General features: G+C 53.1%; 85 protein-coding genes, 1 pseudogene, 1 riboswitch and 1 other annotated feature (1 of these 88 running past the window's edge). Of the genes and pseudogenes, 63 read left to right on the forward strand and 23 right to left on the reverse strand.

What is annotated here, in order from left to right; translation table 11 throughout:
* Positions 1 to 697: the end of an alpha/beta hydrolase family protein gene (locus tag D3P08_RS21275; RefSeq protein WP_119602138.1), read on the forward strand. The gene continues 806 nt to the left of window position 1, outside the view; only the last 697 of its 1503 coding nucleotides appear in the window; its start codon lies beyond the left edge, outside the window; it ends in the stop codon at positions 695 to 697.
* A gap of 68 nt (positions 698 to 765) precedes the next feature.
* On the opposite strand, the gene D3P08_RS21280 is transcribed toward D3P08_RS21275, so the two are convergent.
* The gene (locus D3P08_RS21280) at positions 766 to 1224 is read right to left on the reverse strand and encodes a 2-thiouracil desulfurase family protein (RefSeq protein ID WP_119602139.1); all 459 of its coding nucleotides are present in this window, start codon (positions 1222 to 1224) and stop codon (positions 766 to 768) included.
* Positions 1225 to 1505: 281 nt separating this feature from the next.
* On the opposite strand from D3P08_RS21280, the gene D3P08_RS21285 reads away from it, so the two are divergent.
* A complete protein-coding gene (locus D3P08_RS21285; protein WP_119602140.1) occupies positions 1506 to 1934 on the forward strand; it encodes an SRPBCC family protein in 429 nt (142 codons plus the stop codon).
* A gap of 52 nt (positions 1935 to 1986) precedes the next feature.
* Here the strand turns inward: D3P08_RS21285 and D3P08_RS21290 are convergent, their stop codons facing one another.
* Positions 1987 to 2871 (reverse strand): AraC family transcriptional regulator, encoded by an 885-nt coding sequence (locus tag D3P08_RS21290; protein WP_119602141.1) that lies wholly within the window; start codon positions 2869 to 2871, stop codon positions 1987 to 1989.
* A 119-nt stretch (positions 2872 to 2990) separates the two neighbouring features.
* Here D3P08_RS21290 and D3P08_RS21295 point away from each other — a divergent pair, with 119 nt between their 5' ends.
* Positions 2991 to 4526, forward strand: coding sequence for a sulfatase family protein (locus tag D3P08_RS21295; RefSeq protein WP_119602142.1), 1536 nt, complete (start codon positions 2991 to 2993; stop codon positions 4524 to 4526).
* Between the two features lie 74 nt (positions 4527 to 4600).
* On the opposite strand, the gene D3P08_RS21300 is transcribed toward D3P08_RS21295, so the two are convergent.
* The gene (locus tag D3P08_RS21300) at positions 4601 to 5782 is read right to left on the reverse strand and encodes an MFS transporter (RefSeq protein WP_119602143.1); all 1182 of its coding nucleotides are present in this window, start codon (positions 5780 to 5782) and stop codon (positions 4601 to 4603) included.
* Positions 5783 to 5887: 105 nt separating this feature from the next.
* Between D3P08_RS21300 and D3P08_RS21305 the strand changes: the two genes are divergently transcribed.
* The 21 genes and pseudogenes from D3P08_RS21305 (at position 5888) to D3P08_RS21400 (ending at position 26692) form a co-directional block, all read left to right on the forward strand.
* Complete coding sequence (locus D3P08_RS21305) at positions 5888 to 6856, forward strand: helix-turn-helix transcriptional regulator (RefSeq protein ID WP_119602144.1); 969 nt, start codon at positions 5888 to 5890, stop codon at positions 6854 to 6856.
* A gap of 34 nt (positions 6857 to 6890) precedes the next feature.
* Positions 6891 to 7433, forward strand: a complete 543-nt coding sequence (locus D3P08_RS21310; protein WP_119602145.1) for a GNAT family N-acetyltransferase — start codon at positions 6891 to 6893, stop codon at positions 7431 to 7433.
* A gap of 121 nt (positions 7434 to 7554) precedes the next feature.
* Positions 7555 to 8817 carry a hypothetical protein gene (locus D3P08_RS21315; protein ID WP_119602146.1) on the forward strand — a complete coding sequence of 421 codons (1263 nt, stop codon included), beginning with the start codon at positions 7555 to 7557 and terminating at the stop codon, positions 8815 to 8817.
* Positions 8818 to 9042: 225 nt separating this feature from the next.
* Positions 9043 to 9738 (forward strand): hypothetical protein, encoded by a 696-nt coding sequence (locus D3P08_RS21320; protein ID WP_119602147.1) that lies wholly within the window; start codon positions 9043 to 9045, stop codon positions 9736 to 9738.
* A complete protein-coding gene (locus D3P08_RS27410) occupies positions 9719 to 9895 on the forward strand; it encodes a hypothetical protein (protein ID WP_162848562.1) in 177 nt (58 codons plus the stop codon). The genes D3P08_RS21320 and D3P08_RS27410 overlap by 20 nt, the downstream gene beginning before the upstream one ends.
* A 295-nt stretch (positions 9896 to 10190) precedes the next feature.
* Positions 10191 to 10967, forward strand: a complete 777-nt coding sequence (locus tag D3P08_RS21325) for an NUDIX hydrolase (RefSeq protein ID WP_119602221.1) — start codon at positions 10191 to 10193, stop codon at positions 10965 to 10967.
* Between the two features lie 68 nt (positions 10968 to 11035).
* The gene (locus D3P08_RS21330) at positions 11036 to 11605 is read left to right on the forward strand and encodes a cysteine hydrolase family protein (RefSeq protein WP_119602148.1); all 570 of its coding nucleotides are present in this window, start codon (positions 11036 to 11038) and stop codon (positions 11603 to 11605) included.
* 1 nt (position 11606) lies between these two features.
* Positions 11607 to 13091, forward strand: coding sequence for a nicotinate phosphoribosyltransferase (locus D3P08_RS21335; RefSeq protein ID WP_276311186.1), 1485 nt, complete (start codon positions 11607 to 11609; stop codon positions 13089 to 13091).
* Positions 13092 to 13103: 12 nt separating this feature from the next.
* Complete coding sequence (gene nadD, locus D3P08_RS21340) at positions 13104 to 13718, forward strand: nicotinate (nicotinamide) nucleotide adenylyltransferase (RefSeq protein WP_119602149.1); 615 nt, start codon at positions 13104 to 13106, stop codon at positions 13716 to 13718.
* Between the two features lie 14 nt (positions 13719 to 13732).
* Entirely contained in the window at positions 13733 to 14554 is an 822-nt protein-coding gene (gene nadE, locus D3P08_RS21345) for an ammonia-dependent NAD(+) synthetase (RefSeq protein ID WP_420819052.1), read from the forward strand.
* Positions 14555 to 14708: 154 nt separating this feature from the next.
* Entirely contained in the window at positions 14709 to 16256 is a 1548-nt protein-coding gene (locus tag D3P08_RS21350; RefSeq protein ID WP_119602150.1) for an OmpL47-type beta-barrel domain-containing protein, read from the forward strand.
* Between the two features lie 209 nt (positions 16257 to 16465).
* On the forward strand, positions 16466 to 17065 hold the full coding sequence (locus D3P08_RS21355) for a short chain dehydrogenase (protein WP_119602151.1): 600 nt from the start codon (positions 16466 to 16468) through the stop codon (positions 17063 to 17065).
* Between the two features lie 123 nt (positions 17066 to 17188).
* Entirely contained in the window at positions 17189 to 17956 is a 768-nt protein-coding gene (locus D3P08_RS21360; RefSeq protein WP_119602152.1) for a CPBP family glutamic-type intramembrane protease, read from the forward strand.
* Positions 17957 to 17986: 30 nt separating this feature from the next.
* Positions 17987 to 18196 carry a hypothetical protein gene (locus D3P08_RS21365; RefSeq protein ID WP_119602153.1) on the forward strand — a complete coding sequence of 70 codons (210 nt, stop codon included), beginning with the start codon at positions 17987 to 17989 and terminating at the stop codon, positions 18194 to 18196.
* Positions 18197 to 18304: 108 nt separating this feature from the next.
* A complete protein-coding gene (locus D3P08_RS21370; RefSeq protein WP_119602154.1) occupies positions 18305 to 19120 on the forward strand; it encodes an MBL fold metallo-hydrolase in 816 nt (271 codons plus the stop codon).
* 53 nt (positions 19121 to 19173) lie between these two features.
* Positions 19174 to 19800 (forward strand): TetR/AcrR family transcriptional regulator, encoded by a 627-nt coding sequence (locus D3P08_RS21375; RefSeq protein WP_240647699.1) that lies wholly within the window; start codon positions 19174 to 19176, stop codon positions 19798 to 19800.
* A 135-nt stretch (positions 19801 to 19935) separates the two neighbouring features.
* Positions 19936 to 21267: an MFS transporter gene (locus tag D3P08_RS21380; protein ID WP_119602156.1), complete on the forward strand. Its 1332-nt coding sequence runs from the start codon at positions 19936 to 19938 to the stop codon at positions 21265 to 21267.
* 59 nt (positions 21268 to 21326) lie between these two features.
* Positions 21327 to 21650, forward strand: coding sequence for a metal-sensitive transcriptional regulator (locus D3P08_RS21385; protein WP_119602157.1), 324 nt, complete (start codon positions 21327 to 21329; stop codon positions 21648 to 21650).
* A 165-nt stretch (positions 21651 to 21815) separates the two neighbouring features.
* Positions 21816 to 22016: a copper chaperone CopZ gene (gene copZ / locus D3P08_RS21390; protein WP_119602158.1), complete on the forward strand. Its 201-nt coding sequence runs from the start codon at positions 21816 to 21818 to the stop codon at positions 22014 to 22016.
* Positions 22017 to 22058: 42 nt separating this feature from the next.
* Positions 22059 to 24473 (forward strand): annotated as a pseudogene (locus D3P08_RS21395) (heavy metal translocating P-type ATPase); the annotation flags it as partial.
* Positions 24474 to 25540: 1067 nt separating this feature from the next.
* Positions 25541 to 26692: a response regulator gene (locus tag D3P08_RS21400; RefSeq protein WP_119602160.1), complete on the forward strand. Its 1152-nt coding sequence runs from the start codon at positions 25541 to 25543 to the stop codon at positions 26690 to 26692.
* Between the two features lie 3 nt (positions 26693 to 26695).
* On the opposite strand, the gene D3P08_RS21405 is transcribed toward D3P08_RS21400, so the two are convergent.
* On the reverse strand, positions 26696 to 29758 hold the full coding sequence (locus D3P08_RS21405) for an ATP-binding protein (RefSeq protein ID WP_240647691.1): 3063 nt from the start codon (positions 29756 to 29758) through the stop codon (positions 26696 to 26698).
* 211 nt (positions 29759 to 29969) lie between these two features.
* On the opposite strand from D3P08_RS21405, the gene D3P08_RS21410 reads away from it, so the two are divergent.
* From D3P08_RS21410 to D3P08_RS21430, 5 genes are all read left to right on the forward strand, one after another.
* Entirely contained in the window at positions 29970 to 31004 is a 1035-nt protein-coding gene (locus tag D3P08_RS21410) for an HD-GYP domain-containing protein (RefSeq protein WP_240647692.1), read from the forward strand.
* 26 nt (positions 31005 to 31030) lie between these two features.
* On the forward strand, positions 31031 to 33040 hold the full coding sequence (locus tag D3P08_RS21415; protein ID WP_119602163.1) for a bifunctional diguanylate cyclase/phosphodiesterase: 2010 nt from the start codon (positions 31031 to 31033) through the stop codon (positions 33038 to 33040).
* Positions 33041 to 33299: 259 nt separating this feature from the next.
* Positions 33300 to 33734 (forward strand): YciI family protein, encoded by a 435-nt coding sequence (locus D3P08_RS21420; protein ID WP_119602164.1) that lies wholly within the window; start codon positions 33300 to 33302, stop codon positions 33732 to 33734.
* Complete coding sequence (locus tag D3P08_RS21425) at positions 33731 to 34993, forward strand: RNA polymerase sigma factor (protein ID WP_119602165.1); 1263 nt, start codon at positions 33731 to 33733, stop codon at positions 34991 to 34993. Before D3P08_RS21420 ends, D3P08_RS21425 begins: the two co-directional genes overlap by 4 nt.
* Positions 34994 to 35017: 24 nt before the next feature.
* A complete protein-coding gene (locus D3P08_RS21430) occupies positions 35018 to 35365 on the forward strand; it encodes a YciI family protein (RefSeq protein WP_240647701.1) in 348 nt (115 codons plus the stop codon).
* A 188-nt stretch (positions 35366 to 35553) separates the two neighbouring features.
* On the opposite strand, the gene D3P08_RS21435 is transcribed toward D3P08_RS21430, so the two are convergent.
* Complete coding sequence (locus D3P08_RS21435; protein ID WP_119602167.1) at positions 35554 to 36294, reverse strand: SDR family NAD(P)-dependent oxidoreductase; 741 nt, start codon at positions 36292 to 36294, stop codon at positions 35554 to 35556.
* A 117-nt stretch (positions 36295 to 36411) separates the two neighbouring features.
* Here D3P08_RS21435 and D3P08_RS21440 point away from each other — a divergent pair, with 117 nt between their 5' ends.
* The 8 genes from D3P08_RS21440 (at position 36412) to D3P08_RS27925 (ending at position 44938) form a co-directional block, all read left to right on the forward strand.
* Positions 36412 to 37305, forward strand: a complete 894-nt coding sequence (locus D3P08_RS21440) for a LysR family transcriptional regulator (protein ID WP_119602168.1) — start codon at positions 36412 to 36414, stop codon at positions 37303 to 37305.
* 114 nt (positions 37306 to 37419) lie between these two features.
* Positions 37420 to 39177 (forward strand): LytS/YhcK type 5TM receptor domain-containing protein, encoded by a 1758-nt coding sequence (locus D3P08_RS21445; RefSeq protein ID WP_119602169.1) that lies wholly within the window; start codon positions 37420 to 37422, stop codon positions 39175 to 39177.
* On the forward strand, positions 39174 to 39971 hold the full coding sequence (locus tag D3P08_RS21450) for a LytR/AlgR family response regulator transcription factor (protein WP_119602170.1): 798 nt from the start codon (positions 39174 to 39176) through the stop codon (positions 39969 to 39971). The genes D3P08_RS21445 and D3P08_RS21450 overlap by 4 nt, the downstream gene beginning before the upstream one ends.
* Before the next feature lie 148 nt (positions 39972 to 40119).
* Positions 40120 to 40425 carry a DUF485 domain-containing protein gene (locus D3P08_RS21455; RefSeq protein WP_119602171.1) on the forward strand — a complete coding sequence of 102 codons (306 nt, stop codon included), beginning with the start codon at positions 40120 to 40122 and terminating at the stop codon, positions 40423 to 40425.
* 7 nt (positions 40426 to 40432) lie between these two features.
* Positions 40433 to 41956, forward strand: a complete 1524-nt coding sequence (locus tag D3P08_RS21460; RefSeq protein ID WP_119602172.1) for a solute symporter family protein — start codon at positions 40433 to 40435, stop codon at positions 41954 to 41956.
* A gap of 106 nt (positions 41957 to 42062) precedes the next feature.
* Positions 42063 to 43616 carry a solute symporter family protein gene (locus tag D3P08_RS21465; protein WP_206098992.1) on the forward strand — a complete coding sequence of 518 codons (1554 nt, stop codon included), beginning with the start codon at positions 42063 to 42065 and terminating at the stop codon, positions 43614 to 43616.
* 58 nt (positions 43617 to 43674) lie between these two features.
* Positions 43675 to 44799 carry a hypothetical protein gene (locus D3P08_RS21470; RefSeq protein ID WP_147381836.1) on the forward strand — a complete coding sequence of 375 codons (1125 nt, stop codon included), beginning with the start codon at positions 43675 to 43677 and terminating at the stop codon, positions 44797 to 44799.
* Positions 44800 to 44803: 4 nt separating this feature from the next.
* Positions 44804 to 44938 carry a hypothetical protein gene (locus tag D3P08_RS27925; protein ID WP_276311187.1) on the forward strand — a complete coding sequence of 45 codons (135 nt, stop codon included), beginning with the start codon at positions 44804 to 44806 and terminating at the stop codon, positions 44936 to 44938.
* A 72-nt stretch (positions 44939 to 45010) separates the two neighbouring features.
* Here D3P08_RS27925 and D3P08_RS21475 read toward each other — a convergent pair whose 3' ends face one another.
* Complete coding sequence (locus D3P08_RS21475) at positions 45011 to 45703, reverse strand: metal-dependent hydrolase (protein ID WP_119602174.1); 693 nt, start codon at positions 45701 to 45703, stop codon at positions 45011 to 45013.
* A 280-nt stretch (positions 45704 to 45983) separates the two neighbouring features.
* On the opposite strand from D3P08_RS21475, the gene D3P08_RS21480 reads away from it, so the two are divergent.
* Together D3P08_RS21480 and D3P08_RS21485 are read left to right on the forward strand one after the other, a co-directional pair.
* The gene (locus tag D3P08_RS21480; RefSeq protein ID WP_206098993.1) at positions 45984 to 47393 is read left to right on the forward strand and encodes a sialidase family protein; all 1410 of its coding nucleotides are present in this window, start codon (positions 45984 to 45986) and stop codon (positions 47391 to 47393) included.
* A gap of 29 nt (positions 47394 to 47422) precedes the next feature.
* Entirely contained in the window at positions 47423 to 48481 is a 1059-nt protein-coding gene (locus D3P08_RS21485; RefSeq protein WP_119602175.1) for a YheC/YheD family protein, read from the forward strand.
* 53 nt (positions 48482 to 48534) lie between these two features.
* On the opposite strand, the gene D3P08_RS21490 is transcribed toward D3P08_RS21485, so the two are convergent.
* On the reverse strand, positions 48535 to 49749 hold the full coding sequence (locus D3P08_RS21490) for an S-layer homology domain-containing protein (protein ID WP_119602176.1): 1215 nt from the start codon (positions 49747 to 49749) through the stop codon (positions 48535 to 48537).
* A gap of 181 nt (positions 49750 to 49930) precedes the next feature.
* On the opposite strand from D3P08_RS21490, the gene D3P08_RS21495 reads away from it, so the two are divergent.
* Positions 49931 to 50413: a DinB family protein gene (locus tag D3P08_RS21495; protein ID WP_119602177.1), complete on the forward strand. Its 483-nt coding sequence runs from the start codon at positions 49931 to 49933 to the stop codon at positions 50411 to 50413.
* An 84-nt stretch (positions 50414 to 50497) separates the two neighbouring features.
* Here the strand turns inward: D3P08_RS21495 and flgB are convergent, their stop codons facing one another.
* The gene (flgB, locus tag D3P08_RS21500) at positions 50498 to 50905 is read right to left on the reverse strand and encodes a flagellar basal body rod protein FlgB (RefSeq protein WP_119602178.1); all 408 of its coding nucleotides are present in this window, start codon (positions 50903 to 50905) and stop codon (positions 50498 to 50500) included.
* Positions 50906 to 51151: 246 nt separating this feature from the next.
* Between flgB and D3P08_RS21510 the strand changes: the two genes are divergently transcribed.
* Positions 51152 to 54217, forward strand: a complete 3066-nt coding sequence (locus D3P08_RS21510) for a carbohydrate-binding protein (RefSeq protein ID WP_119602180.1) — start codon at positions 51152 to 51154, stop codon at positions 54215 to 54217.
* Positions 54218 to 54360: 143 nt separating this feature from the next.
* Here the strand turns inward: D3P08_RS21510 and D3P08_RS21515 are convergent, their stop codons facing one another.
* The 3 genes from D3P08_RS21515 to D3P08_RS21525 form a co-directional block, all read right to left on the reverse strand.
* Positions 54361 to 54993 carry a hypothetical protein gene (locus D3P08_RS21515; RefSeq protein WP_147381837.1) on the reverse strand — a complete coding sequence of 211 codons (633 nt, stop codon included), beginning with the start codon at positions 54991 to 54993 and terminating at the stop codon, positions 54361 to 54363.
* Positions 54994 to 55187: 194 nt separating this feature from the next.
* Positions 55188 to 56933, reverse strand: coding sequence for a sensor histidine kinase (locus D3P08_RS21520; RefSeq protein WP_119602182.1), 1746 nt, complete (start codon positions 56931 to 56933; stop codon positions 55188 to 55190).
* Between the two features lie 19 nt (positions 56934 to 56952).
* Positions 56953 to 58569 (reverse strand): response regulator, encoded by a 1617-nt coding sequence (locus tag D3P08_RS21525; protein ID WP_162848563.1) that lies wholly within the window; start codon positions 58567 to 58569, stop codon positions 56953 to 56955.
* 212 nt (positions 58570 to 58781) lie between these two features.
* On the opposite strand from D3P08_RS21525, the gene D3P08_RS21530 reads away from it, so the two are divergent.
* The 5 genes from D3P08_RS21530 (at position 58782) to D3P08_RS21550 (ending at position 65061) form a co-directional block, all read left to right on the forward strand.
* Positions 58782 to 59765, forward strand: coding sequence for an ABC transporter permease (locus tag D3P08_RS21530; RefSeq protein ID WP_119602184.1), 984 nt, complete (start codon positions 58782 to 58784; stop codon positions 59763 to 59765).
* A 23-nt stretch (positions 59766 to 59788) separates the two neighbouring features.
* On the forward strand, positions 59789 to 60676 hold the full coding sequence (locus D3P08_RS21535; RefSeq protein ID WP_119602185.1) for a carbohydrate ABC transporter permease: 888 nt from the start codon (positions 59789 to 59791) through the stop codon (positions 60674 to 60676).
* A 59-nt stretch (positions 60677 to 60735) separates the two neighbouring features.
* Positions 60736 to 62370, forward strand: a complete 1635-nt coding sequence (locus D3P08_RS21540) for an ABC transporter substrate-binding protein (protein ID WP_119602186.1) — start codon at positions 60736 to 60738, stop codon at positions 62368 to 62370.
* Between the two features lie 112 nt (positions 62371 to 62482).
* Complete coding sequence (locus D3P08_RS21545; RefSeq protein ID WP_119602187.1) at positions 62483 to 64537, forward strand: alpha-galactosidase; 2055 nt, start codon at positions 62483 to 62485, stop codon at positions 64535 to 64537.
* Positions 64538 to 64599: 62 nt separating this feature from the next.
* Positions 64600 to 65061 carry a hypothetical protein gene (locus tag D3P08_RS21550; RefSeq protein ID WP_119602188.1) on the forward strand — a complete coding sequence of 154 codons (462 nt, stop codon included), beginning with the start codon at positions 64600 to 64602 and terminating at the stop codon, positions 65059 to 65061.
* An 11-nt stretch (positions 65062 to 65072) separates the two neighbouring features.
* On the opposite strand, the gene D3P08_RS21555 is transcribed toward D3P08_RS21550, so the two are convergent.
* Positions 65073 to 65477, reverse strand: a complete 405-nt coding sequence (locus tag D3P08_RS21555) for a VOC family protein (RefSeq protein WP_119602189.1) — start codon at positions 65475 to 65477, stop codon at positions 65073 to 65075.
* A gap of 161 nt (positions 65478 to 65638) precedes the next feature.
* On the opposite strand from D3P08_RS21555, the gene D3P08_RS21560 reads away from it, so the two are divergent.
* Entirely contained in the window at positions 65639 to 66406 is a 768-nt protein-coding gene (locus tag D3P08_RS21560) for a MerR family transcriptional regulator (RefSeq protein WP_119602190.1), read from the forward strand.
* Positions 66407 to 66677: 271 nt separating this feature from the next.
* Positions 66678 to 67481 carry an undecaprenyl-diphosphate phosphatase gene (locus tag D3P08_RS21565; protein WP_119602191.1) on the forward strand — a complete coding sequence of 268 codons (804 nt, stop codon included), beginning with the start codon at positions 66678 to 66680 and terminating at the stop codon, positions 67479 to 67481.
* Positions 67482 to 67544: 63 nt separating this feature from the next.
* Here the strand turns inward: D3P08_RS21565 and D3P08_RS21570 are convergent, their stop codons facing one another.
* On the reverse strand, positions 67545 to 68216 hold the full coding sequence (locus tag D3P08_RS21570; RefSeq protein WP_119602192.1) for a GGDEF domain-containing protein: 672 nt from the start codon (positions 68214 to 68216) through the stop codon (positions 67545 to 67547).
* Between the two features lie 645 nt (positions 68217 to 68861).
* On the opposite strand from D3P08_RS21570, the gene D3P08_RS21575 reads away from it, so the two are divergent.
* The 3 genes from D3P08_RS21575 to D3P08_RS21585 all read left to right on the forward strand — a co-directional run bounded on the left by D3P08_RS21575 (position 68862) and on the right by D3P08_RS21585 (position 72326).
* Positions 68862 to 70352 (forward strand): glycosyl hydrolase family 18 protein, encoded by a 1491-nt coding sequence (locus D3P08_RS21575; RefSeq protein ID WP_119602193.1) that lies wholly within the window; start codon positions 68862 to 68864, stop codon positions 70350 to 70352.
* 75 nt (positions 70353 to 70427) lie between these two features.
* A riboswitch (cyclic di-GMP riboswitch) is annotated at positions 70428 to 70521 on the forward strand.
* A gap of 96 nt (positions 70522 to 70617) precedes the next feature.
* Positions 70618 to 70842 carry a hypothetical protein gene (locus D3P08_RS21580; protein ID WP_119602194.1) on the forward strand — a complete coding sequence of 75 codons (225 nt, stop codon included), beginning with the start codon at positions 70618 to 70620 and terminating at the stop codon, positions 70840 to 70842.
* Between the two features lie 35 nt (positions 70843 to 70877).
* The gene (locus D3P08_RS21585; protein ID WP_162848564.1) at positions 70878 to 72326 is read left to right on the forward strand and encodes an S-layer homology domain-containing protein; all 1449 of its coding nucleotides are present in this window, start codon (positions 70878 to 70880) and stop codon (positions 72324 to 72326) included.
* 54 nt (positions 72327 to 72380) lie between these two features.
* Here the strand turns inward: D3P08_RS21585 and D3P08_RS21590 are convergent, their stop codons facing one another.
* Together D3P08_RS21590 and D3P08_RS21595 are read right to left on the reverse strand one after the other, a co-directional pair.
* Positions 72381 to 73067 (reverse strand): MBL fold metallo-hydrolase, encoded by a 687-nt coding sequence (locus D3P08_RS21590; protein WP_338068735.1) that lies wholly within the window; start codon positions 73065 to 73067, stop codon positions 72381 to 72383.
* 58 nt (positions 73068 to 73125) lie between these two features.
* Positions 73126 to 73668, reverse strand: a complete 543-nt coding sequence (locus D3P08_RS21595; RefSeq protein ID WP_119602197.1) for a GNAT family N-acetyltransferase — start codon at positions 73666 to 73668, stop codon at positions 73126 to 73128.
* A gap of 187 nt (positions 73669 to 73855) precedes the next feature.
* Here D3P08_RS21595 and D3P08_RS21600 point away from each other — a divergent pair, with 187 nt between their 5' ends.
* The 8 genes from D3P08_RS21600 (at position 73856) to D3P08_RS21650 (ending at position 81480) form a co-directional block, all read left to right on the forward strand.
* Positions 73856 to 74323 (forward strand): NUDIX hydrolase, encoded by a 468-nt coding sequence (locus D3P08_RS21600; RefSeq protein WP_119602198.1) that lies wholly within the window; start codon positions 73856 to 73858, stop codon positions 74321 to 74323.
* Positions 74324 to 74325: 2 nt separating this feature from the next.
* Positions 74326 to 75111: a lipid II flippase Amj family protein gene (locus tag D3P08_RS21605; RefSeq protein ID WP_119602199.1), complete on the forward strand. Its 786-nt coding sequence runs from the start codon at positions 74326 to 74328 to the stop codon at positions 75109 to 75111.
* 95 nt (positions 75112 to 75206) lie between these two features.
* Positions 75207 to 75971: an SDR family oxidoreductase gene (locus D3P08_RS21610; protein ID WP_119602200.1), complete on the forward strand. Its 765-nt coding sequence runs from the start codon at positions 75207 to 75209 to the stop codon at positions 75969 to 75971.
* 124 nt (positions 75972 to 76095) lie between these two features.
* Positions 76096 to 76683, forward strand: a complete 588-nt coding sequence (locus D3P08_RS21615) for a nucleotidyltransferase family protein (protein ID WP_119602201.1) — start codon at positions 76096 to 76098, stop codon at positions 76681 to 76683.
* Between the two features lie 14 nt (positions 76684 to 76697).
* The gene (locus D3P08_RS21620; RefSeq protein ID WP_240647693.1) at positions 76698 to 77450 is read left to right on the forward strand and encodes a phosphotransferase family protein; all 753 of its coding nucleotides are present in this window, start codon (positions 76698 to 76700) and stop codon (positions 77448 to 77450) included.
* 1214 nt (positions 77451 to 78664) lie between these two features.
* Positions 78665 to 78934 (forward strand) — a binding site (T-box leader).
* A gap of 139 nt (positions 78935 to 79073) precedes the next feature.
* Positions 79074 to 80159: an aspartate-semialdehyde dehydrogenase gene (gene asd / locus D3P08_RS21640; RefSeq protein ID WP_119602206.1), complete on the forward strand. Its 1086-nt coding sequence runs from the start codon at positions 79074 to 79076 to the stop codon at positions 80157 to 80159.
* A 226-nt stretch (positions 80160 to 80385) separates the two neighbouring features.
* Positions 80386 to 80940, forward strand: a complete 555-nt coding sequence (locus D3P08_RS21645) for a GNAT family N-acetyltransferase (RefSeq protein WP_240647694.1) — start codon at positions 80386 to 80388, stop codon at positions 80938 to 80940.
* Between the two features lie 24 nt (positions 80941 to 80964).
* Positions 80965 to 81480 carry a hypothetical protein gene (locus tag D3P08_RS21650; RefSeq protein WP_119602208.1) on the forward strand — a complete coding sequence of 172 codons (516 nt, stop codon included), beginning with the start codon at positions 80965 to 80967 and terminating at the stop codon, positions 81478 to 81480.
* A 57-nt stretch (positions 81481 to 81537) separates the two neighbouring features.
* On the opposite strand, the gene D3P08_RS21655 is transcribed toward D3P08_RS21650, so the two are convergent.
* The gene (locus D3P08_RS21655; protein ID WP_119602209.1) at positions 81538 to 82986 is read right to left on the reverse strand and encodes an RICIN domain-containing protein; all 1449 of its coding nucleotides are present in this window, start codon (positions 82984 to 82986) and stop codon (positions 81538 to 81540) included.
* A gap of 253 nt (positions 82987 to 83239) precedes the next feature.
* Between D3P08_RS21655 and D3P08_RS21660 the strand changes: the two genes are divergently transcribed.
* Positions 83240 to 85042 (forward strand): methyl-accepting chemotaxis protein, encoded by a 1803-nt coding sequence (locus D3P08_RS21660; RefSeq protein ID WP_119602210.1) that lies wholly within the window; start codon positions 83240 to 83242, stop codon positions 85040 to 85042.
* 66 nt (positions 85043 to 85108) lie between these two features.
* Here the strand turns inward: D3P08_RS21660 and D3P08_RS21665 are convergent, their stop codons facing one another.
* Both D3P08_RS21665 and D3P08_RS21670 read right to left on the reverse strand, forming a co-directional pair.
* Positions 85109 to 85612, reverse strand: coding sequence for a GNAT family N-acetyltransferase (locus D3P08_RS21665; RefSeq protein ID WP_119602211.1), 504 nt, complete (start codon positions 85610 to 85612; stop codon positions 85109 to 85111).
* A gap of 5 nt (positions 85613 to 85617) precedes the next feature.
* Positions 85618 to 86370: an MBL fold metallo-hydrolase gene (locus D3P08_RS21670; protein WP_119602212.1), complete on the reverse strand. Its 753-nt coding sequence runs from the start codon at positions 86368 to 86370 to the stop codon at positions 85618 to 85620.
* A gap of 113 nt (positions 86371 to 86483) precedes the next feature.
* Between D3P08_RS21670 and D3P08_RS27115 the strand changes: the two genes are divergently transcribed.
* On the forward strand, positions 86484 to 86720 hold the full coding sequence (locus tag D3P08_RS27115; protein WP_147381838.1) for a hypothetical protein: 237 nt from the start codon (positions 86484 to 86486) through the stop codon (positions 86718 to 86720).
* Between the two features lie 137 nt (positions 86721 to 86857).
* Here D3P08_RS27115 and D3P08_RS21675 read toward each other — a convergent pair whose 3' ends face one another.
* From D3P08_RS21675 to D3P08_RS21695, 5 genes are all read right to left on the reverse strand, one after another.
* The gene (locus tag D3P08_RS21675; protein ID WP_240647695.1) at positions 86858 to 87712 is read right to left on the reverse strand and encodes a deoxyribonuclease IV; all 855 of its coding nucleotides are present in this window, start codon (positions 87710 to 87712) and stop codon (positions 86858 to 86860) included.
* Positions 87657 to 88538 carry a DNA-formamidopyrimidine glycosylase gene (gene mutM / locus D3P08_RS21680; protein ID WP_119602213.1) on the reverse strand — a complete coding sequence of 294 codons (882 nt, stop codon included), beginning with the start codon at positions 88536 to 88538 and terminating at the stop codon, positions 87657 to 87659. Before mutM ends, D3P08_RS21675 begins: the two co-directional genes overlap by 56 nt.
* A 58-nt stretch (positions 88539 to 88596) precedes the next feature.
* A complete protein-coding gene (locus D3P08_RS21685) occupies positions 88597 to 88863 on the reverse strand; it encodes a hypothetical protein (RefSeq protein WP_119602214.1) in 267 nt (88 codons plus the stop codon).
* A gap of 5 nt (positions 88864 to 88868) precedes the next feature.
* Positions 88869 to 89279, reverse strand: coding sequence for a MerR family transcriptional regulator (locus tag D3P08_RS21690; RefSeq protein WP_119602215.1), 411 nt, complete (start codon positions 89277 to 89279; stop codon positions 88869 to 88871).
* Positions 89280 to 89353: 74 nt separating this feature from the next.
* Entirely contained in the window at positions 89354 to 90181 is an 828-nt protein-coding gene (locus D3P08_RS21695; RefSeq protein ID WP_119602216.1) for a pentapeptide repeat-containing protein, read from the reverse strand.
* Positions 90182 to 90438: 257 nt separating this feature from the next.
* Between D3P08_RS21695 and D3P08_RS21700 the strand changes: the two genes are divergently transcribed.
* Positions 90439 to 92631: a sensor histidine kinase gene (locus tag D3P08_RS21700; protein ID WP_240647696.1), complete on the forward strand. Its 2193-nt coding sequence runs from the start codon at positions 90439 to 90441 to the stop codon at positions 92629 to 92631.
* A gap of 11 nt (positions 92632 to 92642) precedes the next feature.
* Positions 92643 to 93290: a response regulator transcription factor gene (locus D3P08_RS21705; RefSeq protein WP_119602217.1), complete on the forward strand. Its 648-nt coding sequence runs from the start codon at positions 92643 to 92645 to the stop codon at positions 93288 to 93290.
* Positions 93291 to 93832 lie beyond the last annotated feature (542 nt).

Raw genomic sequence — 93832 nt, forward strand, 5'->3', positions numbered from 1 at the left:
TCCCGACCATGATTATCCGACGGAAAGAGGGAATCGCGACAAGTTAGGAAAAGTGTTAACCGACGATGTGGCGTTTGTGCTGGACCAATTCGAGCTCATCCAATCGGGGCAGATTCCAAGTCAACTGCAAGGGAGGATTGATCTCGGTCATGTCGGGGTGTTCGGTCATTCTATCGGTGGAGCGACGGCCTATGATGCTTCTTACGATCCGCGCATTGCGGTAGGAATAGACCTTGATGGAGGGCTCTATCGTCTGCGTGAAAAAGAGGGGCTGCAAAAGCCATTTTTGTTCATCAACTCGGAAAGCTATTTCGAACAATTAACAATGGTGATGGATAACCGGGTCTACACGGATGCAGAGCTTAACCGTATGGGCTCAACAAGAGAGTGGGAGGATCAAGTAACGGCGGATAAAAAAGTGGAGCTTGAGCGGATGCGCGAAACGGTCGAGGCAGGGGGACAAGTCCTTTATATCGATAATGCGGAGCATCTGAATTTTGCTGACGTACAGTTCATTTCCCCGACTTTTAAGCTGCTGGGTATTACAGGGAAGATAGTGCCAGAAAGAGCGAACTCCGTTATCAATGCCTATATGCTGGATTTCTTCGATATGTATCTCAAAAATAAAGGCGGAATCTTAATGAAAGGAGCGGATAGCCGCTTTCCGGAGGTGAAGCTCGTCACCTCGCAATTTTAAATAAAGGAGACCCTGTTTTATTAGGGGTCTCCCCATTCTTTCTAACGAAGTCTTCAACAGCGGCGTATTCAAAGGAGGTCATCAACAAATTGTTCTTCTGAAACGACTTTAAATCCATTTCTTTTGAGTAAGGATGAAGTAACTCCATTTCCCGCAACCTTATTGCCTTTAAACTCCCCATTATAAATCGTTGAACTTCCACAGGACGGACTATTCTCTTTTAGAACAACTAATGTTGCGTTAATATTTTTAGCGATTTCTAAAGCAGCATAGGCTCCCTTTAAATAAAGCTCGGTAACATCTTTTCCCGATTTCTCCACAACTTTGGCCACTCCATCCAGTACATCGTCCCCGTCTCCTCCAATTATTTCAGCAGGCTCCCTTGGGGTTGAAAATCCTCCAAGCAATTCAGGGCAGACCGCAACGGCTTTATTTTCCTCGATTAATTTAGCCACTCTATCATCTAAACGATGCGTACCGTTATATCGTACCTTTAATCCGGCCAAACAAGAACTGACTAAAATCATAACTCCCTCCAAATTATCCCTTTAATTTAGATTGACTAGACTATCATAAGTTTCATGCCACTCAAATAAAAGTGGTGTGCAAAAGTTTTTTTAATAGGTTGCTTAATGCTTTCGTTACTAATAGCTGTCGACAATCAGAACCAAGCAAGCTTGCTGTAGGGCAGTATGGAGCAAATCATTGCTAATGACTGCAACATAGCAATCCAAAAGAAACAAATGGATGCATCATGTACTAATATAATCATCAAACATAAATTTTTGCATTTAGAAGGGAGCAAGGCATGGTAAATATCGAGCACTTGCAAACCGTACGCGTTCCGGCGTCGAACGTGTATGAAGCTTTAACCACCGCTGATGGGCTGTCAGAAATATGGACCAATGAACTCATTATTCATAACCAGATTGGTCTGATTAATGAATTTAGATTCGGCAGCCATGACATAACGAAGATGAGAATAGAAGAATTAATCGCGAATAAAAAAGTCGTGTGGCAGTGTATAGATTCGGATCCAGAATGGATTGGAACGTATATTTCCTTTGATATTCAAGAGAAAAACGGGAAGTCTTTTATTACGCTGCGTCATACGGACTGGAGGGAAGTAACGCCCTTCTATCGCTCCTGTAACTACAACTGGGCTATTTTCCTTTATAGTCTCAAGTCCTACTGTGAAGATGGAGAGGGTCTCCCCTATCATAAACGTAAGTTTTAATCATTTAAGCCATATTGGCTCAACGAAACAGCAATAGTCTAGGACTTTGTTTTCACGTCCTTGGCTGTTGCTGTTTTAATTTGAACTGTTCCCGATATTGAGTGGGATTGATGGAGCAGAAGCGGGTGAAAGCCCGCGTAAAGGCGAACACATTGGAATAGCCGAGCGAATAAGCGATTTCGGTAACCGTTGCCGCTGTTTCGGCGAGCAGCTTTTTGGCTTTTGCGATCCGGACGTTCGTGATGCATTGCAAGGGCGTCATGCCGGTCTGCTGCGTAAAGGCAGTCGAAAAGTAATTGCGGTTAAGACCGGCCATTGCCGCCAGCTGCTCGACGGTTATGCCTTCCGCAGCGTGCAGCTCAATATGCTGGAGGCTTTGCTCCACCCATTGAAGGGAACGCGGCTGGGAGCTGCCGGATTTCTTGACGAGAGCGGAGAAAAAGCGCATGAGCGCGCCTTGCATTTCCAGGGATTGCTGCATGCCGCCGGCTGTGTATTCCCGCATCAGCACAAATAAGGAATCGGCGGCGTCTTGAAGGGCGGGGCTCCAGGCTTTTAATAAACAGGGCGCATCCGGTTCTATTCCCGCCTCTTGGAGCAGGGGGAGACAGCCGGGTCCGTCGAAAGCCAGCCATGAGAGCTGAAGCTCCATGCACGCCGATTCTCTATAGTAGGTATAGGTGCGGCCGGGGAACATGCAAAATAAGTCTCCCTTATTCGCCGCGAAAGCCTGATCGCCGCTAATAAAGTGGAGCGTGCCTTCTCTGATGATATGGATGCTGAAGCAGTCCATTCGTTTGGGACCCACGTGATAACCGGGCTTCGTCGTGCTTTGGCCGCCCCGTACTGCCCAAGCCTGTCCGCCGGTCTCCCACTCGCTTGGCGTATGATAGAGAAATTCAGCCCATTCATGCCCGTAGTCGTGTAGCGGCATCATTTCAGCTTCTTTCTAAGAGAGTGTCGGAACCTAACAAAATGATAAAGCAACCTGATATTAGAACATGGGATAATTGCCTTTCCGACAGTATACTATGGAGTAGAGGAGGGGGCAATCGCATGAAAAAACCTAACATTTTATTAATCACGAGCGATCAGCAGCATTGGAATACGATCGGCGCATTTAATCAAGAGGTGCATACCCCGAATTTAGATAGACTCGCGCGCGAGGGCACGACCTTTACTCGGGCTTATTGCCCGAATCCAACCTGTACACCAAGCCGGGCCTCGATCATTACCGGCATGTATCCGAGCCAGCATGGAGCTTGGACGCTCGGGACGAAGCTGCTGGAGGACCGCCATACGGTCGGAGAAGATTTTAAGAAGGCGGGCTACCAAACCTCGCTCATTGGCAAGGCGCATTTCCAGCCGCTGCGTTCGACGGAGCAATATCCGTCCTTAGAGGCGTATCCGGTGCTGCAGGATTTGGAGATGTGGAGCAAGTTCGAGGATTCGTTTTACGGATTTGATCATGTGGAATTGGCCCGCAACCATACGAATGAGGCGCATGTCGGGCAGCATTACGCCCTGTGGATGGAAGAGAAGGGCTGCGCGAACTGGAGAGACTATTTCCTCCCGCCTACCGGCACGATGGATCCGTCGATTACCTACAAATGGCCGATACCGGAGGAGTATCATTACAACACATGGATCGCGGACCGCACGAACGCGCAGCTCGAGAAGTTCAAGAATAGGGACGAAAGCTTCTTCTTATGGTCCAGCTTCTTCGACCCGCATCCCGAATATTTGGTTCCCGAGCCTTGGGATACGATGTACGATCCGGACAAACTGACGATACCGACGCTCGTCCCGGGCGAGCATGACCGGAATCCGCCGCACTTTGGCATGACGCAGCAGGAGAACCCCGATTTTTCGCATTTGCTCGAAAGCGGCTACGGCGTCCATGGCTATCGCTCCCACCTGTATTACGAATATGGAGATAAGGCGAAACTAACGGACTACGACAAGAAGAAGCTGGTTGCGGTCTATTATGGCATGATCAGCATGATGGATAAGTTTATCGGCAACATTTTAGACAAACTCGATGAGCTGGGGCTCGCGGAAAATACGATCGTTGTGTTTACAACCGACCACGGCCATTTCTTCGGGCAGCACGGCCTACAGGCGAAGGGCGGCTTCCATTACGAGGATCTGATTAAGCTGCCGTTCCTTGTTCGGTACCCGGGTCAAGTTCCCGCGGGCCATGTATCGTCGAGTATACAGTCCTTGGTTGATCTGGCGCCGACGTTTTTGTCCTTCTGCGATATACCGGTGCCGAGCGCAATGACCGGCGTGGATCAGAAGGAGGTTTGGTTAGGGAAGAAGTCCTCCGCCAGAGATCATGCGATCTGTGAATTCAGGCATGAGGCTACGACCATTCACCAGAAAACATACGTCGATGAACGATATAAAATCACCGTTTACTACAACCAGACGTACGGCGAGATTTTTGATCTGCAGGAAGATCCGAATGAGCTGCGTAATTTGTGGGACGATCCGCAGCATGCCTCCCTCAAGTCCGAACTGCTCCTCAAATATATTTGGGCGGAGCTGGGCAAGGAGTCGATGCCGATGCCGCGAATTTGGCATGCGTAGTAACGAGAGTGAGACGTTTAGCATGGAGAAACAGCCTCTTTGGCGGACTGCCGCCAAAGAGGCTGTCTTTTGCTTTAAGAAGCCGATACCGATTCCGTCCCCTCCTTGCGGGCCTTCCCCAGCACCCCTCCGAACAGAAATGTGACTAAAGACAGCGCCAGGCATACCGACGTGAAGATGCCAATCGTAGAATAGCCGCTGAATTGCACATAGATTACGCCAGCGACCCAGGCGCCGAGCGTGTTCGCGCCGTTCATCGTCGAGTTGGCCAAGCTGGAGATCGTCCCGCGAAGAGAAGCGTTCAGCGAGGTGAGCGCCTCCATGACGGTCGGGAACAGGACGCCAAGAATCGTGTAGATGACGAGGTAGCCTATCGTTATGACAGGCAGATTCGTGAGCTGCGGAATAATCGCATAAAGCGCGATGATCAGCAGCATTCCCGCAATGGCCGCATTCGCGCGGCCCAGTTTTTTAATAATGGATGAGCTGATGACACTTCCCAGCAGCGTGCCGAATCCAAGAAACATCATCACCAATCCGATCCGTCCAATCGGAAGCTGAAAGCTGTCTGCCATCCATTTGCCGACGAATGCAAATGCCGTTCCGCTGCCCAAATGAAGCAGCAGATAGGCCATTAATCCGCTTCTCGCTTTGCCGCTTTTCACGAGAGGAGCGTACCTTCCAAGAATGGATGTCCGCTCGCGCGAGGCCGGCTTCATATCGGGCAGCGCATAGAATGCGATAAGATTCAGCAGCAGCGAAGCGGCGCCAACGGCCCAGAATGGAACGGACCAATGGGCGGCCGCAAGCCAGCTGCCTATAGGCACGCCAAGCGCCTGAGCCGCGGCGAGCCCGGAGAAGGCGATGCCCATCGTTTTTGATATTTTCGCGGGGGGCATAACAGCGGGGATGGAGGCCCATACCTGCGGAGCGGTGAACGCCGCGCTGACGCCGGCTAGAAAGCGAAACAAGCACATGGACCAGAAGCTGTCGGCAAATCCGCATAGAATCGTAGATAGCGAAAATCCGAGCAGTCCGCACAGCAGAACCGTTCTTCGGTTCCAGCCGTCGGATAGAGGTCCGGCGATCAGCGCGAAAATGGCCGATCCCAGCGTATACGCGCCAAGCATCCAGCCGGCTGCATCGGTTGATACGCCGAACTCCGCCTGCAGCGTCGGGAGCAATGGCGAGATGAGAAACGTGTCGGTTCCAATCATGAACATGATGAGGAAAAATAGCGCGGTATAGCTGCGCATGGTCAATCACTCCTATTCGGTTACTGTTGCTTTCTGTTCCTATCGTAAAGCATAATAGTGACAGAACTTGTCATGAATTATTGGCGGAAATAAAGGAGATGTCGGATGCTCAAATCCAAAAGATTGATGGAACTGATGATGTTCGTCAACCGAAAGCGCAGATTTAAAGTCCAGGAGCTTGCCGATGAGTTTGGGGTATCCAAACGCACGATTTTAAGGGATTTGCAGGAGCTAAGCGAGCTGGGCGTGCCGCTTTATTCGGAAGTGGGCCCGCACGGCGGCTATCAGGTGATACGGGAGAGGGTGCTTCCGCCAATCGCGTTTACGGAAGAAGAAGCGGTGGCGATGTTTTTTGCGGTGCATGCGTTACGCCATTATTCCTCGCTGCCGTTCGAAGCGGAATCCGCTTCGGCGCTGAATAAGTTCTATCTTCATATGCCTGGGGACGTCCGGGACCGCATTGACAGCATGAAAGACCGGGTCGACTTCGTGACGCCGGCAAGGCGCGGCGATGCGCCTTATTTGGCCGTGCTGCTCGATGCGGCCGTCAGGCAGAAGGTGCTTGCCATCGCCTATGAGTCGAAGGAAGAGGGAAGGACCAGCCGCCGGATCCAGCCGGTATGCCTCTATGCGAATAACGGTCTGTGGTACTGCACGGCTTACTGCTTCCTGCGCGAAGGGTTTCGCGTGTTTCGGTGCGACAAGATAGGGGAGGCGGCGTTCGACGAATCCGGTACAGAGCCGCTCGACTTAAGAGACGTTAGCCTTTCGCGACGGGGAAATACGAAGCCGGACGATCCGGTTCGACTTCGCGCGGCGCTTACCCGTTCCGGAGTTCAGCGCTGCGAGGCGGAGCTATGGCTTGCTCCCATGCTGCAGGTGCTGGAAGACGGAAGCGGCGTGATCGACGCCGATGTGTCCCGGAGCGATCTATCCTTTTACACATCGTTTTTTATCGGGCTGGGAGACGAGGTCAGGCTGGAAGGGCCGGCAGAGCTGAAGGAATCGATTAGGAGGAGACTGTCCGAGCTGTTGGCCCGGTATGAAGGGGACAGTACGAATTCCCGTCAATAATTTCTCGTTACTATGAAATGGAAGGATGATGTGTATGTCAGAGCAGGCCGTATACGTCCGGTTCCCTGAAGAGGCGGACGCCGCGGAATTAACAGCTATGTATGAGCGCAATCGGGAGTTCTTTGAGCGGTTTTCGCCGGACATGCCGGAGGACTACTATACAGAGGAGCATCAGCTCCGGAAGATTATTAAGGGCAAGACCGATCGCGCGGAGGATCGGAGATATGCCTTTGTGGTATGTCAGAAGGCGGACGGCCGAATCGTTGGCGCCGTCGACTTATCCTTTGTGGCAAGAGGGCCGCTGCAGAGCTGTATGATCGGATACAGCCTGGATCAAGCGTATAACGGCAAGGGCTATATGACGGAAGCGGTGAAACAGGTAATCCGCTTCGCTTTCGATGAGTTGAAATTTCACCGGATTGTCGGTGAAGTCTCCCTTCGTAACCCGGGTTCTATTCGAGTGCTGGAGAAAGCTGGTTTTCATAAAGAAGGCATTTCCCGGAGCAACTTAAAAATCAAGGGAGTGTGGGAGGATCATCAGGTTTTGGCGATTATAAATCCTTCTGAGGAGGTATAGCCAGATGGCAGCGGGCTTAACGGCCTGCTGCCGTTTTCTTTTGGCCGCAATTTAACTGGATATCGCTGGCAGCTAATGGTTACCTTATAAATTGATACCAAGCAGCAGGAGAAGATAACCGATGCCTCATCAAAAATTTCAGTCCGATAACATAAGACCGCGCTATTCCAAGGGGCACATATCCGTATTTGGGATCAACTCGGTTTATCCCCGGACGCCTTGGGTTACCGCATGGTGGTCGGCCGCTTTTCCAGGCTTTGGGCATATGTTCATCGGCAAGTATTTGCATGGTTTTGTGTTGATCCTATGGGAGATTGTCGTTAACAGTCAGGCCCATCTCAACATGTCGATCGCCTTATCCTTTCAAGGCCGGTTCGAGGAGGCTAAGGCTGTGCTGAATGAGGATTGGGCGCTGCTGTACGTCGCGGTCTATCTATACAGCATCTGGGACAGTTACCGCTGCGCGGTGGAAAATAATAAAAATCATATTTTAGCCGAAATTGAAGACGCGCCTGTCGCGCCTTCGGACGTCAGCTTTTTCGATATTGTCACCCTTGATAAGAAGAAGCCTTGGGTGGGGCTGGCCTGGTCGTTTTTCACCCCCGGCTTAGGGCAATTATATAGCGGAAGTACGATTGTCGGCACCTTTGTTCTGGCCTGGTGGATCTTTGTATGCTATAAGGCGATGGCCATTCACGCGTGGCTCCATTCCTTTCTGGGGGATTTCGGCAGCTTGCCTGCAATCGTCGATTGGCAATGGTTTCTTTTTTTGCCCTCCATGTTCGCCTTCGCCATTTATCAAGCGTACACATCGGTGAATGAAAACAATATTTTATACGATATCGAGCAAATACGGTACCTTAGAGTGAGGGCGGAAAATTTGGGACAACTGGACGCGGCTGAAAGCAATACCGTGCATCTGATCGCTACGTTTGAGCATTCGACTTTTGTGGAGATGGTTATCCATGATATTGAGAAGCTTGGGGTACCGGCGCAAAATATTGTGGCATTGCCTATGGAAAATGTGGAGTCCCCAACCCAAATCCTAGACACGATTCATCGGGTGGACGGCAGAAGCGTACTGGATGGGGCCATGATGGGCGCAACGATTTTTTCGGTGCTTGGGGCGATTTACGGGTTCGTGCTGTACTGGGGGCCGGTCATTTGGGGGCTGATTGGCCTAGCGGGCGGTTTCCTCATTGGGCTCATCATCGAAATAGCGCTTAGTAAAAAGAAGCTAAAGCTTTTTGGGGGGCGCAAAAGCGAGGTCATAATAGAGGTGATCTGTCATGCTTCCCTGAAAGATCAGCTGGTAAAAGCAATAAAAACGCGGAAGGCTACCGGTTACGTGTTTCGGCCAGAGCGATTAAAAACAACGAGCTGACGGAATGGCTGATCCTAATAGATGAGCGCCGAGCCGAGCATGTTCAGGCATTTGCTTGAAGCATTTCGGCTTTTTTCTTTTGATTGGAGTTATTTAAGACTCGCTAAAGGTTCGTGCTTTAGGCTATAGATATCGAGGGGCTAAGCGGTTGCCTGACCGGGAAAGGGGGAGTGAAGCCGAATCCGTCTCTCGGTGCACCCCACATAACAAGGAGGACTTCCTAATATGAAAAAAAATAAAATGATCGCGGCAAGCGCGCTTGCATTAACCCTTACATTAGCCGGCGGAGCCGTTCTTACGGGACATGCCTTCGCCGCTGCAAGCCAGGCGGCAGCCGCCACAGATACATCCGGCCAAAGCGCAGGTAAAGAAATGGTGAAAGGCCGGGGCGGGGATCACGGTGTCCGGGTTAAGCTGGACGAAGCGGAAATCGCCAAGCTGCTCGGCGTGACGGAGGACGAGCTGAACACGGAAAGGAAAGCGGGGAAATCGCTGGCTGCAATCGCGGAGGCGAAGGGCATCGACGTCCAGTCCGTGATTGATCTTGCTGCCAAGCAGCTGACAGCAAATCTGAATGAGAAGCTGGAAAGCGGCAAAGTGACGCAGGAGCAATATGATGCCGATATTGCCGGCGTTGCAGATAAAGCGGCTGACTACGTCAACAACACATTCGCCGGCAAAGGCGGTAAAGGCGGCTTTGGCGGTCGGAGCGGCGCTAAAATCGACGAGACGGCGATCACGGAGCTGCTTGGCATGACAAGCGGCGAATACGATACAGCCGCGGGAGCCGGCAAGTCGATCGCGGCTATGGCTGAAGAAGGGCGTATCGCTGCAGTCGGTCACGGATCTTGTAACCGGTCAGCTGCGCGAGCAGCTGGACCGGCAGCTGGCCGACGGCAAGTTGACGCAGGAGCAGTATGACGCGAAAGCGGCGGAGCTTGCGGACAAAGCGAGCAAGCTCGTTAATACGGCGCGTACAGGAAAAGGCGGCCATCGCGGACATGGGCCGAAGGCTTCCGCGGACGCAGCCGACAGCGCAGGCGCAGCCGATTCAGCCGAAACAACGTCGGCCGTTTAACCCGAATTTATAGATGAGCAGGCCTCGCTGCAAAGCGGATAGGCCAGGCGAAGCCAGACCAGCATGCCGACAGGTATGCTGGTTTTTTCGTAAGATTAACGGAGACGTTTCAACAAAGACGAAAACGAAGAAGAAGAAGAAGAAGAAGAAGAAGAAGAAGAAGAAGAAGAAGAAGAAGAAGAAGAAGGCAGGCCCATTTTCAGAAAAATGGAAACGACAGGTTGACATCCTCGCTCATTCTGCATATAATACAATTAACAAAATGATAATTGTTAATAGAAAGAGAGGGGCGCGCTTGTCTAATCAAGAAGCACTGGAGCAATACGACGTCAAGAAATACCGCACGCCGGATGGTTATACTTCAGATATCGCAGTCTTCACCATACTGCCGGTTAAAGCTGAAGCGTTCAAACCGCCGGTCATGGACCTTAAGATTATGCTGATCCAGCGCAGCGCACGGAACAGCGAAGGCAAGCCCAACATTGAAGCGGGGAAATGGGCGCTGCCCGGCGGGTTTGTCGATCCGAACGAGACAGCCTTCGAGTGCGCGAAGCGGGAGCTTCAGGAGGAGACGGGGGTAGAGGACATCCATCTCGAACATTTCGGCGTTTACGACAAGCCGGGACGTGACCCGCGCGGATGGATGATCACGAACGCTCACTTTGCGATCGTGCCGGAGCGCAAGCTGTCGAAGCGTCAAGCGAACGACGATGCGGCCGATGTTCAGCTCTTTTCAGTGAACGAGGTTCTGAATATGGAGCTTGCTTTTGACCATGCTGAAATTATCGCCGATGCCATTCACGTCATCCGCCGCAAGCTGCTGGAAACGACGGTCGCAAGAGAGTTCCTTCCCGAAGAGTTCACGTACTCGGAGCTTCAGGCTGTGCTCCTCACGGTAACGGACGATTCGGCCATCGCGCTGGAAGCCGCATTTGCAAGGAAGATTAAGTCTCTGCCTTTCATTCAGGAAGTGGAAGGAAAGAAAACAACCAGAACCTCTAAAAGGCCGACGCAGCTGTACCGATTCGTTGATGTGGATCTGAACAAATCGATTTACCACACGAAAATGTAAAAGGGTTATTCCACGCTATTACAATTAACATTTTCACAATCGTTAATACCTTGAGGGAGGCGTTCAAGATGGAAAAGAAAAAAGCGCTGATCAATATCGATTACACGAAGGATTTTGTCGCGGCGGACGGGGCTTTGACTTGCGGCGCGCCAGGGCAGGCGATTGAGGAACGTATCGCGGCGATTACGGAAGCGTTCATCCGCAGTCAACATTATGTTGTATTCGCGATCGATATACACAAAGAGAACGACCCCTATCACCCGGAGACGAAGCTGTTCCCGCCGCACAATATTGAAGGAACGGATGGCCGCAAGCTGTTCGGCAAGCTGGAGGATGTCTATCAGCGCCATCAAGATGACGAGAATGTCTATTGGATGGATAAAACGAGATACAGCGCGTTTGCCGGAACGGACCTGGAGCAGCAGCTTCGCGCAAGAGGAATAAGCGAGCTTCACCTCGTCGGAGTGTGCACCGATATTTGCGTTCTTCACACCGCAGTGGACGCTTACAATAAGGGCTTTGACATCGTGGTCCATGAAGATGCGGTGGCAAGCTTTGACGCGGAAGGCCACGTCTGGGCGCTCCGTCATTTCAAGGGATCGCTTGGCGCAGCGGTTATAAGGAAAGAAGGGGAATAAATTGAACAAGTTCGAGCTTCCGGCGTTGAACCATACGGATGACAGCCTTGCGCTGCATACGGACAAATATCAAATCAATATGACGCAGGCTTATTGGCAGGACGGCATGCAGAACCGCCAAGCGGTGTTCGAGGTCTACTTCCGCAAGCTTCCGTTCCACAACGGCTTTGCCGTCTTCGCGGGCTTGGAGCGCGTCATTCGGTATCTTCATGAATTCCGCTTTACGGAGAGCGACATCGACTATCTTCGGGAGGACGGCTATAGCGAGGAGTTTCTCGCCTATCTTCGGACGCTCCGGTTTACGGGAACGCTTCGTTCGATGAAGGAAGGCGAGCTTGTATTCGCGAACGAACCGATCATGCGGATCGAAGCGCCGCTTGCCGAAGCCCAGCTGGTTGAGACGGCGATCTTAAACATCGTGAACTACCAGACGCTGATTGCAACGAAGGCCGCCCGCATCAAGCATGTCGTCGGCGAAGAACCCTGCATGGAGTTCGGCACCCGCCGGGCGCAAGAGCTGGACGCCGCGATTTGGGGAACAAGAGCCGCTTACCTTGCAGGCTTCGGCGCAACGTCGAACGTCAGAGCGGGGAAGCTGTTCGGTATTCCGGTATCGGGGACACATGCTCATGCCATGGTGCAGGCTTACCGGGATGAGTACAAGGCCTTCGCCCAATACGCGGAAACCCACAAGGATTGCGTATTCCTAGTCGATACGTACGACACGCTGAAATCGGGCGTTCCTACCGCCATTCAAGTGGCGAAGGAGTTCGGTGACCGTATCCGCTTCAGAGGCATTCGGCTGGATAGCGGCGATTTGGCTTATTTGTCGAAGGAAGCCCGCCGGATGCTCGATGCGGCCGGCTTTACGGAGACCAAAATCTACGCTTCGAATGACCTCGATGAGCAAACGATCATTAACCTGAAAGCGCAAGGCGCGCAAATCGATGTGTGGGGCATCGGAACAAAGCTCATTACCGCCTATGACCAGCCCGCGCTAGGGGCTGTCTACAAGCTCATATCGATTGAGGACGAGAACGGGACGATGGCGGATACGATCAAAATCAGTTCGAATCCGGAAAAAATTTCGACGCCGGGGCGCAAGCGGGTATTCCGAATCGTGAATAAGGCGAGCGGGAAGTCGGAGGGCGATTACATCGCGCTGGAGCACGAAGAGCCGCAGAACGAGGATCATCTGCACATGTTCCATCCCGTCCACACCTATATTGCCAAGTTCGTTTCGAGCTTCGAGGCTAGAGAGCTGCATCACACGATTTTTGAAGACGGAAGCCTGGTCTACCCGATACCCGCTCTGCAGGAGATCCGCGAGTTTGTGCAGGCCAATCTTCAAGTGTTATGGGAAGAATACAAGCGTACGCTCAATCCGGCCGAATACCCGGTGAACCTCAGTAAAGCATGCTGGGATAACAAAATGCGTCTCATCGAGGAAGTGCGGCAAAAGGTGCAGCAGACGATGAAGGCGTAGGAGGGAAGCGCGATGGCCAAGATCGGCATTTACGGATCGTCCTTCGATCCCGTCACGAATGTCCACTTATGGACGGCGAGCACCGTCGCTCACCGCTGCAAGCTGGATAAGGTGATCTTCCTGCCATGCTCCAGTAAGCGTCAGGACAAGAAGCTTACCGCATCCGATGAGCATCGTCTCAATATGGTCCGGATCGCCACGGAGGATAACGATAAATTCGAGGTGGACGATTATGAAATGAACCAGCTTGGCTGGGAAATCGCCACTTACCTTACGCTGAAGCATTTTCGCGAGAAATATCCGGGCGACGACATCTACTTCATCATGGGTGCCGACCTGCTGATTGACATTGGGGAAGGCAAGTGGAGGCATGCCGAGGAATTGATACGCGACAACAAGTTTATCGTGATGGCGAGAGACGGCATCAATATGCTCGCCGCCATCAGCAAATCGCCCATTCTACGCAATGCCGACGACGGGCAAACGTTTCACTTGATCGATAAAGGCCTTGCCATGGAAATCAGCTCGAGCTATATCCGGGATGAGTTCAAGATGGGCGGCGAGCCGCGCTACCTGATGCCGGATAAGGTCTATGCTTATATAAAAAGCCATGCGTTATACAAATAGGGAGGAGAATAGCCATGCCAGACATGCAAAAACAAATTATCGAGGCTTTAAATGTAAAGCCGCTCGTCGATCCGAAAGAGGAAATCCGTACCCGTATCGATTTCTTGAAGAACTATTGCAAGAAGACCGGCGCCAAAGGTTTTGTGCTTGGAATCAGCGGAGGGCAAGACTCGACGCTCGCGGGACGATTAGCGCAGCTTGCGGCGGAGGAGCTCCGGGCGGAAGGGTATGAGGCGGCTTTTATAGCAATCCGCTTGCCATATGGCATCCAGCAGGATGAGGAGGATGCGCAGGCGTCGTTAGCCTTCATTAAACCGGATGAAAGCTTGACCTTTAACATTCAGGAGCCTGTCAATGCGTTAGCTGCGGCCTATGCGGATGCTACCGGCAATGCGCTTGCGGACTATCACAAAGGCAATGTAAAGGCCAGAATGCGTATGATCGCGCAATATGCCGTAGGCGGCGAACGTCAATGCCTCGTTATCGGCACCGACCATGCAGCTGAGGCGATTACAGGGTTTTTCACAAAGTTCGGGGACGGCGGCGCGGACATTCTTCCGTTAACAGGCCTGACGAAAACCCAAGGGCGCGAGCTGCTGATCGAGCTGGGCGCTTCGGAACGGCTTTATCTGAAAACGCCGACGGCAGATCTGCTCGACAACAAGCCGCAGCAAGCGGATGAGACGGAGCTTGGCCTGGAATATGCCGTTCTTGATCAATATTTGACGGGCCAAGAGGTCGCTCCGGAAGCGAAGGCCAATATCGAGCGCCGTTATGCGGGCACGCAGCATAAACGCGAGCTCCCGGTCACTCCTTTTGACGAGTGGTGGAAATAGCTTTTTAAACGCAGTTAAAGGCTCCCTTAACAGGGGGCCTATTTTTATGCTGTGAATACTTCGTTCATCCAGACTATTACAATTATAGTCGGCTGATGGTATTCTTTATTGAGAACGTTTTATCTCCATTAAAAGAAGAGGGTGAGGGACGTGAATGAGACAAATGATTGATTTTAGAAAAGGAAGGGTGGTATGGGTTTGCGTTCTTATTGCTGCGTTTCTGACAACAAGTACGAACATCAGCTATGCCGATGGGTTTAGCGATCAAGCGGATCGTTCTCTTCAAGGAACAATAACGGACGAGGCAGGGTTGCCTATCGAAGGCGCGGACGTCCGGGTCGGGGCATATTCTCCGGAAACGGGTTTTCGCTTCCTAGCTTCCGCTGCAACCGATGCAGAAGGAAAGTATGCCATTTCCTACACTCAATCTGTTTATGATGCCGTCTCTGCCATTCTAACGGTTAACAGCCATGTGATCGTCTTCGAGGTGCGGTCCGATACGCTCGATTTTCAATTGCCGGAGGAGAGAGCGGTGATTACCGGAAACATTACTTATGTAGACGAGTTCGCGACGCCGGTCAGCCAATATCCGATAAGTCTAAGCGTTTATCTGGGCCGCGGAGGCCGGATCCCAATAGCGGATATAACGACGGATTACGACGGCAATTATTCCTTCTCCATTATTCCGGGCACCTTCCAAACGGCACACGGGCCGAATGCTTTTGAGCTCGTTTATAACCATAACTTCCCCGAAGGAATAGTCGAGTTTCATCTGGGCGATCGTCTTGTCAGGGATAAACAAGTGACCGATAAGCTGCCAAGCACGCCTTTTAACGGGCGTCTTGAAGTGGATGTAACCGATGAATCGGATGCTCCGGTCGAAAACGCGGCCGTCGAGCTAGCGGGTACGAATATTCCTCTATATCAAACGGGCCACTACTTTTTCTCGAATGTCATCCGGGGAGGCGCGTATTCCCTTAAAGTGACGGCTCCGGGCTACTTGCCACAGGAGGCGCCTATCGAGATCAACGGCGGAGTGATTCGGAAGTCGCTGAAGCTTGTTCGATCCGATGATACAGCCCCGGTCACGGAGGCGGAGGTATCGGAGCAGCCCCGCAGCGGAGGCTGGCACAATACGGATGTTCACGTAACCCTAACGGCAGCCGACAATCAGTCGGGGGTGGAGCGAACAACCTATAGCCTCGATAATGGGAGCACGTGGCGGGTATACGATGGGGGAATTACGCTAAGTCATGAAGGCGAGCATACGCTTCTCTACCGCAGCCAGGACAAAGCGGGCAATCTTGAGCAAGAGAAGCAGCTAGGTGTGAAAATCGACAAAACCGCGCCGACGCTGGAGCTCGCTCTTAACCGCTACACCCTGTCGCCCGCCAATCATAAAATGGTCCCAATCCGCGCCATTGTGGAAGGCTCCGATGCCGGCGCGGGAATCGAGTCCATCCAGCTGACTTCCATTACGGTGAGTGATTTTAAACATTCCCCGAAGTCCAAGCCTCATGAGAGCGACATCCAAAATGCCGAGTATGGGACCTACGATACGGCATTCCAGCTCCGCGCCGAGATTGCGGGCAAAGGCTCGGAGCGCCATTATACAATCCTATACACCGCTACCGATAAGGCTGGCAATCAGTCGACCGCAACGGCAGTGGTTAAGGTGATTAAACATAAGAAGGGGAACTAGCAAAGCCGGTAGCCGGCGAAAATCGGGATGCATTCCTGCTTTTCGCCGGCTATTTTTCATTCGATGGCTCATAAAAAACGCTTTACATAGGATAGGGGGGTATACTATTATTCATTTAGGGAATGAGATCAACAATATAATACGAAAGGTGGTGAATCCGTACCAGTAACGGCTACGTTGTAGCTGAATAAGAGATAGGAGCGCTTCGCATGAAAATTTTATTGGTTGGAGCTTCAGGGGTATTGGGGAAAGCCGTGCGCGAAGAGCTGTCGCCTCGGCATGAGATCGTAACGGCCGGCCGCAACGGCGCTGACGTTACGGTAGACATGGCATCCGTCGAAAGTATATCTGCGATGTACCAAGCCGTTGGTAAGGTGGATGCGGTTATTAGTACGGCCGGAAGCACGTATTTCGGCCCGCTGGAGGAGCTAACGCCCGAAAATAACGAGATTTCGATTCAGAGCAAATTAAAGGGACAGGTGAATCTTGTCCTGCTGGGACTGGATCATGTCCGTGATAGAGGCAGCTTTACGTTGACGACGGGCGTCATTATGGACGACCCCATTGCAGGCGGCGTCTCGTCCGCGATGGCGGGCGGCGCAATCCAGGCTTTTGTGCGGTCCGCCGCATACGAAATGCCGCGCGGCATACGGATTAACAATGTTAGCCCGGGCGTGCTGATCGAATCGATCGCCAAGTACGGCCCTTATTTTCCCGGGTTTGTGCCTGTACCCGCCGGCAAAGCAGCCCAGGCCTTCCGGAAAAGCGTGGAAGGGATTCAAACCGGACAAACCTTCACCGTCTATTAAATTGAGGACCGAAAAACAATAAATTATTTATGTGAACGAACGTTAACTATTGACATGTTAACGTTCGTTCATTTATGATGAAGGAACAAAAATTTACAACATGAATGAAAAGGAGAGCGCTACATGAGCATTTTAGTCTACCCTAAGCTTCAAGAGGATCAGCAGCTAGCGGCGTCTGCGCCTGCGGCAAACGTATGGTTTTCCCTCCTGCTGCGCACGATTTTGTTTCTTGTTTTCGGATTTCTCTTCGTCGGAGCGTTTGCGCTCGCCGGCAACGAACAGCCGTTTCAATCCGCCCAAAGGTGGTGGCCTTTTCAGGCGATACTGGCAAACGCCGTAACATTCGCGGCGATTCGCTTTTTCCTTCGCAAGGAGGGCAAGCCGTACAGAAGTCTTTTCGGATTTCAGAGGGGGCGGCTGGGCAAAGATTTGCTGCAGTTTGCCTGGCTGCTCATTGTCGGTTTTGTTTTGGGCGGCATTCCGCTTTACGTCTTCTCGTATATCCTTCTCGGTTCTTTCGTGCCGCCGGATCTGATGTTCCAGCCTTTGCCGGTATGGGCGGCCATCATCGCGCTTGTGGTCTTCCCGTTATCCAATGGTCTCGTTGAAACGCCGACTTATATCGGTTATGCGCTTCCGCGGCTGAAGCGGATTACAGGCAAGCAGTGGCTGGCAATCTTGCTTGCAGGATTAGCGCTGGCCTTCCAGCATGTCGCCCTGCCGATTGTCGGGGACATTCCGTATATGCTGTGGCGCTTCGCCGCCTTTATTCCGCTTGGGATCGCAATCGGTTTTATATTTACCCGCACCAAGAAGCTGCTGCCGATCGCCATGGCTCATTATGTGATGGATTTGCAGCTTGCCGTTACCGTGTTTATATATTCGATCTAAAAACGTGATGAGCTAGGAGTTGTGTGCTTCATGAATGACATCAAGGTCAGTGTCGGAAATTTATGCGCCTGCAAAGAGGCTGCCATTCGGAACGCATTTGCCGGCAGGGGAGCTTTAGCGGCAATAAACGTGCAAGAGGGAATGATCTACATATCCTATGATTCTCGGCTGATCTATTTTGTGGAGATGCTGGAGATGATCGAGGAGCAGGGCTGCTCGGTTAAGAAGCTAATAAAATAGGGGCTATTTTTTTGGCTTAGTAAGTGAACGAACGTTAACTATTGTTTAGATCCGTTTGTTCTTATATAATTCTATTATGCAGATGTAGATGAAAACGGAGGCAGCCGAATGCAATACGTATGCACGACATGCGGCACCCAGTATCCATCGGCGCCAGAAGCTCCGGAGCGCTGCTTGATATGCGATGAAGAGCGGCAATACGTGAATCCGAATGGACAGTCGTGGACGACGCTGGAGGCGCTGAGAGAAAGCAAGACTTATTCGAATGAGATTAAAAAAGAAGAGGACGGCCTCTACAGCCTATCGACAAGGCCCAGGTTCGCGATCGGTCAAACGGCTTATCTTGTCCAAGCCGGCGGCTTCCATCTTCTGTGGGACTGCGTCGCTTACTTGGACGAGCACACGCTGCAGGCTTTAGCGGAGCTGGGCGGGGTTGACGCCATTGCGATCTCGCATCCCCATTATTATACGACGCATGCAGAGTGGGCGAAGGCTTTGGGCGTTCCGGTCTATCTGCATGTGGATGATAGGCAATGGGCCGTAAGACAGGATTCCTCCACGGTATTCTGGTCCGGCGAAAAGCTGGAGCTTGCGCCAGGGCTTGCCTTGCATCGGTTAGGAGGACATTTCGACGGGGGGACTGTCGCGCATTGGGAGCAGGGCAACGACGGCAAGGGCGTTCTGCTTACCGGCGATATTATCCAGGTTGTGCAAGACAGGAGATGGGTGAGCTTTATGTACAGCTATCCGAATCTCATTCCGCTGCCTGCCTTCAAGGTGAAGCGAATTGCCGACAAGGTGAGGGACTTGCCGTTTGACCGCATTTATAACGCATTTAACAGAATGGTTAAAGCTAATGCGGCCGAGTCTGTACAAAGATCCGCCGCACGGTATATTCAAGCTTTAGAAGGTAAACATGGTTAATATTTGGGGGCGTAAAAGGTCCAGAATAAGAAGGGGGAGCTAGCGTGGAGACGATGTTTCCGAGCCGGGAGGTAGGCCAGACGAAGCGGCGCATACTTGAAGTGGCGATCGAATTATTTTCGCAAAATGGGTATTCCGCTGTGTCCGTACGCGAGATTACGAAGCATGTCGGGATCAAAGAAAGCGCCCTTTATAATCATTTCAAAACGAAGGACGAAATTCTGCAGTCCATTTACCAGCTCTTTACGAATGCGAGCGAGGGGAATGCGCTGCCTTCCGCGGAGCAGCTGGAGGCCATGCTGCAGCAAGTGGATTTGGAAACCTTTCTGCGCCAAGGCTTCGAGCAATTTCAGCGCACGATCGAGAATCCGCTCTTAACGCAGATTTGGAGAATACTGAATATCGAGCAGTACCGCGACCAGCGCGCGAGAGAGATTATATTGAACGCCATTTATAAAGGCACCATCGATTTTTTGGAATCGGCTTTCCTGCTGCTTCAGCAGCAGAAGAAGATCAGGGACACGTTCAGCCCTCGGATGCTGGCTGTTGAATACCAGTATCCGATCTTCGCGATGATGACGGAATATTTGCTGCTTACATTTGACAATAAGGATACGGACGAGCTCCGGCAAAGAGTGGAGGATCATATCCGTTATTTCAATGATTACGTAAAGGTATAGTCGATGACGCCAAGCCAAGCTGCCGCATGTTCGGCAGTTTTTCTTTTTAGGAGAAATTTTCATTTACCGATTGACATAGGGTAGGGGGGTATACTATATTATTTGTATCAGACAACGGACAAGGAGAGAAATAACATGTCGCAGCTTAAAACAAAAGGCATATCCCGAGGGGCAACGGTCCTCACCTTATTGCTTGGCATTTTTATGGGGGCGCTTGATCATGGAATCGTAGGACCGGCGCTAAGCTCTATTTTGCAGGAGTTCGAGCTGAATACCGGGTGGGGGGTATGGAGCTTTACCGCATACACGCTTTTATTCGCCGTAAGCATTCCTGTGCTTGGAAAGCTGTCGGACCGCTTTGGCCGAAAACAGACCTTTGCCTTCGGCATTATCCTGTTCGCTATTGGCTCCGCAGCAGCCGCACTCGCGCCAAGCTTTACCGTCTTTCTAATCGGACGGGCTATTCAGGCTATAGGGACTGGGGGTATCTTCCCGATTACTACCGCTATTATCGCGATGTCTTATCCGCCGGAGCAAAGGGGCCGGATGCTTGGATTGATCGGAATGGTGTTCGGCTTAGGTACAATTTTAGGTCCAGTGTTAGGCGGCATGATCATAGAAAACATGGAATGGCAGTGGATCTTCCTCATTAACGTGCCGATTTCGGCCATTATTTTGATCCTCATTTCCAGGGTGAAGCAGGAGCAGCCGATCATAAAGAAGGCGATCGACGTCCCGGGAATTATCGTACTAACCCTTATTATTCTGTCACTCATGCTAGGAATTACTCTGAAAAATATGCTGTTCCTGGGACTAGGCGTGCTGCTCATGCCTCTGCTCGTCGTGATCGAACGCAAGTCTTCCGATCCTGTTATGCGATTGACCTACTTCACAAAGGCAAATACGTTAGCTCTGCTGCTCGCTTCGATGGTGTCCGGCTTCGTCATGGCTTCAACAACAAATTTGCTTCCGTACTTCTCGGAAACCGTGCTGGGCTTGGACCGGGGAGCAGCGGGCATGAGCGTCACGCCGCTGGCGGTCGCTTCCGTACTGGCATCATTGGTTGGCGGGTATTTGGTGGACAAAGCAGGGGCAAGACGGGTACTCGTTTTTGGTTTTGCGTTAACTCTTGCTGTGGGAGCGGCGCTCGCAACCGGCGTCGAAACATTAGGACTGTTCTATCCGCTGATCGCAATTATGGGGTTTGGCATCGGGATTATTATCGGCGCGCCGCTTAATGTGCTTATTTTACAAGCGGTTGATCCGAAAGAAACGGGTCTGGCCGTAGGCTACATCAGCTTATTCCGGTCGTTAGGCTCCACGATGGGACCAACGATCGCGGGCTTGTTCCTCTCTACCTATGACAACGGCTTTCAGCCTTTGTTCATCGTCAGCGGAACGGTATCCGCAGTCAGCATCGTTTTGCTGCTGTCCTTCCAAAGAAGGAGTCAGGCTGCCGCCGCCTAATGCGCTTGGCTTCGTTTAGGGGGCTGGGGTATAATTTTAACCAATAGGAGGGATGAGCCATGGAAAACGATACGGCAGCGGAATTAGGCGGACATAAGCATCATCACAAACACAGTCCTAACTCCGATAAGATGAAATCAACCTTGACGAGCCGTTTAAATCGAATCGAAGGGCAAATTCGAGGCATAAAGGGCATGATCGAGAAGGACGCCTATTGCGATGACGTGCTCAATCAGATCGCTTCCGTACAATCGGCCTTGAATGGCGTAGGGAAGCTGCTCTTAGAAGAGCATATGAAGAGCTGTGTCGTGGAGAAGATCCAGGAAGGCGATCCTCATATCATTAACGAGCTGCTCGTCACGATCAATAAACTGATGAAATAACGAATGGTTTGTGCTTGCAGCATCCTTAAAGCCGAAGAGGTTCACTCTCCCGAGAGCGAGCCTCTTTTCATTTGACGGGCAAAAAAAATTAGAAAAACACGCTTGACATACTATAGGGGGGTATACTATGATGATGTCAGAAGATAAATATTGGAGGTATGAACCATGCAAAACGTACGATTGAATGTGCAAGGAATGAGCTGCGGCCATTGCGTAAATTCCATAGAAGGCGCTCTCGGAAAGCTGGGAGCGGAAGCGAAGGTCGATTTGCAATCCGGCAGCGTAACGGTCTATTTCGATGAAACAAAGCTCACACTGGATAGAATCAAGGAAACAATCGAGGATCAAGGATACGACGTCGTTTAATGAACGAAGCGGCCAAATAGGCTATCGGAGAAGGTGATACGGATGAGTCAATCTGAAGCAGGCAGCGCCGGTCAGAACGCTACCTTTCAAATTACGGGGATGACATGCGCCGCATGCGCGAACCGGATCGAAAAAGGGCTGAATAAGCTCGAGGGTGTCTCACAGGCGAATGTCAATTTTGCGCTTGAGCAAGCGTCGGTTCAATTTGATGCGAGCAAGGTCGACATGAACCGCTTGGAGCAAAAAATTAAAGATTTGGGCTACGGCACGGTGAAGGAAAGCGTCGATTTCAATATAACCGGAATGACATGCGCAGCTTGCGCAACTCGTATCGAAAAGGGGCTAAACAAGCTGGAAGGCGTGAAAGCGACCGTAAATCTTGCGCTTGAAACGGCGCATGTGGAATATACGCCTTCAATGGTCAGCCCTGCCGATATGATTAAAAAAGTGGAGCAGCTGGGCTACAAGGCGAAGCTTAAGACTGAGGCCAAAAATGACGGCGACCACCGGCAGAAGGAGATTCGCCGTCAACAGTGGATGCTGGTCATTTCAGCGATCTTAACGTTCCCCTTGTTATGGGCGATGGTCGGCCACTTCTCCTTCACTTCTTGGATTTGGTCGCCGGACATCTTTATGGAGCCATGGTTCCAATTCGCCTTGGCGACGCCGGTACAGTTTATTATAGGCGCCAGATTTTATATCGGAGCGTACAAGGCGCTTCGGAACGGAAGCGCGAACATGGATGTGCTCGTTGCTCTAGGTACGTCGGCGGCCTACTTCTATAGCTTGTATGTGACGGTATGGGAAGTGCCGGAGGCGCTGTATTACGAAACAAGCGCCGTGTTAATTACGCTCATTCTGCTCGGCAAGCTGTTTGAAGCGCTGGCGAAAGGACGTTCCTCGGAAGCGATCAAGTCGCTGATGGGTCTGCAGGCCAAAACCGCAACCGTCGTAAGGAATGGCGAGGAGATGAATGTGCCGGTTGAAGACGTCGTAGTCGGCGACGTGTTCCTGGTAAAGCCGGGCGAGAAGGTGCCGGTCGACGGTGTTGTCGTCGAAGGCGTCTCGGCTGTTGACGAGTCCATGCTAACCGGGGAAAGTATTCCGGTTGAGAAGCGGGCCGGAGAGCAGGTTATCGGGGCGACGCTGAACAAAAACGGCGTTTTGAAGGTTCAAGCAACGAAGGTTGGCAAAGAAACGGCGCTGTCGCAGATCATTAAGGTCGTCGAAGAAGCGCAGGGCTCGAAGGCGCCGATTCAACGCGTAGCGGACGTGATATCCGGCATATTCGTTCCGATCGTCGTCGGCATCGCGGCCGTCACCTTCCTAATCTGGTATTTCGCCGTCGAGCCGGGCGATGTAGCGGCCGCGCTGGAGAAAGCGATCGCCGTGCTCGTTATCGCCTGCCCTTGCGCCTTGGGGTTAGCGACGCCAACTTCGATAATGGCGGGCTCCGGACGCGCTGCCGAAATGGGCATTTTGTTCAAGGGCGGCGAGCATCTCGAGAATACTCACCGCATTACAACGGTAATACTGGATAAAACAGGGACGGTTACGAAAGGCAAGCCGGAATTAACGGATGTTCGGTTCGAAGAGGGCTATTCGGAGCCGCAGCTGCTGTCATGGGTCGGCGCGGCGGAGAAAAATTCGGAGCATCCGCTGGCGGAAGCGATTGTTGCGGGGATCCGGGAGAAAGGCATCGCGATGCCGCAGACGGAATCGTTCCAAGCGATTCCGGGATATGGCATCATGGCTGTCGTCGAAGGACGCGGCATCATGATCGGCACCCGAAAGCTGATGGCGCAATACAGCGTGAAAGCAGACAAAGCGTTTGAAGAGATGAGCAGGCTGGAGTCCGAGGGCAAGACGGCTATGCTGATCGCCGTGGACGGCCAGTATGCCGGGATGGTAGCCGTAGCGGATACGGTTAAGGAAACGTCCGGCGCGGCGGTTGCCCGTATGAAAGAGCTTGGACTCGAGGTTGTCATGATTACCGGCGACAATGAACGCACCGCTAAGGCGATCGCCGCTCAGGTCGGAATCGATCATGTGCGAGCCGAGGTGCTTCCGGACGGCAAAGCGAATGAAGTGAAGAAGCTCCAAGAACAAGGCAAGAAGGTAGCCATGGTCGGAGACGGGATCAATGACGCGCCGGCCCTTGCTACTGCGGATATAGGTATGGCGATCGGGACGGGAACGGACGTAGCGATGGAAGCCGCGGACGTAACGCTGATGCGCGGCGATTTGAACAGCATCCCTGACGCAATCTCCATGAGCAAAAAAACGATGCTTAACATCAAGCAAAATTTATTCTGGGCGCTTGCTTACAACGTTATCGGCATTCCGATTGCGGCAATGGGCTATCTGGAGCCTTGGCTCGCCGGAGCGGCGATGGCCTTAAGCTCGGTTTCCGTTGTCCTTAACGCCCTTCGATTGCAGCACGTCGACAAAAAAGAAGAGGAGAGAGACGACCGGTTGAGCAGAAAACAATTTATTTTAATATTGCTGCTTGTTGTGATGACGTTCTTTGCGGGTTACGGCTTCGGCAAGCAGGCGAATACGCCGGCGGCGGAAAGCCAAGAGACGCCGGCACAGCAAGAGGGGTCCGGACACGGACACGGAGGCTCCGATTCGCATGGCGGCGGCAGCGGCGCGGCGGAGTCCGTGACGACGGAAGCGTTCTGGCAGGCGGAAAATACGAAAGCGGGCGAAGAGGCTTCCATCCGGATCCAGATCAAAGACGAGGCGGGAAATCCGGTAGAGGATTTCGATATCGAGCATGAGAAGCTGCTTCACCTGATTGTAGTCAGCAAGGATCTGTCGTATTTCAACCATGTGCATCCCGAATACGAAGGACAGGGCGAATTTGTCATTACGAACAACTTCCCTGCGGGCGGCGAATACAAATTGATCGCCGATTATGTGCCGACGGGCGGAAGCAAAACAACGCAGACCGAATGGATCACCATTGACGGGGCAGCCGAAGCGGCAGTGCCGTTGACTCCGGATAAGAGCCATTCCAAAATTGTAGACGGAGTGGAAGTGACGCTTGTGAACGATCATCCCGAAGCGGGCCAAGACTTTGAATTAAACTTCAAGCTCGCGGATGCGGAGTCGAAGCAGCCGATTACCGATCTGCAGCAGTATTTGGGCGCGGTGGGGCATGTCGTTATTTTGAGCGAGGATACCGAACAATATCTTCATGTGCATCCGCTGGAGGAAAAGGCGACAGGGCCCGAGGCGAAGTTCGTGACCAGCTTCCCCGGCGCGGGCATCTATAAGATTTGGGCGCAATTTAAGCGGGACGGAGAAGTCATAACAGTGCCTTTTGTCGTAGAGGTCCCTTAATATTGATGAGCTATAAGCCGAGGGCTGTCAGGTTATCGATCCTGACAGCCCTCGGCTTTTTATATTACCGCGCGCAACCTTGTCAAATGCTTTTCGTCTAAGTAGAAGATTAGAAGAATCGCGAAACGATATGCTATAATTTGGATGTGATAGGAATGGTGCAGAAGGAGAAGACAATGAAGATTGTCCTGCTGGATGATGAAAAACTAGCATTGAACTACTTGGAGCATCAGCTTCAAAAAATTGCTAATATCGAAATTGTAGGGAAGTTTATTGATCCGCAAGCGTTTATCGATTTTATTTTAGAGCATGAGGCGGATGTTGTATTTCTGGATATTCATTTACCCGAAATAAACGGCATTGAATTAGCGGAACGGATTCTGGAAAGCAAGCCGAAGCTGAACGTTGTGTTCTGCACAGCTTACGATGGGTATGCGATCAAAGCATTTGAGCTCAATGCGCTCGATTATCTCATGAAGCCGGTTGGAGGCGAACGTTTAGCCATTACGATGCAGCGCATTCAGGAGCGGTTGGAAGCGGCAGCAGGGCTGGCCGTACAAACGGATCCTTTGCCCGCGAAAGCCCGGACCATTCAGATGAAGATGTTTCAGCAAGTCATGATCGAGTCCGAGCCCAACCATTTCACGCCGCTTCGCTGGCGGACATCGAAGGCTCAGGAATTATTCCTTTATTTGCTGCACAATAGAGGACACTTGGTGCGAAAGTCCGTTCTCGCCGAGCTGCTGTGGCCGGAGTATGATCCCAATAAAGCTTATTCGCAGTTATATACGACCATTTATCATATTCGAAAAACGCTGGAGCCCTTCCATGACCGCTTTCAGTTAACAAACGCGGCCGACGGGTATCTGCTTCAGCTTGAGCATATTCAACTGGATGCCGAGGAGTGGGAAACGCTCATCCAGAAACAGCGGCCGGTTTCAGAAGATACGATTGCTGAATATGAGCGCATGATGGGGTTATACATCGGGGATTACTTAGAGGAATATGAGTATTTGTGGGCCGAAAATGAGCGTTTTCGACTCCGAATGCTTTGGATCCGAACGATGTTTCAAATGGCGGAATGGTATGCCGCTCACGATCAGCAGGAGAAGGCCGTCGAGAAATATCAAGAAGTATGCAACCGCCATCCGCAGGTGGAGGAGGCCCATTACGCTCTCATGAAGGCGTATGCCGCAATGGATAGCCATCTCATGGTTCATCGCCAATACCGAATGCTTACGGCGATATTGAAGGAAGAAATGAATGTAGCACCAAGTCCGGTCATTAGCGAATGGTACCAGAAATGGAGCCAAGAAAATAAGGAATGAACGTTAACGTTCATTCCTTATTTTTACGCCTTCTTTCGGCAGCTGAAAGGTTACGGTCGTGCCTTGCTCAGGAACGCTGTGCATGCGCAAGCCTTTGCCGTATAGCTGCTTGAGCCGCCGATCCGTATTGCGCAGGCCAATACCCGACCCTATTGACGGGGAACCGTCAAGCACCTGCTGGATTTGCGCTTGATTCATGCCGACTCCGTTATCCGTAATGCGGATCTCGACATGATCCTCTGCCTCCGCTATTTGGATGTGAATCCTGCCTCCGCGAGTGCGCGGCAATATCCCGTGATTCACGGCATTTTCAACGAGGGTTTGGATGGACAAAGGCGGCAATTGAAAACGCAGGTTGTCAGCCAGAACCCATTGAATTTCCAGACGTTCTCCAAACCGTTCTTGCTCGATGTACAAATAGGATCTTACGAGGTCAAGCTCGCGGTCAATCGAAACCAATTGGTCGGAATTATGGAAGTCGAAGCTTGTCCGCAAATAGTTGCTGAATTCTCCGAGCAGTCTTTGCATCTTGTCGAGATCCATCGTGCCTAAGGCGGCAATCGAATTGATCGTGTTATAGAGGAAATGCGGCTTGATCTGGGCTTGAAGCCAGGCAGCTTCCATACGAAGCCGCTCCTCGAAGGACAATTTCAAATCGACGGAAGCGCGTACGCGTGATTTCAGCTCCCATGCGTCGACCGGCTTCGTCACATAATCGTTGGCTCCGGCCTGAAAGCCCGCAAGCAGATCCTCGGGACGGTTTCTCGCGGTCAGAAGCAGAATCGGCAGCTCCGATAGAGAGAAGCGTTTCCGAATAAGGCGCGTTAACTCATACCCGGATACATGAGGCATCATGACGTCCGAGATCACCAGATCGACCGCAGCCGTCTCGAGTTTGGCTAAAGCTTCTGCCGCGTTCGAAGCGGTGATGACGTCATAGTGAACCGATCCCAAGACATCTACAAGGATGTTCAAATTGACGCTGTCGTCATCGATGACTAAAATTTTGGCTCGATTGCGGGACGGCGACGGCGCGCTGCTTGCTGCAGCCGATTGAACCGGAGCGGTCGCTTCGATATGCGCCTGAGAGCGTTCCGGCTCTTTCAGCAGCTCGCTATTTTGGCCGACAGGCAGGGTAAACGTAAATTCGGAGCCATTGCCCGGCGAAGATACTGCGCTTAGCGATCCGCCGTGAAGCTCAACCAGCTGCTTTGTGATACTGAGACCCAGCCCGAACCCTCCAGACGCTTTTATCCGCTCCGAATCTCCTTGCTCATACGGCATAAATATTCGGCTCCGCGTCTCCTCATCCATACCGATTCCCGTATCTTTGATTCGAATATGCGGCAGTCCGTTCACGACTTCTGCTTGAATGGAGATCGTCCCCGCATCCGTAAATTTAATCGCGTTATGAATCAAATTAAATAAAATTTGAGCAAGCCTGTTTTCATCCGCGTGAACGTCAGGGAAGTTGTCCGCGATATGAATGTGAATCGCAATAGGTTTGCCGTCCAGCATATACCGCAGAATATCGATGGTTCCATTTACTAGCGGTTCAATCGGCAAGCTGCGAAGCCTCAGCCGGATGGTGTTTTCTTTCAGCCTCGTAATATCGATCAGATCATCCAGCATGAGTGACATCCTTCTCGCAACGGCGGCTTGTATCTTCAACCGCTTTCGATGCTCGTCAGGCACAGGATGAACCGAATCGTCCAGCATGCTTTGCGTGATGTTCATGATGCCATGCAGAGGATTCCGAAGCTCATGGGATGTGCTGACCAGAAAATCGTCTTTCTGCTGATTAGCAAGCTGCAGCTTCTCGGCTAGCAGCTTCGTCTGGTTAACGGTCCGGAAAAACCGCTTAAACCAGAACGCCGCAAATGCAAATACCGCAAAGGCGAGATCGAACGGATAATGGATCTTGTCCACGGGCAGTCTCATTAACACGCTGGTCCAAATGATGTTATTGCCCACCGCCGTAAGCCCTAGCAGCACAAAAATAACATCCTCGCTTCTTCGAAGCGCGCGGCTCAAAATAATGCTTGAAACAATAATGACAACCAAATAATTAATACCCAGCAAAAACATGTATGCGTCTATATATCGGGCAGGCGCAATGAGGACAAAGAGAGCATAAGCGGCGCTGAAGCATGTGCTCCACCATAACAATTTTGTCCGCCGGCCCGTGTCGAACATGTGCCTGAACAGAGGCGGTATACATGCGACGACTGCAATATAGGACCAAACCGCGATTTTTTTATAGAGCTCGTAAGGCGTTTCCATCCAAACAAACAGCAGCTTGTCGTCCGCTGCCAATACAATCATGATGCCTAGAAACATAATTAAAGCGAAATACAATAAACCTTGATTAGCGACCCGGAAGAAAAACAGCATGGTCGCATATAAACCGTGAATGAGAAACACGATACACAATCCGAGCTGCAAACCCCAAGATAGCAAATTCAGATGGTCGACGGCTTCCTCAGACCCGAGCCGAATCGAATCCACAATGCCGCCTTTCCCGGCATGACTGGAAATATGAATCACAAGGTCAATTCTGCTGCCGGCGGAAGGAATCGTGACGAAGTAGGGGAGGACCCGGGCCTTATAGCCGTCCCTCGTCTCAGAAGGATTGCCGTTCATCTCGGCCAGCTCCCCGTTCACATAGACGGCGGAGGCATCGTTGATTCGATTAATCCGCAGCTTGTACGCGACATCGTCTTGTTCGTCAGCGAGGATTCGGAGCCGGTATGTGCCGTAACGGTACGAAGCATCGCTGTCCTCCGGAAAGGCATGCTCCCAGCTACCCGGAACCTGGATATAGCCCGGATCAGCGTTTAATAGGCTGGAGTTTGGCTGGATGAACGCGGAAGGGTAGAACGCCCACTCCCCGTTTAAAGTAATCGTGCGGTTCTCCGGCATGGACCATCCCCGCAAATCGAGGACGCCGCTAACCGCCTTCGGATGCTCGGCCGGCTGCAGATAGCTTAAAAAGGCTAATCGAATGGCCGTTAAGGCAATAATAAAGATTGCAAGAATAAGAAGCGTGTTTCTTCTGGGAAGCAATACCTCAACTCCAATTCCTCTCATATGTAATGCCATCATACCAAAATCCGCTAGACGCGTGTATGGCCATTATCTAGTACACCCTAATCGGCTCTACAATTTCTCGACAAGAATCAACACAGTCGACTGAACTCGATTCTTGTTGAGTTTTTGTTGAGGACGGTCTAGTAAAGTAATACGAAAGGACTACGAAATGGGAGGAGCAGCGCTTTTGGCAAAAACGAGAGACTGGGGTCACGTCATCGGAAAAAGAATAATAAGAGATGTGTTCAGCGACAACGGTATATTGCTTGTGCCCATATCATCGATTATTACGCGAGAACAAATTATGATACTTGAGAAGCATGGCATCGAGTTAACCGCTCAAGACGTCGTTTCGATTGGTCCCTATTCCGAAAACGAATCATTTGTACATACGCAGATTATTAATGACACAGTGACGGAGATCAGCCGCCTATTTGAGGGGATTCGAACGACAAAAGAAGTTCCGATCGCGGAATTGCGAAGGAGCGTGATTCCGATTGTACAAGAAATTGCCTCCAAGGAGACGCCGCTGATCGGATTGTTCGCATCGCTGCAAGCTAAGGACGATTATATTTATCGTCATCATATTGCGGTTGGCATCTATGCCTGCCTAATTGGAGGCTGGATGGGCCTGGACCGGCAGGAGCAGCTGCAGCTGACTACGGCTGCTTTATTGCACGATATTGGGAAGATGCTTATTCCAGAGGAACTTCTTCAAAAGCCGGGCAAGCTGACAGCGGAGGAATACGCGATCATGAAAAGCCATACGGTTCTAGGCTATGAACTATTGAAAAAAACAGTCGGCGTGACGCACCGTCAAGCGCTTGTGGCGCTTCAGCATCATGAACGGATGGACGGGGGCGGGTATCCGTTAGGACTAACGCACGATAAAATTGAACGGTTTAGCCGGATTACTTCGGTTGCGGACCGATTTCACGCGATGACGTCAAGAAGAGCGTATCAGGACCCTCTGCCGTTCTATGAGGTTCTGTTTCAAATCGAAAAGGACTCTTTTGGCGAGTTGGATCCTGTCATTACAAGGCTATTCGTAGAAAAAATGATGAATGCGCTCATCGGACGCTCGGTGCTGCTCACGGATGGCAGAGAAGGCGTTGTGTTAATGGTTCAAGCCCAAAACCTTGGGCAGCCTCTCATCCAGGCGGAAGATCGTTTCATTGACCTTAGCAGAGAGCCGGCCATACGCATTGAACAAATACTTTAGTACAAGATTGGAGTAAGCAGAGAAATATGGAGGGCAGTTATAACTATTATATTGTAGCTCTTTCGGTCATCATCGCGATATTGGCTTCCTATTCAGCCTTAAGCATTACCGCCAAAATTTCCGGCACGCAAGGAAAAGGCCGATTCTTCTGGCTGCTAGCGGGAGCATTCGTTATGGGGAGCGGCGTGTGGTCCATGCATTTCGTCGGCATGCTGGCCTTTCACCTGCACGCGGCCGTAAAATATGACATTGGGCTTACGCTTCTATCCATGGCGGCGAGCATTATATCTTCCTTTATCGCGTTTTATATCACCATGCCCACGAACGTAAATTGGTACAAAATAGCGGTAGGCGGTTTTATGATGGGCACCGGAATCGTCACCATGCATTACGTTGGCATGGAAGCTATGGTCATGCCGGTCGATCTTACGTACGATAAGCTGATGTGGGCCATATCCGCAATCATTGCTTTTGCCGCTTCTTATGCAGCGTTATTTTTGTTTCTGCGTTTCCGGAATCGTACCTCGTCCCATGGACTGAAATGGGCGTCTTCCATTGTCATGGGTGCCGCGATTTGCGGCATGCACTACACAGGCATGAAGGCGGCAAAGTTTCATGCGCATGAAGGCGCCGCAATGGAGCATGCGTCATCTGTAGATCTCTTTCTTCTATATGGAGTGACCGTCACCATATTCATTATTCTGTTTGTATCGTGGGGCGCGATGTTCTTCGACCGTCATGTATTAGAAAGATTGGCGTATCAGGACGCCATTACGGGATTGCCGAATCGTAACGAAATGAACCGTTTTTTTGACAAGCAAACCGGCCATGAAAGTATTGGCGTTATCTTTCTCGACTTGGATCAATTCAAGGCGATTAACGACACTTTAGGTCATCATATTGGCGATTTGCTGGTCGAGGAGGTCGGCAATCGCCTGCGTCATTTTGTTAGCGCTGGCCAACAGGCGTTTCGTATCGGCGGCGACGAGTTCTTGTTTATTATAAGGGATTGTACGCTGGAACGGGCGGAACGGCTGGCGGAGCAAATTTTGCAAAGCATTAAGAAAGTGTACCGCATTGAGGGCAACGAGCTTTACGTAACGGGGAGCATCGGCATCAGCATCGGCTCGGTTCAAGAGTCTAACCGTTCGGTGCTGCTTAAAACCGCGGATACCGCCATGTACAAGGCGAAGGGCTTAGGGAAAAACCAGTACTGCGTGTATACCGAAGAGATGGGCGTTCATGAGGTCAGGAAAATGGAGCTGGAGAAGGACTTGCAGCGGGCGCTCGACCAAGACCAGTTTTTTATTGTGTATCAGCCGAAATGGAACGTAAAAACGAACCGGTTAGTCGGACTGGAGGCATTGATCCGATGGCAGCATCCCCGGCTGGGACTGGTGTCGCCGGGAGAGTTTATTCCGATCGCGGAGGAGACCGGCCTTATTATCCCGATGACCCGATGGACATTGGAGGAGGCATGCCGCAGGTGCAAGGCATGGCAGGCCGTCGGCTTCGCCCAGCCGGTATCGGTAAATTTGTCGGTCCGCTTGTTCCAAACCGATCTGTTAACGGAGCTAATCTCAAGCACTTTAGAGAAGACACAGCTTGAGCCGCGGTTTCTGGAGCTTGAAATTACCGAGTCGATGGTGTTTTACGACATTAACGATATTATCCGGCAGCTCGAAGCCATACGCAAGCTGGGCGTAAGAGTATCCATGGACGACTTCGGTACCGGCTATTCCTCCATAGGACTGCTCGACCGGCTGCCTCTGGACGCGCTGAAATTGGACCGTTTGTTTATTGACGATTTGGATACGCCTAGCAAGCGGGCTATTATTCATGCGATTATATTAATGGCGGAGACCCTCCAATTGGATGTGATTGCCGAAGGGGTGGAGAAGCAGGAGCATATTGAATTTTTGACCCAGCTGGGCTGTCACGTCATGCAAGGTTATTTCTACGGCAAACCTATGGAGGATGAAATCATTGAGCGGTGGATGAAGGATCATGACCGGCGAGAAGAATCGCAGAGATAACGGGGGTTGGATGAAGGAGACGCTGCTCTCCCGGCCAGCCCCTTTTTTTTGCTTCATTACGGATTGGACGGCGGTATCCTCGTCACTTACAATAGTATCCATAGATTGAAAGGGAAGAAAACTCAAAAAATATTTTCAAAAATTTTTTTTGGTTTGATGTCGATTATCCGGTTTACCGTTCGTTGTAGATATAGAAGCGCGGATAGGATGGTTTGTCAGATGGTCTCGGCTTCAATTCAATTGTAGAGGAGAGTTGGTTATGCGGTTTATGATGATTGTAAAAGCGACGGCGGACTCGGAGAATGGCAAGCCGCCAAGTCCGGAGCTGTTCGAGGCGATGATGAAATACAATGAGGAGCTGGCGAAGGCGGGCGTGCTGCTTGCGGCGGATGGACTCCATCCGAGCTCGAACGCGATTCGAATCTCCTATCCGGAGCCGGGCGGAAAGCCGAAGGTAATAGACGGACCGTTCACCGAGGCGAAGGAACTGATTGCCGGTTATACGTTAATTGAAGTGAAATCGCGGGAAGAAGCGATTGAATGGGCGATGCGGATGCCGGATCCGCATGGGAACGGCGAGGGCCGGATCGAGCTTCGTCAGGTATTTGAAGCGCCGGAGCTGACGGAGGACCCGAGCATGCTTGTCAGTCATGCAAAGCTTACGGAAGAAATGAAGAGGCGCGGCCGCTCGTGACGGAATCCGCTTCCCGGCTAGCGATCGAGGCGGTCTGGCGCATCGAATCGGCCAAGCTCATCGCCGGTTTGACGCGGATGGTGCGAGACGTCGGATTGGCCGAGGATCTCGCGCAAGACGCACTTGTCATCGCGCTCGAGAAGTGGCCGGTTACCGGCATTCCGGACAAACCGGGCGCATGGCTGATGACGGCGGCGAAACGCCGCGCGCTTGACCTGCTGCGCCGAGACAAATTGCGCGACCGGAAATACGAAGAGGTTGGACGCAGCGCGGAATTGTATACGGAAGATGAGCTGAACGGCGAAGCGAGCGGCGAGATCGGGGACGATCTCCTGCGTCTTATCTTTATGACCTGCCATCCGATTCTGTCTCGGGAAGGACGTGTCGCGCTCACTCTCCGTCTGCTTGGAGGACTGACGACAGACGAGATTGCGCGAGCTTTCATTGTGCCGGAGCCGACGATTGCGCAGCGAATCGTCCGCGCCAAGCGGACATTGCGGGAAGCCCGGGCTGCCTTCGAAGAGACGCCGGCCGGCCCTGAATTAAAGGAAAGGCTGGAAGCGGTGCTTGAAGTGATCTATCTTATGTTCAACGAAGGGTACGCGGCTACTTCAGGTGAGAACTGGACCCGTCCGCTGCTCTGCCAAGAAGCGCTGCGGCTGGGCCGCATCCTTGCGGAGGTCGCGCCGCTGGAGCCGGAGGCGCACGGATTGGCGGCACTCATGGAATTTCAGGCTTCGCGGCTTAAGACGCGGGTGGGACCGGCAGGCGAACCGATTCTGCTGGCGGATCAGAACCGCTCGCTGTGGGACCGGCTCCTAATCCGCCGCGGACTGGCCGCTTTGGAGCGGGCGCGGTCGCTTGGCCGGCCGCTCGGGCCCTATGCGCTGCAGGCTGCAATCGCGGCTTGCCATGCCGAGGCACCGTCTTCGGAAGAGACGAATTGGATGCGGATTGCCGCGCTGTATGAAGCGCTATCGCGTGTCATGCCCTCGCCAATCGTGGAACTTAACCGGGCGGTCGCGATCGGAATGGCGTTCGGGCCGGCCTTCGCTCTCGAGCTTGTCGAGCAATTGGAGAGCGAGCCGGCGCTTCAGGACTATCATTTGCTGCCGAGCGTCAAAGGCGACTTTTTATATAAGCTGGGAAGAATCGAAGAGGCTGGGGCCGCCTTCGAAGCGGCGGCTGCGATGGCACGGAATGAACAGGAACGGGATTTGCTGCTTAGACGCGCCGCAGCTTGCAGGTCGGCGGAGTGAAAGGAGGAAATCAGATTGCGGTATATGCTGATCATGAGGGCCACCCGCCATTCGGAAGCGGGCATCCCGCCGAGGGCAGAGAGCATCGAAGCGATGAACGCATATCATGCCGAGCTTGAGAAGGCAGGCGTCCTGCTTGCTGCCGAACGGCTGCTCCCAAGCTCAAACGGTATACGGATAGCCTATCCGAACGCCGGAGGCAGTCCTGCCTTCGCTTCGGGACCGATTGATCAAGTTAACGAACTGGCTGCCGGCTATACGGTTATTGACGTGACAAGCGAGGAAGAAGCGTTAGCTTGGGCGAAGAGGGCGCCGGACCCGAACGGTTACGGCGAAGGGGTTATCGATCTTCATAGGATGTTGGACGAATAGGAAATCGAAAAGGAGAGCTTGAGCTTCCGGATGGATTCGAGGGACCGCCGGAGCGCAAGACGATCAAGCTTCAGCAAGCCCATAATGCCGATTACAGCAAGCTGGCGTCGCTGGCTAGCCAGGCGGCAGCGACATTGTAGGAACAGGCCATCCCGAATTTGCGGGATGGCCTTTTTTTTGAAAAATCGTTATAAGGTTTGTCCGCTGTCCACGGTTATAATTTGCCCGGTCATCGCTTCCTGAGCCAGAGCCGCGCAGATCATTTGAGCGATATCGTCAGCTGTGGAAATGCGCTGCAGAAGAAGATTCGGCGCAAGCTTCCTCATTTGCTCCTCCTTCCCGGCCCACCACCTGGTTTCGACGGCTCCAGGCACGACGCAATTGACCCGAATGTCGGGGGCGAGTGCGCGCGCCAACGATTTAGTCAGACCATGCACGGCCGCTTTCGACACGGCATAAGGAAGCGAGGAGCCCAGGCCGGTCTGGCCGGCAATGCTGCCGAGATTGACGATGGCGCCCTGCCGGTTCCTCCGCATCAAGGGGGCGACGGCGCGCGCGCAGAAGAACATGCCCTTCACGTTTACGCCGAACAGCTCATCCCATACGTCCTCTGTTGCCGTCTCCAAATCATGCATCGGGATATGCCTCGTTACGCTGGCATTATTAATTAGCATATCCACCGTGCCGAACAGCTGCACAGCCTTCTCGACCATAACCCGCACCTCCTCGTCACGGGACACGTCCGCTTGAAGCGCGACGGCTCGTCCTCCCTCCTCCCGAATCTGCCGCACCGTTTCCTCCGCATCCTCTAAGGAACGGGAATAATTAACGATAACGGCTGCTCCCAGCCGCGAGAGCGCAAGGCTGGTCGCCTTACCGATGCCCGTGCCTCCGCCAGTTACAAGAGCGACTTTATTTTTTAGTTCCATCGTTATTCCGCCTTTTCGTTAGAGTTGGTTAATGATATTGTAAGGTTAGCTATGCTATTTGTATAATTGAATGAATTGAAGAGTGGATTCAAAATTTTTGAACGAGGGGGAGAGAAGATGGACTTCAAATCGCTTATCACGTTCCAAATGATCGTGAAATACGGAAGCTTTAACCGCGCGGCGCAGGAAATGAATTATGCGCAATCAACGGTTACTATGCAGATGCAAAAGCTTGAATCCGAATTAGGCGTTTCGCTGCTGGAGCGAGGGAAAGAGGTCACGCTGACGGAAGCCGGCAGACTGTTCTATGACCAGAGCCTAGAAATCGTGAAGCGACTGGAGCGTCTGCAGACGAGTCTGGCGGATATGAAATTAGGCGAGGCCGGCCATGTCCGGATCGGTTCGACGGAACCGACGGCCAGCTATCGACTGCCCCAGGTTCTGAAAAAGTTCATGTCCGAATATCCGAACATCCGGGTCTCCATTGAAATCTCGAGCACGCCGGTCCTGAGCGATAAGATTCTTAAAGGCGACATCGATTTTTCGGTCTCGACCTCGCCCGGCATAGGGTCCGAGTTTTATTTTGAGCCGCTGCTTCAGGAGGAGTTCGTCGTGTTGATGCCGGAGGACCATCCGCTTGCGGAGAAGGAGTCGGTCATGCCTGAGGATTTGGCGGGGAACCGCTTGCTTATTACAGCGTCGACTTGTCCCTATCGAAGAAAGCTGGAGATCGTCATGCAGGAGAAGGGGAATATTCCGCTCGACACGATGGAAGTAGGGAGCATGACGGCTTTGAAATTTTATGTGGAGAACGGTCTAGGCATTGCCCTTGTGCCTAAACTTTTAGTGGAGAATGAACCCAAGGGGACAACGTTCCGGACCATTGAAGGCAGCCTCATCTCGATGACGTTCGGGCTGCTGTGCAAGGAATCGGCCTATCCGCTCCCGTCGGCGGGTAAGACGCTGTATGCTTATCTCAAGCGGGAACTAAGCGGCGCAGCTTCCGGTTAACCTAAAGAGCAGCCCCATGCTATAATCAAGTTGACTACAATTGAAAGCGCATACATTTAAGGTGATGAATTATAAATGGGGTGAAGGACCCTCTTCATCGGGAGGAGACGCTGGATGCAGGCGCTGACGCTGCAGTTATTCGAGCGGATGGGGATTCTGCTCATTCTGACGTTCATCTTAACGCGAATTCCATTGTTCCGGCAGCTGCTGGACCGGCGAAAGATGTCGGCGCGGCGCATTGTCGCGTATTCCTGCCTGTTCGGCCTGTTCGGCATATTGGGGACGTATGCGGGGGTTGTCGTAGAAGCGGGGGCGTCCGGCTCGTTCTTCTGGCTGCAGCCGCTTGGGCCCAACCAGGCCCTTGCCCATTCGGCCCTCGTTGGCGTCGTAATCGGCGGGCTGATGGGCGGGCGGCTGGTCGGGATCGGAGGGGGGCTGCTGACCGGCGCCCATCTCTTCTATATCGGAGGCTTTGCCGGGCTTGCCGGAGCCGTAACGGCCCCGATTACCGGCGTTTTGGCGGGAAGCGTGGCCAAATTTTTTGCGCAGGAAAGGGTTATCTCGCCGGCTAAGGCGCTGTTTATTGGAATGTTCGCGCCGATTCTGCTGATGGGCGCGATTCTAATCTTTACGACTGAACCGGAGAAGGCGATCGCGCTGGTCGATGAGATCGGGCTTCCGATGGTGCTGACGAACAGCGTGTCCATCGCAATATTTGCGACGATGCTGCATGTTGCCTTGCGCGAGGAGGAGCGCGCGGCCGCTTACGAGACGGAGAAGGCGCTGCATATCGCCGAGGCGGCGCTGCCGCATCTGAAGCAGGGGCTCACGTACCGGACGGCGCAGGCCGTAGCCGCTCTGCTGCTCCGTGAGCTGAAGGCGACGGCGGTCGCTTTGACGGACACGGAGCGCGTTCTGGCCCATGCCGGGACGGGCAATGCGGCTGTGAGGCCCGGCGAGCCGATCGGGTCGGCGTCCGCGCAGGCCGTGATCGCGACGGGGCAGCTGCGGATTGTGGCGCAGCCGGAGGATATTCAGCCGCGCCACCCCGCGCTTGGCGCGGCGATAATCGTGCCGATGATGGAGGGCGCGAAGGCGGTCGGCGCGATCCAGCTGTACTTCAAACGGCCCGACGATATTCGCCGGGTAGAAATTGTGATGGCGGAAGGTCTCGGCCAGCTCATCTCGTATCAGCTCGGGGCGACCGCCCATGAGAAGATGACGAGCCTGATGAAGGAAGCGGAGCTAAAGCTGCTGCAGGCGCAGATCAATCCGCATTTTTTGTTTAACACGTTAAACGCCATCCATGCGTTGATTCGGACGGATCCCGCCTTGGCGAGGGAGGCGACGCTGCAGCTCGGGAATTTTATGCGGTTAAATGTGAGGGTGATGGCCTCGCGCAGGACGACAGTCCAGGAGGAGATGGAATTGTTGAAGGCTTATTTGGCCATCATCCAAATTCGCTTTGAAGGGCAATTCACCTTCGGCAGTCTCATCGATGCCGGGCTGGAGGAGCTGCTTATTCCGCCCGCCACGCTGCAGATGCTTGTCGAGAACAGCATTAAGCATGGTCTGAGAAATCGGGTGAGCGGCGGCGTCATTCGGCTGGAGCTGAAGCGTGCTGGCTCTTCGGCCGTGGTCCGGCTGGAGGATAACGGTACGGGCATCTCTCCGGATATGCTGTCGAGCCTAGGCGAGCAGCCGGTTAAGAGCGGGGAAGGGACCGGGATCGGCATTTACAATATTAATCAGCGGCTGATCAGTATGTTCGGCCGGGAGGCGAAGCTTGTATTTGACAATTTGGCCGAGGGCGGATGCCGGGTTACATTCCGTATCCCTCTCCACGATTCGAAGGAGGTTTCGGTGTCATGAAGCGAATTCGCGCGATTATTGCGGAAGACGAACGGCTGGCGAGAGAGGAGCTCGTCTATTTGCTGGAGCAGGAGCCGGATATCGAGCTTGCGGCTTGCGCGGCGAACGGAAGAGAGCTGCTGTCGCTTGTCGCGTCGGAGCGCCCCGATGTCGTGTTCCTTGACGTGCAAATGCCGGAGCTGGGCGGCGTGCAGGCAGCGCGTATGCTGAAGGCTTCGCCGCACTCGCCTATGATTGTGTTCACGACGGCCTATGACGATTATGCGGTCGAAGCGTTCGGTTTGAACGCGGTCGATTATTTGCTGAAGCCGTACAGCCATCTGCGGCTCAAGGAATCGCTTCAGCGTATTCGCGAGAAGGGGACGGGCATAGCTGGCGCGTCGGCAAGCGGCTCGGCCGCTTGGCAGCAGAAACAACTTACAGGCGCTTTAGCCGGTGAGACGCCCCGCACCTCGCGCGGCAAGCTGCTGCTCGAAGACGGCGACAAGCATGTGCTGGTTAATCCCGAGTCGATCGTCTATGCTGTGCGTGAAGAAAGAATCATCCGCATCTTTACGGCGGACCGGCAGCGCATTGCGGCGAAGCTTACCTTATCGGAGCTGGAGGAGAAGCTGGCAGGCTACACTTTTTTCCGCCCGCATCGCAGCTACCTGATTAACGTCAATCGGATTTCGGAAATAACGCCTTGGCTCAACGGGGCTTACAATATTGTCATGAAGGACGAAGAGCATAGCTCGATTCCGCTCTCCCGCGAGGCGGCCAAGGATCTGTTCCGGATGCTTCGCGAGGCTTAGGCGCCGGAATCGGCGGTTCGCGCGCGCATAGCGACGGTTCACGCATGGACGGTAGTACCGCCATGCTCTTCTGTATATAATCGATTTAAAGCGCTTACAATGGTGGTCGCCGCAATCGATTTCTGCAAATCAATTGGAGGGAAAAGCAATGAAGGCGAAGGAAAAGAGCTATACCGAAGTATGGCAATCCGAAAAATTCAACACGCTGCTCTCCCGCAAGAAACGGTTCATCGTCCCGATGTCCGTGTTTTTTCTGTTGTTTTATTTTGCGCTGCCGATTCTGACCTCGTACACCGATTGGCTGAACGAGCCGGCCATCGGCCCCATCTCCTGGGCATGGGTGTTCGCTTTCGCGCAGTTCGTTATGACCTGGGCCCTCTGCATCCTGTATTCACGCAAGGCGTCAAAGTTCGATCGGATCGTGGAAGAGATTAAAAAGGATATGGAGGCGTAGAACGACTATGGCTATTGCGCTGTTTTGCGGAATTGTGCTGCTTACGCTTGTCATTACTTATTACGCTTCGAAAAAAACGAACAACACGAGCGAATTTTATACGGCGGGCGGCGGTCTGAAGGGCTGGCAGAATGGAACGGCGATCGCAGGCGACTACATGTCGGCGGCATCGTTCCTCGGCATTGCGGGCTCCATCGCGCTTGTCGGATATGACGGTTTCTTTTACAGCATCGGCTTTTTGGTCGCGTATTTGGTTGTGCTGTACCTGGTTGCGGAACCTCTGAGGAATCTGGGCAAATATACGGTCGCCGACATGATCGCGGCCAGGTTCGCGGACAAGAAGGTGCGCGGGGTCGCCGCGCTCAACACGATTTCGATCTCGATCTTCTACATGATCGCGCAGCTTGTAGGCGCGGGCGCTCTGATTAAGCTGCTGCTCGGTCTCGATTATGTCACCTCCGTGCTTATCGTCGGTGTGCTGATGACGATTTACGTCGTATTCGGCGGCATGCACGCGACGAGCTGGGTGCAAATTTCGAAGGCTGTGCTGCTGATGCTCGGCACGTTCGTCATTTCGATTATCGTATTCGCGAAGTTCGATTTCAGCTTGGTTAACATGTTCGAACACATGAAGACGGCGACGCCGCTGAGCGAGGCGTTCCTGAACCCCGGCAATAAATATAAAGTGCCGATTGAGACCATCTCGCTCAACTTGGCGCTGGTGCTCGGGACAGCGGGCCTCCCGCACATCCTGATCCGCTTTTTTACCGTTAAGGATGCCCGTACGGCGCGCAGCTCGGTCGTCTACGCGACTTGGATTATCGGGATCTTCTACGTCATGACGATTTTCCTCGGGTTCGGCGCGGCGGCTTTCGTCGGAGCAGCCGATATTACAGAGGTGGACGCGGGAGGCAACATGGCGGCTCCGCTTCTGGCCAAAGCGCTCGGCGGCGACTTCCTGTTCGCCTTCATCTCGGCGGTGGCGTTCGCTACGATTCTCGCGGTCGTTACGGGGCTGGTGCTGTCAGCCGCATCCGCATTCGCGCATGACTTCTACGGTCAAATCGTGCGCCGCGGCCAATCGACGGAGAAGGAGCAGCTGAAGATGGCGCGTTACGCATCGATCGGCGTATCGGTCGTCTCCATTCTGCTAGCCTTGTTCGCGCAGAAGATGAACGTCGCGTTTCTCGTGTCGCTCGCCTTTGCGGTGGCGGCCAGCGCGAATTTGCCGGTCATTCTGTTCACTGTGTTCTGGAAGCGATTCAATACGGCAGGGGCGGTCAGCGGCATGCTGGTCGGCCTGATCAGCACGATTCTGCTCGTGGCGCTTAGTCCGAACATTTGGAATCCGGAGGCGGGCAAAGCGATTTTCGTCGGCGATCCGATCATTCCGCTGACCAATCCGGGCATTATCTCGATTCCGCTTGGTTTTTTGGCCGCGTTTGTCGGCACGCTGCTCTCGTCGCGCAATTCTGCCAAGGATGAGGCGAAATACGCCGAGGTGCTGGTGAAGGCAAATATCGGCGGGTAGGGACGATAATAGCGAGCTCCATTCGTGAGAAATAAGGGTTAGCTCCGCATGCGTTTTTGGCATGGGAGCTTGCCCTCTTTTCGTTTAGAATAGGGGAGAGGGGGAGATGAGCGTGAACATATCCGGAATCGTGTTTTTCCTTGCGGTCATTGTCGGCACGCTTATGATTACGTATTATGCCGCCAAGCGGACAACAAGCGCGAATGATTTCTACGCCGCGGGCAATCGGCTAACCGGGCTGCAGAACGGGCTTGCGATTTCCGGCGATTATATGAGCGCGGCTTCCTTCCTTGGCATCGCGGGCTCGATCGCGGTATACGGCTTCGACGGCTTCTATTATTCAATCGGCTTCCTAGCCTCGTACGTGATCGTGCAGTACTTAATCGCCGAACCGCTGCATCATCTCGGCAAGTTTACAATGGCGGACGCGGTCGCCGTTCGCTTTAACGATAAACGGCTTCGGGGCTTTATCGCGTTCACGAACCTGATGATTACCGTCTTTTATATGATTGCGCAATTGGTCGGCGCCGGCTGGCTCATTCATCTGCTGCTTGGACTCGATACGTCCTGGGCGATCGCGCTTGTCGGCGGATTGATGACCGTCTATGTGACGTTCGGCGGGATGCTTGCGACTTCATGGGTGCAGATCATAAAAACGATTTTGCTCATCGGCAGCACTTTTCTAGTCAGCATGATCGTCCTTTCGCGGTTCGACTGGAATGTATTCGGACTGTTCCGCCAAATGGAACAAGCGACTCCGCTTGGCGGCCGTTTTCTCGAGGCGGGCCATTTGTTCGAGCATCCGATGGATTTGCTGTCGTTCAATATGGCGCTCGTGCTGGGGACAGCCGGGCTGCCGCATATTATCGCGCGGTTCTACACCGTTCGCGGAGGGCCGGCGGTGCGCGCGTCGGTGAGAACCGCCACCTATGCGATCGGTATATTCTACGCGATGACGGTATTTCTCGGCTTCGGCGCTGCGGCTTTCGTGGATTGGTCTGCGCTGACCGGCAGAGTGGAGCTTGCCGTGCCGCTGCTGGCGGAAGCGCTCGGCGGGCAGTTTCTTATGGCGTTTATATCGGCGGTGGCATTCGCCACCATACTCGCGGTCATTTCGGGGCTCGTGCTGACCGCTTCGTCGGCATTCGCGCATGATGTATACAACAGCATCTTCCGGGACGGGCAAGCGACGGAACGGCAGCAGATGAGAGTTGCGAAGCTGTCCGCCATCGGGGTGGGAGCCGCCTCCATCGTGCTTGCTTTGGGCGCGCAGAAGCTGAATGTCGCCTTCCTCGTATCCTTCGCCTTTGCGGTTGCGGCTTCCGCCAATCTGCCGGTGCTGCTGTTCACGCTGTATTGGCGCAAATTCACGGCGGTTGGCGTCATGACCGCTATTGCTTCCGGTTTGCTGTCCTCGCTGCTGCTCATCGCGGTCGGCCCTAACGTGATGAATCCGGTGGACGGCTGGATCAAGGCGGAGGCGCTGTTCCCGCTGAAGCATCCGGGCATCGTCTCGATACCGGTCGGCTTTGCCGGAGGCATCATCGGCGCATGGTTGTCCCGCAGGACCGCCGAGTCCGGCCCGTTCGAGCGTATGCTTGTAGTCGCGCATGCGAGTGAAGGTTACACGAAAGAAGGGCAGCTAAAGAATGGCTCATGAGGCATAATGTTCATCTGCCGTTTATACAATGGAGAGAGATGGAAGATGAACAGAATGCGTGGTGAGGCCATTGCCGCATGTGGAGACCAAAATCAATTATCACAGCTTCATTGCCGAATTGAAGACCGTGTTCGACCCGGTGCTTTCCGCCATGAGGAGCCAAGATGCTTCCGCCTGGAGAGGACAAGCTTGGCTGGGACCATGTAAGCAGTTAAAGGGCGTAATGCGTTCGGCCGGCACTCTTGGCAAAATAGGCTGGGGCTCGCTGCCGGTTATCGGGCCTGCCATGCTTGTCGCAGGCGGATGGCTGGCTGCGCTTCCCGTTTGGCTCATCGTTCTCCTTACCGTTGCGGTTCTCGTTGTTGCCTACTGGATTATGGTCATACGATATACCGGACAAATGGCGACAATCGGGCATGCCCATTTCCATATCGGGGCTTTCAAGGCGAAGAGACCGCTCGAATACAAATTGTGGGCTCCGTTTCTCCATAAGCACAACGCGAGCTTTGAAGGCCTTCTGCATTTCGTGAACTCCTTATTTTACGCGACGGATGAGGCTGATGTCAGAAGCATTCTCGAGTACACGAGGGGGCATATGGATGCGGTCCAAACGGAGAAAGAGGAGTACCGCACGGCCAGAGACTACCTGCAATCGGAAGTAGAAAAGCACGAACGGGTCATCGGGTATTTGGTGGACGTCATTAAGTCCGTTAATAAATCGTTGTATCGTTTGGCTAATGATTGCATGAACTTTTATGAGCTCGATTTTGTGTGCGCTTTTACGATCTATAAGGTAGAGGGCGATTATATCCGCAAGTTCCATGACAGAGGGACGACGGGCGCTAGTCCGGAAATTATCGCGCTTACGGAAGCGAATGCGGAAAAATATGCGGCGGTATACGTGGCGATGCTGCCGGAGGAGGAGGACGGCTTCTCTTACAACAGCCCTTTCCCCGGCCGTACGGTCGCTTCTTATCGGATGAAGATGTTCGAAGAGACGTGGATATGGAATTTTCACTTCGACGATTCGAATGACAAGGCGTTGAAGCTGACGCTGTCCAACGATGTTATCGAAATCCGCGAGGTTTATCGTCTCGTGCACGCGTTCTCCCTCGTCCTGCAAAAACGCGAAATGCAGAGCAAAGCGGGACGCGGGATTGTGATAAGGATTGGTGGTGAATAGCCGCATGACGAGCGGGAAGGTCGTGCCATTCTTGCAAAAGCCGAAAAAAGTGTTATTCAAAACGCAGGAAGAAATTACGAAGGCTAACCGCAAGAAGCGGGAGGAGACGGTAAAACGTTTGGAAGAGCGCAAATCTTAAAATAAAATGGAACAGGCCGGTTGCTCCTATCGCGCAACCGGCCTTCTTTCTATTGTTGCTACAGGTGCAGCGTTAATCCCCAATCTCGAACGATTCCCCCGGCTCAAGGTCCAGTCCCTCAATGCCGAGCTTCTCCAAGTCCTTCGCGAATTTTCCGGCATCCTGCTTAATAGGCGGGAACGTATTATAGTGAATCGGCACAACCGCTTTCGCCTGCAGCCATTCGGCGGCGATTAGCGCGTCAGACGGTCCCATCGTGAACAGATCGCCGATCGGAATAAAGGCGAGGTCAATCGAATGCTGCTTGCCGATCATTTTCATATCCCCGAACAATGCGGTATCCCCGGCATGCAGAATGGTCGTGCCGTTCCAATTGATAACGAATCCGCCAGGCATGCCCATGTACAAAATTTTCCCTTCCTCAACGATCATTCCGGAGCTGTGGAAAGCTTGCACCATTTTAATTTTGGCAAAGTCTAGATCCAGGCTCCCCCCGAGGTTCATCCCGACGGTTTTCAGCCCTTTCCACGAATAGTAGGTGGCCAGCTCGAACGTCGCGATAATCGTCGCGTCATTGCTGCGCGCGATCGCCTCCGCGTCGGCGATATGATCGGAGTGGGCGTGCGTTAACAGCACGTACTGGACTTTGACATCGTCCGGCTTCGTTACGGCGGCGGAATTGCCGGTCAAAAAAGGATCGATAATGATCGAGTTTTCTCCTTCAGTAAGTTGTACGCAAGAATGTCCGTGATACGTGATTTTCATTTGAATACCTCCAAATTAACTATCATTTTTCATCCGCGTGTCGCTTCTGGAAATGGAAAACCAAGCTATAAATAGTATATTTGGTTTTTACGTTTTTTTCCACGATTCGAACGATGGTCTAAACCCATCCTGTCCATTTCTTGCGGTCAACAAACCTTTGGCGGATCCGGCTACGGCTAATGCGCATTTTTATAGAAGGGTATAGTTGTCCAAGCGGCAGCGCGATCCCGTCTCATAATCTATTATGCTTACAAACTTTTTAAGAGATGGGGTATGTTGCTTGCTGAAACACAGATTCAGTATACCGCCTGCGCTTACCGGCAGTCCCGGGCCGTCCATTCTCCAATCGGCCGATTCGATGGATGTAAGGGTCACTCCCAATAACGCGCCGCAAAATGAGCCGAGCATCGCGGCCAATTTGCTTAACACAAGCATCATTTGCTGCACGGCCAACGACTATCGAAACGGTGACTCCGCTATTGGCATATACCGATCGACGGATGGGGGCACAGCCTGGTCCAACGCGGTGCTGCCATTGCCTGCCGGCTTTGACGCGGGAGGAGACGGAATCGTGAACTGGGGCTGTACGAGCTTTTTCCTCGTTACAGGGATATCATTCGACCGGGACGGCGGCGGCACAAATGGTTCAATCATCGCGTATCGGTCTACGGATAACGGAGCAACCTTTACAGGTCCCGTCTTTGTGAATCAGGGGAGCTTGACGGAGTTTAACGATAAAAACTTCTCCGCGGTCGATACGGTCACGACCAGCCCGTTTCAGGGCAACTGCTACGTCGCGTATGTGCAATTCACAGCCGCCGGTTCGCAGATGCTGTTTCAACGCTCCCTTGACGGAGGCGCCACCTGGAGCGCGGTGCCGTTCCCGATTACGGGCGTTGTCGCGGGGGGACGATTTGTTCAAGGAGCATGCGTGGCCGTCGGACCAACCGGCGAAGTATACGTCAGCTGGATCAACCGGGTCGACAGCGCCGCAGGCGGCGCGGCAACCTTCTTCATTCGGCGTTCGGACGACGGAGGCGTTACTTTCGGGCCTGCCGTTCCGGTAATGAATTTCACGGCTGCGCCGGATAGTTTAAACGCTCGAGTTGCCGGCTGGCAATTCCGTACGCCTACGTTCTCCTATATCGCAACGGATATCTCCTTCGGGCCTTTCGCCGGAAGAATTTATGCGGTCGCAACCGATTTCTCAACAGGGAATGCTCATATTATCGCTGCACATTCCTCCGATGGGGGCGCGACATGGACCGTTCCGGTGCGTGTGGATAGCTTAAGCCCGGAAGCATCCCAAAATTTCTTCCCTTATCCTTCCGTGTCGCCTGCATCCGGCGCATTCAAAGTCACCTATTATACGAACCGCCTTGCTTCGCCAACCGGGGTGGAGATGGATACGTTCGTGGCGGAGTCCGTGGACGGAGGCGCCACGTTTCCCGTCAATGTCCGTGCTACCGACGTTTCCTTTAATCCGAATACCGGAGAATTCGGCAACACGTTTATCGGCGACTACAACGCCAATTCCTTTATGCCGCCGGTTGGCTCCGGGCCCGATCGGCTTATCTCCGCTTGGACGGACACTCGCTTGGGCAACCAAGATATATTCGCGAGCATTCTCATTCAGGATCCGTTAAAAGGAAGCTTTGCATTAAGGCTTTGCGGCGGCGGTGGCGGCTAGGGTGACTTTCAGTTAGGAGGCGAACTGGAATGGCTGCTCGAGATTCAAACGTCACAATCGGGATAGGCGTCACCTACCCTAGGCATGACTTGATACAGGCAAGATTGCTGAGATATGGTTCAGACGATGTGGATTTCATTCGATTTGGTCCCAATGACATTCTGTTCAGCTCTAGAGAAGTGAGCGGGTATAAGGCGAAGATCGATCGAGTGAGGGGAAAGGTAAGCTGGATCTGGGGAATGTATCCGGTACCGGATGTGATTTATCTTGATGGGCGCGTAGAGCAGGAAATGGTTCAAAGAATGGTGCAGCTGATAGGAAAAAACGTGTTCAACAGTTTTACTTTCGATAAGCTGGAGGGTCACGAGCTTCTCCGGCAAGATCCATTGCTAAGCCGGCATTTGCCGGATGCTTGCAGCGTTTATGCCGGGGAGGGGCTAAACCCTGATGTGGATCATTTTTTGCGGCGGCACCGGGAAGTCTATGTGAAGCCGGCGGACGGAGCGAGCGGCAAGGGAGTATTCGTCGTGAGGCTTGGAGAGGACGGCCAAGTGCACGTAAGCAGTTTTGAGCAGGGGGAGAAGGCCTATCCGAATCTTTGGGAATGGCTCCCGAAGCTGAAGCCGGGCTGGCCATACATTATGCAGCAGTCCATTACGACAGTAAGGTGGTACGGTCTGCCCACGGATATCCGGTTGAATATGTGCAAAAACGGCGAAGGGAAGTGGGAGGAAGCGTTTTTGATGTCCCGCGCCGCATTATCGGGGGATTACATCCGGTTAAATCATTATCGGATGCTGCTGCGAAGGGACTTCCCCGACCTGTTCATGCGAATCAAAAAGAGCAGCGAGGAGATCGAGGCCGAGATTCTTAAAGTGGGTCATCGGATATGCGGCTTTTTCGACGAATCCGGCCACCACATGGCGGACTTGGGCATCGATCTTGGCATTGACGGCTCGGGGAAGGTTTGGATATTCGAAGTGAACCCGCTGCCTTATCCCTATACGATGGCGTTTGGGGACATGTCCTTAATTCGTCCGCTGGAATACGCAAGGTTTCTGGCCCGGCGGTCACTTCCCCAACATTGATTAACGCCCTCCATCATGCAGCGAGCAGAAGGGGGGCGTTTATGTCCTGTTTTTCAGTGTTCGAAAAACTCGTAAAACTCATTGTGGTAGGTGGAAACGGAAATATACCAGACTTTCTTGGTTTCCTCGTCTATAAGGAAGCTTAATACATATCCTTTATTGTTATGCCGGATCAATTTAGGATTGGTAACTGCATGCAAATGACCGTCATTGTCTTCTTCATAATAGTACGCGAGATAATTGTGCCCCTCGTACCCGCCCGTTCCATAGGCATCTAATACGTCGAACAAGGTGCTTTTAGTCACAGAGATTCCTTTGGAGGTCTCGAGTTCTGCAATGTTTTCATTGTCGAATTGGTTATCATCAATATTCCAAAAGTCGATGTCTCCACGAGTATCGTAGCCTACAGTGAACTGAGAATATAAATAATTACGGAACACATCCGTATCCTCTGATAAACCGAATTGCCTTTCAATATCCGTTTTTTTCATTCCAAAGGTAAGGACGGGGTGCCCCTCTTCATTATAAAGATCTAAATCATCTTTGTTTATGGGAGTGAACGAAAAATAAGGTGGATCTTCGGTTGATCCTGTCGAAATGCCCGGTAATTTCTCTGGATCTGACGGTTCATCTGGTCGAGGATGTAGTCCCCAATAACCTCGAAGCGATATAACTCTGAGCCATTCTAAAACTTCCGCGCGCGTAATTGTTGCATTGCCGTCAAACGCTTTGAAGGTTGGCGCAAGTCTGCTCGGTATCATTTTGTTGCCCCAAAGGTAGCTGACCGCTTCTTCACCAGTATAGTGTACGCCGGTAATTCCTGTTATGATTTCGGCTGCCGTTTGTCTGTTAATCGGTTTGAAAATGAAGGATGAGTCTTGAAGTCCCTTTGCAGGCAAATTATAGGTTTCCGCTAAACTATACGGACTTTCTTCCCATCCATGCCCGACACTGTCTAGGAGGGCTGGTTCCAAAGTTTTCATTAATAGCTTTAGAAATTCAGCCTCGCTTGCCATCCGGTCGGGTTGGTAAGTGCCGTCGGCATAACCGTGTAAGATTCGATTACGATCAGCCCAAATAAAGAGGTCCTTTGCCCAGTGGTCTCTTATTTCTGGTGAAGGGGTATTCCTTTCTAATACCAAATCATAGTGATCTTCAGACAAATAATGAGGAGCATTAGACGCGCTCGATTCATTGGCAAATATAGTCGTATGATAAGACAGTGAACAAATTAAGCCGCTTGCTAATATAACTTTAAATAATTTCATTACAATAAAATCCTCCCTTAATATGAAACGGCTTCCATTAGGTAGTATAGAAGAAGTGGATGCCTAAATAAATAAAAAAGTTGCAGATTAGTACGAGTGCAAAAATTAACGTGTGAAGTTGAATCGTCCCCCTCGGAAGTTTAGAATAGAACCGACACTGACTGTGGAGGTTGAAATTGTTATGTACCGTAAAGTGGAAGATTTTCTAGCGGATTGGGAAGCTTCGTCTGCCGGCACTTTGTCCGTCTTCAGAGCGATTACAGATGACAAAATGAATGTTGCAATTGCGGAAGGGCATAACTCCCTCGGGTGGTTGGCTTGGCATTTGATTGGCGTCGGCGGGATGTTCGGCCGTTTGGCCGGCTTGCAAGTCCCGACTGTTGGCCGGGATGAGGCGGCCCCCCCTAACATGGCAGACATTATCGCCAAGTACGAAGAATTGGTCGAAGCGTTCAAGACGGAAGCCGCCAAATTAGCGGACGATATGCTTTCGGAAGAGGTAGACGGCTTTGTCGGCAAAACGTACCGGGGTAAGCTGCTGCGCGGTTTAATCGACCACCAGACGCATCACCGCGGTCAAATGACGGTGCTGCTTCGTCAAGCGGGTCTGACTGTGCCTGGTATCATGGGACCTACGCGAGAGATGCAAGCCGCGAAAGGCTGATCGCGCGCATAAGCATATAGAAAGCCGGACAGCTGTCGGGATGTGACCCGCAGATTGTCCGGCTTTTTGCTTTTACCGCCTGCGCTATTTCAGGTCGGCAAACAGTTTTTTGTATTTATTATAGTGACCGCTGACTCTATCGATCATGTAATTGTAGGAGAGCTGATTGCTGGCTAAGTTCGCCATTTCTTTATCGATATCCACGTTATTGAGGTTGTTGTTCATGACGGTATGGTTATGCTCGACCACTTTATAGGGTATTGCTGAGGATTCTGTGCCATGCGGCAGATGCTTCTCATGGGTCCGTTTAAGACGGACGGACTCCTCATCCTCACGATTAATCATCTTCTCCAATTCCTCCTGGAAGACGACGCTTTTTACTTTATAGCCAGGCGTTTCGGCGTTGGCGATGTTATCCGCGATGATCCGGTGCCGCAGCTCCAAAATGTGCAGCAAGGATTCATTTCGAATGGAATTTTTGGATGAAAACATAATGCTTCCCCTCCATGCTTTTGTGGTCCTCCAGCGGGTTGCGATTGCTGGCCGCGCATCTTCTTCTTTTACGGACATAGGACAAGAGCGTTTCAAAATTTTTTGCGGCTTTCTTCCATCTTCTGCGGTTTGCCGTATAGTTCGGCGGATATTGGGATTGTTCGCCTCTGCAACCTGGATTACAGTGAAAGTGAAATTGAAAGCGTTTCAATTAAAACGGAGGAACGATAGGGAGGTTAGTCGCGAATGAAAAGGAGCTACAGATTGTGGTCGAGAAAAGGCATGGTCCTCATGCTGGCGTTCATGCTGTTCGTCCTGACGGCGGCGGTGATGCCGGGCCCTTCGGCGGAGAATGCGGGCGGGTCGCTGGCAGAGGCTGCGGAGGGGGAGAATGCACAGGCGGCCGAAGCGATAACGTACGAAGCGGAGTCGCCGGGCAACACGCTTTCCGGCAAAGCCGAAATCAAGGCATGCCAGCCTTCTACCGGCTGTTCGGGCGGCCAGATGGTCGGGGGACTGTGGGGAGGCTCATCGTTAACATTTAACGGCGTTAACGTGACGGAGGCAGGCGTGTACACGATGACCGTTCACTACATATCGGGCGACCCGCGACCGTTTCAACTAACCGTGAACGGAGGCGGTACCGATACGTACAACCCGCCCGCTACGGCGGACTGGGAGACGCTCGGAGCTTATGAGCTTCAGCTGGAGCTCCAAGCCGGGGATAATGCGCTGAAGTTCGATGACGGCGGCGGCTATTCGCCTGACATCGACCGGATTGAGCTTCGTTTGTCCGAACCGGGAGGCGGCGGACCGGGCGAACCGGAAGAAGGCTCGGTCTACGAGGCGGAGTCGTCTGCCAACTTGCTGACGGGTAATGCGTCCATATCCGCCTGCCAGACGGCAACCGGCTGCTCGGGCGGTCTTAAGGTCGGCAATTTGTGGGGCGGGTCCACGCTGCAATTCCGGGAAGTCACGGTAGAGCAGGCAGGCGTGTATACGCTGAGCGTCTATTACCTATCAGGCGATCCGCGCCCGGTATCGATTGCGGTTAACGACGGCGAATCGGAGAACTATGCTTTCCCCAAAACGGCCGATTGGGATACGCTGGGCGTCTTCCGCGTGGAAGTCCTGCTTCAAGAAGGAACAAACGCCATTACGTTTGACGACGACGGCGGCTGGTCTCCGGACATTGATAAAATCGAAGTAGCTGCAAGCGGCGATGGAGGCGAGGATCCGGGCCCTGTCGATAATATCGGACTCATCGGGGATGCTGTCCGTTCGGACAAATTCGGTTCCATCCGCGTGACCGAGCATGAGCAGGGCGCCGTATTCGCGACGTCGAGCTATGCGGTTACGTTCAATACCGAATCCGGTTTATCCGCCATCGCATGGGATGGCAAAACCCTTATCAAAGGCGCGTATGCCAGCGCGCAGCTTGGCGATCAGCTGCTCGACAGCCGTAAATATGACGAGCATCTCTTCAACCTTCGCGACGTTATGCGCATCAAAGACAATCACGGCAAGGGCGTCCGCGTAACAGTGGAGAACCGCTCGGAGGGGCTGCCGGTAATGAAGCAGATTTATCAGCTGTACGAAGATCAGCCGTATTTCCTCATGTCGCAGGAGCTCGTCAGCGAGACGTCCATTCGCTCGAACGATATGGCGCCGTTTGCCGTGCATGCGAAGGGCGGCGTCGATCTCGGCAGCTACGGCGACAACCGCGTCCTGATCACGCCGTTCGACAACGACATGTGGTCGCGCTACCAATCGCGCACGATCAATACGTCGCTCAATAGTGACAATTACATTAGCTCCGAAATGACGGCAGTGTACGACAACGTAAGCCGGAGCGGGCTTATTATCGGCTCCGTCACGCACGATGTATGGAAAACGGGCATTTATTGGAGCGGATCGAACGACCGGCTGAACAAGCTGAAGGTGTACGGCGGTTTTACGTCCGTGACGTCAACGCACGATACGATCGAGCATGGCTACGTAGAAGGGAAGACGCTAAAGTCGCCTCAAATTATGGTCGGCTATTATGACGATTACCGGGATGGGCTTGAAGGATACGGAGAAGCCAACGCCGCTGTCGCTCCTCCGCTTGCCTTCGGCAAAGGCGTGCCGTCCGGCGTGCCGGTCGGCTGGAACAGCTGGGGCGCTTACGACAGCTCGCTCAGCTACGATAAGGTCGTGGCCGTATCCGATTTTTTCAAAGCCAATCTGCAACAAACGTTCAACAACAAAGGCACCGTCTACATCAACATGGACTCGTATTGGGATAACTTGACGGATCAGCAGCTGCGGGATGCGGTGAAGGTGATCCGCAAAAACGGGCAGAAGGCCGGCATCTATTACGGGCCGTTCGTTTATTGGGGCGACAACATGGCGCAGCCGGTCGAAGGAACGAACGGTCAATACACGTACGGAGACATTATTCTTCGCGATGAAGCGGGGAATCCGCTGCCGAAGGTGGACGGCGCATACGCGATTGATCCGACGCACCCGGGCTCGAAGATGCGCGTGGAGCATATTTTCCAGCGGTTCCTGGATTATGGCTTCGAATATATTAAAATCGACTTCCTCAGCCACGGCTCCTTTGAAGGCGTGCATTACGATCCAAACGTCACAACAGGCATTCAGGCGTACAACGAAGGCATGGCGCATATTAACCAGACGTTGAAGGGCCGCATGTTCATCAGCGCCTCGATCGCGCCGCTGTTCCCTAGCCAGTACGCGCATGCGAGACGCATCTCCTGCGACATCGACGGCTCGCTTGCCCGCACGGAATATCAGCTGAACAACTTGACGTACGGCTGGTGGCAGAACGGCACGATCTATCGCTATACCGATCCGGACTATATGACGCTAATCAAAGGCGGCTCCTACAACGCTGCGCAGTCGAGGGTCAACGCGGCGGCCATATCCGGCACCGTCTTCATGAGCTCGGACGATGTGAGCAATCCCGAAGCGCAGGATCTGATGAAGGCGCTGCTCACGAACCGGGACGTAAATGAAATAGCCGTGCTGGGCGAAGCGTTCCGTCCGGTGGAGGGCAATACGGGGACTGCGGCAGCGGACGTATTCGTTCTGCAGCATAAAAAGGATTATTATGTGGCGGTGTTCAATTATGAGCAGGTGCCTGCCTCGAAGACCATCGATCTGACGAGAGCGTTCGGCATTTCAGCCTCCGCGAAAGCCGAGCTGACGGACGTTTGGACGGGATCGAAGACGGAAGCGAAGCAGACGCTTACCGTTGCCCTGGAGGCGGGTCAGTCCAAGCTGTTTAAGGTGAAGGTGAAGAAGTAACGTCAACACATAAACAAACTCCGGCTGCTCGAACCAACGGTTCTTGCAGCCGGAGTTTGTTTTTTTCTGTACGGTGAGACTGTAATGGCGTTTTTCGCCATTACAGCGTGAAGGCCGGCTCGTCGTGCCGCTCTAATGGCGTTTTACGCCATTGCAGCGTGAAGGCCGGCGTGCCGCGCCGCTCTAATGGCGTTTTTCGCCATTGCAGAGTGAAGGCCGGCTCGACGCGCCGCTCTAATGGCGTTTTTCGCCATTGCAGAGTGAAGGCCGGCTCGACGCGCCGCTCTAATGGCGTTTTCCGCCATTGCAGCGCCAAGATTGGCCCACCGCGCCGCTCTAATGGCGCTTTTCGCCATTGCAGGGCCAAGATTGGCCCACCGTGCCGCCCTAATGGCGTTTTTCGCCATTGCAGAGTGAAGGCCGGCGTGCCGCGCCGCTCTAACAGCGTTTTGCGCCATTGCAGAGTGAAGGCCGGCGTGTCGCGCTGCTCTAATGGCGTTTTCCGCCATTGCAGCGTGAAGGCCGGCTCGGACGCGCCGCTCTAATGGCGTTTTGCGCCATTGCAGTGCCAAGATTGGCCCACCGCGCCGCTCTAATGGCGTTTTCCGCCATTGCAGCGTGAAGGCCGGCTCGTCACGCCGCTCTAATGGCGTTTTTCGCCATTGCAGAGTGAAGGCCGGCTCGTCGCACAGCTCTAATGGCGTTTTGCGCCATTGCAGAGTGAAGATTGGCCCACCGCGCCGCTCTAATGGCGTTTTTCGCCATTGCAGTGCCAAGATTGGCCCACCGTGCCGCCCTAATGGCGTTTTTCGCCATTGCAGAGTGAAGGCCGGCGTGCCGCGCTGCTCTAATGGCGTTTTTCGCCATTGCAGAGTGAAGGCCGGCGTGCCGCGCTGCCCCAATGGCATTTTCCGCCATTGCAGTGGGACATACTGTGCAGTAGGCAATGGCATCACACCTACCATAGATGCTACCGCCCCGGAATGCGGATCGTGACGCTGGTGCCGATGCCGAGGCGGCTGTAAATTGAAACGCCGTATGAGTCGCCGTACAGCAGCTTGATCCGGTTGTCCACGTTGCGGATGCCGTAGCCGGACAGCTTGTCGCCGCTTTGCGGCAGCTCCGGCCCGCTCGCCATTCGCATGCCCATGCCGTCGTCGACGACGGAGAGCACGATGTCCTGGCGGTCGCGGCGAGCCCGGATCATAATGTTGATGCCCACCTCATGGTCCCAGATCGCGTGGTTAATACAGTTTTCCACGAACGGCTGCAGCGTCAGCTTCACAATCGGGCAGGGCAGGACGGACTCGTCGATGTCGTAATGGACTCGAAGCAAATTAGCGAACCGCACCTGCTGGATCGAGACGTAATATTGGGTCAGCTGAATTTCTTCGTGGATGGACAAGGTGTTTTTCCCTTTGTTCAGCGATATCCGGTAAAACTTGGCGAGATCGGTGACCATCTTGTTCATGCGCGGATCCGCGTTGCGGATCGCCAGCGACGAGATGGAGGCGAGCGAGTTGTACAAGAAGTGGGGGTTGATCTGCGCTTGCAGGACGTTCAGCTCCGCTTCCCGCTTGTCGATCTCCTTCTTATACACATCCGAGATCAGCGTGCTGAGCCGCTGGGCTAGCCGGCGCAGCGCGTTGCCGACCTGCCCGATCTCATCGCGTCCAAGCGGCCGGATATCCCCTAGCTCAAATTCCTCCTTTTCGATCCGCCGCATCAGACCGACCAGCGACTCGATTCGTTTCGTGAACAGCCGGGCGGCGATATAAATCAGCAGCGCCATGACCGCCATGCTGGCGAGCGCATAAGTAAGGATACGCTTAGCGGCCAGATTCGCCTTGGTCAAGAAGCTGCCGTAGGGAATCAATGACACGCTTTTCCACCCGAACTTGGTCGTATTGTAGACGACAAGGACGCGCTCCCCGTTATAGAGGCTGTCGAACTGGCCCTCCGCCTGATCCGGCAGCGCGCCGGGAATCGGAATCGGCCGGTTCAGCAGCTGCTTGTCTCTGGCGGACATGACCGTTCCCTGCTCGTTCACGATGAGCACCGTCTTGTCCATCGACTCTTTCTCCATTAGCCGGAAGATGTCCGACTCCAGAATGTTGATCGTCAGCACGCCGTAAGGATTGTTCATGCTGTTAATATTCAGCATCCGGGTCAGGGTGAAGACCGCCGGCTGATCCGGCTCGGAAGGGGTGGTGACGAAGCGGACGTTGCCGTAGCTGCCGCTCAGCGATTCATAAGCAAGCGATTCGCGAAAGCGGTTGTCAAGGCGTTTGATGTACATATCGTCTACGGGCAGCGTCTCGTTCGTGCGGTAAATCGTCATCGAATCGATGTCCGGATTCGTTGTCAGCATGTTCGTGAAGGCATTGTTAATGTATTTGTACGCGTCGACGAACAGGGAAGGATCCTTCGAATAATCGTTCGTCAGGTAGGCGCGCAGCGTGCTGTCCAAATATAAGGTAGCGGACAGCTTCGTGTAGGTGTCCAGCTTATTTTCGAGGTTCGTGTTAATTTGGGCGACGCTGGACTTTGTGCTTGCGACCATCTGCGAAGACAGCTCGCCGCGGATTGTCGTATACGAATACAGGACGAAGAAAAGGAGCGGAAGAATGCCGCCCAGCAAAAAGATGACGAACAGCTTCTCGCGCAGCCGCCAATTGTAAAAAGGCTTCACAAGCCAACCGAATACGGTGCCCATTTGTCGACCTCACTCCCGGCTAAAGATGCAGCTTGCGGTATTCGTTCGGCGTGCTCCCTTTATGCTTCTGGAAGACGGAGCAGAAGTACGAGACGTTCTCGTAGCCTACGCGATGGGCGATTTCCCGGACCTTCAAGCTCCTGTCCCGCAGCAGCTCGGAGGCGTGGTTCATCCGGATGCGGGTCAAATAATCGAGTATCGTCTCGCCCGTCTTCTCCTTAAATATCGTCCTCACGTAATTCGGCGACAGATAGACTTCCTTCGCGATATCTTCCACCGTGACCGGCAGGTGGTACTTCTCATCCAGCAGCTTCGCGATTTGGCTTGCCACCGTTTGGTTCCGGTCCTGCTCCCGGTCGCCCGCCGCCCGCAGAAGCTCCATACAGAAACGAAGCGTGTAAGCATGGTAATGAGCTAGAGAGGGCATGGAGGATAGCTCCCGCCAATGATCGGCGAGCAGGTGGCCGCGCTCCGGTCCCGCAAGCAGCGACGCGAAATGCTGCTCCAGCGTAGTCAGCAGCTGGATAACGCCGCGAAGGACGGAGCGGCGCTCCATCCGTCTATTCCGCAAGCCTGAAAACCAGTCGGCGAGAAGATGCTCGGCTCGTTCCGTATCGTGAGATTGAATGGCGGAGATGAGACCCGCGGAAGCAGGCTCCGCCCCCGGATCGGAGACGGATGTTTCCTTCAGCATGCCGGGAACGATGACTGCGCCGGTCTGGCGGTACCATTTCTCCTCGTTGCAGCGCTGGGAGTCCTCGAACGCCTCCTTCAACAGGCGGTAGCCTCTGTACGGGCCTGATAGCCCGACCGTCGCTTCCACCGCCTGCCCCAGTTCAGCAAGCAGTTCCTCGCGAAGCAGCTCCCAATAGGCCGAATCGGTCTGCTGCGTCTTCCCTTGGAACAGGATGAATAACGTATTGATTCCGGTTTCCAGCACGACCTGAGCGTCCAGCCTTTGCGCGAGGATCGGACGCAGCAGCTCCGCCGCCCGCGCGGCAATATCGGAGCCAGAGCTGGAACCGGAGACGGAGCCGGGGCCCGAGGCGGAAGGCATGCCGCCGGCTTCCTGACGTCCTCCGAAAGCCGGCGGCTCGAACGTCCAATAAGCCGCGCTGTAAGGCTGCCCGGCGGAGAAGCCGTCTGCCCGCATCTCCCATTGCCGAATCCACTCCAATTGGCGCTCCGGATTCGGCTCCCGGACGATGCGAAGAAGCAGCTTCTCGAGCAGCCATCCGCCGCCGGCGGACGCGAGCTGCTCATCCTCGCATTTCTTCTTCACTTTGTAGAGCAGCGCGAGCAGCTCCTCCATGTCGATCGGCTTCAGGACGTAACCCGCCGCTTCAATCTGCAGGGCGGACTTTATATATTGGAATTCGTTATGGCCGCTCAAATAAATGATTTTGACGCTTTTGTCGGCTTGCTTCGCCCTGCGCCCGAATTCGAGACCGTCCATGATCGGCATGCGCACATCCGTCACGATGATGTCGGGCTTCAGCTCCTTCATCTTGCCGAGCGCTTCCTTCCCGTTGCGCGCCGTGCCCGCAATCCGAAAGCCGGCCTGCTCCCAAGGCACGTAGTGTTCCATCGTCTCCAGTTCTATCGATTCGTCGTCCACCAGCAGCACGCTGTACATATCGGCACCCGCTTTCGTCATCCGTCTAGATAAGAATTAAAGCGTTTTCTTTTAAGTTTAACGGCAATGCCGTTATTCAACAATGCAGGGTTTGGAAGTGTGTTCATTTCGATTATGAATCGGTAATTTCGGATATATCGAGGGGGGTTCCGCAGGCCTATAATGAGAACACGAGCAAGGCAAGCTAGAGTTCATCCATAGGGGGGCACACGATGATCATAAGACCGAAAGCGCAGCCCGGGGCAAGCGGGCATCCGGCCATTCGCGCATCGAAAGCCGGCCTGATGGTGAGGCTGAAGGAGCAAAGGCTGCTGTACGTGCTGATGCTTCCCGCTATCGCCGCCACCTTGCTGTTCTCCTACGTGCCGATGTTCGGCTTGTACATGGCGTTCATCAATTATTCGCCGGGAGGCGGAGCGTTCTTCCGGCAATTCTTCACGACGGAGTTCGTGGGGCTGCAGTGGTTCGAATATTTCTTCACGAATGGCGACTTCGTCCGGATCATGCGCAATACGCTCGCCCAGAGCTTTCTCTCGCTGCTGTTCGGTTTCCCGCTGCCGATCATCCTGGCGCTGATGATTAATGAAATGCGCAACGGCTGGTTTAAGCGGACGTTCCAAACGGTTTCTTACATGCCGCATTTCATTTCGTGGGTTATAGCAGCGAACATCATCATTACGATGCTTTCTTCGGGCGGCGTCATCAACAACATCTTGACGGGCCTTGGCATCGTCGACGAGCCGATCGCGTTCATGCAGAAGGGGCCGCTGTTCTGGTGGATCATCGCGCTCGGGAACGCGTGGAAGGACATGGGCTTTAACGCGATCATGTATTTGGCCGCAATATCCGCAATCAATCCCGAGCTGTATGAGGTGGCGAAGGTGGATGGAGCGAGCCGGCTGAAGCAGATGCTGCATATTACGCTGCCTTCGATCAAGCCGACCATCATTATTCTTGCCATTCTCGCGGTCGGCGGCATTTTGAACGCGGGCTTCGACCAGCAATATTTGCTCCAAAACAACACGGTGATGGAATATGCCGAAGTCATCGATACGTACACGTACAAATACGGCCTGCAGAACGGGATGTTCTCATATGGCGCAGCTGTCGGCCTATTCAAATCGGCTGTCGCGTTCATCCTCGTCATTACGGTGAACCAGATGGCCAAGCGGATGGAAGAACAATCGCTATTCTAGCGGAAGGGAAGAGGGGAAGCCGAATGGTACGAGACAAAAAAGATGTTCTCTTTATGACCTTCGTGTACGCGTTCATCGTTGCGGTATTCATCATTACGTTCTACCCGTTCTGGAACGTCTTCATCATCTCGCTTAACAGCGCGGAGGACACGCTGCGAGGAAATCTTTACTTATGGCCGCGGGAGTTCAGTCTCGCGAGCTACGCGCAAATATTGAGCGACAGCGAGATATGGACGGCGATTCGGGTGACGGTGCTTCGGACCATTATCGGCACGCCGCTTGCGGTGCTTACGATCAGCATGCTGGCGTATTCGCTCAGCAAGAAGGAACTGGTAGCGGGACGATTCTGGACGCTGTATTTCGTCTTCACAATGTATTTCGGCGGGGGGCTTATCCCGTACTACATGGTGCTCAAAAGCTACAACCTGATCGATAACTTTATGGTGTTCGTCGTGCCCGGCCTCATGAACGTGTTCTACATGATTATCGTCCGAACGTTCATTCAAGGCTTGCCGCAGGAGCTGGACGAATCGGCGAAGATGGACGGCGCGAATTACATGCACATTTTCTTCCGCATCATTCTGCCGCTTACGACGCCTGTGCTTGCCACCATCGGCTTGTTCACGGCGATCGGCCACTGGAACTCTTGGTTCGATTCGTATGTGTTCACGTATAAGCCGGAGCTGAAGACGCTGCAGGCGGTGCTGGTGAAAATATTGAACCAATACCAGACGGGCTCCATGGTCAGCGAAGCGCAGCAAATGGCGAACTCCGCGAAGCGTTTGGCCGTTTCCCCGGACACGATCCGGATGGCGGCGACGATGGTGGCGACGCTGCCGATCATCATGGTGTACCCGTTCCTGCAGAGGTATTTCGTGAAAGGGATGACGCTCGGCGCGGTCAAAAGTTAAGGTTGATCGCGCGGGGCTGCCATATTAGCATGAACATAACGATTAGAGGGGGATTACGTATGCAAGCGAAAAAATGGTTTACGCTTCTGCTTTCGGTCATTATGCTGCTGTCCTTATTATCCGCTTGTTCGTCCGGCAACAACGGCGGGAACGATTCTGCCAACAGCGGCGGACAGACGAACGGCGGCGCGGAAGGAGAGGGGCAGGCTCCGGGCACGGAGCCGATCACGATTACGTTTTTCGATAAAAATACGGGAGACAAATTCGACAACGCTGTAGCGCAGGAAATTACGAAGCGGACCGGCGTTACGATCGAAATTCAGCAGCCGACGGGCAACCCGACCGAGAAGCTGAACCTGATGCTGGCAAGCGACGACCTGCCGGACATGATTATGTTCGACCGTTCGAGCGACTTGGTGACGAAGTATATCGAAGCGGGCTCCATCATTCCGCTGGACGATCTGATTGCCGAACACGGACCCGACGTCCAGACGATGTACGGCGATGTGCTGAACAAAACGCGTCATCGGGACGGCAAAAACTACTATCTCTCCAACTGGTACGGACTTGAGCACGAGCCGGTGTTCGGCTTCAATATGCGCAAGGATATTCTGAAGGAGCTGGCGCCGGATAAAGCGGAGGGCGGCGTTCCGTTCACGCAATCCGAATTCAAGCAGCTGCTGATGGATTTCAAAGCGAAATATCCGCAAATCGACGGCAAAGATACGATCGCGCTGACGATGGACGGCGAAAATTTCGGCGGCACGATGGGGACGTTCAAAGGCATGTTCGGGCTGAAGAACTACTACGAGCATGACGGCGTCCTGCAGTACGATGTGAAGGATCCGAAGTACAAAGAGATGATCCTGTACATGAACGACCTGTTCCGCTCCGGCCTCATGGATACGGAATGGGCGATCAATAAACGCCAAATCTGGGAGCAAAAAATCGCGACCGGCACCATCTTCGCTTCGACCGGCGCCTATTGGGACCTCGGCAACTCCAACACGATATTGAAAAAAGACCGCGGCGAAGAGTCGCAGCTGTTCGCCTACAAGGTCGTCGCCGACGGCGTCGATCCGTCGAAGACAACATATGGCGGACGCAGCTCGCTTGGCTGGGACGCGATTGCCATTACGAAGAAGAACAAAGATCCGGAGCGTACGATGCAGTTCATTAACTTCCTAGCAAGCGAAGAAGGCCAGTATCTGCTCATGTGGGGCATCGAAGGCACGCACTGGGATATGAAGGACGGCAAGCACGTGCCGCGTCCGGAGGTGCTGCAGGGCTTCAAGGACGACTGGACGAACTACACGAAGCAAACGGGCATCCGCAAGTGGACGTGGTTCATCAAGAACGGGCCGGGCGCAGACGGCACGCCGTACGACCTGCCGGGCCGTTACGAACGCTCGCCGATCGACCAGATGGCGATCAAAAACTTGTCCGACTCCGTCTTCGACACCGCCATCTATGACGGACTTGGGCCGGCAGGCGGAACGCCGGAGGCGCTCAGCGAGCAGAAGATCAGCGATATTACGAAGCAGGCAATCACGAAAGCGATTATGGCTCCTACCGCGGAGGAGGCAAGCGCGCTCTTCGATAAAATGCTGGCCGATATGAAAGCCGCGGGCGACGAGAAGGTCGAGAAGATCTACACCGAAAACTACAACGCGCGCAAAGAGCTGTGGCAATAGGATGAGGGCATAGCTTCATAGGGTCAACGAGAGGGGGACCGGGGAAGGCCAGCATTGCTGGCCTTTCTCTCTGAACAGGCATTTTACACTGCAGAAAAGGGAGAGAGGGTTCATGGCGACGATGAGGGGAGCAATCAAGCTGGAGAGCGGGGAGGGAACGTTCTCGGCAGATAATGGTTTCATAAGGGTGACGGCGAACCTGGCGGAAGGAACGCTGGACTTCGTATGGAAGGATGGCCAAGCAATGAACGGTCTGTACGCGGAGGCGCGGTTCGGCTTCGAAGTGCTAAGGACTAGCTGCTATCCCGCGCATGGCGTGTCCGAAGCGTCGGCGGCGGCGATCCGGGACCCGTTCGGAGCGGGAATCGTATTTGTGTTCGAGCATAAGGGGCTTGCGGGAAGACCGGACCTGAAGCAGCGAATCCGTCTATACGAAGGGCAGCCATACGCGCTCGTCGAGCTGGAAGCGGCGCATGATACGGAATGGGAGACGAACGAGCTGACGCCGCTCGCCGCCTATTTGAACGACGGCGCCGTCTTCGATTTCGGCGACGGCTCCAAAGAAGAGATTCGGTCGCTGTTCATCCCTTACGACAATGACAAATGGGTGCGCTTCGGCTCCCATCCGAACCCGGGCAGCGTGCGCAGCTACGAGGTGACGGCGGTGTACCGGACGGAATCGCGCCGCGGCTTCGTGATCGGATCGGTGACGCACGATACGTGGAAGACCGCCATCGAAGTGGAAGGGACGTTCCGCGAAGCGGTCGGCCGGCTTCGCGTCGCGGCGGGCGCGGCCGATCTGCAGACGCGCGATACCATGCCGCATGGCACGCTTAAGGGGAAGGCAATTGCTTCTCCGGTTATTTTCGTCGGGGCATACGAGGACTACCGGGATGGCATGGAGGCGTACGGGCAGGCTAACGCCCTGATTCAGCCGGCGCTTCCTTGGCCCGGAGGGGTCCCGATGGGCTGGAACAGCTGGTCGGCAGTCATGGCCAAGCTGAATTACGAGGTGTATACGCATACGTCGGATTTTTTTGCGGCTGAACTGCAGGGGAACGGCTTTGCCGATGAGGAGGGCAGCTTATACGTCAATTTCGACGCGTTCTCGGACAATTTGACGGTGGAGCAGCTGAAGGACGCGGTCGCGCGGGTGAAGGCGAACGGCCAGAAGCCGGGCACGTATTATACGCCTTTCGCGTTTTGGGGAAGCAACCCGGATACCCCGATCGAAGGGACGGACGGCAAGGTGCTTTACCGGGACATTCTGCTGAAGGACGCGGCGGGCCGGCCGCTGCCGAAGCTGGACGGCGCGTTCCCGATCGATCCTTCCCATCCGGAGGCGATCGCGCGTATTATGCGCAAGCTGGACGATGTCGCAGCGTCGGGCTTCGATTATTTGAAGATGGACTTCCTGGCGCACGGCGCCATGGAGGGACAGCATTTCGATCCGTCCGTCCGTACGGGGATTCAGGCGTACAACCGCGGAATGGCCGCGATCGCGGAGGCGCTTCGTCCGGAACGGCTCGGCCGCCCGTTCCTGATCAATCTGTCGATCGCGCCGCTGTTCCCGCACGGCTACGCGCACAGCCGGCGCATCTCCTGCGACGCGTTCGGCACGATTGACGACACCGAGTACATGCTGAACGCGGTAACGTACGGATGGTGGATCAGCGGCAATCTATACCGGTTCAACGATCCGGATCATGTCGTGCTCTACAAAAGCGACAACCAGAGGGCCACGACCGAGCACGAGGGACGCAGCCGCCTGAACGCGGGCGTTATCGCAGGCACGTCGCTGCTGCTCGGCGACGATTACCGGATGGAGGAAGCGGCAAGGCGCGCGAAGGCCTGGATGACGAACGACACCGTCATGTCGCTTGCCCGGCGGGGCGAATCGTTCCGTCCTGTCGAAGGCGGAAGCGGCACCGGCGGCGAGGACCTGTTCGCGCTGGAGGGTGACGGTGGCCTATATATCGCCGTCTTTAATTTCAGCGTCTCCTCCGCAAAGACGAAAACCATCGCATTCTCCAGGCTTGGCCTTGCGAAGGCGCAGTCCGTCCGCGACTTATGGACAGGGGAAGAATCGGCGCTTGATGACGGCGCGCCGGAATTTGCGGTCCATCTGGAGCCGGGAGAATCCAAACTGTTATTCCTTAGCAGCTAGTCAAGAGCAACCTTCTCTCCCTTCGAACGTCTATTAGGGAAACAGACCGTAGGGGGATGACTATGAACCCGTTTAGGAGACCGTCAGTAGTTGCGGCAGGAGCGCTGTTCCTTCTTCTATGCGCATGCGGATCCGGCGCGGCCGGCAATAACGATAAGCTGTTATCCACCGTGCCCCCGGCAATCTCGGAGAAGCTGGCCAGTCCGAAGCTGACGCATAGAGACGATCTATTCGAGTTGAAGCTGCATATCGATCAAACGATGTTTAAGGCGGATGAGCCGATCGTTTTGTCCGCTTCGCTTACGTATATAGGAGAAGAGGAGAGCATCACGATTTGGGGCTCGAGCAGCGCGAAGGTCGTCTTTACGTTAACGGACGGAAAAAAGTTCAATATGGACGGCGCGGTTACGACGGATTTGGTACCGCTTGAGCTTACTCGCGGAGAAGCATTGGAAATCCCTTTCTCGAAATATGCCACACGCAAAACTCCCACCCATGCCGGATGGGAGTTTTGTTTTCTATAAGGAATGGAGTGTTACTCCGGTTTCTGCTCTGACGTAATCATCCAAAGCACGCCGAACTTATCCCGCAGCTCGCCAAGAAAAAGGCCGAACGGCTGAAACTCAAAAGGATATTTCACCTGGCCGCCTTCCGCTAGATTAGCGAATGCTGTGCGCGCCTCATTTTCGGACTGGAACTCGAGGGAGAGATATACGCCGGTCCCGTGCTGGAGAGGCTCAATTGCGTCAGCCATGAAAATATGGCTGCCTCCCGGTACGGACAAGCATAGATGCATCACTTTATGCTTGTAATCATTCTGCGCGCCCATCGCCTGCTCATGCGTAATAATGGATACGATTTCGCCTCCTAGAGCCTTCGTATAGAACTCCGCCTGCGCTCTTGCGTCCTCCGACATCAGATAAGGCTTTAATGTTCCCATCGTCCAACATCCTTTCTCATTCTAGTTTTGAATTGGCTTGCGTTTAATGTAACATAGCGGCAAGAACGTTATTTCTTATCGATTGCTCAATGCGGCAAAAAAAACTTCTTGACCTTCACGTTACGTCAAGGTGTACCTTTAAGCTGTCAGGAGGGAGACGCATGGAATATACAGTGCAAAAGCTGGGCCGCTTGGCGGGGATCAGCACGAGGACATTGCGGTTTTACGATGAGATCGGGATTCTGAAGCCGGCCAGAATCAACTCGTCGGGGTATCGCATATACGGTCAACCGGAGGTCGACAGGCTGCAGCAAATTATGTTTTACCGGGAGCTGGGCTTCAGTCTGGATCAGATTAAGAGCATTATGACCGACCCCGCGTTCGACGGGCTTCAGGCGCTGCAAACCCATCGCGAACAGCTCCTGGACAGAAAAAAGCAGCTCGAGCTCCTCATTCGAAATGTGGAGAACACGATTGCTTTACATGAAGGGAGAATGACAATGTCGGATGCGCAAAAATTTGAAGGCTTCAAAAAGCAGCTGATCGAAGATAATGAGAAGAAGTACGGAAAAGAGGTTCGCGAGAAATACGGCGATGAGACGGTCGACAAGTCGAACGCCAAACTGATGAACATGACGCAGGAGCAGCATGAGGAGGTTACGCGTCTGAACGAAGAGCTGACTTCCACGCTGGCGGAGGCGTTCAAGCAGGGCGACCCGTCCGGCGAGCTGGCTCAAAAAGCGGCCGATCTGCACAAGCGCTGGCTAATGTTCCATTGGAACGAGTACAGCAAGGAGGCGCATGCGGGTCTCGCCCGGATGTACGTCGACGATGAGCGGTTTACCGCGTATTACGACGAGAAGCAGCCGGGGACGGCGGCGTTTCTGCGGGACGCCATCCTCATTTATACGGGAATGCAAGAGTCATAATGGATAGGCAGGCGGTTCGGGGATATTTTCCCCGGACTGCCTGCTTTATTTTTTGCGATAATGTTAGGGCAGAGAGAACAGCTTGCCATGGGAGACCGATGATGAACGACAGGAAATCCCGTTTATGGAGCGCCTAACCTTTCAACATTGTAACCTTATTGTCATCGGATTCGATTGATTCTATCCCCTGGTTTGGACTACACTAGCATAGATGGACGAGTTGCGGCATAGTTTATTTTGAGATTGGTTGGTACAGAAAGGCGGTATTGCATTGCAGGATTTTATTAACGCCATTATATTGGGCATAATTGAAGGACTGACAGAATTTTTACCCGTTTCATCGACAGGTCACCTGATTTTGGCCGGCGATCTGCTGGGATTTGAAGGCGATGCGGCGACCACATTCAAAATCGTGATTCAGCTCGGGGCCGTTATGGCCGTCCTAATCCTCTATTGGAAGAGGTATATGGATATTTTGAAGGGGCTCGTGTCCTTAAACTTCAGGGAGAAAAAGAAACTAAACGCCGTACATATGGTGTTGGCCATGATTCCGGCTTTAATCGTGTATCTGCTCTTCAATGACATTATTAAAGATGTGTTATTCGAATCGGCTGCCGTTGTAATCGGCCTCGTTGTCGGCGGCGTCTTAATGATCGTGGCCGCAAGGACGAAGCGGAAAGTGACCGCCGAGGAGACGGACGATATTACGTATAAGCAGGCGCTCGGCATCGGTTTGTTCCAATGCTTGGCGCTGTGGCCGGGCTTCTCCCGGTCGGGCTCGACCATTTCCGGCGGATTGCTGCTCGGAACAAGCCAGAAGGCGGCTGCCGATTTTACGTTTATGATTTCCGTCCCGGTTATGCTTGGCGCGACGGTGCTGGACTTGTACGACAGCCGGAACCTGCTTACGGCGGATGATCTGGTGCTGTTCCTGATCGGTTTTATCGCCGCGTTCGTAGTGGCAATGATCGCAGTTGTGACGTTCCTGAATTTGATCAAGCGGCTTCGCCTCGAATGGTTCGCGTTTTACCGCTTCGTGCTTGCTGCTCTGTTTTATATTTTTGTTATTATGTAAGACCGAAAAAGGTACAGTCCCCGGTGTAAGAGGGACTGTACCTTTTTTGATGAAAGAAACGAATCAATTGGAATCGGACTTATGGAGGGCTGCTTGTTTTTTGTCCATTTTGGATTTGTACATGTTCTCGTCGGCTGTTTTAACCAAACTGGATAAGTCATGATGTTGAGTAGCGGAATAAATGGCGGAACCGATAGAGAGCGATACGTGGAACCCTAGCTCGTCCGAAAGAAGGGAGATTTGCTTGGTAATGCGCGTGATGATGGCATCGATGCCAGCTCGATCTTTATACTGGCCCAGCACCAGGAATTCATCGCCGCCCCATCTCGCGACAATGTCGACCTTTCGGGTGTTGGTTAGGAGAATGTGGCTGATTTCGCTTAAAACTTTGTCGCCTACGTGATGGTTATAACGATCGTTGATTTCTTTAAAATTATCGCAATCGATAACCAGCGCAAAGATATGGCTGTTGGTGCGGCTTGCGAGCGAGGTGATTTTGTCGAAAGCATTGATGACGAACCGGCGGTTATACAAGTTGGTCATCGAATCTTTTTCGGAATAGTAGACAGCTCTATCATATTGCTTGCCTGCCCAATAGGAAACCGTAATAAACAGCGGATAGCCAAGCCAATCCGCCCAATCGACTGTTCCATCCCTTTGAAAATAATAGAGGATATATGCGGTATGTACGGTCATGGTCAAACTAATGGTTGCGATTCTGCCTTTATACTTCATGCCTCACCTTCCTAGAAGGAACGATAGATGCTGTTATTAGAGGTATTGTATCATGAAGACTTTCGATGAGAAATGATTAAAAAATGGGAGATATAACCTGAAACTGTATAAAAAGGGATAATCGGTGCTAACCATTCATCCCTTCTTGAAATAGAAATCATTATTTCAACTTGAAAATGTATTCATTGGCGTCAAAAGCGCCCCTTATATCGGAAGTTCATAATCGATCAGCTCCGCAGGCGCCGCTCCTTCTTCAATCGGCAAATAGTTAAAACCTTCGTTGTTGCCCCCTGGACAAAGCTTGGCCCCGCCGAACAGCCCTCTTGCACGAAGTAAAGCCGGTTAATTGTGTGGCGATATTCAACTGCCGCCTATAATCGAACGACTCGAACTCGCCCGTGTTCTCAATGCGGGCGTTCACTTTGTCGTTTCTTTCTCTCTAAGATGCAATAGTCAAAATGACCTAATTATGATAGCAAATTTGGAAGGGTAGGGCAATTGGGAATCTAGCAAGCGCGCCGCATATACCAAGCTCTCCAACTAAAGGCTTCTCTTCCATTAGGTTACTATACGAGGTTCATAGACGCGGGAAAACGGACTTAGTAGAATGGGAGAATGTATTGATCTTTTTCGGGGAGGAACAGCATGCCATCGTCTTTCAAGAGTGCTCCGAGCTTTCTTCTATTTTTTTTATTCTTCGCCCTTCACTTCATTCTGCTTTTTTCGATAGGCGCCAATCAAGCGCAGGCCGCGCCGCAAGACCGGAGAGCGCCGATCGCGCCGGCCAAGCTGACGGTTAAGGACACATCGGATAAGACGGTTACTTTAGCATGGAAAGCATCCAAGGATGACCGTGGCGTCAGCCGCTATGAAATCTTCAGCGGCGAGAGTAAAGTCGGCACATCGGAGACGGCCGTTTATAAGGTTGCCGGGTTAAAGCCGGAGACGGAATACAGCTTTAAAGTAAGGGCTGTTGACCAAGCAGGCAACCAATCGCCGTCTAGCGCGCCCGTCACGATTAAGACTTTGCCGAATCTGTCGAAAGCGGTCATCGGCTACTATCCGAGCTGGTCTGCTTACAGCGGCCATGAAATATCTGAGCTTGACGGCTCGAAGCTGACGCATATCAATTACGCTTTCGCTAATATTGGCAGCGATCTGAAGATTGAGCTTGGCGATCCTCACGCTGATGTGGAGAGACGCTTCGGGAACGAATCGCCGGCAGACGCTTTCTATGGGAACTTTAATCAACTGAAAAAGCTGAAGCAGCGTTATCCGCATCTTCGGACGTTCATTTCGGTAGGCGGCTGGTCCTGGTCAAGCAAGTTCTCTGATGTGGCCCTCACGGATGCTTCCCGTGGCGCATTTGCGGACAGCGCCGTCGCTTTCCTGACCAAATACGGCTTCGACGGCATTGATATCGATTGGGAATATCCGGTATCCGGCGGGATGGCCGGCAACGCGAAGCGTCCGGCCGATAAACAAAACTTTACGCTGCTGATGCAGAAGCTGCGAGAGAAGCTGGACGCCCAGTCGCAGAAGGATGGCAAGACGTATCTGCTTAGCATCGCCGGCGCAAGCACTTCGTCCTACACAAGAAATGTCGAGCTGTCCAAGCTCCAGGAATACGTCGATTTCGTTAACGTCATGAGCTATGACATCCGCGGGACATGGGATTCCATGACCGGTTTGAACGCGCCGCTCTACCGCGATCCGGACAGCGCTTTTTCCTGGGATTGGAGCGTAGATGATTCGATCCGTCTGTATTTGTCCGAAGGAGTGCCTGCTAGCAAGCTGGTTATGGGCGTGCCCTTCTATGGCTACCAGTACCAGAATGTACAGGGGACGGGCCGCGGCGGCTTGTACCAAAGCTTTACCGGAGGCGGGTCCGTCACGTACGGGAAAATTGCTTCGTTATATTTGAATAAGGGCTATACGAGATATTTCCATTCTGCGTCCAAAGTCCCTTATTTATTCAATGGCACAACCTTTATCAGCTACGACGATCCGGAATCGATCGGCTATAAGGCTGCATACGCGAAGGAGCAAGGCCTTGCGGGCGTCATGGCCTGGTCGCTTACGCATGATACCAGCAGCGGAGCGCTGCTGAAGGCGTTATATGAAGGCCTGCAATAATTTGCGAAATATCTGTAGCAAAGATGGTCGAATCATGTATAATACGAATTAGTGTATAGGTAAAAAGTTTTACAAAACCGAAAAAGGCAAAATTACTGAAAGGTAATGACGCAAAACTATAGGGGCTAAAGTACTGAATGATTCTTTACTATGCCAGCCAGTTGCCGATAGAAGCTTCTATAGCGGAGAGCTTGTCTATTTGCAATGGACGAGCTCTCTTTTTTGCGTTTGCTTCGGAAACTGCAGACAGGAGGAAATCCGAAAGTTGAGTTTAACCAATTGTACGAAATGCGGCGAAATGATGGTGAACCGGCGTTCCTTTTTTTGTGAAAAGTGTATGGAAGCGCAGAAGGACGACATCTACCGCGTGAAGCAGTATTTGAAGACGCATGCCCGTCCAACGTTGCTCGAGGTTCACCGTATGACCGGCATACCCATCCAGTCCATTCAGCAATTTATAAAAGAGGGCATTATTTCGCGTCATTTATAGACGTAGTTTGTACATCATGAGGAGGCTTTATGAAAATGAAAAAAACGCGTATTTGGAGTTCGCTGCTGATCTGTTCCATGATAGTGCTGCTGCTGGCTGGGACCGGCTATGCGGAGGAGCTGCCGGAGACGGTTTCTGCGCCTGTCGATACTGGACAAGAAGCAAAGGGTGATGCTGAAGCGGTTACGGAACCCGCGGCTGAAATCGAAGAAGAGAGAGAAACGCTTGAGCTTAAATTTGGCGATGCGGACGAAGCCAGCTGGGCGGTTCAAGCGATCGGACTTATGAAATCCCAGGCCATTTTATCCGGATATGAGGATGGCAATTTCCGCCCCAACAAGCCGGTTAGCCGGGTAGAGGCAGTGGTGGCTGCCGTCCGTCTGATGGGCCTGGAGGATGAAGCGAAAGCGAAATCGGGGGATATAAAGCTTGCATTTACAGATGCGGCTGCCATCGACAAGAAATTCAAATGGGCAAAAGGTTACATAGCAACAGCGTTGGAGCATGGACTTTTTGATACATCGGATACAAAGCTCGATCCTCAGAAGCCGGCGAGCCGTGTGTGGGTGTCCGCCTTGCTGGTCAAGGCGCTTGGACTTGAGGAAGAGGCGCTTGCGCTCATGACGTCCGTTCCCGAGTTCAAAGATGTATCGGCTATTCCAGCCGGTTCGATCGGATACGTGAATGTCGCGGTTGAAGAAGGAATCATTACCGGTTATCCGGATGAAACCTTTAAACCGAACCGCAACGTAACCCGCGCGGAGCTGGCTTCGCTGCTTGTCCGCACGAATGATAACTTACTGGAGCAAGCAGGGGCTATTACGGTTTCTGGAGAAGTGACAGCGATCTCGTTTGAGACGGAACAAGAGGCTGCGGACGCGCCTGCACTTGGCTCGATTACTGTTAAAAGCTTCAATGGCGACTCCTTAGCTTTTAAGATTTCAGCCGAGCTGCCGATTACATATGAGGATGAATTTATACCTGCTTCCGAGCTCGTGGTCGGCGATTTGGTATCGCTAACGGCTGAAGCGGACATCGTTTTAAACGCAAGTCTTATCAACGAAGAAGAAGCGAACGGGGCGAACGCCGGACTTATCGAATGGAAGCTGGAGCTTGATCTTGATAAGGATAACGGTTTGAAAATGGAATACGAGAATAAAAAAGGCGAAACAAAAGCAAAGATTGAAGTGAAGACGAATGGGAAGAAAGAGAAGCTTACCGGTGAAGAAGCCGCGCAAGAGCTCGAGGGTATTCTAGAAGCAGCCAAGCTGACGCCAGAGCTATCGGCTAAAGAAATGACGGATCAATTGCTTGCGGCGCTTGATTTACAGGATACTTCTTATAAATCCTTGGAGGTTGAAATGAAGTTTTCAAACGGCGCAAAATTGGAATTCGAGTCGAAGCAGGAGAAAGGCTCGAAAGAGGATGACGAACATGAGGACGACGAATATAAAGACCGCGCGCCAGGCGGAAAGAAGCGCTAAACAATAAGCAGCATAGGAGAGGTTTATATAGGCCTCCCCATGCTGCTTTTTTTGTCACACTGACGTCTTATTAGCCAAGATGGCATGCAGCCGCTCTTTGATTTGATCGTCGCAGACACCGCCATGATAGGTAATGACACGGTCGATTTCAAGCTCCAGAAACTTAGCGACGGATTGCATAGCCAAGTCCGTATCGAGCGTAAATTTCGGATCAAACGATTGCAGCACGCCCTCTTGCGACGTTAATGCGTCTCCTGTAATCAACGTCTTGCTCGGCATATGGTACAACGAAATATGATCCGGCGTATGCCCAGGCGTGTGCAGGATCCGAATGCCGCCGGCGATAGGCAGCAGCTCGCCGTCATGGAGCGGTGTTACCGCTGCAGGAAGCGGAGGAGCGAGCGCTTTGCTTTTGATTAGCGGCGTTTCGCCGGTGATATAAGGGATGGCGGTTTCGTGGGCAAGCACCTCTAAGCGGTCTCCAGACGCCTGCAGAAGCTCGGGAAGGCCGCCAATGTGGTCGCGGTCCTGATGCGTGATGATCACTTTTGTCAGACGCTCGAACGGGATGGACTCCTCCTCCAGTCTGGAACGGATCAACTCCAGCTGTCCGGGAATTCCGGTATCCACTAGAATGGCCTCTTGCTCATCCCAAAGCAGCGCCGCATGTATTACAAAAGGCTGTCCATTCGCGTCCATGTCTAGCCGGAACGCTTTGACTCCGCTACTCCGATCAGCCAAATTCAACATCCCCTCTCTAAAGGAAGTACAAAACTACATCCTATTCTACCATAATCCGCTATTCCATGATGTCCTCCGCCGTCCGCGCGAAGAGCACATGATCCTCCCATACACCGTTAATGTTCAAATACTTTTCAGCCAGTCCTTCGCGACGAAATCCCGCTTTCGCCAGCACTCGAAGGGACGGCTTGTTTCTCGGCATAACGGCCGCTTGTATCCGGTGCAGGCCAAGCTCGTCGAACGCGTACTGCACACATTGTACGACAGCCCTTGTCATGTAGCCTTTCCCATTCTGCGCCTGATCCAGGCAATAACCCATGTTGGCGTTCTGGAAGGGGCCTCGCGCCAGGCCTGTTAAGGCGATTCTGCCGATAAGCGTGTCCTTCTCTTGAAGGAAGATGCCGAAAATGTAGGATTGGTCGCTCTCGGCGCCTTGTATGCCGGCAGCAATCTCCTTCTCTTGCGTCTCCAGCGTAAAATACGCTTCCTCCCGGACAGGCTCGAACGGCTGAAGGAACGCGCGGTTTCTTAGGCGCAATGCCAGCAGAGCGGGCGCGTCCGTCAGGTCAAGCCGCCGCAAATAAATCGAATCGTCGTTCATTTCATCATAGCCTTTCTCAAAGAGTGGAACAAAATTTTATCAAGCGGGCGGCGCTCCGTCAATTCCCTTGCTGCGTCAATTCCAATGCTGCGAAAAATAGGAAGCTTTTACGAACAATGTTTCAGTTTTTGAAAAAAATGGGCGGGCTTATACTGGGTTTATCAAATGAGGCAGAGGGGGCAGTCTTATGGGTTATATCGAGGCGTTGCGGGAGAAGGTCGGGAACGATCCGGTTATCCTTGTCAGACCGAGCGTGCTCATCGTAAATCCGAAAGGGGAAATTCTTCTTGTCAGACATGATCATGATACATGGGGCGTTCCGGGCGGACACATGGAATTAGGGGAAACGGTAGAGGAAAGCGCAATCCGCGAGATTAAGGAAGAGGTCGGACTTCGACTGAAGAAGCTTACTCTATACGGTGTTTTTTCCGGTAATGAATTATATACAAGGCTTAGGAACGGCCACGTCTACTACAACGTTGTGATTGGTTATCTTTGCACGGAATATGAGGGAGAGCTGAAGCCGGACGGCATCGAGGTGCTGGAAGCCAAGTTTTTCCGTTTCGATCAATTGCCTGAGAGCACCGACCCGTATGTTAGAAAGAAAGTCATGGAAAACAGCGGCGCATTAATGGCGATGCTGCCGCCGAAATAGATATGCTGATCATCGTATATCTTACCTTTGCGATTCATGTAGCCGAAACGCTGACGTACGCGTTGCGTGCAGCCGGGGCTCGTGCGGGAAAGCTTGCCGTCGCTTTGTCCTTAACGGGCGCAGTTGCGCTCGTCTCACGGACTTCCAACATGATTCAAGCCCCTCTAATGGGGAAAATGGTCGATTACGCGAAAGTCCATCCGGATTATCCGCTAGTGGACCAGATGCGAATCGTCATTGCAGCCGCCACAATTGGAACGCTAGCTGCCATGGTTTTGTTTCCGTCAGCTGTTTTTCTCTCCTGCAGAGTCATCTCGCATCTGGAGGAAGCCGGCTCGATTCCCCAAATGGTTCGAGCCTCGGTTTCTCTGCAGAAATTAAAAAACGCGAAAGCCCATCTCCGTGTCCCTAAGCTCAAGCTGCTTTCCCGGCTGACAATTGGAGGAATCCCTAAAAGACTGGTGGCGATGAACGTTGTCGTTACAGCGATCTACACCATCGGCGTATTGGCCGCGTTGTTAGCCTCCGCTGGAACAGAAGGTTCGTCCACGGCTGCGTCGCAGGCTTCCGGGCTTATTAACGGAATCGCGACCATTTTGCTGACAGTGCTTATCGATCCTCAGATTGGCTTAATGACGGACAAGGTCTCGAGAGGCGAAAGAGAGCTGCGGGCGCTGAATAAGATGTTCGGCTTGCTGATGGTGTCCAGACTGCTTGGCACGCTGCTCGCCCAGTTTTTATTGGTTCCTGCCGCGTGGTGGATCGGATGGGCCGTGTCCGTCTTATAGGTGTCGAAATGGGAGAGCAACATTGCAAAATGCCTCTCGTGTTATAACTGTCTCGGGAAGGAAAAAGACGTTATAACGGATGAGGAGATGATGGCATGAGTAAGCTTAAAGGAAAAATCGCGTTAGTAACCGGCGCAAGTCGGGGAATCGGGCGCTCGATTGCTAGGCGTTTGGCGGAGCAAGGGGCATTGGTGGCTGTGCACTACGGCAAAAACAAAGAAGCGGCGAAAGAGGTTGTGGCCGGGATTGAGAAAGAGGGCGGGTCGGCGTTTTTGATTGGCGCTGAGCTTACCTCATCTTACGATGTGCAGGTTCTGTATGAAACCTTGGATGAAGAATTAAAGATACGGACTGGGAACTCGCGGTTCGATATTCTCGTGAACAACGCGGGCGCCGGTTTAACCGCATCCATAGAAGAAACTTCGGAGGAAGCCTTCGACCGGATCATGAACGTCAATGTGAAGGCCCCGTTCTTTATGATTCAGCAGGCATTGCCGCGCCTACGGGAGGACGGGCGAATCATCAACTTGTCGTCTGCCGTTACTCGAATATCGCTGCCGGCCATTCCTGCGTACAGCATGACGAAGGGAGCCATTAATACGCTTACGTTGGCTTTGGCGAATCAGCTTGGTTCACGCGGTATTACGATCAACGCCATCCAGCCCGGCTTCGTCGCGACAGATATGAATGCCGGTATGCTGGAGGATCCCGCAAGCCGCCAATTCGGCGCTGATTTTTCGATATTCGGGAGATGGGGGCAGCCGGAGGATATAGCGGATATCGCCGCTTTTCTTGCCTCGCCGGACAGCAGGTGGGTGACGGGACAACTCATCGATGCGAGCGGAGGATCGCGCCTATAAAGAGCGGGGAGGAGGAGCGCATTTAGCGTGCCTCCTTTTTTATGCTTCGCATATTGCGCGTCATGTATAATTTGGTAGAATGGGAGGGCGGTTTTGAAAAGGCTGCGAATAGGAGGGGGTTGCGATGCTGAAGCTGACCTGCGAAGAGGATATAATCCGGCTCATAAGCGATGACCGGTGGATGATGGATATCATCCGTACGGCTAACTCGCTTGAATTGCCCGATTGGTGGGTATGCGCGGGCTTCGTGCGCACGAAGATTTGGGATACCTTGCACGGATACACAGAGCGGACGCCTCTGCCGGATGTGGATGTTGTTTATTTCGACGCTTCGAATACGGAGGAGTCGGTTGAGAAAGACTTGGAAGCGAAGCTTCGCCGGATCGCGCCTGACGTGCCGTGGTCGGTAAAAAATGAAGCGAGGATGCATAAGATCAACGACTTTGCACCGTATACTTCTTCGGTCGACGCGATCTCCAAATTTCCGGAAACCGTTACGGCGTTAGGCGTCACGCTTGATGCGAATAATCGTCTTGTTTTAACCGCGCCATGCGGCATTGAAGATGTGCTTCATATGCATGTGAAGCCGACGCCAAGCTTTCGAGAGCATCCGGAGCTTATAAGCGTCTATAATAGACGGATCACGCAAAAGAACTGGAAAGCGAAATGGCCGAAGGTGGCCGTGTTCCAGCTGAGCGGGGAGTTGTTATGAGACGGAGCGGGGTTATGGCTCAGATTGAACAAGTCATTGGCCGCGTGAACGAGGTCGAAGCGTTGGCCGAGCAGGGATGCACATCGGAAGTGAGCCGGGTTGTTGCGGATGACGGGGTGTATCTTCTCAAAAGCGCCTCAGAACAAAGATATCGGGAATGGCTCCGGATAGAGGCGGAACGGTTAAGACGGAACGAGCAAGCGGATTGGATTCCGCTCCCCCGGTTTTATGGTTTTTTTGAGGACGGGGACGGCAGCCATTTGCTGATGTCTTTCGAGAAGGGCGTAAGCTTGACGGCTGCTTTGAAGGAAGCTTCGCATGAAGAGAAGAAGACGCTGATCCGAAGCTTCGGTCGATTTCTTCATCGTTTCCATGAGAGACATCCGGCGGAGTCATTAAAGCGGAGCGATGATTGGCTGGCGCATCAGCTGGTGCGGGCGGAGGGGTATTTGGAACGAGGCGAGGCTGATGGGGATAGGGCTCTCCTGGAGTCTCTTATTCGCAACAAGCCTGTGCCGGTCCCGCAGACGATGATTCACGGGGACTGCACCTCGGATAACGTCCTTGTATGGGACGGCGAAGTGTATCTGTTTATCGATGCGGCGGGGATGACAGTCGGCGATCCGCGTTATGATGAATCGCTGGCGGTCAGACGCTTTCAGAACGACCCCGAGCTGCTCGGCGCCTTTTACGAAGAGTATACGCGGCATCGGGTATCGGAGGCCGAGTATCGTTACTTTTACGACGGCTTATACGCGTTTTTTTGACGCGGTAAGGCGTCTTATTTTTTTGTGGGATGTGCGGCTGTACGGCTGGCGGTGGAGGTTTGTACGAAAAATCGTACAAAGTGGAGCGAAAGTGTGGCTAGCGGCGGAGTTTTGTACGAAAAATCGTACAAATTGGAGCGAAAGTGCGGCAGGCGGCGAAGTTTTGTACGAAATATCGTACAAAGTGGAGCGAGTATGCGTGTCGAAGCGAAGTTTTGTACGAAAAATCGTACAAAGAGGAGCGAAAGTGTGGCTAGCGGCGGAGTTTTGTACGAAAAATCGTACAAAGAGGAGCGAAAGTGTGGTTGGCGGCGGAGTTTTGTACGAAAAATCGTACAAAGGAGCGAGAATGCATGTCGAGGCGGAGATTTGTACGAAATATCGTACAAAGTGGAGCGAGTATGCGTGTCGAGAGGCAGTTTTGTGCGAAAAATCGTACAAAATTGAGCGAAAGTGTGGCTGGCGGCGGAGTTTTGTACGAAAAATCGTACAAAGAGGAGCGAAAGAGTGGCCAGCGGCGGAGATTTGTACGAAAAATCGTGCAAAATGGGCGGAAGTGTGAGTTGTGGCGGGGTTTTGTGCGATAAATCGTACAAAGGAGCGAGAATGCATGTCGAGGCGGAGATTTGTACGAAAAATCGTTCAAAGTGGAGCAAGTATGCGTGTCGAGGGGGAGTTTTGTGCGAAAAATCGTGCAAAATGGGGCGAAAGTGTGGCAGGCGGCGGAGTTTTGTACGAAAAATCGTACAAATTGGAGCGAAAGTGCGGCAGGCGGCGAAGTTTTGTACGAAATATCGTACAAAGAGGAGCGAAAGTGTGGCTAGCGGCGAAGGTTTGTACGAAAAATCGTACAAAATGGGGAGAGAGTGAGTGTCGAGGCGGAGATTTGTACGATAAATCGTATAAAGAAGCGAGAATGCATGTCGAGGTGCAGATTTGTACGAAATATCGTACAAAGAGGAGCGAAAGTGTGGCTGGCGGCGGAGTTTTGTACGAAAAATCGTACAAAGAGGAGCGAAAGTGTGGCTAGCGGCGGAGTTTTGTACGAAAAATCGTACAAAGAGGAGCGAAAGTGTGGCTAGCGGCGGAGTTTTGTACGAAAAATCGTACAAAGAGGAGCGAAAATGTGGCCCAAGGCGGAGGGCTGCGGAAAATTTTAAAATGCTGTTTACCTCCCGCGCGATTTTTGTTAATATAGTTCCAATAATCAATTGTAAAATGCGATGAAGAGACGAGTAGATAAATGGATTCTTTCCCAGAGAGCTCCGGACGCTGAAAAGGAGCAAAGAAGACGTTATTGAAAAAAGACTCAGAGCAGCGCATCGGAACCTGTCCGCGAATGGAACGGGGGGTGGTGTGCCAGGAGCTCCTGTTACAGAGCTAGAGTATAAGCATGGCGAGCCGTGCCGTACTTGAAGAGGCTGATATGGCGACATATGAGCGAATCTGGGTGGTACCACGAGGATACGAATCTCGTCCCTGAGACTGAATAAGTCTTGGGGGTGGGATTTTTTTATTGTTGCAATAGACACGCGGTTGTCATGTAATATAAAGACACCACTATGTACTCATAAACATTCTTAAATATAAAGGCTTACCATGTTGAGGAGGAGAGTTGGAAAAATGGCAGAACAATTGAAAGTTGGCATTGTTGGGGGAACAGGCATGGTCGGTCAGCGGTTCGTGCAGCTGCTGGATGGACATCCTTGGTTTAAAGTAACGGCGATCGCGGCGAGCGCAAGCTCCGCGGGGAAAACGTATGAGCAATCCGTACAAGGCAGATGGAAGCTGGAAACGCCGATCCCGGAAGACGTGAAGCAGATTGTCGTTCAGGACGCTTCGAAGGTGGAAGAGGTCGCGACCGGCGTCGATTTTATTTTCTGCGCGGTGGATATGAAGAAAGACGAGATCAAAGCGCTTGAAGAAGCGTACGCGAAGACGGGAACGCCAGTCGTGTCCAACAACTCGGCCCATCGCTGGACGCCTGACGTGCCGATGGTGATTCCGGAAATCAACCCGGAGCATCTTGACGTTATTGCGGCGCAAAGACAACGTCTTGGCACGTCGACCGGCTTTATTGCGGTTAAACCAAACTGCTCGATTCAGAGCTATGTGCCGATGCTGAACGCTTTGAAGGAATTTGGACCGAAGACGGTGGTTGCTTCGACGTATCAAGCGATTTCCGGGGCGGGCAAAAACTTCACCGACTGGCCGGAAATGCTGGACAACGTCATTCCGTACATCGGCGGCGAAGAGGAGAAAAGCGAGCAGGAGCCGCTTCGGATCTGGGGCACTGTTGAAGACGGGGCGATCGTAAAAGCAAGCGCGCCGCATATTACAACGCAGTGCATCCGCGTTCCCGTAACGGACGGCCACTTGGCGACCGTATTCGTCTCGTTCGAGAACAAACCTTCGAAGGAAGAGATTCTCGACCGCTGGAGAAACTACCAAGGACGCCCGCAGGAGCTTGGACTCCCTAGCGCGCCGAAGCAGTTCATCACGTATTTCGAAGAAGATAACAGACCGCAAACGAAGCTTGACCGCGACATCGAGGGCGGCATGGGCGTATCCGCGGGCAGACTGCGCGAGGATTCCCTGTACGACTACAAATTCGTCGGACTTTCGCACAATACGCTGCGCGGCGCTGCAGGCGGCGCCGTACTGATCGCCGAGCTTCTGAAAGCGGAAGGCTATATTGTTGCGAAGTAAATCACCGGTACGAGGGAGCTGTATAAATCATGCTCCCGGCCAAGAGGAGCAGCCGCTTATCCTAGGGGCTGCTCCTTTTTTTCTGCCTTTCCTAGCAGAGGCTTGACAGAAACTTCCTAGCCTTTTACGCTAGTTGTACTTCCTGCATTGCAAAAGACAGCATGAACGAACTCCATCCGCGCGGAATGGAGTTTTTGCGTTTACAGGGATCGAAGGAGGCATGCGTATGAATAAGATGCAGACGTCGCGATTAACCCTGCGGCTCCTTAAGCCGGGGGATGCGGAGGCGATGGAAACCCTGCTGCAGGAGAAGGATATTGCGAGCACGACGCTCGGCATCCCGCACCCTTACCCTTCTGGGGCGGCCGCTTCTTTTATCCAACTAAGGCAAGATGCGGCGGCAAAGGGTGACGGGTATTCGTTTGCTGTCCTCGACTCGGCATCGAGCGCTTTCATGGGCGTTATCGGCCTGCACATTAATAAGAACCATAACCATGCGGAGCTGGGCTATTGGATCGGCAAGCCCTACTGGGGTTATGGCTATTGTACGGAAGCCGTGAAGGGAGTCATGGATTTCGCTTTTCGCGAGCTGAAGCTCAACCGCTTATATGCAGCCGCGCTTACCCGGAACCCGGCATCCTATAAGGTCATGGAGAAGTCGGGCATGAAGCATGAAGGCGTGTTCCGCCAGCATCTGTTGAAATGGGAGGTTTACGAGGATGTGACGCATTACGGTCTACTGCGGTCGGAGTACGAGCAGATCGACCGATTGCGGCAATAATAGGTAGGGGACAGGTGGATACCGGTGGTAGTTACAACAAAAAAAGCATGGTGGATGAACCTTTTGTTATCTTTGCTTTACGCGCTCCCTCTATACGGAGCATTATATGCAGCGGTGTATGTGTTATTTTTGCTTTTCTTCCTGCTTCTGCTGTTAGTCGGAGGGAATATATTTCCGCTAGTAGCCTCTCAAACCAACGAGCTCATTGGCTTGAACTCCGTATCGGGATGGATCGTATTGCTCGTTATTTGGGCGGTTTGGTATCTCATTCTGGAATTTGTGCTCGTCAAAAAATATACGTTTACTCCGCAGGGAGTGAAGTATAGGTCTAATCTTATCCATTACGCGGACATAGCCCATGTTATCCTCTACGGCGATCGTATTGTTATCGCAACCATAATGGGAACGGAGCTTATTATCAAAAATTATAAGAGCGAACAGACGGTGATGCATCCGATTCGAGAAGGGCTGACGTCGTTAGGATTTACGGGGAAAATGTGGAGACATGAGCCTTCGAGCAACCGGTATCTGGAATACTAAAGGTTGTGCCAAAGCCGAGAGCCCGCGATTATCGCGGGCTCTCGGCTTATTCCGGCCTTAGCTGGTCGTGGCGAAAGAAAAATGCTGATCCGTGCCGCCGTCGTCCGTCATCTGAATCGCATCGGCGCCACTCATTGTAGAGCCGTCCGTGATGGTGATGACTTTGCGGCTTTTAACGTTCATGATTTTGAAATAGCCGTCTCCGGTGCCTAATAAGCGGAACAGCTGGTTCAGCCCGCCATTATCGGTATATTGGGTCACATGCGTGCCGTCCGCGGTTGAAGAGCTCGGAATATCGAGCACCTTGCCGCTGTTCCGGTTTTTAATTTTGTAATAGCGGCCGCCTACATCGGTGAACTGCCAATGCTGACTCGTCCAGCCGCCGTCAGAATATTGCTCGATCACCGCGCTGTTGTCAACAGAACCGTTCGTTACGCCTAGGATGAGATTGCTGTTGCGGTTTTTGATTTTATACCAGGAGGAGGTGTTTACAGGCGGGTTGTTTGTACCGGATATCGTGCCTGCCGCGGCGTCGATCGTAATCTGGTCGTACCAGCTTAGCGACATCGAGGTTGCAGACGGGAATGAAATCGGCAGCCACACATATTCGGACGTGTTGACCGGTCCGCCCCATGCGCCGGCCCAGCGGTCTCCCATATAGAGATAGGAAGTGCCGGATGTGCCTTGGACCGGAAGGACGTAGGTCGACTGGGACTGGAAGGTGTTGGCGTTACCGACATTGGAGAGCGAGCTCCAAGGACCGGCGATGCTGGACGCCGTCGCATATTTGGCCTGGTTCGGATTCCAGCCCGTTGCGCCTGATGTTAGGAGGAAGTACGTGCTGCCGCGTTTGAAGATAGCAGGCGCCTCTCGATATTGGTTATCCCATAGGGTCGTCACGAGCGATTCGACGCTCAGGAAATCCGGCGATAGGCGATAAATATTCAGGTCGGCGTTCACTTGCGTAGCGGAGATAAGGTAGGCGGTGCCGTTATCGTTGTAGACGGTCAAGTCTCGGGAATCGTAGTCGAGCGGCCGGAAGCTGCCGTGGTAGGTGTAGGGACCTTCGATGTTGGAGGCGGATGCGACGGCTACGCGGGCTTCGCCATAGTCGGAGCCGTTCTCTTTGTGCATCCACATGACGTATTTGCCGGTAGAGGCGTTGTAGAGAACCTTGGGCCGTTCAATGTTGGCTGCGGCAAGCTCGGGATGGGAGGTTTTGCTGAGGACATGCGCCCGGAACTGCCAATTTTTCAGATCGGTGGAGCGGTAGACGGAGACATAGTTCGTGCCGTCCCGGTTCTCCCCGAACCAGTAATAATAGCTGCCCGACTTCAACATGCCGCCGCCGTGCGCTTGAATCGGATTGCCGCTCGTGTCCTTGAATTGAAGGCCGTTGTCGATCGTGACGGGCGCAGCCGTAGCAGAGGGTATAACGAAGACGCCGCCGCACAAGCTGATCAGCAGAAGATAAACGAAAAAAAAGCGAACCTTACGATGCATCATTAATTCCTCCTTTGAAATGGGGATCATCATGCGAATCGTCTTTCGGAAGCGCTTCCAAATCTATTTTTGCACATCTGAGAGAAAAATACATCTCAATATTTTTACTAGTTTGTGTAAAAATAATAGCATCGTTGGAAGAGGGGGCGCTTAGAACAATTTTCCACTGAGAATTAATGTATATTCGATGCAAAGCCGCGCCTCTAATGCCGATATAATCCGCAGATTACATTCCAACAGCTAGAGGGGAACTGCCATGAGAACAAAATCTGCATTATGGAAAAAAGTAATGAAGCAACCGAAACCTACGATCGGCAGAAAGCTGATGGCGATGACGCTTGTCTTACTGCTTGTGCCAAGCTTGTTGATTGGAACATCCGGCTATTGGACGGCCAAGGAGCAGTTAACGGAATCGGGGAAGAGAACGTTAAAGAACAGCGTAGCCCAAACGCTTAACATGATCTCCTCTTTGAACGAAGAAGTGGAGAAGGGCACAATGAGCCTGGAAGACGCGCAGGAGAAAGTAAAGGCCGCAATTCTAGGGCCCAAAAACGCCGAGGGAAAACGTCCGGATTATAAGAAAACAGGCATCGACATTGGAGAATACGGCTATATCTTCATTGTTGAAAAACGCGAGACGGCGGCGGGACAGCGCATTATGGAAGTCGCGCATCCGTCCTTGGAGGGCCAGGACATCACGGAAGTGAAGTCGAGCAATGGGAAGGCCATCGGGTTTGGATTGGTTGAGCTCGCCGAGGCGGGCGGCGGTTTCTACGACTTCGATTTCAACTTGCCGAACAGCGATAAGGTCGCGCCGAAAATCACATACGTGCAGAAGGATCCGAACTGGAATTGGGTGATCTGTGCGGGCTCCTATTATATCGACTACAACAAAGGCGCCGACCTCGTGCTTCGAGAAGTCGAAATTATCGTATCGATTGCCGTGATTATCGGCATCCTGCTCAGCTGGTTGTTCTCCAGACATATTAGCGTTCCGATCAAGCGGGTAGCGAGGCAGGCCTCGTTAATCGCTTCCGGGGATCTGAGAGAAGCGGAGATTTTAATCAAAAACAGGGATGAGATCGGTCAGCTGGCTCAGGATTTCAACGTCATGCATCAAAATCTGAAAACGATTATTCATGAAGTGTCCACCGTCTCCTCCACCGTGGCGGCTACTTCGGAGGAGCTGAGCGCAAGCGCCGACCAAACCATGCAGGCTTCCGTTACGATTGCCGGAGCCATTACCGAGGTTGCGGAAAGCGCCGATATGCAGTCGCGGCATGTCGGAAGCAGCTATGGCCAAGTAGCGAGGATGACGGAAGGGATCGGACATATTGCCGATCAAGTGCAGACCGTTGCGGGCTCCATGCTGCAGACGTCCAAGCAGTCGGAATCGGGCAGCCAGCTGATTGCAAGAACGATTGGTCAAATGAGGGAAGTAGAGCGGAAGGTGAACGCGTCCAGCGAGGTCGTCGGCACGCTGGCTTCGAAGTCGCAAGAAATTAACGTCATTATTGATTTAATCCGTCAAATATCAGGCCAGACGAATCTGCTTGCGCTTAATGCGGCCATCGAGGCGGCGCGCGCGGGGGAGCATGGCAGAGGCTTTGCGGTCGTGGCGAGCGAGGTGCGTAAGCTGGCTGAGCAATCGGAGCATGCCGCCGCCCAAGTCTATGCGATCATTCATGAAATGCAGCAAGGAATCGATAAGGCGATGGGAACCTCGCAAGAGGGGACAGAAGCAATGAAAGCGGGACTTTCATCCGTGGATGAGGCCGGAGCTGCCTTCGATGAAATTTTCGGCGCTATAGAGGGTGTCTCCGAGCAAGCCCGGGAGGTATCGCTCGCCGTTCAAGAGCTGACCGCGAACGCAACGAGCACTGTAGCCGCCATCGAAGGCATTAAAGCCGCCACCGAAGATATTTCCGGCAATACGCAGGGCATAGCGGCTTCAGCGGAGGAGCAGTCGGCCTCCATGGAGGAAATGTCCGCTGCTTCCTCTATGCTGGCCAACAGCGCGTACGAGCTGCAGGAGCTGGTGAGCAAGTTCAAGCTGTAACGATTAGAGGCTGTCCCTTAAGCAGAAAGGTCTGCTTGAGGCGACAGCCTATTTTTTGTGAACGTATCAGTTTCTCTCTATCGCATAGAGGCAGGTCGGCAGATTGCGGTTTCTGCGGTTCAAGAACTGCTTCTCCAGCGTCATTCCCAGCTTTTCCGCGACTTTCCTAGAAGCTATATGGTCGACGGGCATATTGGCGCAGATTCGTTTCAGCCCCAGCTCCTCAAAACCATGCTTCATGACAGCCTCTGCGGCTTCGAAACCGAATCCCCGATTCCAATAAGCCGAGCTGATGATGTAGCCTAAGTCATTTTCGAGTACGCCGTCAATCTCGTATTTCAGAAGGCCGGCATCGCCGACGATCTCTTGATTTTCCCGCAAAATAACAGCCATGCGGCCGTAGCCCTGGCTATAGCTCTCCATGTTTCTCGTCATCCATTGTTCGCTCTGTTCGAATGTAAAGGCTGCAGGCCAAAATTGCATCGTTACCGGATCGGATAACAACGCGTGCAGCTTTGGAAGATCGTCAGGCGTGTACCTGCGAATCAGCAGTTTGTCGGTGGCGATCATCTTGATTACGGCCTTTCTTCCATCGTTTCATAGTCACGGACAAGCTGCTGCAACGCTTTTTTTGCATCGCCCTGAAAAATACCGCCGTGGTAGCAAATAAGCCGCGAGATCTCATAATCCAGCAGTTTTTGAACGGACCGTACCGCCTCTTTCAAATCCAGACAGTACCCGGGGTTCGCAATCTCCAGTCTCCCGTCTTCGATTACGACAGCATCGGCGGCGATCAGCGTTTGCTCAGAAGGAAGATAAAGTGATATATGACCGGGCGTATGTCCCGGAGTATGAATAACCTGTACGCCGCCGCACCAAGGCAGAATGTCATTATCGTTCAAGGTGCGGTCTACAGGAACGTGCTCGATCGATTCGAGGAAACGGATAAACTGCTCCGCGCTCGACTTCTCTTCTCCGGCCAATCGATTCAGCGTAGCCTCGGCTTGCGCCAGCCTCAACGATTTTTTTGTTCCCTCTATATACGGGGCTTCCGATTCGAAGGCGTAAATTTCTAAGTGAGGATACTTTCGTTTTAAAGCGGCGGCGGAACCGGTATGATCCATATCATCATGCGTCAATATGATCTTTGTAACGGTTTCCAGCTGAATCGAATGGCGAAGAGCGGCATTCTCAAGCAAAGGCAAGAAGTCAGGGTATCCGCAGTCGATAAGAATGACATCGGATTCGTCTTGCAGGATGACAGGCCAGATCGATTGTTTAAGGCCATTAAATTCAAATTCAATTTCTAGCGGATAATACGCGGTCATCTGTGTTCTCTCCCAACTATGGCAATATCTCTTAATCGGACGATGTTCACGGTCAAAATGTTCCACACACGTGTTATAATAGATTGAATAGGTGAACGAAGGAGCGACCGTCCATGAATTCGATTTGGGAACTATTGATTCCATTATTCATCATAGCTTTTTCTTGCTCCATTATGGCCGCAAGGCGGGGGCGGAGTCCATTGATGTGGTTTTTGCTCGGACTTGTCTTTCATGTGATCGCAATGGCGATCATAGGAGGAACGCCGTTCTCCGACGGCTCAAGACGCGATTACTTCGGCGCGAAGAAGGGCGCGGCTCCGGCTTCCGGCACAACGTTGGATGAGTCGTAGGCCAGTAAGCGGAGAATGCATGAACGAAAAAACAGCTGTTGCCTCTTTGCGGTAAGAGGCGACAAGCTGTTTTTTTGTGCGGAAATGGAAGGGGACTGGGCCTATTCCTAGTCATGTGCGATGCAGGAGGCCTTCCGTTATGCCAGCGTCCGGACGAAGTCGATCTCCGCCTGGTGGGAGGATTGCGCGGGAACCGGCGTCTCCAGCACCACCGGGATATGCGCGATTTCCGGGGCGCTCAGCGCCTCGGCGAGCGAGGCTTTGCCGATGGCGCCTTCGCCGATGTTAGCGTGACGGTCCCTTCGGGAGCCCGACGGATAGACGGAGTCGTTCAAATGCAGCGCCATCAGATGCTGCCAGTAACCAAGCTTCGCGCCGGCCTCGTACAGCTCCTTCCAATTGGCGCCGGTCCATGTGCCGCTGGCGAAGAAATGGCAGGTATCGAGGCAGAAGCCGATTTTTTCCGGGTAAGCGGACAGCTGCCGGATCGTGACAAGCTCCTCCAGCGTCGCGCCGATTTTTGCTCCTTCTCCGGCTTGATTCTCGATCAGCAGCTTCGCCCTGCCCTGCCAATCCTGTAATGTCTCGTTGAGGGCGGCAATAATAATTTTGTAGCCTTCCAGCGGGTCGGTGCCGCTTTTCCACTTCCCGAAATGAACGACGACGCCGTCCGAACCGCACGCTTCCGCGATCTCGAGATCGTTGCGGAGCGACTGGATCGTCGGCTCCCGCAGCGCGCCCTCAGCCGCCAGATTGGTCGCGTACGTCGTGTGCGCGATGCTGCGGATGCCGTGCTCCCGGCAAATCGCGGCGCACTCCGCGGCATCGGAAGCGCTGAACGCCTTGACGGCGAGTCCTCTAGGGTTCTTGGGGAAGTACTGGAACGCCGTGGCGCCTATCGCCGCCGCTGTCTGCGCCGCGCCGGAGTAGCCTCGCTTAATGCTGATATGACAGCCTACGTGCTTCAGCCTTGTTGCCGCCATCGCGTCCATCGCGTTCTCCTCCTTGGCGCTGACATCGTTCGCAGAAAAATACTTTGCGCCCATTGCTTTCCGTTTTCGTAATCGGCGTCCCGCAGCGGAAGCAGGGCTCGCCGCCGCGGTCGTACACCTTGCATCGGTCGTTATACCCGCCGGTTAGCGCATCGCCCGCATAGAGCGGCGTCTCCATGTATCCGCCGTACCGGATCGCCTCCGCCAGCGTCGAATGCATGGCGCCGAACAGCGCATGCAGCTCGCTGTCGGGGATGTCGCCGAGCTTACGAAGGGGATGGATCGCGGCGGCGAAGCACATCTCGTCGGCGTAGCAGTTGCCGATGCCGGCGATGACGTTTTGATCCGTAAGCGCGAACTTTAGCGCGCGCCGCGACTTGCGCAGCCGGGCGATGAAATCGTTCGGCCCGAACTGCGGATCGAGCGGGTCAGGCCCAAGCTTGCCAAGCTTCTCCTCGAGCTCGGACGGGGCGTAAATATGCAGATAGCCGAGTCGCAATCCGTGGAAATAAAGGCTGCGGCCGTTCTCGAAGGAGAGTGTGACCTGCGCCGTTCGCTCCGGCGCTTCCTCCGGCGTCCCGTAAAACATCGAGCCGCCGAGCATGAGATGCAGCGCCAGCGAGTCCCCGCTGTCCAAGCGGAAGAGCAGCATTTTCGCGCGGCGGTCGACCCGCACGAGTCTGCGCCCAGCGACTCGAGCTTTGAACGCATCGACCGGCACATTGACCGTTTTTTCGCGCGTTACCTCAACGCTGCGGACGATTTTTCCCGCGATTCGCTCGTTCAGCAGATTTTTATAGGTCTCCATTTCAGGCAGTTCAGGCATCAAATGCCCTCCCTTAAGTTACATTCTATTGGATTAGATTGCCTATGGAGGTGGCGTTTTATGCTTGGCGTTCCTGATGCTTCCTGCTTGCGCTTACGATTTTCCCGCTGCGCAGCTTGCGGTGGTCGATTGGCTTCCCGTCAATCGTGACGGCGGGAATGGATAAAACGCCATAAGACGCCGCCTTTTCAAGGACATCGCTTCCGGAGGCGCCCGCGTCGTAGATCGTCACAACGCATTTCGGGCATGCGTTTTCCTTCACCATTTTTACGAGCTCTTTTCCATTCGCCGAGCCGTCTACAAAAACTTCGATTTGTTTTCCCATACCGCTCATCCCCTCATCCAGGTTTTAAGGATCGGGCAGTTGCCCTTTGAGAGAGGGAGGGCTTCTTCCGGAAGCTTCGTAACTTGCTCGAGCATGGTTTTAAAGCGTTCGAGTCGGGCGATTTTTTGCTCCATTTCCTTCACCTTGGCTTTGGCGTAAGCGTACATCTCTTCGGCAGGGAAATGGTCATCATCGCGGAGAATGCTGCGAAGCTGCTTAATTTCCAGCAAGGTGAAACCGATCTCCTGGGCTTGTTTGATAAACGCGATTTCATCAAGCACGTTCTCCGGATAAATGCGGTAGCCGGACTGCGTCCTGGGCGGCTTCGAAATCAGCTCCTTTCGCTCATAAAACTTTACGGTCTCCATATTTACGTTCGCCGCTTTCGCGACTTGGCCGATCGTAAGTCCCTTCATATACGATTTCCCCCTCTCGGATATAAAGATAAACCCCGTACTATAGTACGGGGTCAAGCGATTTTTCTATTCGCTTATTTGCTCCAGTGCGCGGGCCGTTCCAGCCGTTCCGGAATCTTCGTCGAAGCGTCGCCTCTCGCCGCGTTCAATTGGAACTGGGAGAGGAATAGGCTTGCGCTTAAATCCGCGCCGCGGATATCCGCATCGCGGAAGTCGGCCCCGATCAGATCGGCGGATCGGAGATCCGCGCCGCTAAGATTCGCCGCTATCAGATAAGCTCCTCTTAAATTTGCGCCTCGCAAATCCGCGCCTTTCAGCTTAGCGCCCATTAGATTCGCACCGCGCTCGTAGCTTTTTCGGCGTCCGGGTGTTCCTACTAATGAACGAAGCGCTTCCGACCGAACCAGCTCGCTTGTTCTTATCAAATATTCGTTGACGGCAGCCCGGTGCATCACGATATCCAGCTTCAGCAGCGATTCGGCGCCAAGCTCGGTCAGCTTCTCCGTCTCCTCAAACGCTTTGCGTAGTTCTGCATGTATGCTGCGAGCCTCTTGGCGATTCATCGCGTCTTCGATGTACCAGAGCAGCTCGTGCAGCTGGCGCATCATCGGCAGCGCGTCGAACATCGCCGAAGCGAGCTCCGGATTTGTCCGCCAGTCCTTCCCGCCGAAGGTTACCTTGGAAACCTGCTGCCCCGCGCCGAAGCAATCGAATACGGTACAGCCTTTATAGCCTAGCTTACGCAGCTTGTTGTGGACGCCGCAGCGGAAGTCAGCCTGCAGGTTGGCGCAGGGTTGTCCCGCAGCTTTGCTCGCGGCGAAGTCGGCGGAAGCGGCAAAAGGCAGAGCGACGCAGCATAACCCGAAGCAGCTTTCGCAATCCGCCTTAAGTCGTTGAAACATCGGTTGCCCCTCCTTACAATCTCGTTATTCCGAATCCAATCGTCATAGCTACTATGATATAACAGCTGTTGTCGCGTGAATAGACCGGATTTACTAGATTTTTTTGGCCTCTTATGCAAAAGTTTGAGGGAGAAGCTTGTTATGTTTATAATTTGCGGGCATCCCCCAACTTTTTGCGTGCTTCTTCCGGGCAATACCTTTTACAATGAAAGCAGTAATCTCTTTATAGGGATCCATATAGCAAGGAGCGACCGAACGTGACGAATGACCAAAGCTTGCAGCTAAACGATAAAGCCATGTTTGAGATGTACCGCATTATTGCCGAAAATACGATGGATTCGATCGTCGTAGTCGATAACGACGCCATCGTGCGGTTTGTCTCCCCGTCGCTAACGGAGATGACGGGCTACAGCCTTAAGGAGTACGAAGGCATGGACGCGTTCAATATTCTGCATCCGGATGACAGGGAGCGAGTGAGGGGGGAGCATGCGAAGGCTGTCGGCGACGGCTGCAATGTCGACACCTCGTACCGCATTATCGATGCGGATGGCCGCGTGCTCTTTGTCGAAGCACGGGTTAGACCGGTACTTGATGAAACGGGGCATGTCAAATACGTTGTCGCGGTGGCGCGGGACGTCACCGAGCGGAAGCAGGCGGAGCGGCTGTTGGAGCAAATATTGAGCAATACGAACGCGGCGGTATTTTCGACGGATCAGCATTTCAGCAGGTACACGTTTTGTTCTGAAAGCATGGAGAAAATATCCGGATTGCCGATGAACGTTATTCGGGAGCATCCGATCCGCCTGCATGACCATATCCATCCTGACGATAACGATGCGCTGATGGGCGAAGTGAAGGAGAGATTGGATCAGGGCTTGTCCGTCACCCGAAACTTTCGCTGGATTCATCATAAAGACGAGGAGCGGTGGGGCCGCCTGATCATTCATCCTTATCTGAACAGCGAAGGGAGCATTGAGCGGCTGGACGGCATCATTCTCGATATGACGGAGAAAATCCGTTCCGATCTGGCTCTTGAAGAAAGCGAGCAGCGCTATAAGTCGTTATTCGAAAACAACTTCGACGGCGTATTCTCGATGGAGTTGAGCGGTTTTTATTTTGTCGGCGCGAACCGGTCGTTCGAGGAGATCGTCGGGGTAGAAATGGATCAGCTGATTGACCGATGTTTTCTCGGGATCCTTCATGACGAGGATCATGCTGAGGTCTATGCGGCGCTCGTTCAAGTGATGCAGCTTGGACTGTCCCGGGATATCGAATGCCGCCTCGCGCAGCGCGGGAACGCAGAGAAGATCGTCAGCATTACGTTTGTGCCGATTATCGTTGCAGGCAAGCTGAACGGCATTCACGGCATCGTCAAAGATATTACGAAGCGGAAGCAGGAGGAGCGGGAGCTGATCCAAAGCGAGGAACGGTACAAGCATCTGCAGCAAAGCTTGAACCGGTTCGCCGGCGATCTCGCCCGGGTGATGAAGGTGGCGGACTTGGAGCGCCGCCTGCTCGATGAGGTGGGCGCTGTGCTTCGAGTGTCCGATGCGTCGATTGAGGAAGTGCCGCAGGGAGAGGAATTGCCGGCTGCTCAGGCTGGCGAAATGCGGGTGAAAATCGGGGAAAAGGCGCAGGGCATGGCTGTCTATTTGCGAATCGCGCTGAACCAGGGCTTGCAAAAAATTGAGGAGGAGTGGCTGGATACCGCCGTCCATTACGTGACGATTTTATACGATAATCTGCAGTTTATCGAAGACTTGATGCAGCGGATGGAGGCGATGGTAGAGGGCGGCGAGACGCCAAGATGGATGCTTCGGCTGCTGTTCAGCTTATCGGAGAAGGAGAGGGCTTCGCTGTCGAGCGATCTGCACGACGCCGTGCTGCAGGATCTAATCATTTGGTACCGGAAGCTGGAGTCTCTTCGCTCTACGACTAGCTTGGATCATAGAACGGATCAGGAGCTGAAGCGGATTGAAGAAGGGCTGCTGGACGCGATCCATCAAATCCGGATTACTTGCAACGAGCTGAGGCCGCCGTTCCTGCTTAAGATGGGACTTGTCGAATCGGTAAAAAGTTTGCTGGCTTACGCCCGAATGTTCGCCAATTATGAAATTGAATTCGTTGCGGAGGAGCCTTCCTATACGCTGAGCGAGGACCAGATCCTAGGGCTGTACCGGATTGTGCAGGAGCTGCTGAACAACGCGAATAAACATGCGATGGCGACGAAGGTCGCGATGGAATTGGCTTTTACGGAGGATGAGGTGCGCTTTACGTATTCGGATAACGGTGTCGGGATGGATTTGTCGGCCTTTGGCGGGTCGTTTCAGCATATGGGCATCGCCGGTATTGAAAAGCGGGTGCTCAGCTTGGACGGGAAGGTCGAGCTGACCTCCTCGCCGAATGCCGGGTTTCACGTTCATCTCCGGATTCCAACAAATATAAAGTAAAGGTGATCGCAATGGAAATTTTATTGGTGGATGATCATAGATCAGTCGTTGAAGGGACCAAGATGCTGCTGGAATCGGAGCCGGGCATGAACGTGACGGTGGAGACGGACGTGTTCTATGTGCCCGATCTGGTTCGTCTCAAAAAATACGATGTCATGCTGTTTGACCTTTACATGCCGCATGTGAACGGCGCCGACCTCGCGCGTACCGTGCTGCAGCATGACCCGGACGCCGTTATTTTGATCTACTCCGGGTTTGAAATCGCTCCGCATTTTAACTTGCTTATGGAATCGGGCGTTTCGGGCTTTATTTCGAAAACGTCAACGCGCGACCAGCTTATACAAGCCGTCCGATGCGCCTCGCAAAAGATCGCCATGGTGCCGATGCAGCTGCTCAAGCAGCTTCGCCGGCAGGAAATCGTGGTTCGGGGCGAACGCGACCATGAACGGACGGTCATCACGCAGGAGGAGGACCGGCTGCTGCGCGAGCTGGCCAAGGGCAAAAGCAACAAAGAAATCTCCAAAGCGCTTATGATCAGCCAGCGCTCGCTGGAGTACAGCCTGACGGAGCTGTTTCAGAAGCTCCAGGTCAGCTCGCGCGTCGACGTGATCAAAAAAGCGAAAAGCCTCGGCATCCTGCCGACCGAGGATTTGTATTAGGGCCGCTTCTGCGGCCTATTGTATTGCTGGTTTCGTGCGGTTGCTTTGCATGATTGGCCGACGCCCGGAGCAGGCTGGATCAGTCCGGACAAGGGGCTCGGGCCGGGTCAGCGCGGACCATGCTGGACCAAGGGGCTCAGGCCGGGTCAGTGCGGACCATACTGGACCAAGGGGCTCAGGCCGGGTCAGTGCGGACCATGCTGGACCTGTCCGGACTAGGTTGACCCCACGTCTGGCCTGTTCCTTCCTGGATGAGGGCTATCGGCGGCGCCAATAGCGCCAAAAGTGCACTTATTTTCTCGCGTTAAGGCCAGTTTGGCAGGAATAAGGACAAAAGTGCACTTAATTCGCCGCAGATGCCCCGTTTCTCGATGACGTAAAATAAGTTGTGTACCAAGTTTTGGTTCTTCACAGAACACAAAAAAGTAGGGTATCCTCGGGATTGCTGAAGTCACCGAAGGAGGACCCTACTCAATGACTACTATACCCGAAAATCTGTTTGCTGATCTACTTGAAAATACTGTTACAAAGCTTCTGAAAGA

Origin of the sequence: Paenibacillus nanensis (assembly GCF_003583765.1) — a bacterium.
Taxonomy (GTDB): domain Bacteria; phylum Bacillota; class Bacilli; order Paenibacillales; family Paenibacillaceae; genus Pristimantibacillus; species Pristimantibacillus nanensis.

Coding starts and splice junctions, on each gene's coding strand:
- D3P08_RS21280 (WP_119602139.1), bottom strand. CDS start 1,224: ATGATTTTAGTCAGTTCTTGTTTGGCCGGATTAAAGGTACGATATAAC.
- D3P08_RS21285 (WP_119602140.1), top strand. CDS start 1,506: ATGGTAAATATCGAGCACTTGCAAACCGTACGCGTTCCGGCGTCGAAC.
- D3P08_RS21290 (WP_119602141.1), bottom strand. CDS start 2,871: ATGATGCCGCTACACGACTACGGGCATGAATGGGCTGAATTTCTCTAT.
- D3P08_RS21295 (WP_119602142.1), top strand. CDS start 2,991: ATGAAAAAACCTAACATTTTATTAATCACGAGCGATCAGCAGCATTGG.
- D3P08_RS21300 (WP_119602143.1), bottom strand. CDS start 5,782: ATGCGCAGCTATACCGCGCTATTTTTCCTCATCATGTTCATGATTGGA.
- D3P08_RS21305 (WP_119602144.1), top strand. CDS start 5,888: ATGCTCAAATCCAAAAGATTGATGGAACTGATGATGTTCGTCAACCGA.
- D3P08_RS21310 (WP_119602145.1), top strand. CDS start 6,891: ATGTCAGAGCAGGCCGTATACGTCCGGTTCCCTGAAGAGGCGGACGCC.
- D3P08_RS21315 (WP_119602146.1), top strand. CDS start 7,555: ATGCCTCATCAAAAATTTCAGTCCGATAACATAAGACCGCGCTATTCC.
- D3P08_RS21320 (WP_119602147.1), top strand. CDS start 9,043: ATGAAAAAAAATAAAATGATCGCGGCAAGCGCGCTTGCATTAACCCTT.
- D3P08_RS21330 (WP_119602148.1), top strand. CDS start 11,036: ATGGAAAAGAAAAAAGCGCTGATCAATATCGATTACACGAAGGATTTT.
- nadD (WP_119602149.1), top strand. CDS start 13,104: ATGGCCAAGATCGGCATTTACGGATCGTCCTTCGATCCCGTCACGAAT.
- nadE (WP_420819052.1), top strand. CDS start 13,733: ATGCCAGACATGCAAAAACAAATTATCGAGGCTTTAAATGTAAAGCCG.
- D3P08_RS21350 (WP_119602150.1), top strand. CDS start 14,709: ATGAGACAAATGATTGATTTTAGAAAAGGAAGGGTGGTATGGGTTTGC.
- D3P08_RS21355 (WP_119602151.1), top strand. CDS start 16,466: ATGAAAATTTTATTGGTTGGAGCTTCAGGGGTATTGGGGAAAGCCGTG.
- D3P08_RS21360 (WP_119602152.1), top strand. CDS start 17,189: ATGAGCATTTTAGTCTACCCTAAGCTTCAAGAGGATCAGCAGCTAGCG.
- D3P08_RS21365 (WP_119602153.1), top strand. CDS start 17,987: ATGAATGACATCAAGGTCAGTGTCGGAAATTTATGCGCCTGCAAAGAG.
- D3P08_RS21370 (WP_119602154.1), top strand. CDS start 18,305: ATGCAATACGTATGCACGACATGCGGCACCCAGTATCCATCGGCGCCA.
- D3P08_RS21375 (WP_240647699.1), top strand. CDS start 19,174: ATGTTTCCGAGCCGGGAGGTAGGCCAGACGAAGCGGCGCATACTTGAA.
- D3P08_RS21380 (WP_119602156.1), top strand. CDS start 19,936: ATGTCGCAGCTTAAAACAAAAGGCATATCCCGAGGGGCAACGGTCCTC.
- D3P08_RS21385 (WP_119602157.1), top strand. CDS start 21,327: ATGGAAAACGATACGGCAGCGGAATTAGGCGGACATAAGCATCATCAC.
- copZ (WP_119602158.1), top strand. CDS start 21,816: ATGCAAAACGTACGATTGAATGTGCAAGGAATGAGCTGCGGCCATTGC.
- D3P08_RS21400 (WP_119602160.1), top strand. CDS start 25,541: ATGAAGATTGTCCTGCTGGATGATGAAAAACTAGCATTGAACTACTTG.
- D3P08_RS21415 (WP_119602163.1), top strand. CDS start 31,031: ATGGAGGGCAGTTATAACTATTATATTGTAGCTCTTTCGGTCATCATC.
- D3P08_RS21420 (WP_119602164.1), top strand. CDS start 33,300: ATGCGGTTTATGATGATTGTAAAAGCGACGGCGGACTCGGAGAATGGC.
- D3P08_RS21430 (WP_240647701.1), top strand. CDS start 35,018: ATGCTGATCATGAGGGCCACCCGCCATTCGGAAGCGGGCATCCCGCCG.
- D3P08_RS21435 (WP_119602167.1), bottom strand. CDS start 36,294: ATGGAACTAAAAAATAAAGTCGCTCTTGTAACTGGCGGAGGCACGGGC.
- D3P08_RS21440 (WP_119602168.1), top strand. CDS start 36,412: ATGGACTTCAAATCGCTTATCACGTTCCAAATGATCGTGAAATACGGA.
- D3P08_RS21445 (WP_119602169.1), top strand. CDS start 37,420: ATGCAGGCGCTGACGCTGCAGTTATTCGAGCGGATGGGGATTCTGCTC.
- D3P08_RS21450 (WP_119602170.1), top strand. CDS start 39,174: ATGAAGCGAATTCGCGCGATTATTGCGGAAGACGAACGGCTGGCGAGA.
- D3P08_RS21455 (WP_119602171.1), top strand. CDS start 40,120: ATGAAGGCGAAGGAAAAGAGCTATACCGAAGTATGGCAATCCGAAAAA.
- D3P08_RS21460 (WP_119602172.1), top strand. CDS start 40,433: ATGGCTATTGCGCTGTTTTGCGGAATTGTGCTGCTTACGCTTGTCATT.
- D3P08_RS21465 (WP_206098992.1), top strand. CDS start 42,063: ATGAGCGTGAACATATCCGGAATCGTGTTTTTCCTTGCGGTCATTGTC.
- D3P08_RS27925 (WP_276311187.1), top strand. CDS start 44,804: ATGACGAGCGGGAAGGTCGTGCCATTCTTGCAAAAGCCGAAAAAAGTG.
- D3P08_RS21475 (WP_119602174.1), bottom strand. CDS start 45,703: ATGAAAATCACGTATCACGGACATTCTTGCGTACAACTTACTGAAGGA.
- D3P08_RS21485 (WP_119602175.1), top strand. CDS start 47,423: ATGGCTGCTCGAGATTCAAACGTCACAATCGGGATAGGCGTCACCTAC.
- D3P08_RS21490 (WP_119602176.1), bottom strand. CDS start 49,749: ATGAAATTATTTAAAGTTATATTAGCAAGCGGCTTAATTTGTTCACTG.
- D3P08_RS21495 (WP_119602177.1), top strand. CDS start 49,931: ATGTACCGTAAAGTGGAAGATTTTCTAGCGGATTGGGAAGCTTCGTCT.
- flgB (WP_119602178.1), bottom strand. CDS start 50,905: ATGTTTTCATCCAAAAATTCCATTCGAAATGAATCCTTGCTGCACATT.
- D3P08_RS21510 (WP_119602180.1), top strand. CDS start 51,152: ATGAAAAGGAGCTACAGATTGTGGTCGAGAAAAGGCATGGTCCTCATG.
- D3P08_RS21520 (WP_119602182.1), bottom strand. CDS start 56,933: ATGGGCACCGTATTCGGTTGGCTTGTGAAGCCTTTTTACAATTGGCGG.
- D3P08_RS21525 (WP_162848563.1), bottom strand. CDS start 58,569: ATGTACAGCGTGCTGCTGGTGGACGACGAATCGATAGAACTGGAGACG.
- D3P08_RS21530 (WP_119602184.1), top strand. CDS start 58,782: ATGATCATAAGACCGAAAGCGCAGCCCGGGGCAAGCGGGCATCCGGCC.
- D3P08_RS21535 (WP_119602185.1), top strand. CDS start 59,789: ATGGTACGAGACAAAAAAGATGTTCTCTTTATGACCTTCGTGTACGCG.
- D3P08_RS21540 (WP_119602186.1), top strand. CDS start 60,736: ATGCAAGCGAAAAAATGGTTTACGCTTCTGCTTTCGGTCATTATGCTG.
- D3P08_RS21545 (WP_119602187.1), top strand. CDS start 62,483: ATGGCGACGATGAGGGGAGCAATCAAGCTGGAGAGCGGGGAGGGAACG.
- D3P08_RS21550 (WP_119602188.1), top strand. CDS start 64,600: ATGAACCCGTTTAGGAGACCGTCAGTAGTTGCGGCAGGAGCGCTGTTC.
- D3P08_RS21555 (WP_119602189.1), bottom strand. CDS start 65,477: ATGGGAACATTAAAGCCTTATCTGATGTCGGAGGACGCAAGAGCGCAG.
- D3P08_RS21560 (WP_119602190.1), top strand. CDS start 65,639: ATGGAATATACAGTGCAAAAGCTGGGCCGCTTGGCGGGGATCAGCACG.
- D3P08_RS21570 (WP_119602192.1), bottom strand. CDS start 68,216: ATGAAGTATAAAGGCAGAATCGCAACCATTAGTTTGACCATGACCGTA.
- D3P08_RS21575 (WP_119602193.1), top strand. CDS start 68,862: ATGCCATCGTCTTTCAAGAGTGCTCCGAGCTTTCTTCTATTTTTTTTA.
- D3P08_RS21585 (WP_162848564.1), top strand. CDS start 70,878: ATGAAAAAAACGCGTATTTGGAGTTCGCTGCTGATCTGTTCCATGATA.
- D3P08_RS21595 (WP_119602197.1), bottom strand. CDS start 73,668: ATGAACGACGATTCGATTTATTTGCGGCGGCTTGACCTGACGGACGCG.
- D3P08_RS21600 (WP_119602198.1), top strand. CDS start 73,856: ATGGGTTATATCGAGGCGTTGCGGGAGAAGGTCGGGAACGATCCGGTT.
- D3P08_RS21605 (WP_119602199.1), top strand. CDS start 74,326: ATGCTGATCATCGTATATCTTACCTTTGCGATTCATGTAGCCGAAACG.
- D3P08_RS21610 (WP_119602200.1), top strand. CDS start 75,207: ATGAGTAAGCTTAAAGGAAAAATCGCGTTAGTAACCGGCGCAAGTCGG.
- D3P08_RS21615 (WP_119602201.1), top strand. CDS start 76,096: ATGCTGAAGCTGACCTGCGAAGAGGATATAATCCGGCTCATAAGCGAT.
- D3P08_RS21620 (WP_240647693.1), top strand. CDS start 76,698: ATGGCTCAGATTGAACAAGTCATTGGCCGCGTGAACGAGGTCGAAGCG.
- asd (WP_119602206.1), top strand. CDS start 79,074: ATGGCAGAACAATTGAAAGTTGGCATTGTTGGGGGAACAGGCATGGTC.
- D3P08_RS21645 (WP_240647694.1), top strand. CDS start 80,386: ATGAATAAGATGCAGACGTCGCGATTAACCCTGCGGCTCCTTAAGCCG.
- D3P08_RS21655 (WP_119602209.1), bottom strand. CDS start 82,986: ATGATGCATCGTAAGGTTCGCTTTTTTTTCGTTTATCTTCTGCTGATC.
- D3P08_RS21660 (WP_119602210.1), top strand. CDS start 83,240: ATGAGAACAAAATCTGCATTATGGAAAAAAGTAATGAAGCAACCGAAA.
- D3P08_RS21665 (WP_119602211.1), bottom strand. CDS start 85,612: ATGATCGCCACCGACAAACTGCTGATTCGCAGGTACACGCCTGACGAT.
- D3P08_RS21670 (WP_119602212.1), bottom strand. CDS start 86,370: ATGACCGCGTATTATCCGCTAGAAATTGAATTTGAATTTAATGGCCTT.
- D3P08_RS27115 (WP_147381838.1), top strand. CDS start 86,484: ATGAATTCGATTTGGGAACTATTGATTCCATTATTCATCATAGCTTTT.
- D3P08_RS21675 (WP_240647695.1), bottom strand. CDS start 87,712: ATGGACGCGATGGCGGCAACAAGGCTGAAGCACGTAGGCTGTCATATC.
- mutM (WP_119602213.1), bottom strand. CDS start 88,538: ATGCCTGAACTGCCTGAAATGGAGACCTATAAAAATCTGCTGAACGAG.
- D3P08_RS21685 (WP_119602214.1), bottom strand. CDS start 88,863: ATGGGAAAACAAATCGAAGTTTTTGTAGACGGCTCGGCGAATGGAAAA.
- D3P08_RS21690 (WP_119602215.1), bottom strand. CDS start 89,279: ATGAAGGGACTTACGATCGGCCAAGTCGCGAAAGCGGCGAACGTAAAT.
- D3P08_RS21695 (WP_119602216.1), bottom strand. CDS start 90,181: ATGTTTCAACGACTTAAGGCGGATTGCGAAAGCTGCTTCGGGTTATGC.
- D3P08_RS21705 (WP_119602217.1), top strand. CDS start 92,643: ATGGAAATTTTATTGGTGGATGATCATAGATCAGTCGTTGAAGGGACC.